This is a genomic window from Streptomyces sp. NPDC094147 (assembly GCF_044764265.1).
In the GTDB taxonomy this organism is placed as follows: Bacteria; Actinomycetota; Actinomycetes; order Streptomycetales; family Streptomycetaceae; genus Streptomyces.
In genome coordinates, this window is the sequence record NZ_JBIWHT010000002.1 from 1 (window position 1) to 110,399 (window position 110,399).

Annotated in this window: 106 protein-coding genes (1 of these 106 running past the window's edge); 60 read left to right on the top strand and 46 right to left on the bottom strand. The window is 71.3% G+C overall.

Features of this window, described 5'->3' with window-relative positions; all coding sequences use genetic code 11:
* Positions 1 to 146, bottom strand: a 146-nt coding sequence (locus ACIQ8J_RS05395) for a biotin carboxylase N-terminal domain-containing protein (protein WP_365895732.1), incomplete at its 3' end; no start/stop codon positions are given.
* A 392-nt stretch (positions 147 to 538) separates the two neighbouring features.
* Here ACIQ8J_RS05395 and ACIQ8J_RS05400 point away from each other — a divergent pair.
* Positions 539 to 991 carry a hypothetical protein gene (locus tag ACIQ8J_RS05400; RefSeq protein ID WP_403267796.1) on the top strand — a complete coding sequence of 151 codons (453 nt, stop codon included), beginning with the start codon at positions 539 to 541 and terminating at the stop codon, positions 989 to 991.
* An 18-nt stretch (positions 992 to 1,009) separates the two neighbouring features.
* On the opposite strand, the gene ACIQ8J_RS05405 is transcribed toward ACIQ8J_RS05400, so the two are convergent.
* Both ACIQ8J_RS05405 and mmpB read right to left on the bottom strand, forming a co-directional pair.
* A complete protein-coding gene (locus ACIQ8J_RS05405) occupies positions 1,010 to 1,621 on the bottom strand; it encodes a Maf family protein (RefSeq protein ID WP_403267740.1) in 612 nt (203 codons plus the stop codon).
* Between the two features lie 39 nt (positions 1,622 to 1,660).
* Entirely contained in the window at positions 1,661 to 1,789 is a 129-nt protein-coding gene (mmpB, locus tag ACIQ8J_RS05410) for a morphogenic membrane protein MmpB (protein WP_403267737.1), read from the bottom strand.
* 236 nt (positions 1,790 to 2,025) lie between these two features.
* Here mmpB and ACIQ8J_RS05415 point away from each other — a divergent pair, with 236 nt between their 5' ends.
* Positions 2,026 to 3,294 carry an SGNH/GDSL hydrolase family protein gene (locus ACIQ8J_RS05415; protein WP_403267734.1) on the top strand — a complete coding sequence of 423 codons (1,269 nt, stop codon included), beginning with the start codon at positions 2,026 to 2,028 and terminating at the stop codon, positions 3,292 to 3,294.
* Between the two features lie 58 nt (positions 3,295 to 3,352).
* Here the strand turns inward: ACIQ8J_RS05415 and ACIQ8J_RS05420 are convergent, their stop codons facing one another.
* Both ACIQ8J_RS05420 and ACIQ8J_RS05425 read right to left on the bottom strand, forming a co-directional pair.
* Positions 3,353 to 3,559: an acyl-CoA carboxylase epsilon subunit gene (locus ACIQ8J_RS05420; protein ID WP_403267731.1), complete on the bottom strand. Its 207-nt coding sequence runs from the start codon at positions 3,557 to 3,559 to the stop codon at positions 3,353 to 3,355.
* Between the two features lie 40 nt (positions 3,560 to 3,599).
* On the bottom strand, positions 3,600 to 5,234 hold the full coding sequence (locus ACIQ8J_RS05425; RefSeq protein ID WP_403267728.1) for an acyl-CoA carboxylase subunit beta: 1,635 nt from the start codon (positions 5,232 to 5,234) through the stop codon (positions 3,600 to 3,602).
* Positions 5,235 to 5,366: 132 nt separating this feature from the next.
* On the opposite strand from ACIQ8J_RS05425, the gene ACIQ8J_RS05430 reads away from it, so the two are divergent.
* From ACIQ8J_RS05430 to hutH, 5 genes are all read left to right on the top strand, one after another.
* Positions 5,367 to 6,227: a biotin--[acetyl-CoA-carboxylase] ligase gene (locus ACIQ8J_RS05430; RefSeq protein ID WP_403267726.1), complete on the top strand. Its 861-nt coding sequence runs from the start codon at positions 5,367 to 5,369 to the stop codon at positions 6,225 to 6,227.
* A 186-nt stretch (positions 6,228 to 6,413) separates the two neighbouring features.
* Positions 6,414 to 7,595, top strand: coding sequence for an adenylate/guanylate cyclase domain-containing protein (locus ACIQ8J_RS05435; protein ID WP_403267723.1), 1,182 nt, complete (start codon positions 6,414 to 6,416; stop codon positions 7,593 to 7,595).
* Positions 7,596 to 7,636: 41 nt separating this feature from the next.
* Positions 7,637 to 8,425 (top strand): enoyl-CoA hydratase/isomerase family protein, encoded by a 789-nt coding sequence (locus tag ACIQ8J_RS05440; RefSeq protein ID WP_403267720.1) that lies wholly within the window; start codon positions 7,637 to 7,639, stop codon positions 8,423 to 8,425.
* Between the two features lie 96 nt (positions 8,426 to 8,521).
* The gene (locus ACIQ8J_RS05445) at positions 8,522 to 9,655 is read left to right on the top strand and encodes a diguanylate cyclase domain-containing protein (RefSeq protein ID WP_403267718.1); all 1,134 of its coding nucleotides are present in this window, start codon (positions 8,522 to 8,524) and stop codon (positions 9,653 to 9,655) included.
* Between the two features lie 121 nt (positions 9,656 to 9,776).
* A complete protein-coding gene (hutH, locus tag ACIQ8J_RS05450) occupies positions 9,777 to 11,324 on the top strand; it encodes a histidine ammonia-lyase (RefSeq protein WP_403267715.1) in 1,548 nt (515 codons plus the stop codon).
* Between the two features lie 97 nt (positions 11,325 to 11,421).
* On the opposite strand, the gene ACIQ8J_RS05455 is transcribed toward hutH, so the two are convergent.
* Positions 11,422 to 11,703: an LPXTG cell wall anchor domain-containing protein gene (locus tag ACIQ8J_RS05455; RefSeq protein ID WP_403267712.1), complete on the bottom strand. Its 282-nt coding sequence runs from the start codon at positions 11,701 to 11,703 to the stop codon at positions 11,422 to 11,424.
* Positions 11,704 to 11,811: 108 nt separating this feature from the next.
* Here ACIQ8J_RS05455 and ACIQ8J_RS05460 point away from each other — a divergent pair, with 108 nt between their 5' ends.
* Together ACIQ8J_RS05460 and ACIQ8J_RS05465 are read left to right on the top strand one after the other, a co-directional pair.
* A complete protein-coding gene (locus tag ACIQ8J_RS05460; RefSeq protein ID WP_403267709.1) occupies positions 11,812 to 12,138 on the top strand; it encodes a hypothetical protein in 327 nt (108 codons plus the stop codon).
* A 194-nt stretch (positions 12,139 to 12,332) separates the two neighbouring features.
* The gene (locus ACIQ8J_RS05465; protein ID WP_403267706.1) at positions 12,333 to 13,607 is read left to right on the top strand and encodes an Ig-like domain-containing protein; all 1,275 of its coding nucleotides are present in this window, start codon (positions 12,333 to 12,335) and stop codon (positions 13,605 to 13,607) included.
* 21 nt (positions 13,608 to 13,628) lie between these two features.
* Here ACIQ8J_RS05465 and ACIQ8J_RS05470 read toward each other — a convergent pair whose 3' ends face one another.
* Positions 13,629 to 14,483: a helix-turn-helix domain-containing protein gene (locus ACIQ8J_RS05470; protein ID WP_403267703.1), complete on the bottom strand. Its 855-nt coding sequence runs from the start codon at positions 14,481 to 14,483 to the stop codon at positions 13,629 to 13,631.
* A gap of 157 nt (positions 14,484 to 14,640) precedes the next feature.
* Here ACIQ8J_RS05470 and ACIQ8J_RS05475 point away from each other — a divergent pair, with 157 nt between their 5' ends.
* Complete coding sequence (locus ACIQ8J_RS05475; protein WP_403267700.1) at positions 14,641 to 15,678, top strand: NAD(P)-dependent alcohol dehydrogenase; 1,038 nt, start codon at positions 14,641 to 14,643, stop codon at positions 15,676 to 15,678.
* Positions 15,679 to 15,829: 151 nt separating this feature from the next.
* On the opposite strand, the gene ACIQ8J_RS05480 is transcribed toward ACIQ8J_RS05475, so the two are convergent.
* Entirely contained in the window at positions 15,830 to 17,641 is a 1,812-nt protein-coding gene (locus tag ACIQ8J_RS05480) for a hypothetical protein (protein WP_403267698.1), read from the bottom strand.
* Between the two features lie 9 nt (positions 17,642 to 17,650).
* The gene (locus tag ACIQ8J_RS05485) at positions 17,651 to 18,604 is read right to left on the bottom strand and encodes a multidrug resistance efflux transporter family protein (protein ID WP_403267793.1); all 954 of its coding nucleotides are present in this window, start codon (positions 18,602 to 18,604) and stop codon (positions 17,651 to 17,653) included.
* A gap of 103 nt (positions 18,605 to 18,707) precedes the next feature.
* Between ACIQ8J_RS05485 and ACIQ8J_RS05490 the strand changes: the two genes are divergently transcribed.
* Together ACIQ8J_RS05490 and ACIQ8J_RS05495 are read left to right on the top strand one after the other, a co-directional pair.
* Entirely contained in the window at positions 18,708 to 19,367 is a 660-nt protein-coding gene (locus ACIQ8J_RS05490; protein WP_403267695.1) for a GntR family transcriptional regulator, read from the top strand.
* A 63-nt stretch (positions 19,368 to 19,430) separates the two neighbouring features.
* Entirely contained in the window at positions 19,431 to 19,853 is a 423-nt protein-coding gene (locus ACIQ8J_RS05495) for a PPOX class F420-dependent oxidoreductase (protein ID WP_403267692.1), read from the top strand.
* Here ACIQ8J_RS05495 and ACIQ8J_RS05500 read toward each other — a convergent pair.
* Together ACIQ8J_RS05500 and ACIQ8J_RS05505 are read right to left on the bottom strand one after the other, a co-directional pair.
* Positions 19,835 to 20,422, bottom strand: coding sequence for a DUF4291 domain-containing protein (locus ACIQ8J_RS05500; protein ID WP_403267689.1), 588 nt, complete (start codon positions 20,420 to 20,422; stop codon positions 19,835 to 19,837). The two genes, ACIQ8J_RS05495 and ACIQ8J_RS05500, sit on opposite strands and share 19 nt — an antisense overlap.
* 55 nt (positions 20,423 to 20,477) lie before the next feature.
* Complete coding sequence (locus ACIQ8J_RS05505) at positions 20,478 to 20,924, bottom strand: VOC family protein (RefSeq protein WP_403267687.1); 447 nt, start codon at positions 20,922 to 20,924, stop codon at positions 20,478 to 20,480.
* A 145-nt stretch (positions 20,925 to 21,069) separates the two neighbouring features.
* Here ACIQ8J_RS05505 and ACIQ8J_RS05510 point away from each other — a divergent pair, with 145 nt between their 5' ends.
* Complete coding sequence (locus ACIQ8J_RS05510; protein WP_403267684.1) at positions 21,070 to 21,873, top strand: helix-turn-helix domain-containing protein; 804 nt, start codon at positions 21,070 to 21,072, stop codon at positions 21,871 to 21,873.
* Positions 21,874 to 22,719: 846 nt separating this feature from the next.
* On the opposite strand, the gene msrA is transcribed toward ACIQ8J_RS05510, so the two are convergent.
* Positions 22,720 to 23,385: a peptide-methionine (S)-S-oxide reductase MsrA gene (gene msrA, locus ACIQ8J_RS05515; RefSeq protein ID WP_403267681.1), complete on the bottom strand. Its 666-nt coding sequence runs from the start codon at positions 23,383 to 23,385 to the stop codon at positions 22,720 to 22,722.
* 138 nt (positions 23,386 to 23,523) lie between these two features.
* A complete protein-coding gene (locus tag ACIQ8J_RS05520; protein ID WP_403267678.1) occupies positions 23,524 to 24,627 on the bottom strand; it encodes a hypothetical protein in 1,104 nt (367 codons plus the stop codon).
* A gap of 70 nt (positions 24,628 to 24,697) precedes the next feature.
* Between ACIQ8J_RS05520 and ACIQ8J_RS05525 the strand changes: the two genes are divergently transcribed.
* Positions 24,698 to 25,861, top strand: coding sequence for a cystathionine gamma-synthase (locus tag ACIQ8J_RS05525; RefSeq protein WP_403267676.1), 1,164 nt, complete (start codon positions 24,698 to 24,700; stop codon positions 25,859 to 25,861).
* Between the two features lie 295 nt (positions 25,862 to 26,156).
* Here the strand turns inward: ACIQ8J_RS05525 and ACIQ8J_RS05530 are convergent, their stop codons facing one another.
* Positions 26,157 to 26,633, bottom strand: a complete 477-nt coding sequence (locus tag ACIQ8J_RS05530) for a sigma factor-like helix-turn-helix DNA-binding protein (protein WP_403267673.1) — start codon at positions 26,631 to 26,633, stop codon at positions 26,157 to 26,159.
* A gap of 32 nt (positions 26,634 to 26,665) precedes the next feature.
* A complete protein-coding gene (locus ACIQ8J_RS05535) occupies positions 26,666 to 27,169 on the bottom strand; it encodes a MarR family winged helix-turn-helix transcriptional regulator (RefSeq protein ID WP_403267670.1) in 504 nt (167 codons plus the stop codon).
* A gap of 155 nt (positions 27,170 to 27,324) precedes the next feature.
* Between ACIQ8J_RS05535 and ilvA the strand changes: the two genes are divergently transcribed.
* The 3 genes from ilvA to ACIQ8J_RS05550 all read left to right on the top strand — a co-directional run bounded on the left by ilvA (position 27,325) and on the right by ACIQ8J_RS05550 (position 30,604).
* Entirely contained in the window at positions 27,325 to 28,554 is a 1,230-nt protein-coding gene (gene ilvA, locus ACIQ8J_RS05540) for a threonine ammonia-lyase (RefSeq protein WP_403267667.1), read from the top strand.
* A 191-nt stretch (positions 28,555 to 28,745) separates the two neighbouring features.
* Positions 28,746 to 29,762, top strand: coding sequence for an ATP-binding cassette domain-containing protein (locus tag ACIQ8J_RS05545; protein WP_403267664.1), 1,017 nt, complete (start codon positions 28,746 to 28,748; stop codon positions 29,760 to 29,762).
* Between the two features lie 17 nt (positions 29,763 to 29,779).
* Positions 29,780 to 30,604, top strand: coding sequence for an ABC transporter permease (locus tag ACIQ8J_RS05550; protein ID WP_403267790.1), 825 nt, complete (start codon positions 29,780 to 29,782; stop codon positions 30,602 to 30,604).
* Between the two features lie 68 nt (positions 30,605 to 30,672).
* Here the strand turns inward: ACIQ8J_RS05550 and greA are convergent, their stop codons facing one another.
* Together greA and ACIQ8J_RS05560 are read right to left on the bottom strand one after the other, a co-directional pair.
* The gene (gene greA, locus ACIQ8J_RS05555; protein ID WP_403267662.1) at positions 30,673 to 31,170 is read right to left on the bottom strand and encodes a transcription elongation factor GreA; all 498 of its coding nucleotides are present in this window, start codon (positions 31,168 to 31,170) and stop codon (positions 30,673 to 30,675) included.
* A 204-nt stretch (positions 31,171 to 31,374) separates the two neighbouring features.
* Entirely contained in the window at positions 31,375 to 31,776 is a 402-nt protein-coding gene (locus ACIQ8J_RS05560; protein ID WP_403267659.1) for a DUF4307 domain-containing protein, read from the bottom strand.
* 127 nt (positions 31,777 to 31,903) lie between these two features.
* Between ACIQ8J_RS05560 and mca the strand changes: the two genes are divergently transcribed.
* Both mca and ACIQ8J_RS05570 read left to right on the top strand, forming a co-directional pair.
* Positions 31,904 to 32,785, top strand: coding sequence for a mycothiol conjugate amidase Mca (mca, locus tag ACIQ8J_RS05565; protein ID WP_403267656.1), 882 nt, complete (start codon positions 31,904 to 31,906; stop codon positions 32,783 to 32,785).
* On the top strand, positions 32,778 to 33,014 hold the full coding sequence (locus ACIQ8J_RS05570) for a hypothetical protein (RefSeq protein WP_403267654.1): 237 nt from the start codon (positions 32,778 to 32,780) through the stop codon (positions 33,012 to 33,014). Before mca ends, ACIQ8J_RS05570 begins: the two co-directional genes overlap by 8 nt.
* Before the next feature lie 60 nt (positions 33,015 to 33,074).
* Here ACIQ8J_RS05570 and ACIQ8J_RS05575 read toward each other — a convergent pair whose 3' ends face one another.
* Complete coding sequence (locus ACIQ8J_RS05575; protein WP_403267651.1) at positions 33,075 to 36,278, bottom strand: tetratricopeptide repeat protein; 3,204 nt, start codon at positions 36,276 to 36,278, stop codon at positions 33,075 to 33,077.
* Between the two features lie 112 nt (positions 36,279 to 36,390).
* Between ACIQ8J_RS05575 and ACIQ8J_RS05580 the strand changes: the two genes are divergently transcribed.
* On the top strand, positions 36,391 to 38,400 hold the full coding sequence (locus ACIQ8J_RS05580) for a thioredoxin domain-containing protein (protein ID WP_403267648.1): 2,010 nt from the start codon (positions 36,391 to 36,393) through the stop codon (positions 38,398 to 38,400).
* Positions 38,401 to 38,494: 94 nt separating this feature from the next.
* Here the strand turns inward: ACIQ8J_RS05580 and ACIQ8J_RS05585 are convergent, their stop codons facing one another.
* Both ACIQ8J_RS05585 and ACIQ8J_RS05590 read right to left on the bottom strand, forming a co-directional pair.
* On the bottom strand, positions 38,495 to 39,160 hold the full coding sequence (locus ACIQ8J_RS05585; RefSeq protein WP_403267646.1) for a TetR/AcrR family transcriptional regulator: 666 nt from the start codon (positions 39,158 to 39,160) through the stop codon (positions 38,495 to 38,497).
* A gap of 75 nt (positions 39,161 to 39,235) precedes the next feature.
* Complete coding sequence (locus tag ACIQ8J_RS05590; RefSeq protein ID WP_403267644.1) at positions 39,236 to 39,916, bottom strand: hemolysin III family protein; 681 nt, start codon at positions 39,914 to 39,916, stop codon at positions 39,236 to 39,238.
* 297 nt (positions 39,917 to 40,213) lie between these two features.
* Between ACIQ8J_RS05590 and ACIQ8J_RS05595 the strand changes: the two genes are divergently transcribed.
* Complete coding sequence (locus ACIQ8J_RS05595; protein WP_403267642.1) at positions 40,214 to 42,037, top strand: phosphoenolpyruvate carboxykinase (GTP); 1,824 nt, start codon at positions 40,214 to 40,216, stop codon at positions 42,035 to 42,037.
* Between the two features lie 192 nt (positions 42,038 to 42,229).
* On the opposite strand, the gene ACIQ8J_RS05600 is transcribed toward ACIQ8J_RS05595, so the two are convergent.
* From ACIQ8J_RS05600 to ACIQ8J_RS05615, 4 genes are all read right to left on the bottom strand, one after another.
* On the bottom strand, positions 42,230 to 43,243 hold the full coding sequence (locus ACIQ8J_RS05600) for a YdcF family protein (protein ID WP_403267639.1): 1,014 nt from the start codon (positions 43,241 to 43,243) through the stop codon (positions 42,230 to 42,232).
* Positions 43,244 to 43,393: 150 nt separating this feature from the next.
* Positions 43,394 to 43,777 (bottom strand): hypothetical protein, encoded by a 384-nt coding sequence (locus ACIQ8J_RS05605; RefSeq protein ID WP_403267636.1) that lies wholly within the window; start codon positions 43,775 to 43,777, stop codon positions 43,394 to 43,396.
* 103 nt (positions 43,778 to 43,880) lie between these two features.
* Positions 43,881 to 45,092: a pyridoxal phosphate-dependent aminotransferase gene (locus tag ACIQ8J_RS05610; protein WP_403267634.1), complete on the bottom strand. Its 1,212-nt coding sequence runs from the start codon at positions 45,090 to 45,092 to the stop codon at positions 43,881 to 43,883.
* Positions 45,093 to 45,324: 232 nt separating this feature from the next.
* Positions 45,325 to 45,882, bottom strand: coding sequence for a hypothetical protein (locus ACIQ8J_RS05615; protein ID WP_403267631.1), 558 nt, complete (start codon positions 45,880 to 45,882; stop codon positions 45,325 to 45,327).
* A gap of 108 nt (positions 45,883 to 45,990) precedes the next feature.
* Between ACIQ8J_RS05615 and ACIQ8J_RS05620 the strand changes: the two genes are divergently transcribed.
* Positions 45,991 to 47,430, top strand: coding sequence for a cellulase family glycosylhydrolase (locus ACIQ8J_RS05620; protein ID WP_403267628.1), 1,440 nt, complete (start codon positions 45,991 to 45,993; stop codon positions 47,428 to 47,430).
* Positions 47,431 to 47,567: 137 nt separating this feature from the next.
* Positions 47,568 to 47,918, top strand: a complete 351-nt coding sequence (locus tag ACIQ8J_RS05625) for an alkyl sulfatase dimerization domain-containing protein (protein ID WP_403267625.1) — start codon at positions 47,568 to 47,570, stop codon at positions 47,916 to 47,918.
* On the opposite strand, the gene ACIQ8J_RS05630 is transcribed toward ACIQ8J_RS05625, so the two are convergent.
* Positions 47,848 to 49,449, bottom strand: coding sequence for an amidohydrolase family protein (locus ACIQ8J_RS05630; RefSeq protein WP_403267622.1), 1,602 nt, complete (start codon positions 49,447 to 49,449; stop codon positions 47,848 to 47,850). The genes ACIQ8J_RS05625 and ACIQ8J_RS05630 overlap by 71 nt on opposite strands.
* Before the next feature lie 624 nt (positions 49,450 to 50,073).
* Positions 50,074 to 51,366 (bottom strand): amino acid deaminase, encoded by a 1,293-nt coding sequence (locus tag ACIQ8J_RS05635; RefSeq protein WP_403267619.1) that lies wholly within the window; start codon positions 51,364 to 51,366, stop codon positions 50,074 to 50,076.
* A 136-nt stretch (positions 51,367 to 51,502) separates the two neighbouring features.
* Between ACIQ8J_RS05635 and ACIQ8J_RS05640 the strand changes: the two genes are divergently transcribed.
* From ACIQ8J_RS05640 to ACIQ8J_RS05660, 5 genes are all read left to right on the top strand, one after another.
* Complete coding sequence (locus ACIQ8J_RS05640; RefSeq protein WP_403267617.1) at positions 51,503 to 52,711, top strand: sugar kinase; 1,209 nt, start codon at positions 51,503 to 51,505, stop codon at positions 52,709 to 52,711.
* The gene (locus ACIQ8J_RS05645) at positions 52,708 to 53,481 is read left to right on the top strand and encodes an IclR family transcriptional regulator (protein WP_403267614.1); all 774 of its coding nucleotides are present in this window, start codon (positions 52,708 to 52,710) and stop codon (positions 53,479 to 53,481) included. The genes ACIQ8J_RS05640 and ACIQ8J_RS05645 overlap by 4 nt, the downstream gene beginning before the upstream one ends.
* Positions 53,478 to 53,891, top strand: a complete 414-nt coding sequence (locus ACIQ8J_RS05650) for a RidA family protein (protein WP_403267611.1) — start codon at positions 53,478 to 53,480, stop codon at positions 53,889 to 53,891. The genes ACIQ8J_RS05645 and ACIQ8J_RS05650 overlap by 4 nt, the downstream gene beginning before the upstream one ends.
* Before the next feature lie 135 nt (positions 53,892 to 54,026).
* A complete protein-coding gene (locus ACIQ8J_RS05655) occupies positions 54,027 to 55,508 on the top strand; it encodes a GntP family permease (RefSeq protein WP_403267608.1) in 1,482 nt (493 codons plus the stop codon).
* Positions 55,509 to 55,652: 144 nt separating this feature from the next.
* Positions 55,653 to 56,528 (top strand): serine protease, encoded by an 876-nt coding sequence (locus tag ACIQ8J_RS05660; protein WP_403267605.1) that lies wholly within the window; start codon positions 55,653 to 55,655, stop codon positions 56,526 to 56,528.
* A gap of 66 nt (positions 56,529 to 56,594) precedes the next feature.
* Here the strand turns inward: ACIQ8J_RS05660 and ACIQ8J_RS05665 are convergent, their stop codons facing one another.
* Positions 56,595 to 58,349 (bottom strand): chitinase, encoded by a 1,755-nt coding sequence (locus ACIQ8J_RS05665; RefSeq protein ID WP_403267602.1) that lies wholly within the window; start codon positions 58,347 to 58,349, stop codon positions 56,595 to 56,597.
* Between the two features lie 340 nt (positions 58,350 to 58,689).
* Between ACIQ8J_RS05665 and ACIQ8J_RS05670 the strand changes: the two genes are divergently transcribed.
* The 15 genes from ACIQ8J_RS05670 (at position 58,690) to ACIQ8J_RS05740 (ending at position 70,276) form a co-directional block, all read left to right on the top strand.
* Complete coding sequence (locus tag ACIQ8J_RS05670; RefSeq protein ID WP_403267599.1) at positions 58,690 to 59,613, top strand: hypothetical protein; 924 nt, start codon at positions 58,690 to 58,692, stop codon at positions 59,611 to 59,613.
* 69 nt (positions 59,614 to 59,682) lie between these two features.
* Positions 59,683 to 60,390, top strand: a complete 708-nt coding sequence (cpaB, locus tag ACIQ8J_RS05675) for a Flp pilus assembly protein CpaB (RefSeq protein ID WP_403267596.1) — start codon at positions 59,683 to 59,685, stop codon at positions 60,388 to 60,390.
* Positions 60,391 to 60,397: 7 nt separating this feature from the next.
* Positions 60,398 to 61,636, top strand: a complete 1,239-nt coding sequence (locus ACIQ8J_RS05680) for a CpaE family protein (protein WP_403267594.1) — start codon at positions 60,398 to 60,400, stop codon at positions 61,634 to 61,636.
* Entirely contained in the window at positions 61,636 to 62,004 is a 369-nt protein-coding gene (locus tag ACIQ8J_RS05685; RefSeq protein ID WP_403267592.1) for a TadE/TadG family type IV pilus assembly protein, read from the top strand. Before ACIQ8J_RS05680 ends, ACIQ8J_RS05685 begins: the two co-directional genes overlap by 1 nt.
* Before the next feature lie 3 nt (positions 62,005 to 62,007).
* Positions 62,008 to 62,382 (top strand): septum site-determining protein, encoded by a 375-nt coding sequence (locus ACIQ8J_RS05690; protein WP_403267589.1) that lies wholly within the window; start codon positions 62,008 to 62,010, stop codon positions 62,380 to 62,382.
* 23 nt (positions 62,383 to 62,405) lie between these two features.
* Complete coding sequence (locus ACIQ8J_RS05695; RefSeq protein ID WP_403267586.1) at positions 62,406 to 63,743, top strand: CpaF family protein; 1,338 nt, start codon at positions 62,406 to 62,408, stop codon at positions 63,741 to 63,743.
* A 14-nt stretch (positions 63,744 to 63,757) separates the two neighbouring features.
* A complete protein-coding gene (locus ACIQ8J_RS05700) occupies positions 63,758 to 64,693 on the top strand; it encodes a type II secretion system F family protein (RefSeq protein ID WP_403267584.1) in 936 nt (311 codons plus the stop codon).
* Positions 64,694 to 64,732: 39 nt separating this feature from the next.
* Positions 64,733 to 65,626: a DUF5936 domain-containing protein gene (locus ACIQ8J_RS05705; protein ID WP_403267582.1), complete on the top strand. Its 894-nt coding sequence runs from the start codon at positions 64,733 to 64,735 to the stop codon at positions 65,624 to 65,626.
* A 35-nt stretch (positions 65,627 to 65,661) separates the two neighbouring features.
* Entirely contained in the window at positions 65,662 to 66,918 is a 1,257-nt protein-coding gene (locus ACIQ8J_RS05710) for a sensor histidine kinase (protein WP_403267579.1), read from the top strand.
* The gene (locus tag ACIQ8J_RS05715; protein WP_403267576.1) at positions 66,908 to 67,711 is read left to right on the top strand and encodes a response regulator; all 804 of its coding nucleotides are present in this window, start codon (positions 66,908 to 66,910) and stop codon (positions 67,709 to 67,711) included. Before ACIQ8J_RS05710 ends, ACIQ8J_RS05715 begins: the two co-directional genes overlap by 11 nt.
* A gap of 110 nt (positions 67,712 to 67,821) precedes the next feature.
* Positions 67,822 to 68,097, top strand: a complete 276-nt coding sequence (locus ACIQ8J_RS05720) for a hypothetical protein (RefSeq protein ID WP_403267787.1) — start codon at positions 67,822 to 67,824, stop codon at positions 68,095 to 68,097.
* Positions 68,098 to 68,105: 8 nt separating this feature from the next.
* The gene (locus tag ACIQ8J_RS05725) at positions 68,106 to 68,687 is read left to right on the top strand and encodes a pilus assembly protein TadG-related protein (protein WP_403607761.1); all 582 of its coding nucleotides are present in this window, start codon (positions 68,106 to 68,108) and stop codon (positions 68,685 to 68,687) included.
* A 69-nt stretch (positions 68,688 to 68,756) separates the two neighbouring features.
* On the top strand, positions 68,757 to 69,317 hold the full coding sequence (locus ACIQ8J_RS05730; RefSeq protein WP_403267573.1) for a hypothetical protein: 561 nt from the start codon (positions 68,757 to 68,759) through the stop codon (positions 69,315 to 69,317).
* 7 nt (positions 69,318 to 69,324) lie between these two features.
* The gene (locus tag ACIQ8J_RS05735) at positions 69,325 to 69,945 is read left to right on the top strand and encodes an OmpA family protein (protein ID WP_403267570.1); all 621 of its coding nucleotides are present in this window, start codon (positions 69,325 to 69,327) and stop codon (positions 69,943 to 69,945) included.
* Positions 69,946 to 70,042: 97 nt separating this feature from the next.
* Positions 70,043 to 70,276 (top strand): hypothetical protein, encoded by a 234-nt coding sequence (locus ACIQ8J_RS05740; RefSeq protein WP_403267568.1) that lies wholly within the window; start codon positions 70,043 to 70,045, stop codon positions 70,274 to 70,276.
* 41 nt (positions 70,277 to 70,317) lie between these two features.
* Here ACIQ8J_RS05740 and ACIQ8J_RS05745 read toward each other — a convergent pair whose 3' ends face one another.
* The gene (locus ACIQ8J_RS05745) at positions 70,318 to 70,509 is read right to left on the bottom strand and encodes a hypothetical protein (RefSeq protein WP_403267566.1); all 192 of its coding nucleotides are present in this window, start codon (positions 70,507 to 70,509) and stop codon (positions 70,318 to 70,320) included.
* A gap of 11 nt (positions 70,510 to 70,520) precedes the next feature.
* Positions 70,521 to 71,372, bottom strand: a complete 852-nt coding sequence (locus ACIQ8J_RS05750; RefSeq protein ID WP_403267564.1) for a helix-turn-helix domain-containing protein — start codon at positions 71,370 to 71,372, stop codon at positions 70,521 to 70,523.
* Positions 71,373 to 71,607: 235 nt separating this feature from the next.
* Here ACIQ8J_RS05750 and ACIQ8J_RS05755 point away from each other — a divergent pair, with 235 nt between their 5' ends.
* Entirely contained in the window at positions 71,608 to 72,087 is a 480-nt protein-coding gene (locus ACIQ8J_RS05755) for an ATP-binding protein (protein ID WP_403267562.1), read from the top strand.
* Between the two features lie 245 nt (positions 72,088 to 72,332).
* Complete coding sequence (locus ACIQ8J_RS05760; protein WP_403267559.1) at positions 72,333 to 73,094, top strand: hypothetical protein; 762 nt, start codon at positions 72,333 to 72,335, stop codon at positions 73,092 to 73,094.
* Here ACIQ8J_RS05760 and ACIQ8J_RS05765 read toward each other — a convergent pair.
* Complete coding sequence (locus ACIQ8J_RS05765) at positions 73,084 to 73,467, bottom strand: DUF192 domain-containing protein (protein WP_403267556.1); 384 nt, start codon at positions 73,465 to 73,467, stop codon at positions 73,084 to 73,086. The genes ACIQ8J_RS05760 and ACIQ8J_RS05765 overlap by 11 nt on opposite strands.
* Positions 73,468 to 73,513: 46 nt before the next feature.
* Between ACIQ8J_RS05765 and ACIQ8J_RS05770 the strand changes: the two genes are divergently transcribed.
* From ACIQ8J_RS05770 to ACIQ8J_RS05780, 3 genes are all read left to right on the top strand, one after another.
* Positions 73,514 to 74,317 carry a class I SAM-dependent methyltransferase gene (locus ACIQ8J_RS05770; RefSeq protein ID WP_403267553.1) on the top strand — a complete coding sequence of 268 codons (804 nt, stop codon included), beginning with the start codon at positions 73,514 to 73,516 and terminating at the stop codon, positions 74,315 to 74,317.
* A 137-nt stretch (positions 74,318 to 74,454) separates the two neighbouring features.
* Entirely contained in the window at positions 74,455 to 75,891 is a 1,437-nt protein-coding gene (locus ACIQ8J_RS05775; protein ID WP_403267551.1) for a DUF2079 domain-containing protein, read from the top strand.
* A 342-nt stretch (positions 75,892 to 76,233) separates the two neighbouring features.
* Positions 76,234 to 76,884: a hypothetical protein gene (locus tag ACIQ8J_RS05780; protein WP_403267548.1), complete on the top strand. Its 651-nt coding sequence runs from the start codon at positions 76,234 to 76,236 to the stop codon at positions 76,882 to 76,884.
* A gap of 34 nt (positions 76,885 to 76,918) precedes the next feature.
* On the opposite strand, the gene mgrA is transcribed toward ACIQ8J_RS05780, so the two are convergent.
* On the bottom strand, positions 76,919 to 77,956 hold the full coding sequence (mgrA, locus tag ACIQ8J_RS05785; protein WP_403267546.1) for an L-glyceraldehyde 3-phosphate reductase: 1,038 nt from the start codon (positions 77,954 to 77,956) through the stop codon (positions 76,919 to 76,921).
* 136 nt (positions 77,957 to 78,092) lie between these two features.
* Between mgrA and ACIQ8J_RS05790 the strand changes: the two genes are divergently transcribed.
* The 4 genes from ACIQ8J_RS05790 to ACIQ8J_RS05805 all read left to right on the top strand — a co-directional run bounded on the left by ACIQ8J_RS05790 (position 78,093) and on the right by ACIQ8J_RS05805 (position 83,271).
* Positions 78,093 to 78,854: an isoprenyl transferase gene (locus ACIQ8J_RS05790; RefSeq protein ID WP_403267543.1), complete on the top strand. Its 762-nt coding sequence runs from the start codon at positions 78,093 to 78,095 to the stop codon at positions 78,852 to 78,854.
* A gap of 378 nt (positions 78,855 to 79,232) precedes the next feature.
* Positions 79,233 to 80,555, top strand: a complete 1,323-nt coding sequence (locus ACIQ8J_RS05795) for a PhoH family protein (RefSeq protein ID WP_403267540.1) — start codon at positions 79,233 to 79,235, stop codon at positions 80,553 to 80,555.
* Positions 80,556 to 80,939: 384 nt separating this feature from the next.
* Positions 80,940 to 81,647, top strand: coding sequence for a transglycosylase SLT domain-containing protein (locus ACIQ8J_RS05800; RefSeq protein ID WP_403267537.1), 708 nt, complete (start codon positions 80,940 to 80,942; stop codon positions 81,645 to 81,647).
* 169 nt (positions 81,648 to 81,816) lie between these two features.
* Entirely contained in the window at positions 81,817 to 83,271 is a 1,455-nt protein-coding gene (locus tag ACIQ8J_RS05805) for an AI-2E family transporter (RefSeq protein ID WP_403267534.1), read from the top strand.
* 76 nt (positions 83,272 to 83,347) lie between these two features.
* Here the strand turns inward: ACIQ8J_RS05805 and ACIQ8J_RS05810 are convergent, their stop codons facing one another.
* Both ACIQ8J_RS05810 and ACIQ8J_RS05815 read right to left on the bottom strand, forming a co-directional pair.
* Entirely contained in the window at positions 83,348 to 83,881 is a 534-nt protein-coding gene (locus ACIQ8J_RS05810) for an alkyl hydroperoxide reductase (RefSeq protein WP_403267531.1), read from the bottom strand.
* Positions 83,882 to 83,884: 3 nt separating this feature from the next.
* Positions 83,885 to 84,439 carry a peroxiredoxin gene (locus tag ACIQ8J_RS05815; RefSeq protein WP_053726283.1) on the bottom strand — a complete coding sequence of 185 codons (555 nt, stop codon included), beginning with the start codon at positions 84,437 to 84,439 and terminating at the stop codon, positions 83,885 to 83,887.
* A 144-nt stretch (positions 84,440 to 84,583) separates the two neighbouring features.
* Here ACIQ8J_RS05815 and ACIQ8J_RS05820 point away from each other — a divergent pair, with 144 nt between their 5' ends.
* Complete coding sequence (locus ACIQ8J_RS05820) at positions 84,584 to 85,528, top strand: hydrogen peroxide-inducible genes activator (protein WP_403267368.1); 945 nt, start codon at positions 84,584 to 84,586, stop codon at positions 85,526 to 85,528.
* A gap of 9 nt (positions 85,529 to 85,537) precedes the next feature.
* On the opposite strand, the gene ACIQ8J_RS05825 is transcribed toward ACIQ8J_RS05820, so the two are convergent.
* The 4 genes from ACIQ8J_RS05825 to ACIQ8J_RS05840 are packed head-to-tail and all read right to left on the bottom strand — an operon-like array spanning position 85,538 to position 91,473.
* Positions 85,538 to 87,871 carry an ABC transporter permease gene (locus ACIQ8J_RS05825; protein WP_403267365.1) on the bottom strand — a complete coding sequence of 778 codons (2,334 nt, stop codon included), beginning with the start codon at positions 87,869 to 87,871 and terminating at the stop codon, positions 85,538 to 85,540.
* Complete coding sequence (locus tag ACIQ8J_RS05830; protein ID WP_403267362.1) at positions 87,868 to 88,560, bottom strand: ABC transporter ATP-binding protein; 693 nt, start codon at positions 88,558 to 88,560, stop codon at positions 87,868 to 87,870. Before ACIQ8J_RS05830 ends, ACIQ8J_RS05825 begins: the two co-directional genes overlap by 4 nt.
* On the bottom strand, positions 88,557 to 89,081 hold the full coding sequence (locus ACIQ8J_RS05835) for a PadR family transcriptional regulator (protein WP_399054482.1): 525 nt from the start codon (positions 89,079 to 89,081) through the stop codon (positions 88,557 to 88,559). The genes ACIQ8J_RS05830 and ACIQ8J_RS05835 overlap by 4 nt, the downstream gene beginning before the upstream one ends.
* 52 nt (positions 89,082 to 89,133) lie before the next feature.
* Complete coding sequence (locus ACIQ8J_RS05840) at positions 89,134 to 91,473, bottom strand: FtsX-like permease family protein (protein WP_403267359.1); 2,340 nt, start codon at positions 91,471 to 91,473, stop codon at positions 89,134 to 89,136.
* Positions 91,474 to 91,743: 270 nt separating this feature from the next.
* On the opposite strand from ACIQ8J_RS05840, the gene ACIQ8J_RS05845 reads away from it, so the two are divergent.
* Positions 91,744 to 94,029 (top strand): transglycosylase domain-containing protein, encoded by a 2,286-nt coding sequence (locus tag ACIQ8J_RS05845; protein ID WP_403267356.1) that lies wholly within the window; start codon positions 91,744 to 91,746, stop codon positions 94,027 to 94,029.
* A 79-nt stretch (positions 94,030 to 94,108) separates the two neighbouring features.
* Here the strand turns inward: ACIQ8J_RS05845 and ACIQ8J_RS05850 are convergent, their stop codons facing one another.
* From ACIQ8J_RS05850 to ACIQ8J_RS05860, 3 genes are all read right to left on the bottom strand, one after another.
* Positions 94,109 to 96,226 carry a SpoIIE family protein phosphatase gene (locus ACIQ8J_RS05850; protein WP_403267353.1) on the bottom strand — a complete coding sequence of 706 codons (2,118 nt, stop codon included), beginning with the start codon at positions 96,224 to 96,226 and terminating at the stop codon, positions 94,109 to 94,111.
* 293 nt (positions 96,227 to 96,519) lie between these two features.
* The gene (locus tag ACIQ8J_RS05855) at positions 96,520 to 97,197 is read right to left on the bottom strand and encodes a DUF402 domain-containing protein (protein ID WP_403267350.1); all 678 of its coding nucleotides are present in this window, start codon (positions 97,195 to 97,197) and stop codon (positions 96,520 to 96,522) included.
* 58 nt (positions 97,198 to 97,255) lie between these two features.
* A complete protein-coding gene (locus ACIQ8J_RS05860) occupies positions 97,256 to 98,647 on the bottom strand; it encodes a class II fumarate hydratase (RefSeq protein ID WP_403267347.1) in 1,392 nt (463 codons plus the stop codon).
* 108 nt (positions 98,648 to 98,755) lie between these two features.
* Between ACIQ8J_RS05860 and ACIQ8J_RS05865 the strand changes: the two genes are divergently transcribed.
* Positions 98,756 to 100,279 (top strand): ricin-type beta-trefoil lectin domain protein, encoded by a 1,524-nt coding sequence (locus ACIQ8J_RS05865; RefSeq protein WP_403267344.1) that lies wholly within the window; start codon positions 98,756 to 98,758, stop codon positions 100,277 to 100,279.
* A 63-nt stretch (positions 100,280 to 100,342) separates the two neighbouring features.
* On the opposite strand, the gene ACIQ8J_RS05870 is transcribed toward ACIQ8J_RS05865, so the two are convergent.
* The gene (locus ACIQ8J_RS05870; protein ID WP_403267340.1) at positions 100,343 to 102,037 is read right to left on the bottom strand and encodes a fumarate hydratase; all 1,695 of its coding nucleotides are present in this window, start codon (positions 102,035 to 102,037) and stop codon (positions 100,343 to 100,345) included.
* Positions 102,038 to 102,203: 166 nt separating this feature from the next.
* On the opposite strand from ACIQ8J_RS05870, the gene ACIQ8J_RS05875 reads away from it, so the two are divergent.
* Complete coding sequence (locus tag ACIQ8J_RS05875; RefSeq protein WP_403267338.1) at positions 102,204 to 102,902, top strand: DUF1707 domain-containing protein; 699 nt, start codon at positions 102,204 to 102,206, stop codon at positions 102,900 to 102,902.
* 151 nt (positions 102,903 to 103,053) lie between these two features.
* The gene (locus tag ACIQ8J_RS05880; RefSeq protein WP_399054473.1) at positions 103,054 to 103,407 is read left to right on the top strand and encodes a WhiB family transcriptional regulator; all 354 of its coding nucleotides are present in this window, start codon (positions 103,054 to 103,056) and stop codon (positions 103,405 to 103,407) included.
* Positions 103,408 to 103,484: 77 nt separating this feature from the next.
* On the opposite strand, the gene glpX is transcribed toward ACIQ8J_RS05880, so the two are convergent.
* Positions 103,485 to 104,516, bottom strand: a complete 1,032-nt coding sequence (gene glpX, locus ACIQ8J_RS05885; protein WP_403267335.1) for a class II fructose-bisphosphatase — start codon at positions 104,514 to 104,516, stop codon at positions 103,485 to 103,487.
* A 127-nt stretch (positions 104,517 to 104,643) separates the two neighbouring features.
* Here glpX and ACIQ8J_RS05890 point away from each other — a divergent pair, with 127 nt between their 5' ends.
* Entirely contained in the window at positions 104,644 to 105,189 is a 546-nt protein-coding gene (locus ACIQ8J_RS05890) for a DUF4245 domain-containing protein (RefSeq protein ID WP_403267333.1), read from the top strand.
* 88 nt (positions 105,190 to 105,277) lie between these two features.
* Here ACIQ8J_RS05890 and ACIQ8J_RS05895 read toward each other — a convergent pair whose 3' ends face one another.
* The 4 genes from ACIQ8J_RS05895 to ACIQ8J_RS05910 form a co-directional block, all read right to left on the bottom strand.
* Positions 105,278 to 105,868: a malonic semialdehyde reductase gene (locus tag ACIQ8J_RS05895; protein ID WP_403267330.1), complete on the bottom strand. Its 591-nt coding sequence runs from the start codon at positions 105,866 to 105,868 to the stop codon at positions 105,278 to 105,280.
* Between the two features lie 160 nt (positions 105,869 to 106,028).
* Positions 106,029 to 106,262 carry an exodeoxyribonuclease VII small subunit gene (locus tag ACIQ8J_RS05900; RefSeq protein WP_403267328.1) on the bottom strand — a complete coding sequence of 78 codons (234 nt, stop codon included), beginning with the start codon at positions 106,260 to 106,262 and terminating at the stop codon, positions 106,029 to 106,031.
* Between the two features lie 10 nt (positions 106,263 to 106,272).
* The gene (gene xseA, locus ACIQ8J_RS05905; RefSeq protein WP_403267325.1) at positions 106,273 to 107,487 is read right to left on the bottom strand and encodes an exodeoxyribonuclease VII large subunit; all 1,215 of its coding nucleotides are present in this window, start codon (positions 107,485 to 107,487) and stop codon (positions 106,273 to 106,275) included.
* Between the two features lie 9 nt (positions 107,488 to 107,496).
* Complete coding sequence (locus ACIQ8J_RS05910; RefSeq protein WP_403267322.1) at positions 107,497 to 108,900, bottom strand: APC family permease; 1,404 nt, start codon at positions 108,898 to 108,900, stop codon at positions 107,497 to 107,499.
* A 113-nt stretch (positions 108,901 to 109,013) separates the two neighbouring features.
* Here ACIQ8J_RS05910 and ACIQ8J_RS05915 point away from each other — a divergent pair, with 113 nt between their 5' ends.
* Both ACIQ8J_RS05915 and ppgK read left to right on the top strand, forming a co-directional pair.
* Positions 109,014 to 110,003, top strand: a complete 990-nt coding sequence (locus ACIQ8J_RS05915) for a 4-hydroxy-3-methylbut-2-enyl diphosphate reductase (protein WP_403267320.1) — start codon at positions 109,014 to 109,016, stop codon at positions 110,001 to 110,003.
* A 56-nt stretch (positions 110,004 to 110,059) separates the two neighbouring features.
* Positions 110,060 to 110,399, top strand: the start of a protein-coding gene (gene ppgK / locus ACIQ8J_RS05920) for a polyphosphate--glucose phosphotransferase (RefSeq protein ID WP_403267780.1). The gene runs 434 nt beyond the window's last position; the window shows 340 of its 774 coding nt (coding positions 1-340); it begins with the start codon at positions 110,060 to 110,062; its stop codon lies beyond the right edge, outside the window.

Genomic DNA, 110,399 nt, shown 5'->3' on the forward strand with positions numbered 1-110,399 from the left:
GCGAACGCCTCGTCCGCTGCCCGGACATGCAGTGCATCCCGGTCCGGATCGGCGTAGACGGCTACGCTCGCGATTCCGGCATCCCGGCAGGCCCGGGCAACGCGGACAGCGATTTCGCCACGGTTGGCGATGAGCACCTTGCGCACGATGGCTCCCTCCTTGAAACAAGCTGAGTTTAGGGAAGCCGCACACTGGCTTACGACCCATCCCCAATGGTGAGCTTGCCCACACGGAGTGTGATTCGAGGCGCGCTCAAGTCGCGAAATCCCTTGTCGCACCACGGTACGCCCGGCTCCCGTACCGCACAGTAGCGGTGTGGTGTGGCCAAGGTCTCTGTCCCGGCGGCCAGCAGGACCCCGCGTTTCTTTGTCGAGTCCCTACTAATGGCCGAGTGATTCTTTGCGGCCGGGTCCCCGCGCGGCGCACCGCGTGGCCAAGATCGGCCGGTCTTCTTGTCCGGACCCTTGTACGAAGTGCTACTGGTTAGTAGCGTGCGCCATGTCGACGTACTAGGGGTAACAGGGGGTGCAGCGCCGTGCTGCGCAGACCGATCGCCATCGTGGCCGCGCTCATTCTCTTCGCCGAGGCCTGCGGTATCGTGCTCGTCAACTGGGTGCTCGGCACGGTCGCCGGCAATCAGCACATGTCCCTCGCCGGGATCGACCCGAAGGCGATATCCACCGGAGCCTTCGTCGCGGGCGGGCTGTTCGGCCTCTTCCTCGTCGGCTGCGCAGTCGCCCTGCTGCTCGTCGGCATACGCGACCGCGCTCCCGGCCGCTTCGGCCGCATCGCGGTGATCTCCTGCGCGGTGGTGCACGGCGTGCTCGGCGCGCTGACGGTCGGCCTCGTCGGCTGGATCGCCTTCGCCTTCCTGATGGTCGTGCTCGCGCTGCTCGTCCACGTACTCCTGGCGTACGTGCAGGAGCGCCCGGCGCCGGAGCCCGAGGACGGCGCCCCCGGCGCCCACGACGGCGCCCCGGCCGCCGTCTGACGGCCCCCTGCCGGGTCGCTACACCCAGAGGTCAGTGATCGAGATCCCGAGTTCGCCGAGCAGCTTGCGCAGCAGCGGCAGCGAGAGCCCGATGACGTTGCCGTGGTTGCCGTCGATGGAGTCGACGAAGGGTGCCGAACGGCCGTCGAGGGTGAACGCCCCTGCCACGTAAAGGGGTTCACCGCTCGCCACGTACGCCGCGATCTCCGCGTCGGTGGGGTCGCCGAACCGTACGACCGTCGAGGCGGTCGCCGACGCGCGCTCGCCCGTCGCCGTGTCGATCACGCAGTGGCCGGTCTGGAGGATGCCCGCGCGGCCGCGCATCGACTTCCAGCGGGCCGTCGCGTCCTCGGCGTCGGCGGGCTTGCCGAGCGCCTCGCCGTCGAGTTCGAGCACCGAGTCGCAGCCGATGACCAGCGCTCCGGCGGCCTCATCGCGCCCGGCCACCGCGGCCGCCTTCGCCTCGGCGAGTACGCGGGCGAGCTCGGCGGGGCTCGGCGCGGTCAGCGCGTCCTCGTCCACGCCGCTGACCATCACCTCGGGGGCCAGGCCGGCCTGGCGGAGCAGCCCGAGCCGGGCGGGTGATTGAGAGGCGAGGACGAGGCGGCGCTGAGCAGTCATGGGCGCCATCGTAGGCGCCCGTACGGGGGTGCCACGGGCGGCCGGGGTTCAGCGGATGCCGACCACGATCATCGCCACGACCATGGCCAGGGCGAGGAGCAGGCCCGCCCGGCGCATCATCGCCTGCGCGTCCCGCAGTTCCTTCGGCGGCTCGTTCTCCGGGTCTGACCACAGCATGCAACCGATGGTGCGACCAGGGCCGTTGGCGCGCCTGAGTACCCGTACTCAGGCGCACCGGTGCCAATTGACTAATTCCGGACCGGTACTTCATCCCCCGTTCACCTGCGGCCGCCCGTGCGCGATCGGCAAACGGGTCTGAGATTCCATTAGGCGGTGGGAGCTGCTACTGTCCTGGCTAACGGAACCAGCGAACCGTTAGAGGTCCTGGTCGTTCCAGATGGGGGAGATCCGCCATGAGCCTGAACCGGAACACGAACCTGAACACCTCCGTCCGCCGTGCCGTTGCCCCGCTGGCCGCCGCCGCGGCCGCGCTCGCCCTGCTCGCCTCCGCTCAGCCGTCCGCCGCGCAGCCCGTGGGCTGGGGTGCCGCCTGGGCCGCGTCCCCGCAGCTCCCGGCCACCGGGTTCACCCCCAACTGGTCGCAGGAGGGCTTCTCGCACCAGAGCGTGCGCCAGGTCGTCCGCGTCACCGAGGGCGGCGACCGCGCCCGCATCCGGCTGTCCAACACGTACGGCACCTCGCCGCTCACCATCACCGGCGCCACCATCGCCCGGACCCGCCGGGGCGCGGACGTTCAGCCCGGTTCCGTAAGGGAGCTGACCTTCGGCGGCAGGAAGTCCGTGAGCATCCCCGCCCATGGCGAACTGCGCAGTGATGCCGCCCAACTCGCCCTGGACCGGCTGGAGTCGGTGACCGTCACGCTCTACCTCGCCGGGACGACCGGACCCGCCACCTTCCACGCGCAGGGCTTCGCCGACACCTACCGGGCCGAGGGCGATCACCGCGCCGACACGTCGGGCCGGGCCTTCGCCGAGTCCACCCAGTCCTGGTACTACCTGTCCGGAGTCGAGGTCGGCGGCCGGGCCAGGGGGGACGGCATCGTCCTGTTCGGGGACTCCATCACGGACGGTTTCGGCTCGACCCCGGGCGCCAACCGCCGCTACTCCGACGCCCTCGCCGAACGCACCGGCAGGCCCGTCGTCAACGCGGGCATCGGCGGCAATCTCGTACTCAACGACTCGGCCTGGTACGGCGAACGCTCCACCGCGCGGTTCGGCCGCGACGTGCTCGACCAGCCCGGCGTGTCCACCGTCGTCATCCTCGAAGGCCTCAACGACATCGGCTTCAGCGAGGCCCAGAAGGGCCCGAAGCCGCAGCCCACGTACAAGCCCGCTCCCGTCGTCTCCAGTGCCGAACTCATCGACGGATACCGGGAGTTGATCCGCCAGGCGCACGGCCGGGGGCTGCGTGCGGTCGGGGCGACGCTGCTTCCGCTGAAGGGCTCCGACCACTGGGGCGAGCACGCGGCGCGGGTCAGTGACGAGGTCAACGACTGGATCCGGGACTCCGGCGCATTCGACGCGGTGGTCGACTTCGACAAGGCGCTCGCCTCGAAGACCGACCCCGACCGGCTCGCCGCCGCCTACGACTCGGGCGACGCCCTGCACCCCAATGACGCGGGCTACCGCGCGATGGCCGAGACGCTGGCCAGGGTTCTCTGAGGCACGAACAAGGCGGCCGGACCCACCACTTGGGGGGTCCGGCCGCCGTCGTCGTCGGCTAGGCCGGCCAGTACGTCCGGGCCCAGGACCGCGCGCCCGGCTTCGGCAGGGTGCGGCGGGCGATGCGCGCGGGGTCGGACCAGCCCTCGGGCGGCTGCGGCGCACCGGACGCGGCCGAGGCCGTCGCCGCGGCGCGCGCCTGGACCACCGCCAGTGCGGCGGCCAGCTCCTCCGGGGTCGGATTGCCCCGTACGACCTTGATCACAGCGGCTCCTCGCGGGGGGCTAGTAGGGGGGGACAGAGGGCTAGAGGGGGATGTTGCCGTGCTTCCTCGGGGGGAGGGATTCCCGCTTCGTGCGCAGCTGACGCAGGCCCCGCACGATGTGGGCGCGGGTGTCCGACGGCATGATCACCGCGTCGACGTAGCCGCGCTCGGCCGCGATGTACGGGTTGAGGAGGGTGTCCTCGTAGTCCGCGATCAGCTCGGCGCGGGTCCCCTCCTGATCCTCGGCCGCCGCGATCGTGCGGCGGTGCAGGATGTTGACCGCGCCCTGCGCGCCCATGACCGCGATCTGCGCGGTCGGCCAGGCAAGATTGAGGTCGGCGCCCAGGTGCTTGGAGCCCATGACGTCGTACGCGCCGCCGAACGCCTTACGGGTGATCACGGTGATGAGCGGGACGGTCGCCTCTGCGTAGGCGTAGATCAGCTTGGCGCCGCGGCGGATGATGCCGCCGTACTCCTGGTCGACGCCCGGCAGGAAGCCGGGTACGTCCACGAAGGTGAGCACCGGGACGTTGAACGCGTCGCAGGTGCGGACGAACCGCGCCGCCTTCTCGGAGGCGTTGATGTCCAGACAGCCCGCGAACTGCATCGGCTGGTTGGCGACCACGCCGACCGGGTAGCCCTCGACGCGGCCGAAGCCGGTGATGATGTTCGGCGCGAACAGGGCCTGGGTCTCCAGGAACTCGCCGTCGTCCAGGACGTGCTCGATGGCCGTGTGCATGTCGTACGGCTGGTTCGCGGAGTCCGGGATGAGCGTGTCCAGCTCCCGGTCCTCGCCGGACACTTCGAGGTCGGCCTCCTCGGGGAAGGCCGGGGGCTCGCTCAGGTTGTTCGAAGGGAGGTACGACAGCAGGGACTTGACGTATTCGATGGCGTCCTTCTCGTCGCCCGCCATGTGGTGCGCCACGCCCGAGGTGGTGTTGTGGGTGCGGGCCCCGCCGAGCTCCTCGAAGCCGACGTCCTCGCCGGTGACCGTCTTGATGACGTCGGGACCGGTGATGAACATGTGCGAGGTCTGGTCGACCATGACCGTGAAGTCGGTGATGGCGGGGGAGTAGACGGCGCCGCCGGCGCACGGTCCGACGATGAGGGAGATCTGCGGGACGACGCCCGAGGCGTGCACGTTCCGGCGGAAGATCTCGGCGAACAGGCCGAGCGCGACGACGCCCTCCTGGATGCGGGCGCCGCCGCCGTCGTTGATGCCGATGACCGGGCAGCCGGTCTTCAGCGCGAAGTCCATGACCTTGACGATCTTCTCGCCGTACACCTCGCCGAGTGAACCGCCGAAGATGGTGAAGTCCTGCGAGTAGACGCACACCGGGCGGCCGTCGACGGTCCCGTAGCCGGTGACCACGCCGTCGCCGTACGGGCGGTTCTTCTCGATCCCGAAGTTGGTCGAACGGTGCCGGGCGAACTCGTCCAGCTCCACGAACGAGCCCTCGTCCAGGAGCAGATCGACCCGCTCACGGGCCGTCAACTTGCCCTTGGCGTGCTGCTTTTCGACCGCGCGCGCTGAGCCGGCGTGCGTTGCCTCGTCGATACGGCGCTGAAGATCCGCGAGCTTTCCGGCGGTGGTATGGCTGCCTTTGTCGCTGGACGTGGCGATCGCGTCGGCAGTCGCGTCGTTCGGAGCGTCGTGCTTTTCCGGCTCGGACATCGGGATGTGGCTCCCTGCCTGGTCACGGGGATGGCTGGCTACTGACTCGTAGGGTAGTGGCGCGGATACGGTTCGGCAGTGCGGCGTTGGCCACACCCTGGCGGCCTTGCAATTGCCGCCTAACCTGGCTGCATGACACCCCCGGACGCATCCGACAGCCGCTGGTCCGACCTCGACCGGCCGCCCCTGAACGTCACCGCGCTGCGCCGCGCCCTGCTGCGGCCCGACGCCCTGTGGACCTCCCTCGACGTGGTGACCGCGACCGGCTCCACCAACTCCGACCTCGCGGCGAAGGCGGACGCGATGGCGGAGGGTGCGGTGCTGGTCGCCGAGGAGCAGACCGCCGGGCGCGGCCGCCTGGACCGGCGCTGGTCGGCGCCGGCCCGCTCCGGGCTCTTCTTCTCCGTACTGCTGAAGCCGGGCGAGTCGGTGCCGGTCGAGCGGTGGGGGTGGCTGCCGCTGCTCACCGGGGTCGCGGTGGCGACCGGCCTCGCGCGGGCGGCGGGCCTCGACACGGCGCTGAAATGGCCCAACGACCTGCTGGTCTCGGTGGACGCCGAGGAGCGCAAGGCGGGCGGGATCCTCGCGGAGCGGGCCGGGGCGGAGAGCGTCGTCGTCGGCATCGGCCTCAATGTCACCCTGCGCGCCGACGAACTCCCCGTGCCGGGCGCGGGCTCCCTCGCGCTCGCGGGGGCCCTCTCCACGGACCGCGACACCCTGCTGCGGGCGGTGCTGCGCTCGCTGGAGGAGTGGTACGGGTCGTGGCGCGCGGCATCCGGCGACCCGGCGGCGTCCGGGCTCCAGGAGGCGTACGCGGCGGGCTGCGCGACGCTGGGCCGCACGGTGCGGGCGGAGCTGCCCGGGGGGCAGTCGGTACGGGGTGAGGCGGTGGCGGTGGACGGGGACGGGCGGCTCGTCCTGGCCACCTCCGAGGGGGTGCAGCGGCCGGTCGCGGCGGGGGACATCGTCCACCTGCGCCCGGCGGCGCCCTGAGCGCCCCTCCCTTCCCACCCGCCCCGCCTTGCGCAGGGGTAGAACACGCAGGCGGGCGGGAGAACGGGCCCCGGCACCGCTCCCCGGGGGAGCGGACGTGAGCTACGGCACACCTGCCGTATCGTTGAGGCCGATCCAGCGACAGATCGGCAGGGCAGTGCGCAGGCAACGGGCAGGAGGCGGCCGGTGACCGTCGACGAGACACGGTCCGGTGCGGACGCCGGTATCGGCGACGGCGGATCCGCCGGCACCCCTCCGGACCCCGCGCCCTCCGCGTATCCGACCCCGCACCACGCCGTCGACCACACCGCCGAGCCGACCGACGACCCGCTCGCCATCCGGCTTGAGCAGCTGATCCTCGGTGCGGACCGGCGCTACACCCCCTTCCAGGCGGCCCGTACCGCCGGCGTCTCCATGGAGCTGGCGTCCCGGTTCTGGCGGGCCATGGGGTTCGCCGACATCGGGCAGGCCAAGGCGCTCACCGAGGCGGACGTGCTCGCCCTGCGGCGGCTCGCCGGACTCGTCGAGGCGGGGCTGCTCAGCGAGCCGATGGCGGTGCAGGTGGCCCGCTCCACCGGGCAGACCACCGCCCGGCTGGCCGAATGGCAGATTGATTCTTTTCTGGAGGGCCTGACCGAGCCGCCCGAGCCCGGCATGACCCGCACGGAGGTCACGTACCCCCTGGTCGAGCTGCTCCTGCCGGAGCTCCAGGAGTTCCTCGTCTACGTCTGGCGGCGCCAGCTCGCCGCCGCCACCGGGCGCGTGGTGCAGGCCGCCGACGACGAGGAGATGGTGGACCGCCGCCTCGCGGTGGGCTTCGCCGACCTCGTGGGGTTCACCCGGCTCACCCGGCGCCTGGAGGAGGAGGAGCTCGGCGAGCTGGTCGAGGCGTTCGAGACGACCGCCGCGGACCTGGTCGCCGCGCACGGCGGGCGGCTCATCAAGACGCTGGGCGACGAAGTCCTGTTCGCCGCCGATGACGCCGGGACCGCCGCCGAGATCTCGCTGCGGCTCATCGAGACCATGGCCGGCGACGACACGATGCCCGCCCTGCGCGTGGGCATCGCGTTCGGCACGGTCACGACCCGGATGGGCGACGTGTTCGGCACGACCGTGAACCTCGCGAGCCGGCTCACCTCGATAGCGCCGAAGGACGCCGTCCTGGTCGACGGAGCGTTCGCCGAGGAACTGGCCCGTACCGGTGACGCCCCCGTCTCCGAGGCCCAGGCCGCCGAGGACGCCGCGGCCGCCGAGAAGGAGGGCGAGGAGCCCCCCGCGTACCGCTTCGCACTCCAGCCCATGTGGCAGCGCCCCGTGCGCGGCCTCGGCATCGTGGAGCCCTGGCTCCTGCACCGCCGCGAAGCCTAGGATCGCCCCGACGTAACGTTCGTTAACGCGGAGGGGTTCGCATGGCTGAGCAGCGGTTCGGGGAGTACGTCGTCGTACGGCGCGAGGGGTTCGTCGCCGAGCTGGTGCTCGACCGGCCCAAGGCGATGAACGCGGTCTCGACGGAGATGGCCCGCTCCATCGCCGCCGCCTGCGACGCGCTCGCCGCCGACCGCGACGCCCGGGTCACCGTGGTGACGTCGACCCACGAGCGGGCGTTCTGCGTCGGCGCCGACCTGAAGGAGCGCAACTCCTTCACGGACGCGGAGCTCGTACGCCAGCGGCCCACCGCACGCGCCGCCTACACCGGCGTGCTCGAACTGCCCATGCCCACCGTCGCCGCCGTGCACGGCTTCGCGCTGGGCGGCGGCTTCGAGCTGGCGCTGGCCTGCGATGTGATCGTGGCGGACGCCACCGCCGTGGTGGGGCTGCCCGAGGTGTCGGTCGGCGTCATCCCCGGCGGCGGCGGTACGCAGTTGCTGCCGCGCCGGGTCGGTGCGGCCCGCGCCGCCGAGCTGGTCTTCACCGCGCGCCGCGTCGAGGCAGTGGAGGCAAGGGAGTTGGGGCTCGTGGACGTCCTGGCCGACGACGCCCGTACGGAGGCGCTCGCGCTCGCGGGGCGGATGGCCGCCAACTCGCCCGTCGGGCTGCGGGCGGCGAAGCGGGCGCTGCGGCTCGGGCAGGGGCTCGATCTGCGGGCCGGTCTTGAGGTCGAGGACGCGGCGTGGCGGTCGGTGGCCTTCTCGGGGGACCGCGCGGAGGGCGTGGCCGCGTTCAACGAGAAGCGGAAGCCGGTGTGGCCCGGGGAGTGACCCCGGGCGGCCGGTTACGCGGGCGTGGCCCTGACCGGCTGCTTCGCGGAGGCGTTCCGGCGGTCAAAACCTCTCATACCTCCCTAAGCTGGAGGAATGGGTGGAGAGGATGCCCGGCTGCGGGCCGTGGTTTCGCTGGCACAGGCCATGGCCGCGGCGCACACGCCGCGCGACTCCTGGCGGGCCGCGGCGCACGGTGCGCGCGATGCGCTCGGCGGGAACTTCGCCGCGCTCTCGGTGTGGGAGCGCGAGCTCGGCCGGCTGCGGGTGCTGGTGAACGAGGGTGAACGGGCCGAGGGGGAGGAGGAGTTCCCCGAGGACGAGACGTACCCGGTGCACCAGTTCCCCGAGATCACCGAGTTCCTGCACGAGCGGTGGGCGGGCGGCGGCGAGCCGAACGCCTGGGTCGAGACGGCCGCCGAGCCTCCCGGCGGCGAGGCGGGCTACTGCCACGAGAGGGTGACCGCCCTGCGCCGGCGCGGCCGGGGCTGCTGCGTGGTCGCCCCGATCGTGCTGCACGGCCGGGCCTGGGGCGAGCTGTATGTGGCGCGGCCGGTCGCCGCGCCGCTGTTCGACGCGGCCGACGCGGACTTCGCGACCGTGCTCGCCTCCGTCGCGGCGGCGGGCATCGCACAGACCGAACGGCTCGAAGAGGTGCGCCGCCTCGCCTTCACCGACCCGCTCACCGGGCTCGCCAACCGGCGGGCCGTGGACATGAGGCTCGACGAGGCGGTCGAACGGCACCGCTCCGAGGGGGCGGTCGTCAGCCTCGTCGTCTGCGATCTGAACGGGCTCAAGCGGGTCAACGACACCCGGGGCCACGCCGTCGGCGACCGGCTGCTCGAACGCTTCGGGTCGGTGCTCTCGCTGTGCGGGGCGATGCTGCCGGGGGCGCTGGCCGCGCGGCTCGGCGGCGACGAGTTCTGCCTGCTCTCGGTGGGGCCGTCCGCCGACGAGGTGGTGGCGGTCGGCGAGGAACTCTGCCTGCGGGCGGGGGAGTTGGAGCTCGGCGAGGGGGTCGCGTGCGGGGTGGCCTCCACCGGCGACCCCATCGGCGAGGTGCGCTCGGCCCGCCGCCTGTTCCGCCTCGCGGACGCGGCCCAGTACCGCGCGAAGGCCGCGCGTTCGGCCAAGCCGGTGGTGGCGGGGCGCGACGGTGCGGTGCTGCGCCTCGCGGACACCCCGCCGTCGCCTCCGCACGACCGGCGGCGGTTCCGTGGGCGCAGCTGAGCGCTTGCGCGTGTGCGTGGTCGGCTGCGGGCCGTCCGTGGCCGGTCGCGCAGTACCCCACGCCCAGGGTGCGCGGTACCTGCTAGTGACATGACGGGATTCAATCCGTAGGGTGCTGAATATGGATATGCACACTGTCGTGGTGGGGACCTCCGGGACCACCCCCGAGGACGTCATCGCCGTGGCCCGGGGCAACGCCCGGGTCGAGCTCTCCGCCGAGGCCGTCGACGCCCTGGCCAAGGCGCGCGAGATCGTTGACGCGCTGGCTGCCAAGCCGGAGCCGGTGTACGGCGTCTCCACCGGCTTCGGTGCCCTCGCCTCCCGGCACATCAGCCCCGAACTCCGCGCCCAGCTCCAGCGCAACATCGTGCGCTCGCACGCGGCCGGCATGGGCCCGCGCGTGGAGCGCGAAGTCGTGCGCGCGCTCATGTTCCTGCGGCTCAAGACCGTCGCCTCCGGGCACACCGGCGTACGGCCCTCCGTCGCCCAGACGATGGCCGACGTGCTCAACGCGGGCATCACGCCGGTCGTCCACGAGTACGGTTCGCTGGGCTGCTCCGGGGACCTGGCCCCGCTGTCCCACTGCGCCCTGACGCTCATGGGCGAGGGCGACGCGGAAGGCCCGGACGGCACCGTGCGCCCCGCCGGTGAGCTGCTCGCCGCGGCCGGCATCGCCCCCGTCGAACTGCGCGAGAAGGAGGGCCTCGCCCTCCTCAACGGCACCGACGGCATGCTCGGCATGCTGTGCATGGCCATCGCCGACCTGAAGAAGCTCTACACCTCCGCCGACATCACGGCCGCGCTCTCCCTGGAAGCCCTGCTCGGCACCGACAAGGTGCTCGCCCCCGAACTGCACGCCATCCGGCCGCACCCCGGCCAGGCCGCGTCCGCCGCCAACATGCTGGCCGTGCTGAAGGGTTCGGGCCTGACCGGCCACTTCCAGGAGGAAGAGGCGCCCCGCGTGCAGGACGCGTACTCGGTGCGCTGCGCCCCGCAGGTCAACGGCGCCGGGCGCGACACGATCGCGTACGCGCTGACCGTCGCCGAGCGCGAACTGGCCTCCGCCGTCGACAACCCCGTCGTGCTGCCCGACGGCCGCGTCGAGTCCAACGGCAACTTCCACGGCGCCCCGGTCGCCTACGTCCTGGACTTCCTCGCCATCGCGGCCGCCGACCTCGGCTCCATCGCCGAGCGCCGCACCGACCGCCTCCTCGACAAGAACCGCAGCCACGGGCTGCCGCCGTTCCTCGCCGACGACGCCGGTGTGGACTCGGGCCTGATGATCGCCCAGTACACGCAGGCCGCCCTGGTCAGCGAGATGAAGCGGCTCGCGGTGCCCGCGTCCGCCGACTCCATCCCGTCCTCCGCCATGCAGGAGGACCACGTCTCCATGGGCTGGTCGGCCGCCCGCAAGCTGCGCACCGCCGTCGACGACCTCACCCGGATCATCGCCGTCGAGATGTACGCGGCGACCCGCGGCATCGAGCTGCGCAAGGGCCTCACCCCCGCGCCCGCCTCGCAGGCCGCCATCGCCGCGGCCCGCGCGGCCGGCGTCCAGGGCCCCGGCCCGGACCGCTTCCTCGCGCCCGACCTGGCCGCGGCGGAGTCCTTCGTACGCGAAGGGAAGCTGGTCGCCGCGGTGGAGCCGGTGACGGGCCCGCTCGCCTGAGTCACGTCGCGCGTACGGAAAGGGCCGCCCGGGATGCGACATCCCGGGCGGCCCTTCTTCCGTACGCGCGACGGCAGTTGAGGCACCTGACGCCGCCTCAGCAGCTCCTCGATCTGCGGACCGAATACGTCACGAACCCGGCTCCCAGGCCCAGGAACAGCGAGCCGCCGACCAGGTAGGGGGAGGTGTTCGCGCCGCCGGTGTCGGCGAGCGCGAGCGTGTCCGCGGCGGTGGCCGGGGCGGGGTGGTCCGCGGTGTGCGCGGGGGCGGACGAAGGGCGCTGCTCGTCCGTCGCGTTGGCGGACGGCACGAACCACAGAGCGCAGAGCAGGGAGCCGGCGGCGGTGGCGGTGAGCAGGGGACGACGAGCGACGGACAAGTGAGCGATCCCCTTGCGAGTACGTCGAATTGGCGGGATGCGCTGATGCTAGTGAAAGCAGCGGGTCGCGGGAAAGTCGCGCGTGCCCCGGGCCCTACGCTCCCTCGCATGAGCGAAGTAGAGACATCACGGTATGTACGCCTCCGCGTCGATTTGGTCCTGGAGATCGAGGACCCGGACAAGCTGGCGGCGGCCGCCCTCGGCCGCATCGCCGAGGATCCCGCGATGCGGACAGAAGAACGCGTGCATGCGGACGCCGCGGTACGGGAAGACGGAGCGGAGGCCCTCGCCTACCTGGTGGACCCGGTCGGGCTCGTGGAGGCGCTGCCGGGCGTCGAGCTGGCCCAGGCCTCCTGGAGCAGCGAGCGGATCGGCTACGACCCCGACGACGAGGAGTGGGACCTGGACGAGGAGGACGGCGGCGACGAGGACTGACGCGGGGAGTTGAGCCGGGCGGCCGGCGGACGTCGGGCGGACGTCGGCGGGCGCGGGGCGGGCTTTCGGTGATCTTGCACCGTCCCGCCCCGGCCCGTCCGCCGACGCGTGGTGTGTCCCACATTCACCCCCGCTGCGGAACGCGAAACCGCAGTCTGATGTTCTAGACGTGAAGGTTCTGGGGGACGGCGACGATGGAGAAGCGTGTGAAGACGGAGAGTAAGCGGCGCAAGCAGAGCCTCATGGCCGCGTGCGCGGTGCTCGGTGGCGTACTGGTCCTTTCCGCCTGCAACGGCGGCGGCGACCAGGGCGGCAAGGCCGACAGCTCGAAGTCGGCGCAGTCGCAGGCGCAGGCCGACAAGGCCGCCGAGAAGGACACCTCGGCCGCGAAGATCACCATCACGCCGAAGAACGGCGCGGACAACGTCGGCATCAACAACGACACCAAGGTCGCCGTCGCCGACGGCAAGCTGACCGCCGTCACCCTGACCTCCGCCGACGGCGCCCAGGTCGCCGGGAAGATATCCGCCGACGGGCTCGGCTGGGCGCCCGACAAGGCGCTGAAGCGTTCGGCGACGTACAAGATCACGGCGACCGCGGTGGACGCCAAGGGGCGCGAGGCGCACGAGAACGCCTCCTTCACCACCGTCTCCCCGAAGAACAGCTTCATAGGCAACTTCACGCCCGAGGACGGCTCCACCGTCGGCGTCGGCATGCCGGTGTCGGTCACCTTCGACAAGCCGGTCACCAACAAGAAGGACGTGCAGTCCCACATCACCGTCTCCTCCAGCGGCGGGCAGGAGATCGTCGGGCACTGGTTCGGCTCGCAGCGCCTCGACTTCCGCCCGCAGGACTACTGGAAGGCGAACTCGACGGTCACCATGAAGATGAACCTGGACGGCGTCGAGGCCTCCAACGGCATCACCGGCGTCCAGGAGAAGACGGTCACCTTCAAGATCGGCCGCAATCAGGTCTCCACCGTGGACGCCAACACCCACACCATGACCGTCACCCAGGGCGGCAAGGTCGTCAAGACGATCCCGATCTCCGCGGGCTCCCCCGACCACCCGACGTACAACGGCCAGATGGTGATCTCCGAGAAGTACAAGGAGACCCGCATGAACGGTGCGACGGTCGGCTTCACGGACAACGACGGCAAGGGCGAGTACGACATCAAGGACGTGCCGCACGCCATGCGCCTGTCCGCCTCCGGCACCTTCATCCACGGCAACTACTGGGGCGCGAAGTCCATCTTCGGCAGCGCCAACACCAGCCACGGCTGCGTCGGCCTCTCCGACACCAAGGGCGCGAACGACGACGGCACCACGGCCGCCTGGTTCTACGACAACTCGATCACCGGCGACGTCGTCGTCGTCAAGAACTCCCACGACAAGACGATCCAGCCCGACAACGGCTTCAACGGCTGGAACATGAGCTGGGCCCAGTGGAAGGCCGGCTCCGCCGTCTGACCCCCGGAGCCCGCGGACCCCTCAGGCCCGCACCGGCTGCTCGGCGCTCCAACTGCCGAGCAGCCGCAGCGACTCCGCCGACACCGAACCCGGCTCCGCGTGGAAGGTGACGAGCGACAGGTCGTGCTCGTCGGGCAGCTTCAGCGTCTCGTACGCGAGGGTCAGCTCGCCCACCACCGGATGCCGCAGCCGCTTGACGCCATGGCCCTTGTCGGCGACCGTATGGGCCGCCCACATGCTGCGGAACTCCTCGCTCTTCACCGACAACTCGCCGACCAGCGCGGTCAGTTGAGGATCGTCCGGGTAGCAGCCCGCGCACAGCCGCAGCACGCTCACCACATCGACCGCCTTGTTGTGCCAGTCGACGTACAGCGCACGCGCGGCCGGGTCGAGGAAGACATGGCGGGCCAGGTTCCGCTCCTGCGGCGGCAGTTCGGACAGGTCGCCCAGGAGCGCCGCCGCCATCCGGTTCCAGCCGAGGATGTCGAGGCGGCGGCCGACGAGGTAGGCGGGCACGCCCTCCATCGCGTCGATCAGCTGCTGGAGCGCCGGGCGCACCTGCTGCGGCCGGGCGGCCGCAGCGCGCTTCTTCCTCGGCTTGCCCTTCGCCAGGTGGCTGAGGTGGTTCTGCTCGGTGTCGTTCAGCCGCAGCGCCCGGCCGATCGCCTCCAGGACCTCCACGGAGACGTTCTGCGCGTTGCCCTGCTCCAGGCGCGTGTAGTACGCCACCGACACCCCGGCCAGCTGCGCCAGCTCCTCCCGGCGCAGACCGGGCACCCTGCGGTGCCGCCCGTGGTCGGGCAGCCCCACGTCCTCGGGCTTCAGCCGGGCCCGGCGGGAGCGGAGGAATTCGCTGAGTTCGGCACGCTGGTCCATGACACCCCAGTATCCGCCGTCACCGGGGTGGTCGTACGACCCGGAGCCTGACCCTGCCAGTGGTACGCACGCTGGACGTAGGCAGAACAGGGGCCTGGGTGACCGGCACGGATTCGGGCAAGCTGGGCCGCGTACCCGAAGATCTGAGGAGAACGGCATGACCACCGTCGCCGCCTACGCCGCCCCCGCCGCCAAGGCCCCGCTGGAGCGCACCACCGTCGAGCGCCGTCCGGTGGGCGCGAACGACGTGCTCATCGAGATCAAGTACGCCGGTATCTGCCACTCCGACATCCACCAGGTCGGCGAGGGCTGGGGCCAGGCCATCTTCCCGATGGTGCCCGGCCACGAGATCGCGGGTGTGATCACCGAGGTCGGCTCCGCCGTCACCAAGTTCCAGGTCGGCGACCGCGCCGGGGTCGGCTGCTTCGTCGACTCCTGCGGCGAGTGCGAGGCCTGCTTCGCCGGGCAGAACCAGTTCTGCGCGACCGGCACCCCCACGTACAACTCCATCGGCACGGACGGGCTGCCCACCTACGGCGGCTACTCCACCCACATCGTGGTCGACGCCGACCACACCCTGCGCATCCCCGACAGCATCCCGCTGGACGTCGCGGCCCCGCTGCTGTGCGCCGGCATCACCCTGTACTCGCCGCTCAAGCGCTGGCAGGCGGGCCCCGGCAAGAAGGTCGCCGTCCTCGGGCTCGGCGGCCTCGGCCACATGGGCGTGAAGATCGCGCACGCGCTCGGCGCCGAGGTGACCGTGCTCAGCCAGTCGCTGCGCAAGAAGGACGACGGCCTGAAGCTCGGCGCCGACCACTACTACGCGACCAGCGACGAGGACACCTTCAAGCAGCTCGCGGGCTCCCTCGACCTGATCGTGTCGACTGTCTCCGCCCCGCTCGACCTGGGCGCGTACCTCTCGCTCCTGAAGGCGGGCGGCGCATTCGTCAACGTGGGCGCCCCCGAGGAGCCGAACTCGCTCAACATGTTCGGCCTCATCGGCGGCAACAAGATCCTCGCCGGTTCGATGATCGGCTCCATCGCCGAGACCCAGGAGATGCTCGACTTCTGCGCCGACCACGGCCTGGGCGCCGAGATCGAGCTGATCCGCGCGGACCAGATCAACGAGGCGTACGAGCGGGTGCTCGCCAGCGACGTGCGCTACCGCTTCGTGATCGACACCGCGACGATCTGAGCGATCCGGCATTGACCGATCCACCTGTGAGCGAAACCCCGGAGGCCCCGCTGCCTCCGGGGTTTTCGCGCTGCCGCACGGCGGTGGCGCTGCGCGGGATGCAGCGGTCGGCGGAGGCGGAACTCCCTTGTAAGAGAAGGCAGTTGGGGTATCAGGGAAGATAGCTGGAGCCGAGCCGGTAGATGCCGGGCGCGGTGACCGTGAGGCGGGTCCAGCCGTCCGGGCCCTCCGTCACGCGGGCGCCCTCGGCCCGCAGCCACGGCGAGTACGCGATCCGTACGGTCGCCGAGCCCGGCCGGTCCATCCGTACGACCAGTTCGGCGTCGTCGCCCGAGAGCGCGGTGCCGGGGGCCGAGACGAGGGGCGCGGCGTCGCGGACCCGGTAGACCTTCCAGTGCGCGTCCTGCCAGACCGGCTCCAGCCAGGACGGCCCGCCGCGCACGAGGGCGGCCTCGGCCTCGGCGGGGCCGTCCGGGCGGCCGTCGGGCACCACCACGAAGCCGACGGCCCAACGGCCAAGCCAGGCACGGTAGTTGTCCGGGTCCAGCGTGCCGTCGTAGAAGAGCCGGCCGCGTTCGACATCGAGCTGCCGGTTCCAGCCACGGGCGTTGTTGACGTGCGCCGCGAGTACGGACGCCTCGCGGTGGTTGCGGGCCGGGACCACCTCGACGCGGGTACGGTCCGCGCCGAGCCGGTCCAGCTCGGCGACGACCCCGTCGGTGTGCGCGGCCCAGGCGGGCACCTCGGTCGCGACCCGCAGATCGTCCATGGTCTTGTCGCGCAGCCAGAGGACGGAGACGAGACAGGTGAGGGCGAGTACGAGTCGGTGGATCCGTGGGGTCAGGGGGATCAGGGGGGCCTTGCGGGGGGAGTCGCCGGTGCTGCTTCCGTCGCGCGGGGTGCTGGCGAGGGCGGCGGCGAGCAGCACCGGCGGGGCCGCGAGTCCGAAGAGCCGCTCCACGTTGGTGCCGATGGGGGAGGCGATGAGGTACGTGAGCACGACGCCCAGCGCGTAGACGGCCGCGCCGTACCGCACCACCAGCCAGCCCCGCCCGCGCGGCGCGGCCCACACCAGCACGGCGCAGGCGGCCAGCGGCATCCACACCTTGCCGAGTGCCATGGGCTGTTCGCCCTCGAAGGGGAAGAGCAGGGTGGTCGCGCCGACGACGACGAACGGCGGGAGCAGGAGCGCCGCCGCCGTACGCCACTGCCGATTGAGCCCGTAGGCGGCGGCGACCACGACGAGGAACAGCCCGGCGACGGGGCTGGCGGCGGTGGCGAGAGCGGCGCACACGGCTGCGAGCAGGACTCTGCGGCGAGGTCGGCGCTCTGGAGTGAGAGCGGTGCTCTCGGTGGGGGTGGTGCGATGAGAGCGCTGCTCTACGTCAAGAGCGCCGCTCTCTCGGCTCGCCCGGAAACGAGTGCCCCGCTCCAAAGCGAGAGCGCCGCTCTCCCCGACCCACAAGCAGGCCCCCAGCGCGAAGGCCACGCCCACCGCGAAGGTCGTCCGCCCCGATGCCACGTCGCACCACAGCGCACCGGCCCCGAGCAGCGCGGGCCACCACGGCTTGCGCACCGACTCCGCGCGCACCAGGAGCCGGGCCATCAGCCACGTCGAGGCGAGGCCCGCCGCCACCGTCACGGTGCGCACCCCGAACCACGCCATCAACCACGGTGTGAGCAGGCTGTAGTTGGCGGTGTGCGCGCCGCCGTACCAGGACAGGTTGTACGCCGACCCCGGGTGCCGCGCGGCGAACCCGGCCCACGCGAACTGGGCCGCGAGGTCGCCCCCGCCGGTCGCGAGGAAGGCGGCCCACGCGGCGTACGCGGGAATCACCAGCCCCGTGAGGAGCACGGGCACCGCCGCCCGTCCCCGCCACCACCTCCTGGGCTCCGCCCCGCCCCGCTCACGCTCCTCGTCGCGTATGGGTATTCGTACGCGCACGCTCTCGCCGTTGCCCATCCGGCCACCCTACGATCCGGCCGACCGGGAGCCCGTCCGCGCCGGTTCCGCGCTCGAAGGCCTGATCGCCACGCTGTCCGGGGCCGGATCCTGGTCCCGGGCCGGGTGCAGGGCGTGCAGGCAGAGCCCGCCGACGATGAGCGCGAGGCCCGTCCAGCCGGTCGGGGTCGGGGCCGCGACGCCGGTCACCAGGGCCTCGCCCGCCAGCGTGAAGGGCACCTCGGCGGCCTGGGTCGCCTCCACCGCACCCAGCGCGGCCGGCCGGTCCCGTACGAGATCGGTGGCGCGGAAGAACAGGGTGGTCGCCACCACCCCCGACACCAGGGCGACGATCAGGCACTGGACGACCTGATCGCGTCCCGGCGCGCCGACGCGTACGCCCGCCGCACCGGCGAGGGCCACCCACAGCGGCAGCGAGCCGACCGTCATGGCGAGCGTGCGCTGCACCCCGTCGAGGCCGTCGCGGCCGAGCAGTCTGCGGTTGCCGAGCGGGTAGGCGACGGCCGCGACCAGCACCGGGACGACGACGCGTGCGACCGTCCCCGCGTCCATGCCGTGCGCGTTCTGGGTCTGCGCGAGCGCGACCCCGGCGACGATGAGCAGCGAGACCGCGAGCGTGCGGCGCGGAACCCGCCCGCCGATCAGGATCCCCGCGACGATCACCAACTGCCAGGTCGCCGCGAGCAGCCAGCCCGCGCCCGCCCCGCTCGCCCAGGTCAGCGGCGCGTAGAACAGCCCGAACCCGACCGTCGACCAGCCCAGCCACGACCAGGGCCAGGCCCGCAGACTCCGTACGACCCCGGGCAGTCCGCCGCGTATCCACACGAGCAGGACGAGCGGCGGCACCATGAACAGATAGCGCAGGCTCGCGGTCCACAGCCAGGATCCGCCCGCCACGCTCATCTCGCGATTGAGCACGAAGCTGGTCGCGAAACACCCGGCGGCGACGACGCCGAGCGCCATGGGCACGCCGGTCCCTCTCCTGGTACTCACTGTCCGGCCCCCGTTGCCTGATCGTGTTGCCCGGTCGCGCGTCGCCCGGTCGCGCGCAACTAAAATGTTAGTCGTGACCCCAGAGCCGCCCGACGCCGACCCCGCCCCCGTATCCGCCCCAGCCCCCCGCCGTCTGCTGCGCGACATCGCGTACGAGGCACTGCTGTCGTCCATCGTCTCGGGCGAGTACGCCCCGGGTGCGAAGCTGAGCGACGCCGTACTCGCCGCCCGCCTCGGCCTCTCCCGCGCCCCGGTCCGCGACGCCCTCGCCCGCCTCGCCGCGGAGCGCCTCGTCGTGTCCAAACCGCAGAGCTATACGAGGGTGGCCCCGCTGGTCGCCGAGGAGATCCGGGGCGCGCTGGCCGTGGTCCGCGCGATGCACACCCTCGCGGTACGGGAGGCGCTGCCGCGCCTGAAGAAGAGCCACCTGGCCGAGATGCGTACGGCGAACGCGGATTTCGTACGGGCGGTGGCGGCGGGCGACATCGCGGCGGCGATCGAAGCCGACGACGCCTTCCACGCCGTCCCGGTGTCGGCCGGCGGCAACCAGCCGCTGGCCGACACGGTGGCCCGCTACACCCCGCTGCTGCGCCGCCTGGAACACCAGCGCTTCTCCAGCGAGGCCGCCCGCGCGTCGGCGGCCCGGCACGAGGAGCTGATCGCGGCGTGCGAGGCGCGGGACGCCGAGCGGGCGGCCCAGATCTCGTACGAGATCTGGGCGGAGCTGGAATGAAGCGGCGGCGGCCCGGGTTGTGCGAGCAACTCGCCCGCTGATCAAGCCCATTGGAGGGGATCCGTGTCCGTCCCGCTGACCGACAACGCCCGCGCCCTGCTCGACGGCAAGAACTTCGCCACGGTCGCCACGCAGGGCCCCGGCGGCGCGCCGCACGCCTCGGTGGTGTGGGTGAAGCGCGACGGCGACGCCATCGAGTTCTCGACCCTCGCGACCCGGCAGAAGGCCCGCAACATCGAGCGGGACCCGAGGGTCAGCGTCGCGCTCTTCGACCTCGCGAACCCGTACGTCTCCGTCGAGATCCGCGGCACCGCCGAACTGATCCCCGACGAGGCCAAGAAGCTCCCGCACGAGCTGTCCCACAAGTACCTCGGCATCGACCCGCCGGGGGAGAGTGACGACGAGCGGCGCCTGATCGTGCGGGTGACCCCGCGGAAGGTCATCGAGTTCGTGCCTGCGTCGAGCCGTCAGGACGACGAGGCGTAGACCCGTTCGTCCGGCAACAGGGCGCGGGCGGCGTCGAGTTCGCCGTCCCGTACGAGCGCGTGGACGCGGTGGGCGAGCGGGGTGACATCGCGGATCCCGACGATCCACTCGTCCGCGTACCGCCGCACCGCCTCCCCGGCGAGCCCGAGCTGCAACGACCGGTACGGCAGGGCCACCAGGCGCAGATCCCGCTCGGGATCCCACTGCACCCGGGCGGGCGCCCGCTTCAACTCCCGCTTCCAGTCTGCCTGTTCACCGTGCACCTCGGGTACGTGGTGCGAGAGGCAGGCGTGGTCGAGCGCCCAGTCGAACCCGTCCCGCCGGATCTCGACGGCGAGCACGGTCCGCTGCCCGTCCTTCAGGCCCCACCCCGAGCGGTACATCATCCACAGGAACGACGGCTTGACCCATGTCATCCGCTCCCGCTTCCAGGCCGCCGGGAACCGCCCGTCGCGGGCGGCGGGCAGCCCGATGGCGGGGTCGTACGCCTGGTAGACGGTGACCGTCGACTCGGTGTGCAGGGCGCGGATCTGCCGGCGGGGCGGGGTTGGACTGGTGCGGTCTTCCATGGGGGAAGCGTGACGCGGGCGGCCATGGCAGGGCCAGCGAATATCGCCCCGGTGGTCACAGCCCTTCGGGGGTGGGCCGGTGTTCGACGTACTCGATGACGGTGCCGTCCGGGTGCCGGGCGGTGAACCCGGAGCCCGTCGGTACCGGGTGCAGCGGGTCGAGGATCTCCGCACCCCGGGCGGTCAGCCGGGCCAGATGGTCCTCGGCCGAGTCGACCAGCAGGGTGCCGTCGGCGTCGAGGAACGGCGCGACGGCCTCGTCCGAACCCTCGATGAGCAGGAACCCGCCGACCGCGGCCAGCGCGATGCCCTTCGCCGGATAGGTGAACCACATGTCGCGCTCGATGCCGAGCACTTCCTCGTAGAAGACGGTGAGCTCCTCAAGGGTGCCGGGGCCGGTGAAGACGCGGACGAAGGCGCGGGGGGAGGCGAGGGCGGACGAGTCGTTGCTGCGCCGCCGCATGACGGGGGCGGGATGGGGGGTGGTGTCGTTGTCGGTCATGGGGCCAGCTTCCGCCGCCCAACGGGCCACTGCCAGAAGCCGGTTCATGCGGTGAGCAGGGGTCATAGGCTGAGTCATACGGTGGGGGGATGACGGTGACGGTGGTGGTAGAGGGCGCGGGCTCGGACTCGGCGAGGCGGCGGGCATGAGGGTGGAGGGCGAGGGTACGGGCGTCGCGGCGAGGCGGCGCGAACTCGGGGGCTTCCTCCGAGCCCACCGCGAACGCCTCGCCCCGGCCGAGCTCGGCCTGCCGGCCGGAGCGCGACGCCGCACCCCGGGCCTGCGCCGCGAGGAGGTCGCCGCGCTCTCCGGGGTGGGGGTGGCCTGGTACTCGTGGCTGGAACAGGGACGCGTCGAGACCTCCCGGCAGGTACTGGACGCGGTGAGCCGCACCCTGCGCCTGGACGCGACGGCCCGCGCACACGTCCTGACCCTGGCGGGCTTCGCGGCCCCGGAGGCGGAGGCCGCTCCGGTAAGCGCCAACACCCTTGCGCTGATGGACAGTTGGCCCGAGACCCCGGCCATCGCGCTGGACGCCGCGCTCTCCATCACGGCCTGGAACGAGGCGTACGCGGCGCTGTGGCCCGACCCGGCGGGCGTGGCGCCGGCGGACCGGAACCTGCTCCTCCTCCTGCTCACGGACCCAGCCCATCAGCGGCTGCTCCCCGACTGGCAACCGCTGGCCATGGACCTGTACCGCCACTTCCGCACCCGTGCGGACCGCCACCCCCACGACGCCCGGATCCGCGGCCTCACCGTCCGCCTGCGCGAGGCCCGCCCCGACCTCGCCGCCTGGTGGTCCTGCCGTTCGGTGGGCGACTTCACCTCCCGTACGGTCGAACTGGCCCCGGCGCCCGACGCGCCGAAGCTGCGCGCGACCCTGGCCCTCCTCTACCCGGCGGACAGCGGCGACCGGGGCGACGCGATCCTGGTCCAGCGCCTTGGCTGACCGGGCTCACCGCGGCCGGCCTCCGCGCTCGCGCCGGGCGGAATGAGGGTGCTGACGAATCCCCACGTCCGCGTCCGTGGCCGCCGACAGGTCACCCCGCCCCCGCGCCGCCCGCCGCCGCACCTCCAGCTCCGCACACACCGCACACCCCTTCACGGGCTGCGCCGGCGCATGCGGCAACGCCAGATGCACCGGGTCCCCCATCGTCGTCCTCGGATCACTCACGCCTACCGCCTTTCCGGCCGAATCGCCGCTTCCCAGCAATTCACCCCGAACCCGCCCCGCGGTACTCCGGCAACCCGGCGGACTCCCCCGAATGGCGCTCGACGCAACCAACCCGACCCCATTCGTCTGCCTTGGCAGGCACCCGGCATTGACCCGCGGGGCTTTGCCGCGCCCGCCTCGGGTCGCGACCGCGGACCATGCCCCCGGTCGGGGCCAGTCCCGCACCTCGCCGGATGCCGCACGTCGGCCGACCCGCGCAGCACCTGGGCCAGGTCCTCGACAAGACCGGCGTCGATCACGCCGACGTGTACCTGTGCCGCGCCCCGGTAGGGCGCCTGAGGGCGGACAGCACCCCACGCCGACTTCAGGGAACCCGAGCCTCTCCGACGCCTCCCTGAGCGCCCGGCAGACGTCATCGGCCCGCGTCCACGCATCACGCCACGTCTGCATCTCCATCAGGACAATGCCTCCACGCGCGCCGTCGAGACCGATCCGCCGGTGCGCAGTTCCACTGGATTTTCGAGTACGCGTACCTGACCGGCCCCGCCATGGTCACCGCACGCCTGCCGCCGCCCCCTCGGCCGTCACGAACTCGGCCCAGGGGGAGGCGATTTGGAGGAATCAGCCGTCGGCCTTGGCCACGCCGATCGGGCAGGACACCCCCGTCCCCCCGATCCCGCAGTACCCCGCCGGATTCTTGTCCAAGTACTGCTGGTGATACGGCTCCGCAGCGTAGAACGGCCGCCCCTCCGCAGGAAGCAGCTCCGTCGTGATCGTGCCGTAGCCCGAGCCCGTCAGGACCTTCTGGTAGGCCTCGCGGGAGGACTGGGCCGTGGTGGCCTGGGCAGGGGAGTGGGTGTAGATCGCCGAGCGGTACTGGGTGCCCACGTCGTTGCCCTGGCGGAAGCCCTGGGTCGGGTCGTGGGACTCCCAGAACACCTTCAGGAGCTGCTCGTACGAGACGAGCGCGGGGTCGTAGACCACCCGGACCGCCTCCGTGTGGCCGGTCAGGCCCGAGCAGACCTCCTCGTACGCGGGGTTCACCGTGCTCCCGCCCTGGTAGCCGACCAGCGTCGTCCAGACCCCCGGCGTCTGCCAGAACTTGCGCTCGGCCCCCCAGAAGCAGCCCATCCCGAAGTCCGCGACCTCCAGCCCCTCGGGGTACGGGCCGACGAGCGGGTTGCCCAGCACCGTGTGCCGGGAGGGAACGGTGAATTCGGGCTCCGGGCGGCCCTTGAGGGCCTGCTCGGGGGTGGGCAGCTCGGGCGTGCGGCGGCCGAAGATCATCGGGGGCTCCTCGGAAGAGTGGGTGCCTAGGGGGAACGTACGGCCGGCGCGGGAGATTCCAGCCCGGTGGCCCGGTGGCCCGGTGGCGGGAGGGAGCAACCGGACACGCCGCCCCGCGCCGGCTCGGCGCCCCCGCCCCTACCTCCGCAGCGTCGCCGGGCTCCCCCCGTTCGCCTCGTAGCCCGCCACCGCCAGCGCCCGGCACAGGGCGTAGCTCTCCGCCGGGTCCTCGCAGACCGTCCAGGGGAGGGCGCCCACGTAGCCGTCCAGGGCCACGAACTGGTCCATCGACTCCGCCCAGCGTTCGGCGCGGACCAGGAACAGGACCAGGAGGTGGCGGACGTGGGGCAGGACCGGGTCGTCGGGGCGGGCCTGGTGGGCCGCGTGCAGGGCGCCGTCCATGGCGCGGCCGACCACCGCCGTGCGGTAGAAGTCGCGCACGATGACGACCTCGGGGAGGTGCTCGTACACCGCGAAGAGGGGGAGCGCCGAGAGCAGCGAGCCGCGCGGCGCACGCGCGGCGGACGCCGTCGCGAACTCGTCGGCCTGCTCACGCGAGCCGTGCCACTTCTCGCAGTGGTAGTGCAGGGCCGCGAGATGCGCGCCCATGTGGTGCGGGGCGCGGTCCAGGACCTCGGCCCACAGGCGGTCGAACTCCGGGCGGGGGTAGGCGAGTCCGCGGGCGACCGCGAGTTCGGTGATGTACGGGACCGGGTCGTCCGGCGCCAGCTCCGCAGCCTCTGCGCACACCGCGCGGGCCTCCTCCAGGATGATGCGGAAGTCGTCCCGGTGCGCGGAGGAGGAGCGCCAGGCCTGCTGGACCAGGAACTCCGCGTGGACCTGCGCCGCCCCCGCGTCCTGCGGCGCCTCGGAACGCCAGGTGCGCAGCCACGCCCCGCCGACGCCGGGGCGCTGGGCCAGTTCCAGGGAGGCCGCGCCCGCGAAGGCCTGCACGCGCTGCCAGCGCCGCTCGCCCTCCTTGGGCGTCCCGGCGAGCAGCTGCGAGGCCGCCTTCCAGTCCTGCGTCGCCTGCACCACCGCGAGCACGTCGAGGAGGTCCTGGTCGGGTCCCGGCAGGCGTACGTCCAGCTCTTCCTGGCGTACGAAGCCGTAGGCCGCCGGGTCCGCGGCGTCCGGCGCACCGGGCCGGGCCAGCCGGATGCCGCCCTGGCGGCGGAACACGAACCGGCTGACGATCGCGATGAGCAGGCACAGCGCCAACAGGGTCCACAGAATCTCCATGACCACCAGCGAACCAGACGGCGGCCGGATATGACGAACCAGGCGAGCTTACGAACTAGGCTCTGGAGTCATGAGCCACACGCACGCAGACGACGCGGTCAAGAACTTCGAGACCATCGCGATCCATGCCGGGAACACCGCGGATCCGCTGACCGGTGCGGTCGTCCCCCCGATCTACCAGGTTTCCACCTACAAGCAGGACGGCGTCGGCGGCCTGCGCGGCGGCTACGAGTACAGCCGCAGCGCCAACCCGACCCGGACCGCCCTCGAAGAGAACCTGGCAGCCCTGGAAGGCGGCCGCCGCGGCCTCGCCTTCGCCTCCGGGCTCGCCGCCGAGGACTGCCTGCTGCGTACGCTGCTCACCCCCGGCGACCACGTGGTGATCCCGAACGACGCCTACGGCGGCACCTTCCGCCTGTTCGCGAAGGTCGTCTCCCGCTGGGGCGTCGAGTGGTCGGTCGCCGACACCTCCGACCCGGCCTCGGTGCGGGCCGCCGTCACCGACCGTACGAAGGTCATCTGGGTCGAGACGCCCTCCAACCCGCTGCTCGGCATCACCGACATCGCCGCCGTGGCCCAGGTCGCCTCCGACGCCGGCGCCCGGCTCGTCGTCGACAACACCTTCGCCAGCCCCTACCTCCAGCAGCCGCTCTCGCTCGGCGCGGACATCGTGGTGCACTCGCTGACCAAGTACATGGGCGGGCACTCCGACGTCGTGGGCGGCGCGCTCGTCACCAACTCCACCGAGATCGGCGAGGAGTTGGCCTATCACCAGAACGCGATGGGCGCCGTCGCCGGGCCCTTCGACTCGTGGCTGGTGCTGCGCGGCATCAAGACGCTGCCGGTGCGCATGGACCGGCACAGCGAGAACGCGGGCAAGGTCGCCGAGATGCTGACCCGGCACGCCAAGGTCACCCAGGTCCTCTACCCGGGGCTGCCCGGACACCCGGGCCACGACATCGCCGCCAAGCAGATGCGCGCTTTCGGCGGCATGGTCTCCTTCCGCGTCGAGGGCGGCGAGCAGGCGGCGGTCGAGGTCTGCAACCGCGCGAAGCTGTTCACGCTCGGCGAGTCCCTCGGCGGTGTCGAGTCGCTGATCGAGCACCCGGGCCGGATGACGCACGCCAGCGTCGTGGGCTCCGCCCTGGAGGTCCCGGCCGACCTGGTCCGGGTCTCGGTGGGCATCGAGAACGCGGACGACCTGCTCGCCGACCTTCAGCAGGCGCTGGGTTAACAGCGCGCCGGGCCACAGACCCTCCAGGGGTGGCGTCACCGTAGAAGGCGGCGCCACCCACGGCCGGGCCGTCGAGGCCCAGACCGCGAAGGCGATCACCGCCACCGCGAGCAGCAGCCACAGCGTGCGGCGCACGACGCGGCGCCGGTGCAGCATCCGCAGCCCCAACTCGGCCGCCCGGACGGCGAGTTCGACCGGTACGGCGGGATGCGGTCCGCTCTCCAGGAGCCGGCGGACCTCGGCGGTTTTGCGGTCGGGGGTGTTCACCGGGCGGCCTCCCGTCCGCCGGGCCCGTTCATGGGGCCACCCCGGGAGCCGTGACCGCGGGCGGGGCCGGCGGGGTGCTGCGCATCGTGGCGATCGCCCGGGTGCAGATCGCGCGCACCCGGTCCGCCGGAAGCCCGACCAGCGCCGCCGTCTGCTCCTCGGCGACTCCTTCGTGCAGGCGCAGTACGAGGATGAGCCGTTCCTGCGGGGTCAGCCGGGCCAGCAGCCCGCCCCTGGCCATTCGGAAGTGCCAGGCGGCGCGGGCGAAGCGGGCGGCGAGTTCCTGGCGGGTGCGGTCGTACGGGTCCTCGCCGTGCAGCCGGTGCCAGCGGGCGTACGTCTCGGCCAGGGCGGTGGTCAGCAGGCGCCGGGCGCGCGGATTGTCGCCGGGGGGTTCGGCGGTCAGCAGGGTGGCGGCGTGCAGCAGCCGGCCGCCCGCACCCGCCACGAATGCCTCGAACTCCCGGGTACGGCGGCGGTGTTGGTTGGAGCGCCGCTCGCGCATGAGCCTCATATGAGGGCAGGCGCGAGCCCGGGTCAAGAGGTCGGCGCGGCCGGCTCCTGTGCGGCCGACTGGCGGGCCGAGAGGGCGGAGTTGAAACGGGTCAGCAGGGTGCAGAACGACTCGCGTTCCTGCTCCGTCCAGCCGTCGGTGACCTGCGCCATCAGCTCGCGCCGCGAGGAGCGGACCTCTTCGAGGCGGGCCCGGCCGCGCGGGGACAGCTGGAGCACCACGGCCCGCCCGTCCTCGGGGTGCGAAGTGCGCCGGACCAGGCCCGTGTCGACGAGCGGAGCGACCTGGCGGGTCACGGTCGAGGAGTCGATCCCCATGCCCGCGGCGAGCGCCTTGACGCCCATCGGGCCTTCCAGGTCCAGCCGGTTGAGGAGCAGATACGCGGCCCGGTCCATCGAGTTGCGGACCTGGCCGATGCCGCCGAGCCGGGTCTGCTCGGCACGGCGGGCGAACACGGCCACCTGGTGCTGGAGGGCATCGAGGAGACCGGGATCAAGCGGGGGAGTCATGTCCTGAACTGGGGGCATGGCCGGGGCTCTCTCGTGCGGGTGTCGGTGTGGTGGGGGAAAGAGTACGCGGCCCGGCCGTCATACGTACCGGCGGTGCGCAAACCTGTGCACGAGTACCCGGCGGATCCGGATCTCCACGGCCGCAACGGCCGTGAGCTGCAAGACTTGATGTCATGACCTTCAGTACGTCAGGCCCCTTGCATCACCTCATCCTCGATGACATCCGCGGTGCGCAGAAGATGCTGTCGGGGGTGGCCCGCACCACCGCGATGGAAGGCTCCCGCCACCTTTCGTCGCTGGTGGGCGCCCCGGTCCACCTCAAGTGCGAGAACCTCCAGCGCACCGGCTCGTTCAAGCTGCGCGGCGCGTACGTGCGGATCTCCGGGCTGCGTCCCGAGGAGCGGGCGGCCGGGGTGGTCGCGGCGAGCGCGGGCAACCACGCGCAGGGCGTGGCGCTGGCCTCCTCGCTGCTCGGCGTGCACTCCACGGTGTTCATGCCGATGGGCGCCCCGCTGCCCAAGGTCGCCGCGACCCGGCACTACGGCGCGGAGGTGATCCTGCACGGCACGGTGGTCGACGAGACGCTGGCCGCGGCCGAGGCGTACGCGCGGGACACCGGCGCGGTGTTCATCCACCCCTTCGACCACCCGGACATCATCGCGGGGCAGGGCACGGTGGGTCTGGAGATCCTGGAGCAGTGCCCGGAGGTGCGCACCATCGTGGTCGGCATCGGTGGCGGCGGGCTCGCGGCCGGGATCGCGGTCGCGGTGAAGGCGGTGCGGCCGGACGTCAGGATCGTCGGGGTGCAGGCGGCGGCCGCCGCGGCCTATCCGCCCTCGCTGGCCGCAGGCCATCCGGTCGCGATCGACCCGGCCCCGACAATGGCCGACGGCATCAAGGTGGGGCGGCCCGGAGACATACCGTTCGCGCTGGTCAGCGAGCTGGTCGACGAAGTTCGTACGGTTTCGGAGGACGCCCTATCCAGTGCGCTGCTGCTCTGCCTGGAGCGGGCCAAGCTGGTGGTGGAGCCCGCCGGGGCGAGCCCGGTGGCGGCGATCCTGAGCGAGCCCGAGTCGTTCCGGGGGCCGGTGGTCGCGGTGCTTTCGGGCGGCAACGTCGACCCGCTCCTGCTCCAGCGCATCCTGCGGCACGGCATGTCGGCGGCGGGCCGCTACCTGTCGCTGCGGCTGCGCCTGACGGACCGGCCGGGGGCGCTGGCCTCGCTGCTCGGGGAATTGTCAGTGCTGGATGCCAATGTTCTCGACGTGAGTCACGTACGGACCGACCCGCGGCTCGGACTCACGGAAGTGGAGGTGGAGTTGCACCTGGAGACGAAGGGCCCGGAGCACTGCGCCGAGGTGGCGTCGGCGCTGCGGGAGGCGGGCTACACCGTCATGAGCTGAGCGGGCATCCGCGACCGGGCGACGAGCGAGGGGGTGCGGCGAGGAAGGTCGTGCCGGACGGCTGACAGGACGCGATGTATCGCGTTATGGTGTGGCTGCGTACAACGACTCCACCGGGCACCGCGTGCCCGGAAATCTAGGATTTGTCCAGGAAGTTCCAGGAAGTCAGATCCAACACTGGGGGTACCCACATGCCAGGCGCCATCTACGCCGAAGGCCTGGTGAAGACGTTCGGCGATGTCACGGCTCTGGACGGCGTTGACCTCGATGTCCCTGAGGGCACTGTCCTCGGCCTGCTCGGCCCCAACGGCGCCGGCAAGACCACCACCGTGCGCGTCCTGACCACCCTGCTCCAGCCCGACCGCGGCAAGGCGGTCGTCGCGGGCATCGACGTCCTCAAGCATCCCAACGAAGTCCGCCGCTCCATCGGCCTGTCCGGCCAGTTCGCGGCCGTCGACGAATACCTCACCGGCCGCGAGAACCTGCACATGGTCGGCAAGCTCTACCAGATGAACGGCAAGGCCGCGAAGGTCCGGGCGGGCGAACTGCTCGACCGCTTCAACCTGGCGGACGCCGCCGACCGGCCCGCCAAGACGTACTCCGGCGGCATGCGCCGCCGCCTCGACCTCGCGGCCGCCCTCGTGGTCTCGCCGCCCGTCATGTTCATGGACGAGCCGACCACCGGCCTCGACCCGCGCAACCGGCAGCAACTGTGGGAAGTCATCCAGGAGTTGGTGGCCGGCGGCACCACTCTGCTGCTGACCACCCAGTACTTGGAAGAGGCCGACCGGCTCGCCCACGACATCTGCGTCGTGGACCACGGCAAGGTCATCGCCCGCGGCAGTTCCGACCAGCTCAAGGCCCGTACCGGCGGCGAGCGCGTCGAGGTCGTCGTCCACCAGAGCGACCAGATAGCGCCGGCCCGGGACGTGCTCGCGGGCTTCGGCAAGGGCGAGGTGAAGATCGAGGAGCACACCCGCCGCCTCATCGTCCCGGTCACCGGCGGCGCCAAGCTGCTCGCCGAGGTCATCCGCGAACTCGACACCAGGGGCGTCGAGATCGACGACATCGGCCTGCGCCGCCCGACCCTGGACGACGTCTTCATCTCGCTGACCGGCCATGCGGCCGAGACCGGCAAGGAGGGCGACGACGAGGGCACCGACACCCACGACAAGAAGTCCCGGGGCCGCAAGGAGGCCGCCAAGTGAGCGCCATCACCGACGCCATGCCCGCTCCCCGCGCCGGTGGCGGCATCGGCAGGTCCGTCAGGGACTCGCTCGTCGTCGCCCAGCGCAACCTGATCCGGATGACCCGCATCCCGGAGATGATCATCTTCGGGATGATCCAGCCGATCATGTTCGTCGTGCTGTTCAGCTACGTCTTCGGCGGTTCGGTCAACATCGGCGGCACCACCGACGCCGGGGCCTACCGCGAGTTCCTGATGGCCGGCATCTTCGCGCAGACCGTCACCTTCGCGACCGCGGGTGCCGGCGCCGGCATCGCCGACGACATGCACAAGGGCCTCATCGACCGCTTCCGCTCGCTGCCCATGACCCGCGGCGCGGTCCTCACCGGCCGCACGCTCGCCGACCTCGTGCAGACCACCCTGACCGTCGTCGTCCTCGCGATCGTCGCGCTCCTGGTGGGCTGGCGCATCCACAACGGCCTGCCCAGGATGCTCGGCGCCTTCGCGCTGCTGCTCCTGCTCGGGTACGCGTTCTCCTGGATCGGCGCACTGATCGGCCTCTCGGTCCGCACCCCCGAGGCGGCCACCTCGGGCGGACTGATCTGGCTGTTCCCGGTCACCTTCGTCTCGAACGCGTTCGTGAACACCTCGGGCATGACGCCGTGGCTGCGGCACATCGCCGAGTGGAACCCGTTCAGCGCCACCGTCCAGGCCTGCCGCACGCTGTTCGGCAACCCGGGCGTGGTCGACTCCGGCGCCTGGCCGATGCAGCACCCGGTGTGGGCCTCGCTGCTCTGGTCGGTCCTGATCATCGTGGTCTTCCGCACCCTGGCGGTCCGCAAGTACCGCTCGGCGACCGCCTGATCCCGCACAGCACGCAGCCCCCGGCCGCTCGGAGCGACCGGGGGCTGCACCGCGTACGGCGAAAGGAATCAGCCGGTGAACGGGGTGGCCGCGAGGATCTTCACCGAGGCCTTCTTGCCGTTGGGCAGCTCGTACTCGGCGTCCTCGCCGACCTTCTTGCCGTTCACGCCGGAGCCGAGCGGCGACTGCGGCGAGTACGTCTCGATCTCCGTCGAGGCGTACTCCCGCGAGGCCATCAGGAACTGCAGGGTGTCGTCCTCGTCGCCGTCGAAGGCGATCGTGACGAGCATGCCGGGAGCCACCACACCGTCCGCGGCGGGGGCCTCGCCGACCTTGGCGTGCTCCAGGAGCTGGGTCAGCTGGCGCACCCGGAGCTCCATCTTGCCCTGCTCCTCCTTGGCCGCGTGGTACCCGCCGTTCTCCCGGAGGTCACCCTCCTCACGGGCCGCCGCGATCTTTACGGCGATCTCCGTGCGCGCGGGACCAGACAGGTACTCCAGCTCGGCCTTGAGCTGGTTGTACGCCTCCTGGGTCAGCCAGGTGACGTTGTCGCTGGTCTGGGTCACAGGTGCTCCTCGTCGGTACTGGGAATACAAAGCATCGCCCTACCCAGAAGCATGTGCCTGGTCGGATGGGCGAAACCACGAGCCTAACAATTTCGGCGCCATAGGGGGAGGACATAAACCGCTAGAACTGCGTCAATGCAGGTCAGCGGGTGTGCGTCGTCAACCTTGATCAGCGGCTTGAGCGGTACGGGGCCCGATCCGGGCTCAATCGGACTGGCAGCTGACCACATCGGCGGTGGTCGCGCGCGAGATCGTGGTGATCGTGACCACCTTGTCGACCTGCTTGACCGGCTCGTCGAACCGGAAGTCCGCCCGGCCCACGTCGTCGCCGCTCTTGCGCTGGGCGCGCAGGGTGCAGGTGCCCTTGGCGTCCTTGTCCTTGACGACTTCCAGGTGCACCTCGATCGCGGTGTCCGAGACGGCCTTGAACTTGATGACCTGTGCGGAGAGTGTCTGGCCCGCCACGTAGTCGTAACCGATCCAGCCGACCACGCCGAGCAGCACGACGCCGAGCACCGAGCCGAAGATCTTCAGCTTGCGGTCCGCGCGCTCGTCCGCCGAGCGGCCGTAGCGCCCCTGGGGGGGCTGCTCGCGAACAGCGGCCATGATCGTCCTCCTGCTGGTGGGGCCCGCCGGAATTTTCCGTCCCCCGATTCGGTCACTATAGAAGCCGCACATTGCGCCGATCACAGAGGGCGCCGAATTCACTTACTGAGTCACTGAGGATCGAGTCTTGACTGAGCAGCTGCGACTGATGGCCGTCCACGCCCACCCCGACGACGAGTCGAGCAAGGGCGCGGCCACCATGGCGAAGTATGTGTCCGAGGGGGTGGACGTGCTGGTCGTGACCTGCACGGGAGGCGAGCGCGGCTCCATCCTCAACCCCAAGCTCCAGGGCGACAAGTACATCGAGGAGCACATCCACGAGGTCCGCAAGCGAGAGATGGACGAGGCCCGCGAGATCCTCGGTGTCAGCCAGGAATGGCTCGGCTTCGTCGACTCCGGGCTGCCCGAGGGCGACCCGCTGCCGCCGCTGCCCGAGGGCTGCTTCGCCCTGGAGGACGTGGACGTCGCGGCCGGCCGCCTGGTGCGGTCCATCCGCGCGTTCCGCCCGCAGGTCATCACGACGTACGACGAGAACGGCGGCTACCCGCACCCCGACCACATCATGACCCACAAGATCTCGATGGTGGCCTTCGAGGGCGCGGGGGACGCGGAGAAGTTCCCCGAGGACGAGTTCGGGCCCGTCTACCAGCCGCAGAAGCTCTACTACAACCAGGGCTTCAACAAGCCGCGCACGGTCGCCCTGCACGAGGCGCTGCTCGCCCGCGGCATGGACTCCCCGTACGGCGAGTGGCTGGAGCGCTGGAAGGAGTTCGAGCGCGCCGAACGCACGCTGACCACGCACGTTCCGTGCGCGGAGTTCTTCGAGATCCGCGACAAGGCGCTCATCGCGCACGCCACCCAGATCGACCCCGACGGCGGCTGGTTCCGGGTGCCGCTCGACCTCCAGAAGGAGGTCTGGCCGACCGAGGAGTACGAGCTGGCGAAGTCCCTCGTGGACACTTCCCTCCCCGAGGACGACCTCTTCGCGGGCGTACGCGACAATGCCTGATATGAGCGCAAGCCTGGCACTGACGCATCTAGTCCCTCTGGCCCAAGAGGTCGACAACAACAAGGTGACGCCCGGCGTCCTCGGCTTCATCGTCTTCGCGGCCCTCGCGCTGGGCGTGTGGAGGCTGATGAAGTCGATGAACCGCCACATGGGCAAGGTCGACTTCGAGGAGACCCCGGAGTCGGAGCCCGGCTCCGGCGCGGCCAAGGGCGCACCCAAGAGCGCCTAGCGCACGGCTCGCCCCGCGGGGTGCCTGGGGCTCTGCTCCCGGCACCCCGCGAGGGCTGCCTCACGTCCGGGCCACCGGCACCCCCATGACCTCCCTGGCGTGCCGGTCCGGGACCATGCCCAGCTGCCAGGCCTGCCAGCCGGCCTCCAGCGAGACGCCGCGCTCCAGCATCAGGCCGAACGCCTCCGCGCAGTCCTCCAGCTTGCTGTCGCGGAAGTCGTGGCGGGCCCGCAGCAGATCGGCCAGCTCCTCCTGCGCCACCGCGCTGGCGACGTCCACCCCGCCCGCGCCCGCGTACGGCAGCAGCGTGCAGCGCAGGAAGCGCGACCAGTCGCCGCCCCTGCGGTCGTCGTACGAGGCGAACAGCGCCGTCGCCTCGTCGCACAGCGCCAGCGCCGGGCCCGGTCGGTTGTTGCCCGCGTCGATCAGCGCAAGCTCCAGACACGTCCAGGCCTCGCCGTGCGCCACCCCGATGCGGTGGAAGTCGGCGCGGGCGTCCACCAGGAGCTGGCGGGCGAACCCGGAGTTGCGCAGATTGCCGGTCTGGGCGGCGCGCTGGTCGCGGGTGACCCGGCCCGAGTGGTGGCGCGTACAGGCAAGCCCGTACACATCGCGCATCCGCGAGAACATCGTGCGGGCCCGCTCCAGCTCGCGCACCGCCTGGTCCCGGTCGCCGCGCTCCTCAAGGGCCTGGCCCAGGTAGTACAGCGTCCACGCCTCACCGCGCGCGTCCTCCTGCTCGCGGTGGCGCGACAGCGCCTGGCGGAGCTGGTCGACCGCCGGGGCCGGGTCCCCGTCGACCAGCCGGGCGCGGGCGAGCTGGGTCATCGCCCACGCCTCGCCCCGGCCGTCGCGGGTGCGCCCGTACATGTCGAGCGCGGTGCGCAACTCGCCCTCGGCGCGCGGCACATCGCCCATCCGCAGACACAGCTGGCCCAGCTGGAAATGCGTCCACGCCTCGCCGTGCAGCGACTCGTTCTCGCGGTGCAGTTCGAGCGCGGCGGCCAGCAGAGTCACCGCCTCCGACAGGTTCGCCCGGTCGCGCTCCACCGCCGCGAGCGCGTGCAGCGACCAGGCGCGGTCACCGGAGAGCTCCTCGTCGGCCTGGAGGCCGATCGCCTCGCGCAGCTTGGCCGCCGCCTCGGCCAGATTGCCCTGATGGTGCAGCGTGATGCCCAGCGAGCACAGCGCGAGCGCGGCGCCCGCCACGTGCTGGGCCTCGCGGTACAGGTTGACCACCGAGGACAGCGTCGTACGCGCCGTGTCGAGCTCGCCCAGCTGACGTGCCGCGATGCCGGTACGCCACTGCACCGAGCGGACCAGGAGGCCCTGGTCGACGGCCTGCGTCAGCTCGCTGATCTCGCCGAGCCGGTACAGGTCGCCGCGCAGCAGACAGTAGTCGCACAGCGCGCCCAGCAGACTGAGCACGGCCTCCTGGTCGACGCCCTCCGCCTGCCGCAGCGCCGCCGTGATGAAACTCGACTCGTCGTCCAGCCAGCGCAGCGCCGCGTCCAGCGAGGCGAAACCGTGCCCGCCGAAGTGGCCGGCCCGCGTCGACATCTTGCCGTCGACCATCCGGCCGACCGCGTCCGCGAGCTCGGCGTAGTTGCGGATCAGCCGCTCCTGCGCGGCCACCCGCTCGGCCGGCTCCTCCTCGTCCGCGAGGCGGGCCTGCGCGAAGGACCGTACGACGTCGTGCAGCCGGTAGCGGCTGCCGCGCACGTGGTCGATGAGCCCGGCCGCGGCCAGCGCGGCGAGCTGGCGCTGGGCCTCCTGCTCGTCGGCCGCGAGCAGCGCGGCGGCCGCCGCCGCGCCCAGCGAGGCCCGGCCCGCCAGCGCCAGCCTGCGCAGCAGCCGCCGGGCGGGCTCGGACTGGTCGGTGTAGCGCAGCCACAGGGCCCGCTCGGCGGGCGCCACCGGACCGTACGCCCCGAGGTCCGCGGCCAGCGCCCGCGCCGAACGCGGCCCGAGCGAAGACCCCGCGATCCGCAGCGCCAGCGGCAGACCGCCGCACAACTGCCGTACCAGCTCGGTCGATTCGGCGTCGTAGGGACCCGAATCCTTCTCCTCGGCGGCCTCCCGCAGCAGTTCCTCCGCGCCCGCCGAGTCCAGCGGCTCGACCGCCAGCTGGTGCACCCACGCCGGGAAGTCGGCGGGCAGGTCGAGCGGCTTGGAGGAGGTGACGAGCACCAGGCCGTCCGACCGCTCCGGCACCAGCGTGCGCACCTGCTCGGCATCGTCGGCGTCGTCCAGTACGACGGTGATCGCGAGGCCCGTCAGATGCTGGTGGTAGAGCTCGGCGAGGCGGCGCACCTGCTGCTCGGGCGACGACCGCTCCCGGAAGAGCAGCTGCTCGCGCGGTGCGCCGAGCCGGTTCAGCAGGTGCAGCAGCGCGTCCCGGGTCGCCAGCGGGCCCTCGCCCGACAGGCCCCCGCCGCGCATGTCGACCAGGCACGCGCCGCGGAACTGGTCGCGCAGCCCGTGCGCCGCGCGCAGCGCGAGGGTGCTGCGGCCCGAGCCCGGCGCGCCGTGCAGCACCACGACGGTGGGGCGGGTCTCCGTCGAGGCGCGGGCCGCCTGCACCCACTGGCCGATCCGCGCCAGCTCCGCCCGCCGCCCCGCGAACGGGCCCTGCGGATCGGGCAGATGGCCGAACGACTGCTCAAGCACCGACCTGCGGCGGGCCGCCGCGCTCTTGTCCGTGCCGCGCAGCTGCGTCGGCACCTTCTTCTGCGGCGGTTTGACGTTCACCGCCCGCTGCTGGTCCAGGAACGGGCGCAGCCCCCGCACCTCCAGGGCGGTCAGCCACTGCAACCGCAGCTGCTCCAGGCCGCCGGGCTGGCCGAGCGCACCGGCCCGCCGGTGCGCGGCCGGCAGGTGCGAGGCAGTCACCCTGGCGACCGTCGCCGCGGCCCCGGCGACCGCCACGGCCGCCCCCGCCCCGACCGCGTTGCCCGCATGGACCCCGAGCGCGATATCGGCGACCACCGCAGCGACGGCGCCGACTCCCGTTGCCAGCAGCCCTGTTGACCCGCCCTCACGCCTGAACCGCTCCCCGAACGAAAGCTGCCCGGCCGCCGCCTCGTCCAGCGCGTCGGTATAGGCCGTGTACTCCTCCCCGGCGCTCTCGGCCAGCGCGTCGAGCGCCGCCCGGCCCCGCGACAGCAGAGCACTCCCGTCGGACCGCCCGCCGGATCGCCGTACCTCTTCCTCCACGGCCCGAACCAACAGCCGCTCGGCCTCGGCCCGATGGCTGTCCCGCATGTGCGTCCCCCTCCGAGAGCCGGTCACTCATTGCGACTCCAAGTGTCCTGCGTGACGCGCGTCGGCGCGAGGGAGTCTGCGGATCATCTCCCGTGTGGGGGAGGATGCCCTCATGCCGAACCGCCTCGCCCATGAGACGTCCCCGTACCTCCTCCAGCACGCCGACAACCCCGTCGACTGGTGGCCCTGGTCGCCCGAGGCCTTCGAGGAGGCCCGGGAACGCGGGGTCCCGGTGCTGCTCAGCGTCGGATACAGCAGCTGTCACTGGTGCCACGTCATGGCGCACGAGTCCTTCGAGGACGAGACCACCGCCGCCTACCTCAACGAGCACTTCGTGAGCGTCAAGGTGGACCGGGAGGAGCGCCCCGACATCGACGCCGTCTACATGGAGGCCGTGCAGGCCGCCACCGGCCAGGGCGGCTGGCCCATGACGGTGTTCCTCACCGCCGACGCCGAACCCTTCTACTTCGGTACCTACTTCCCGCCCGCGCCCCGGCACGGAATGCCGTCCTTCCGGCAGATCCTGGAAGGCGTGCGGACCGCCTGGACCGGTCGGCGGGACGAGGTGGGCGAGGTCGCGGGCAAGATCGTACGAGATCTGTCCTCCCGTGAACTCGCCCACTCGGGCACGGAGGTGCCCGGCGAGTCCGAACTCTCCCAGGCCCTGCTGGGACTGACCCGCGACTACGACGAGAAGCACAGCGGGTTCGGGGGCGCGCCGAAGTTCCCGCCGTCGATGTCCCTCGAATTCCTGCTGCGCCATTACGCCCGCACCGGCGCGGAGGGCGCCCTGCAGATGGCCGCCGACACCTGCGAGGCGATGGCCCGCGGCGGCATCTACGACCAGCTCGGCGGCGGCTTCGCCCGCTACTCGGTCGACCGCGCCTTCGTGGTGCCCCACTTCGAGAAGATGCTCTACGACAACGCCCTGCTGTGCAGGGTCTACGCGCACCTGTGGCGGGTCACCGGGTCGGAGCTGGCGCGGCGGGTCGCCCTGGAGACCGCCGACTTCATGGTGCGGGAGCTGCGGACCAACGAGGGCGGGTACGCCTCCGCGCTGGATGCCGACAGCGACGACGGGACCGGGCGGCACGTGGAGGGGGCGTACTACGTGTGGACGCCCGCTCAGCTCGCCGAGGTGCTGGGGGAGCGGGACGGGCAGGCGGCCGCGCGGCACTTCGGGGTGACTGAGGAAGGCACCTTCGAGGAGGGCGCCTCCGTCCTCCAACTGCCCTTTGACGGCGGCCCGTTGGACACCTCCGTACGGGAGCGGCTCCGGGCCGCGCGCGAGCTGCGGGAGCGCCCCGGGCGGGACGACAAGGTGGTCGCGGCCTGGAACGGCCTGGCGGTCGCGGCGCTCGCCGAGACCGGCGCGCTCTTCGACCGGCCGGACCTGGTCGAGCGCGCGACCGAGGCCGCGGATCTGCTCGTACGGGTCCACCTGGACTCCCACGCACGGCTCGCCCGCACCTCCAAGGACGGTCAAGTGGGCGCGAACTCCGGGGTGTTGGAGGACTACGCCGACGTCGCCGAGGGCTTCCTCGCGCTCGCCGGGGTGACGGGGGAGGGGGTCTGGCTGGAGTTCGCCGGGTTCCTGCTCGACATCGTGCTCGACCAGTTCGTCGGCGAGGAGGGCGCGCTGTACGACACGGCGCACGACGCGGAGAAGCTCATCCGGCGGCCGCAGGACCCGACGGACAACGCGACGCCCTCGGGCTGGACGGCCGCCGCGCAGGCCCTGCTCTCGTACGCGGCGCACACCGGCTCCGAGGCGCACCGCAGTGCGGCGGAGGCGGCGTTGGGGGTGGTCGGCGCGCTCGGGCCGCGGGCGCCGCGGTTCATCGGGTGGGGGCTCGCCGCGGCCGAGGCGCTGCTCGACGGGCCGCGCGAGGTGGCGGTGGTGGGGGCGCCCACCGATCCGCGGACCGGGGCGCTGCACCGGACGGCGCTGCTGGCGTCGGCGCCGGGGGCGGTGGTTGCCGTCGGTTCGCCGGGCGGTGAGTTTCCGCTGCTCGCGGGGCGGGTGTTGGTGGACGGCGGGCCGGCCGCGTATGTGTGCCGGCACTTCACGTGCGATGCGCCGGTGACGACGCCGGAGTCCCTGGCGGAGGCGCTGAGCTGATTTCCCCACCCCGCCCCTTCCCGGGACCCTCCGGGGGATGGGTGGGGTGCGGGCCGGTGGTCCGGGGGCGGAGCCGTCGGCAATGGCGGGTGGGTCAGAGGGGCAGGCCCGACTCCAGGGCGTTCAAGGTGTCGTTGAGCAGGACCGGCAGGTCGTCGGCGTGGGCCCGCTCGGCCCAGTACACCGTCGTCTCGTGGAGCGCGCCCAGGGTCGCCATCGCGAAGACCCGGAGTTCCAGGTCCGTCGCCCGGCGGCCGGTGCGCTCCGCGAGCACCGCGCAGAGCTGCTGGCTCGTGGTGGCCATCGACTCCATCATGCGGGCCCGCAGCGCGGGCACCTCCGCCATCAGCCGGGTGCGCTGGACGGTCTCCTCGCGGTCGTGCAGCAGGGCGAGCCGGACCGCCTCGGTGATGACCTGGCGGAGCGATTCGAGCGGGGGCTCCGACGCGGGCCGGGCGCGCAGCTTCTCCATCATGACCGGGTCGAACTCGTCGATCAGGACGATGTCTTCCTTGGTGGGGAAGTAGCGGAAGACCGTGGACTGGGAGACCTCCGCCGCCTCCGCGATCTGCTCGACCGTGGTGGCCTCGTACCCCTGCTCGGCGATCAGCCGGTAGGTGGCCCGGCGGATCGCGATGCGGGTCTTGATCTTCTTGCGTTCCCGCAGGCTCAGCTTCGGCTGGAGGCTCTCGGCCAGGGAACCGAGCGAGCCGAGCGGGCCGGGGGAGAGCGGGGGGCTGGTGCGAGAGGTGGCGGCCATGGTCGTCATTGTCGGGTATCGCCGCCGCGCGGGGCGCCGCCGCCGGGCGCGGACCTGCGGATTCGCCCCGGGGAGTTATCCGTGCTGGTACGCCACGAGCGAGATGCCCACGTAGTGCACGACGAACGCTGCCAGCGTCAGCGAGTGGAACACCTCGTGGAAGCCGAAGAAGCGGGGTGAGGGGTTGGGGCGTTTGATCCCGTAGATCACGCCGCCGGCGCTGTAGAGCAGCCCGCCCACGATGACCAGGACGAGCACCGCGATGCCGCCGGCCCGCATGAAGTCGGGCAGGAAGAACACGGCCGCCCAGCCCATCGCCAGATAGCAGGGGGTGTAGAGCCAGCGCGGGGCGCCGATCCAGAACACCCGGAAGGCGATGCCGGCCGCGGCCGCCGCCCAGACCGCCCACAGCAGCACGCGGCCGGTGGAGTCGGGCAGCAGGAGCAGGGTGAGCGGGGTGTAGGTGCCCGCGATGATCAGGAAGATGTTGGCGTGGTCGAGGCGGCGCAGAATCGCCTCGCCGCGCGGTCCCCAGTTGCCGCGGTGGTACAGGCCGCTGACCCCGAAGAGCAGACAGGCGGTCAGAACGTAGATCCCGCACGCGATCCGGGCCCTGGTGGAGCCCGCGAGCGCGGTCAGGGCCAGGCCCGAGATCAGCACGGCCGGGAACATCCCGGCGTGCAGCCAGCCCCGCAGCTTTGGCTTCACCTGTTGTGTCACCGGGTCGATCGCGGGTGCCGTCACCTGATCAGTCATGGTCCGAATGCTACCTACGGGCCCGTAGGTTACGCATAGGTACGGCCTGTTACGGAACGTCCGCCGGCCGTCCGGTAAGTGAACGGCAAATGGCAGTTAAGAAGGCGGTAAGTGGTGATGCTCACGTGAGAGGCCCCCTGGACATATGGGCGAACGACGCGGAAGATCAGATGAGTGCGGTCGGCACCGGATGAGCGCCAAGAGGAAGCAGGGGGCAAGCATCCGGGTCGCAGCCCCCACGGGGCGGCAATGAAGAAGTACGTCAAACCCGTCCAAGACCCTCACCAAGGAGCGATCGTGGCGCGCGATATCGCGGCTCCCTTCTCAGCCCCCACCAAGCACCAGGAACTGATCTCGTGGGTGAACGAGATCGCGGAACTGACCCAGCCGGACAGCGTGGTCTGGTGCGACGGATCCGAGGCCGAGTACGAGCGCCTGTGCGGGGAGCTCGTCGCCAGGGGCACCTTCAAGAAGCTCGACGAGGCCAAGCGCCCCAACTCCTACTACGCCGCCTCGGACCCGTCCGACGTCGCGCGGGTCGAGGACCGCACCTTCATCTGCTCCGAGAAGGAGGCGGACGCGGGCCCGACAAACCACTGGAAGGCCCCCGCCGAGATGATGGAGATCTTCGCGGGCGAGAAGGGCGTCTTCCGCGGGTCGATGCGCGGCCGCACCATGTACGTCGTCCCCTTCTGCATGGGCCCGGTCGGCTCGCCGCTCTCCGCGATCGGCGTCGAGATCACCGACTCCGCCTATGTCGCCGTGTCGATGCGCACCATGACCCGCATGGGGCAGCGCGTCCTCGACGAGCTCGGCACCGACGGCTTCTTCGTGAAGGCCGTGCACACCCTGGGCGCGCCGCTCGCCGAGGGCGAGGCGGACGTGCCGTGGCCTTGCAACTCCACCAAGTACATCTCGCACTTCCCCGAGTCGCGCGAGATCTGGTCGTACGGTTCCGGCTACGGCGGCAACGCCCTGCTCGGCAAGAAGTGCTACGCGCTGCGCATCGCGTCCGTGATGGCGCGCGACGAGGGCTGGCTCGCCGAGCACATGCTCATCCTCAAGCTGACCCCGCCGAAGGGCGAGCCCAAGTACGTCACCGCGGCCTTCCCGAGCGCCTGCGGCAAGACCAACCTCGCCATGCTGGAGCCGACGATCCCCGGCTGGACCGTCGAGACCATCGGTGACGACATCGCCTGGATGCGCTTCGGCGAGGACGGCCAGCTGTACGCCATCAACCCCGAGGCCGGTTTCTTCGGAGTCGCGCCCGGCACCGGTGAGCACACCAACGCCAACGCCATGAAGACGATGTGGGGCAACTCCGTCTTCACCAACGTCGCGCTGACCGACGACGGCGACGTGTGGTGGGAGGGCATGACGGAGACCGCGCCCGCGCACCTCACGGACTGGAAGGGCAACGACTGGACGCCCGCGTCCGACACCCCGGCCGCCCACCCCAACGCCCGCTTCACCGTGCCGGCCGGGCAGTGCCCGATCATCGCGCCGGAGTGGGAGGACCCCAAGGGCGTGCCGATCTCGGCGATCCTCTTCGGCGGCCGCCGCGCCTCCGCCGTGCCGCTGGTCACCGAGTCCTTCGACTGGAACCACGGTGTCTTCCTCGGCGCGAACGTCGCCTCCGAGAAGACCGCCGCCGCCGAGGGCAAGGTCGGCGAACTGCGCCGCGACCCGTTCGCGATGCTGCCGTTCTGCGGCTACAACATGGGCGACTACATGGCCCACTGGGTCAAGGTCGGCGCCACCGCCGATGCCGCCAAGCTCCCGAAGATCTACTACGTGAACTGGTTCCGCAAGAACGACGCGGGCAAGTTCGTGTGGCCCGGCTTCGGCGAGAACAGCCGCGTCCTGAAGTGGATCGTGGAGCGCCTCGAAGGCAAGGCCGAGGGCGTCGAGACCCCCATCGGCATCCTGCCGACGAAGCAGTCCCTCGACACCGACGGGCTCGACCTGCCCGAGGCCGACCTCGACTTCCTGCTCAAGGTCGACAACGAGGTCTGGCGCGAGGAGGCGGCACTGGTGCCCGAGCACCTCAACACCTTCGGCGACCACACGCCGAAGGAGCTGTGGGACGAGTACCGCGCCCTGGTCTCCCGCCTGGGCTGAGCCGCCCCGCCCCCGAACACCCCCCGGCCCGGCCGGCCGCCTGTCCTGGCCGGCCGGGCCGGGGGTCCTCGCGGCGGGTCGGTCCGACATCCGCCCTGACCTGTGGGGTCACCCTCGACCCGCCGCGTGCCCACCGGCCCCCGGAGCCCCCTCACGGCTCCGGGGGCCGGTCGCTTTTCCGGGCGCGGGTCCTCAGCGCAGCAGCCAGGGCAGCGTGCCCAGGACCGCCAGTACGGCGCAGACCGTGAAGTTGACGCCCTTGTGCGCGAGGAACACCGCCGCGAACTCGCGGATCGTCGCGCTGGGCCAGAAGTACGCCGCCGTGGCCGCCCCCACGACCTGCCCGTTGACCCCCGTCCTGCGCGCCGTCAACGCCGCCCGGAACGCGTGGAAGTTGTTGGTCACGATCACACACGTGTAGCCGGGCGACCCGGCGGACATCAGCGCCGCGCTGTAGCGCAGGTTCTCCTCGGTCGTACGGGACCGGTCCTCGCGCAGGATGCGGTCGTCCGGGAACCCGCGGGAGGTCAGGTAGTCGGCCATGGCGTGGGATTCGGGGAGGTTCTCGTCGGGTCCCTGGCCGCCGGAGGTGATGAGCAACGGCCGGTTGCCCAGGGCCACTTGGGACTCGTACACCCGGCGCCCCCGTTCCAGCCGGCTGGCCAGCAGCGGCGGCACCCGGCTGCCGCCGATGAGCCCGGAGCCGAGGACGACCACGTAGTCGACGTTCCGGCGCGGCTGGAGGCGCCCGTACAGGAAGGCGTACCCGATGAAGCAGAAGAACAGGAACGACACGTAGCCGACGATCAGCAGCAGCGTGGCGGCGATGGCCCCGAGCGTGCGCGAGCCGCTGGCCGCCGCGGCGAGGAGCAGCGCGATGAGGCCGAAGATGCCGAGCCCGGCGAGGAAGGACAGCAGGTTGGCCGGGCTGCGCCCCTCCTTGCGGATCATCTTCACGCCGTTGGCGAGGAGGAAGAAGGGCAGGACGAACGCGCCGAGGACCGGGACGAGGAGGACGGCGACCGTGACCCACTTCAGGAAGGGGTGGGCGGGCCCGCTCGTGTCACTGACCAGTTCGAGCAGGGCGAAGGTCAGGAAGACGACGGCGAGGCCGAGGTAGACGGCGTTGCTGAAGCGGCGGCGGTCACGCAGGACGCCGATGCCGAACAGGAGGAGGAACAGGGCCGCGAGGGCATAGGCGAACACGCCCATATGGTAGGCAGCGGCGGGGGTGGCCTGCGCCACGAGCTGATCTGATGGATCGTCAGAACCCGGTGCGGGTGGCGTCGTTGCCGAAGAGGGGCACCCGGTCCGCGGACCTCCGCGGCTCGCGGACCGGGGCCGGTCGGGGGCCGCTCAGGAGGCGGCGGTGAGGGGTCGGGCCGCGGCGTGCGCGTCCATGCGCTCGGCCGCCAGGATCGCGACGGCGGTGTCGGCGCGCGAGGCGGCGACCACGAGGGCGCGGCCCGCGAGGGCGTGGGCGCGGGTGTGCAGGGCGTCGGCGTCGGCGCGGCTGAGCCCGGCGTGGCGGACCGGCGGCAGACCGCCGCGCAGCCGGGCGACCTGGCGCGCGATGGCGTCCCCGGCTTCGGTGAGCCCGAGCTCGTCGGTGACGGCGAGCAGCGCCGAGAGGTGCCCGGCGAGCTGGATGTCCAGCTCGTCCTCGCGGGAGCGGTGCGGGAGCGGTGCGCTGTCGGCGGCCACCGTGTGGACCGACTTGGTGCGGATCGGTTCGTACATGGGATGGCCTCCTGGGTGTCTCAGGAAGCCATCCTAGCTTAGATTCTGTCTAAAGTTGAGTCAGGGCTAGAGGATCGCTCGATGCCGGGTCGCGGCTGACCGGCTACATCTGGCTGTAGCCGTCCAGGAACTTCCCGATCCGGGTCACCGCGTCCGCCAGATCCTTCGTGGACGGCAGGGTCACGATCCGGAAGTGGTCGGGCTCGGGCCAGTTGAAGCCGGTCCCGTGGACCACCATGATCTTTTCGGCCCGGAGCAGGTCGAGGACCATCTGCCGGTCGTCCTTGACCTTGTATACGGCCGGGTCGAGCCGCGGGAAGAGGTACAGCGCGCCCTTCGGCTTCACGCAGGTGACGCCCGGGATCTGGGTGAGCAGCTCGTACGCCGTGTCCCGCTGCTCCAGGAGCCGCCCGCCCGGCAGCACCAGCTGCTCGATCGACTGCCGCCCGCCGAGCGCGGTGGCCACCGCGTGCTGGGACGGCATGTTCGCGCACAGCCGCATGTTGGCGAGGATGGTCAGACCCTCGATGTACGAGGACGCGTGGGCCGTCGGCCCGCACACCGCCAGCCAGCCGGAGCGGTAGCCGGCCACCCGGTAGTTCTTCGAGAGGCCGTTGAAGGTGAGGACCATCAGGTCGGGCGCGATCACCGCGGTCGGGGTGTGCGTCGCCCCGTCGAACAGGATGCGGTCGTAGATCTCGTCCGAGCAGACGACCAGGTTGTGCCGCCGGGCGATCTCGGTGAGGCCGCGCAGCATCTCCTCGTCGTACACCGCACCCGTCGGGTTGTTCGGGTTGATGATGACGATGGCCTTGGTGCGGTCGGTGATCTTGCGCTCGATGTCGGCGAGGTCCGGCATCCAGTCGGCCTGCTCGTCGCAGCGGTAGTGCACGGCGGTGCCGCCCGCGAGGGAGACGGACGCGGTCCACAGCGGGTAGTCCGGCGCCGGGACCAGCACCTCGTCGCCGTCGTCGAGCAGGGCCTGCATCGACATCTGGATCAGCTCGGAGACGCCGTTGCCCAGGTAGACGTCCTCGACGTCGAGCTCGATGCCCTTGGTCTGGTAGTGCTGCATCACCGCGCGGCGCGCCGACAGCAGGCCCTTCGCGTCGCCGTACCCGTGCGCGCCCGACAGGTTGCGGAGGATGTCCTCCAGGATCTCCGGCGGGCACTCGAAGCCGAACGCCGCCGGGTTGCCCGTGTTCAGCTTCAGGATGCGGTGGCCCTGCGCCTCCAGGCGCATGGCTTCTTCGAGCACCGGGCCCCGGATCTCGTAACAGACATTGGCGAGCTTCGTCGACTGGATCACCTGCATGACCGCCACCTTACGGGCGCGTTTCGCGGGTCGCCTCGCCTTTACGCCGGGCGGGCGTGCGGGGCGGTTCGCGGCGGCTTCCATCGCAATGTGCGGGTTGCCTTCGGGGCGGGGGAAGGGTGGGTGGTGGGGGTGGTGGGGCTTGGATGTTGGGTGCGGGTGCCTGGGGGGTGAGATTTTCCCCACCCCGGCCCCTCCCGAACCGGGGGCTCTGCCCCCAGACCCCCGCTCCTCAAGCGCCGGAGGGGCTGGGTTTTTGGGGCTCAGAGTTTTCATGGTGCGGGACTTGCCTGATGGAAACAGCCAGTACCGCGACCCCCGCCGACCACCCCAACATCAACCCCCACACCAGCCCGAACACCACCCCCACCACCCCATAGCCGATCCAGCCCTCTGGGCCCGACTCGACCATCCTGGCCGTGACCAGGCCGCGCCATGCCCCTGCCGTCGCCGCGCCGGCGATCAGGGCCGTCCAGCCTGCCAGGAGCCGGCGCAGGCGGCTCGCGTCCGGGTGCAGGCGCAGGTGGCGGCGCATGCGTACGGCGGCCACGGTCACCAGGACCGCCACCGCGAAGTCCTCGCAGAGCAGCCGCGTCCACCCCGTACTGCCCAGCGGCACCACGCGCAGGGCGGGCAGCGCGAACGGCACCCCCAGGGCGCTCGGCACCAGGGTCGTCCCCTCGTGCGCGGTGAACGCGGTCAGCACCGGAGTGAGCCCGAGGAGCAGCGCGAGCAGCAGGCAGACCCCGGCGACGGCGGCCACCGCCGCCTCGATTCTGGGCGGACGCATGGCCGGACCCTAGGGCACCCGACAGCCGTTGAGAAGATGCTGAACAATTCTCAACTATGAGTGTGAGCAGGGGTGTTGGATGACGGAGGGAGCGTCTAGGGTCCGGCCATGCGGCGAGGGCGGGCGGTCAGGTGGACGGTTGCGGGTGCGGTCGTGGCGGTGGCCGCCGCGCTCCTGGTGGCGGTCGGGCCCCCGCGGGCCGGTCCCGTACGCACGGCCGCCGGTCACCGCTGGATCACCGACGACCAGGGCCGCGCCCTCGTCCTGAACGGACTGAACACCGCCAGCAGCGCCAAGTCCCGCCCGGACGGCCTCCCTTGGATCAAGGAGGCCGACGTACAGCGCGAAACGGACCAGCTCGGCTCCGATTTCGTCCGCCTGCTCATCCAGTGGCGGAACGTGGAGCCGCGACCGGGGGAGTACGACGACACCTACCTCGCGCGGATCGCCGAGCGCGTGCGCTGGTACGGGGCGCGCGGCTGCCACGTGATGCTCGACATGCACCAGGACGTCTACGGCCCCGCCGTCAAGGGCAACGGCGCGCCCGCCTGGGCGACCGAGGCGGAGGGGCTGCCGGTCGCCGAGCGGGGACAGTGGGAGCTCAAGTACATCGAGCCGGGGACGGTGCGGGCCTTCGACAACTTCTGGGACAACCGCGCGGCGAGCCGCGATCTGCGCGGGCACTACGCCGCCGCCTGGGCCCATGTCGCCCACCGCTTCGCCGGCGACCCCGCCGTCCTCGGCTACGACCTGATGAACGAGCCCTTCGGCGGCAGCGTCCAGGGACCCGCCTTCGAGGCGGGCCCGCTCGCCGCCCTCTACCGGCAGACCATCACCGCGATCCGCAGGGTCGACGCCGACTCCTGGATCTTCGTGGAGCCCGAGGCCGTCAGCGCCAACTGGGGCCTGCCGAGCGGACTTCCGTATCTCAGGGACCCGCGCGGCGACGGGGAGAAGGCGCGGATCGGCTACGCGCCGCACCTCTACCCCCTCCCCATGGACCTCGGCGGCGGCTACACCGGGGACGCCGGGAAGTGGGTGGACCGTACGCTCGGCTCCTGGCGCGAGCAGACCGAGAAGACCGCCCGCCGGCTCGGCGCCCCCGTCCTCATCGGAGAGTACGGACTCGACGTCACGCTGCCCGGCGCCCTGCGCTACGTCGCCAAGGTTCGGGCGATGGCCGAGGGCATGGGGGCGGGCACCGCGTACTGGTCCAACGACCCGGGATCCTGGGCCCCTTGGGACCAGAACCTCAGGCCGACCCCGCTGCTCCCCGTCCTCGACCGGCCCGCACCGAGGGCGATCGCCGGAGACCCGGTCTCGTACGCCTGGGACGAGCCGGGCCGCACCCTGTCGGTGAGCTGGCGTCCGAGGGAGGGCGTACGCGGCGACACCGAGGTGTACCTGCCCGCCCGCTACTTCCCGCGAGGAGGCGTGGTGGACGGTGGAAGGGCGGGGGTGTGGGACCCCAAGTCCCGCATTCTGCACGTCACTTCGGGCGGCGGAGGGCCGCAGGGAACGACGGTGAGAATCCACCCGAGGACGTGACCGAAAAGGTCGTGCCCAGGCTGTCGAGAAGGCCACGGGGACGTATTGAGCCATGTCCGCCATCGCGGTGTTGTGTCGGGCGGCGGGCTGTTCCTAGCGTGCTGCCGTCCGTCCCGCACGCTCCCGAGGAGGCAGTCGTGACGACCGACCGGGCCCGTGGACGGCTGCGCTGGCGGGAGCTGCTGGCCGCCGCGCAGCGCGAGTACGACGCGCCGGCTCCGCGCTACGACAGGGTGATCGAGCTGCTCGACCACGTGGTCGGAGCCGCCGTCGACCCGGCCGCCGTGCCCGCCGGGACGCTGCGCAGCGCGAAGGCCCTCCAGGCCCTGGCGCTCACCCAGCTCGCCTACTCCGCCGACTACGGCCCCCTGCGCACCGTCTACCTGACGGCGGCCCGCGCGCTCTCCACCGCGGCCCTCAGCGCGCCCCGGCCGTACGCCGTACCGAGCGGCCCGCCAGTACGCCGGTCCGCCTGCCGTCCTCGATGACGAACTTCCCGTCGATCAGCACGTACGGAACGCCGGTCGGCAGCGTGCGCGGCGCCTCGAAGGTGGAGCCCGCGGCGACCGTGTCCGGGTCGAAGAGGACGAGGTCGGCGCGGTAGCCCTCGCGGACGAGCCCCCGGTCGGGCAGCCGCAGCCGGGCGGCCGGCCGGCCGGTGAGGTGAGCCACCATCTCCTCAAGCGGCAGGACCCCCAACTCCCTTGCGTATCGCCCGAGATAGTGCGGGAACGTGCCGTAGGCGCGCGGGTGCGGCTTGTCCCCTTGGAGGATCCCGTCGCTGCCGCCGGTGTGCACCGGATGCCGCATGATCGCCCGCACGTTCTCCTCGTGCCCGACGTGCTGGAGGATGGTCGAGCCGAGACCGTCGTCGATGAGCAGCCGGCGCGCGGTGGCCCAGGGGGACTCGCCGCGCCGGGCGGCGGACTCGGCGACGGTCCTGCCGACACAGCCCGCGAGCCCGGGATCGCTGACGCCGGAGATCTCGATGGTGCCCCAGTCGATGGGCACGCCGTGACACCCGTCCGCACCGACGACCTCCATGTGGTGCCGGATGCGCTCGGCGGTCTCGTCGTCCCGGAGCCGCGCGAGAACGGCCTCGGGCCCGCCCGCACCGGCCCAACTGGGCAGCATGGCCACGAGGGTCGTACACCCCGGGGTGTACGGATACGTGTCGAGCGTGATGTCCGCCCCGGCGGCCAGCGCCCTGTCGAGCAGCGCGAGCAGTTCGGGTGCCCGGCCCTTGTTCACGCCGAAGTTCATGGTGGCGTGGGCGAGGTGCAGCGCGCAGCCGGCGTCCCGGGCGAGCGTGACCATCTCCTCGTACGCGTCGAGGGCGCCCGCGCCGTAGGAGCGATGGTGAGGGCAGTAATAGCCGTCGTAGCGCGCGACGACCCGGCACAGCTCGGTGAGCTCGGCGTCAGGGGCGTACATGCCCGGGGTGTAGGTCAGCCCGGACGACATCCCGACCGCGCCCTGCTCCATGCCCTCCGCCACCAACTGGCGCATGCGGTCGAGCTCTTGGGGCGTCGCGGGCCGGTCGTCCCAGCCGACGGCGTACATCCGCACGGTGCCCTGCGGGATGAGGTAGGCGGCGTTGACGGCGATGCCCCGGTCGAGCCGGTCGAGGTATTGGCCGACGGTGCGCCAGTCGAAGTCGATGTCGCTGCCGTCGCCGTTCCAGCCGGTGATGGCCCTGCGGACCTCGGCGAGCGTGCGGTCGTCGGCGGGCGCGTAGGAGAGCCCGTCCTGCCCGAGGACCTCCAGGGTCACCCCCTGGGCGGCCTTCGCACTGTGGTCCGGGTCGCGGAGCAGGGCGAGGTCGGAGTGGGCGTGCATGTCGATGAACCCGGGGGCGAGGACGAGGCCGTGGGCGTCGAGGGTACGGGTGGCGGTGAGCGGGGGTTCGCCGGGACGCCGGATTGCGGCGATCCGGCCGTTCTCGATGCGGAGTTCGGCGGGGTAGGAGGGGGCGGCGGTGCCGTCGATGACGCGGGTGCGCTTGATGAGTAGGTCCATGGGGTGGCTGCCTCTCTCCGTGGTGCGGGTCTTTTGTGCCCCTCCCCGCCCCTTCCCTCAACCCGCCGGGGGTGGGGGGGGGAAGGGGGCTTCTCCGGGGGCTGCGCCGGGAGGAAGGAGCCTTCTCCCGGGGCTCCGCCCCGGACCCCACCTGGGGGCCGCCCCCAAACTCCGCTCCAAGGTCGCGCCCCGGATCCCCGGCTGAGGGGGCTGGGGTACATCAAGCCCCTCCGGCGTTCGAGGAGCGGGGTCCGGGGCGGGGGCCCGTCGGGGTCGAGGGGCGGAGCCCCTCGTGGGGGTAAGGGGGCGAAGCCCCCAGGGGGGTCTGGGGCGCAGCCCCGGGGCTTGGCGTTCTCAACCCTGAGCAACGGGCGGGTGGGTGGGCACCCCCCGGGGGTCCGGGGCGGAGCCCCCGAGGGGGTGCAGGGGCGGAGCCCCGCCAGGGTTCGAGGGGCGGAGCCCCTCAGGGGGTCTGGGGCGCAGCCCCAGGGGCCGGGGCTTCCCAACCCCGAGTCACGGGCGGGTGGGTGGGCACCCCCCCCGGGGTCTGGGGCGGAGCCCCAGGAGGGGCCGGGGCCTTGCAACCCCGTGTCACGGGTGGGTGGGTGGGCAACCCCCCCCGGCTCAGAAGAACGTGCGGATGTAATCCGACACCGTCCCATCCCGCTCGACCAACGGAATCAGCTGCCACTTGTCGAACACCGTGCACGGATGCGAAAGCCCCAGCCCCACCCAGTCACCCACCGACAGCACAACCCCCTCCTCCGTGCGAAGCCACCCGTGCTGGTCGGACAGCCCCGTCACCGCGATCCCGGACGCCGCACGGACAGCGCCCGTCACCGCGTCGCGTACGACCTGCGCCTCGGGCAGATCCAGGTCGTACGCCGCGTCCCGCTTGCCCGCGTTCACGAAGGCCTGCGTGGCGGAGGGCCGGGAGACGACCTGGGCCCAGAGCCGGAAGGCGGGCTCCAGCGCGCCCTCGCCGGGGACCCGGTTGAAGGGGGTCAGCTTCCGGTAGTGCCCTGAGTCGTGCGAGACGTACGCACCCGAGCGCAGCAACTTCAGTACGGGCAGGGAGAGTTCGGGGACGGCCGCGAAGGACTCCGCCACCGTGTCGAACCACGCCGAGCCGCCCGCGCTCAGCACGATCTCCGCAAGCCCGGCGAACCGTCCCGCCCGGTCGAAGTCCACCACCAGCGAGACCAGGCGGTCGAGGTAGGCCCGTACCCGCTCGGGATCGGCCTGCGGCACCTCGCCCTCGTACCCCGCGACCCCGACCAGGCGCAGCGTGCCGACGCCCGCCACCGCGTCCGCGACCGCCGCGCACTCCTCGGCCGTACGGACCCCGGTGCGCGCCCCCTCGCCCGCGGCGAGTTCCACCACCACGTCCACCGGCCGGGCCGCGCCCCGCAGCGCCGCGTCCATCAGCTCGACACCGCGTACGGAGTCGACGTAGCAGATGAAGCGGAACTCCGGGTCGCTCTCCAGCTCCCCGGCGATCCAGCGCAGCGCGGCCGGGTCGACCAGCTCGTTCGCGAGGAACACCCGCTGCGTCCCGAACTCCCTTGCCACCCGCACCTGGTGGGGCACCGCGAGGGTGATCCCCCAGGCGCCCCGCTCGATCTGGCGGTCGAAGAGCTGCGGCGCCATAGTCGTCTTGCCGTGCGGCGCGAAGGCCAGGCCGTGGCGCTCGGCGTACGTCTCCAGGAGCGCGAGGTTGTGCTCCACCGACTCGGCGGACAGCGCGAGGACGGGCGTGGTGAAGCCGCCGGTGAACAGGTTGCGGCGCTCGGCGGCGAGCTCGGCGACGGTGAGTCCCTCCGCGTCCGGCGGGAGCGCCTTGAAGCGGTGGTCGACGCGTCCGGCGCCCAGCTCCTTGAGCTTCTGGACCCGCTGTTCGCGATCGGTGACTGCCACGGAAACCTCACCCTCCTCGGGGATGTTGTTGCAGTATGTGCAACGACCATTGCGCGTGTCGCTTAATGCTGTCTAACATCCGGGCCAACGCCCGGTCAATGACCGGTCCCGGCCGCCCGCCAGCGAGGAGCCAGCAGTGACCACCGGAGCCCCAGCCGCCGACACCGGTGTCGATGTCGTCTGCCTCGGCGAGTCCATGGTCACCTTCCTGCCCACCCGGCCGGGCCGCCTCGCCGACGTCCCCGCCTTCGAGCGGACGATCGGCGGCGCCGAGTCCAATGTCGCCTGCGCGCTCGCGGCGGCCGGGCATCGGACGCAGTGGGTCAGCCGGGTCGGCGCGGACGGCTTCGGCGAGCATCTGGTCGAGGCGATCGGCTCGTACGGGGTCGACGTGAGCGCGGTGCGACGGGATCCGGCGCGGCCCACGGGGATCTACTTCCGCACCGCCGACGACCGGGCCGCCGGAGGGCACGAAGTCCTCTACTACCGGGGCGGGTCGGCCGCTTCCGCGATGTCGCCGGCGACGGTGCCGTACCGGGAGCTGTGGGGCGGGCGGATGCTGCATCTGTCCGGGATCACGGCGGCGCTCTCCGACGACTGCCTCGCGCTGATGCGCGAACTGGTCGTGCGCCGGGCCGGTCGGCCGCTCGTCTCCTTCGACGTCAACCACCGGCCGGGGCTGTGGCGGGACGCGGCGGGGCCGCGGGTGCTGCTCGAACTGGCCCGGGGCGCGGATGTGGTCTTCGTGGGGGAGGACGAGGCGGAGTCGGCGTGGGGGCTGCGCGGTGCCGCTGCCGTACGGAGTGCGCTGCCCGAGCCGGAGGTGCTGGTGGTCAAGCAGGGAGCCGCGGGGGCGACCGTGTTCGCCCGGGAGGAATTCCCCACCCCGCCCCTTCCCGCTGTGACACTCAGCGGCTCCGCCGCGGGCCTCCGGGGGGTGAGCGCCGGGGGCGGGCCGTTGCCGGGGGCGCTGCCCCAGGATTCCCGCCCCTCAAGTTCCCCCAAGGACTGCGTCCAGGGGGGACCTCCAGGGGCTGGGCCTGTTGGGCCCGGGGCTGAGTACTTCGCTCCCTCGCTGCGTATCGAGGTGGTCGCCCCCACCGGCGCCGGTGACGCCTTCGCCGCCGGGTTTCTCTCCGCCACCCTGCGGGGGCTGCCCGTGCGGGAGCGGATCCGGCACGGGCATCTCATGGCCGCCGCCGTGCTCACCGTGCCCGGCGACCTCACCGCGCCCGCCTCGCGCGCGCACGCCGACCGGCTTGCCGGCCTTGATGACGCCGCCTGGGGGAGACTGCGTCTCGGCCCCGGCTGGACGGGGGACGACCAGGAGGTACGTACGTCATGAGCCAGACCGTCGACCGTGCGCTGAGCATCCTGCCGCTGCTCGCCCAGGGCCCCGCCGACCTCGGGCAGGTCGCCGACCGGCTCGGCGTGCACAAGTCCACCGCCCTGCGGCTCCTGCGCACCCTGCACGAGCACGGCCTCGTCTACCGCCAGGAGGACCAGCGCTACCGGCTCGGCGCCCGCCTCTTCGCCCTCGCGCAGGAGGCGGTCGAGAACCTGGACGTACGCGAGATCGCGCACCCCCACCTCGTCGCGCTCAACGAGCGGATCGGGCACACCGTCCACCTCGCGGTGTACGAGGAGGGCGAGGTGCTCTACATCGACAAGGTGGAGAGCCGCTACCCGGTGCGGATGTACTCCCGGATCGGGAAGCCCGTCGCCATCACCGTCGCCGCGGTCGCGAAACTGCTCCTCGCCGACCTGCCCGAGGCCGAGCGCCGCGCCGTCGCGGAGAAGCTCGACTACCCCACCTACACGTCCCGTTCGACGCCCAACGCCGGCGCCTTCCTCAAGGAGCTGGCCGCGGTGCGCGAACAGGGCTGGGCCACCGACCTCGGTGGCCACGAGGAGTCCATCAACTGCGTCGCGGCCCCCGTCCGCGGCGCGGACGGCCGGGTCGTCGCCGCCATGTCGGTCTCCGCGCCGAACGTCGTCGTCACCGCCGAGGAACTCCTCACCCTCCTCCCGCAGGTGCGCCGCACGGCCGAAGCCATCAGCCGCGAGTACTCCGGAAGCCCCGCCAACACCCTTGATGAGGAAGCGAGTTCATGACCGAGAAGATCGCCATCACCCCGTCCACGCACACCACCCCGCCCGCCAAGTTCTCCCACGGGGTCAAGAAGGGCAACATCCTTCAGGTCGCCGGCCAGGTCGGGTTCCTTCCGGCGGTGGAGGGACAGGCGCCCACCCCGGCCGGGCCCACCCTGCGCGAGCAGACCCTCCAGACCTTCGCCAACGTCAAGGCGATCCTGGCGGAGGGCGGCGCGAGCTGGGACGACGTGATGATGATGCGCGTCTACCTCACCGACGTGGACCACTTCGCCGAGATGAACCAGATCTACAACGCGTACTTCGAGGAGCAGGGCCTCAAGGCCCCGGCCGCCGCCCGCACCACCGTCTACGTCGGTCTGCCCAAGGGCCTCCTCATCGAGATCGACGCCCTCGCCGTACTGGACGCGTAACTCCTTGCTGCCCTTAGCCCCACCGCTCGACCCACCGCTCGACCCGCCGCACGGTGCGGCGCCCCGGACCGCCGGGGTGCCGTGCCGCGGTCCCCCCTGCCCTGGAACCACCCTGCCCGACAACGGAGTCAGCCCATGTCGTTCCTCGTCACCGCGGCCGCCGCCCCACCATCCGGACCCGTCCACACCGGCGGCATCCTCCCCCTCGTCGGCGGCACCGCCGGACTGCTGACCGTCGCCGCCCTCGGTATCGCCCTCCTCCTCTTCCTGATCATCAAGGTCCGGCTCCAGCCCTTCGTGGCCCTGCTCGCCGTCTCCATAGCCGTCGGCCTCGGCGCGGGCCTCTCGGTCACCGAGCTCTTCGGTACGGTCCAGAGGTCCGCCGCCGTCTCCACCGTCGAGAGCGGCATGGGCGGCATCCTCGGACACGTCGCGATCATCATCGGGCTTGGCACCATGCTCGGCGCGATCCTCGAAGTCAGCGGTGGCGCCGAGGTGTTGAGCGCCCGGCTGCTCCGTCTGTTCGACGAGCGGCGGGCGCCCCTGGCGATGGGCCTGACCGGTCTCATCTTCGGCATCCCGGTCTTCTTCGACGTCGGCATCTTCGTCCTCGCGCCGATCGTTTACGCCGCCGCCAAGAGGTCGGGCAAGTCGATCCTGCTGTACTGCATGCCGCTGCTCGCGGGCCTGTCGATGACCCACGCTTTCCTGCCGCCGCACCCGGGCCCGGTGGCCGCCGCCGGTCTCTTCCACGTCTCGCTCGGCTGGGTCATCCTCATGGGCGCCCTCGTCGGCATCCCGTCCGTCCTCGCCGCGTGGGCGTACGCCGCCTGGATCGGCAAGCGCATCTTCGTGGCCGTACCGCAGGACATGGTGGAGGCCGCCGAGGAGGCGAAGGCCGCGGTCGCCGCCGAGCAGCGGGCCGCCGGGGTCGCCCCGCGGGAGACGCCGGTGCCGCTCGGCGCGGTCCTCGCCATCATCGGTACGCCGCTGATCCTGATCCTGGCCGCCACCTTCTCCTCGATCGCCCTGTACCTCTCCACCCTCCGCTCGGTCCTGGAGTTCTTCGGCAACCCGTTCGTGGCCCTGACCATCGCGCTGTTCCTCGCGTACTACCTGCTCGGCATCCGGCGCGGCTGGTCCCGCAAGTCGCTGGAGACGGTGTCGACCGCCTCGCTGAAGCCGGTCGGCAACATCCTGCTCGTGGTCGGTGCGGGCGGGGTCTTCGGCGCGGTGCTCAAGGCGTCCGGCATCGCGGACGCGCTGGCCAAGACCTTCAACGACGTGGGCCTGCCGATCATCCTGCTCGCCTGGCTGATCTCCGTCGTGCTCCGGGTCGCCCAGGGCTCGGCGACGGTGGCGATCGTCACGACGGCCGGCATCGTGGTCCCGCTGGTGGAGGGCGGCGGCTACTCGCAGGCCCACCTCGCCCTGATCATCATGGCGATCTCGGCGGGCTCGATCTTCGCCTCGCACGTGAACGACGGCGGCTTCTGGATGGTGGCCAAGTACTTCGGCATCAGCGAACGCGACACCCTGAAGTCCTGGACGGTCCTGGAAACGGTCCTGTCGGTCGCGGGCTTCGCGGTGGCGGCGCTGCTCAGCCTGCTGATCTAGGGGGCCCGGACTCCCGGCGTCCGCGATTTTGATGCCCTCAACTTCGCATGCCCACTTGTCCGTTGGGGTGGCGGCACCAAGAATGACGATGCCCATGACAAGCCGAAAGATCTTCGGCACCGTCATTCAGAGGGGAACCCCCACATGAAGAAGCCTCTCGTCGGCGCGCTGCTCGGCCTGCTCCTCGTCGGAGCATCGGCAGCCCCGGCCCTGGCCGCGCAGAGTTCCGCCGCGCCGGCCGTTCCCACGGCGAAGACCGCGAAAGCCGCGAAATCCGCGCAGGCGCAAGCGGTCGACTTCGCCGGGACGGTCGCGCTCAGCAACTGTTCGGGCTCCGTGGTCCGCGCGCCCGGCGCGCAGCCGGACGACCCCGCGCTCGTCCTCTCCAACGGCCACTGCCTGGAAACCGGATTCCCCGCCGCCGGCGAGGTCATCACCGACCAGCCCTCGTCCCGCTCCTTCTCGCTGCTCAACGGGTCGGGATCCCCGGTCGCCACCCTGCGCGCCAGTAAGGTCTCGTACGCCACGATGACCGACACGGACATCTCGATCTACCAGCTCAACGAGACGTACGCCCAGATCCAGAGCCAGTACGGGATCAGCGCGCTCACCCTCAACGACCAGCACCCGGTGGCCGGTTCGGGCATCACCGTCGTCTCCGGGTACTGGAAGCGGACCTACAACTGCAACGTGGACGGCTTCGTCTACCAGCTCAAGGAGGGCGACTGGACCTGGAAGGACTCGGTCCGCTACACCTCGTCCTGCAACACCATCGGCGGCACCTCCGGCTCCCCGGTGATCGACACGGCGACCGGCAAGGTCGTCGCCGTCAACAACACCGGCAACGAGAACGGCGAGACCTGCACGGAGAACAACCCGTGCGAGGTCGACGGGAACGGCAACGTCACCATCCACCAGGGCATCAACTACGCCCAGGAGACGTACATCATCGTGCCCTGCATAGGCGCCGGCAGCACGATCGATCTGAGCCTGCCGGGCTGCACACTCCCCAAGCCGTAACGCCCGACCGCTGAGACAGCGGCGCCTCCGCCGGAGCGGAGGCGCCGCTGCCATGCCGGGTCCGTGCTACGGCAGGGCGTGGACGTGCGGTCCGACCGCGCCGGACCAGGCGTTGCCCGACTTGGCGTCCCAGTTGGTGGACCAGGTCATCGCGCCGCGCAGGCCCGGGTACGTCTTCGACGGCTTGAAGGAGCCGCAGCCGGTGCCCTGGGTCAGGCAGTCGAGGGCCGCGTTCACGACCGACGGGGAGACGTAGCCGCTGCCCGCGCCGCTCGTGGAGGCCGGCAGTCCGAGGCCGACCTGCGAGGGGTCGAGGCCGTTCTGGAGCTGGATGCAGGCCAGCGCGGTCAGGAAGTCGACCGTGCCCTGGGAGTAGACGTTGCCGTCGCAGCCGTTCATCGAACCGCTGTTGTAGTACTGCATGTTGACGACGGTCAGGATGTCCTTGATGTTGAGCGCCGTCTTGAAGTACTCGTTCGACGGGGACTGCATGTCGATGGTCTGCGGGGCCATCGTGATGACCAGCCTGCTGCCCGCCTTGGCGGCGAGCGACTTCAACGCCTGTGTCATGTAGGTGGAGTTGAGGCCGTTCTCCAGGTCGATGTCGACGCCGTCGAAGCCGTACGTCTGCATCAGGGAGTACACCGAGCCGGCGAAGTTCGCCGCCGATGCGGAGTCGCTGACGGAGATCGTGCCGTTCTGGCCGCCGATCGAGATGATCACGGACTTGCCCGCCGCGTGCTTGGCGGCGATGTCCGCCTTGAACTGGTCGACGGTGTAGCCGCCGAGCCCGGCCGAGTCCAGGGTGAAGGACACCGCTCCCGGCGTGGTGGTGGCGTCGGCGAAGGCGACCGCGATGATGTCGTAGTCCGACGGCACGTCGCTGATCTTCTGGACGGTCGCGCCGTTGTTGAAGTTCTGCCAGTAGCCGGTCACCGCGTGCCTGGGGACGTTCCCGCCGCCGCTCGGACCGCCGGTCGCCGAGGTCGTGGCGGTGACCGCCGCCGACTTCGGGGACTCGCCCGCCGCATTGGTCGCGGTCACCTGGAACTGGTACGAGGTCGACGCGCTCAGCCCGGTCACGGTCGCCGAACTGCCCGTCACCGACTGCACCTTGGTGCCGTCCCGGTAGACGTTGTAGCCGGTCGCGTTGGACACCGCGCCCCACGACAGGTTCACCGAGGACGAGGTGGCCGAGCCGGCCGCGAGGCCGCCGGGGGCCGCCGGAACGGTCGGCGACGGGCTGCTGCCGCCGCCGTCGGGGCCGTACACGGAGATGTCGTCGGCGTAGTACGCGCTCTGGCCGTACCAGCCGTGCGTGTAGATCTGCACCGAGGTCGTCGAGGCTCCGGTGGTGAACGTCGTGGACAGCTGGCTGTAGCCGCTGCCGGTGCCCGGCGTCCAGGTGGAGACGTCGGTGGTGCCGGTGCCGCTCGCGCCGAGATAGACGTAACTGCCCTGCACCCAGGCGCTCAGCGTGTACGTCGAGTTGGGCCGCACGGCGACGGTCTGCGAACACTGGGCGGTGTCGGAGCCCGACGGGGTGGCCTTGAGGGCGGCGGCCCCGCTGTGCACGGGCGCGGCGACGGTGGTGCCGCTGCCGGCCGAGCAGCTCCAGCCGGTCAGGCCCGACTCGAACCCGGCGTTCTGGGCGTTGTTGACGTCGGCCGCCTGGGCGGTGCCGGAGAGCCCGGCCAGCGAAAGGGCGCCGGCCGCGGCTACGGCCAGGGCGAGCCTTGCGTGTCTCGCGCGGTTCACTTGCTGCCTCCGGTGGGGGAGTTGGGAGGTGGGAGGGGGAGGGGCGCCTTGGTCGCACAACATGGTCCAGACCAATTGGGTTGTCAAGACCTCTGGCAGCGATCCGTACGCGTGCGGCCGCCGCCCGGACCCCGGGAGCCGAAGGATCAATTCCGGCCGGGAGGCGGGCCCGGACTGGCTGACTTTGAACGCAACTTCCGTCCCACCCGCATCAAAGTCGGCCGGGGGAGCACACAGGAAAGGGGAAGACGGTTCTCCGGCCGGTAAGTCGTGGATAAAGTGCTGGTGCAGGTGGGAATTGCAGGGATCAGTCGCGGTCGTGGGGGCTCGCACAGGCTCGCGCGTCCGAACGGAACGGGGGCCGCGCAGTGGCGACCGCGATCAGTGAACGGGGGCCCGCGACGTGCCGACCGCGATAGCCGTGACCAGCCCCGATCTGGTGCTGCCGCCGACCGATCCGCAGACGCCGCTCGCGGCCCTGCTCCAGTCGCCCCGGGCCCAGCCCCTGGACGCGGCACTCGTCGACATGCACCGCCTCCTGGAACAGCACGGATACGTCATCGCGTGCTATCCGGCGTCAATTCCCGCCGCTCACGAAAGGCGGCTGCATACCGTTCGTTCACTCCTGGAAACGGATCGGATCACCCTGATCAAATCCGCGCTTCCGCCGCTCGGACTCGCCATCCTGGTACGGCAGTTGAGGCAGCTGTCGGTCTGCGACTTCAGCCCCGGAGTGGTCGCCTCGGCGGCCCGGCTGCTCTCCCACTACATCCACGCCGGAGCCGTCCTCAACTCCGTGACCCGGCTCGACCGCATCCCGGTCGGCCTCACCGCGCACGCCAAGTCCTGGATGCCGGGCAGCCAGTTCGCCGTCCTCGCCAATCCGGCCCCGCAGCTCGTCAAGATCGGCTCCGCGGACCCTCTCACCGGACCGGACTTCGCCTGCCACCTGCTGCTCGCCCCCGGCACCGTCAACCCCGGCTGGGTGACCACCACCCTCGCCCCCGCCTGGCAGGTCACCGCCGTCCAGGAGGCGGCCGTGCCGGTCGACTCGGCGGCCTGGTGGGGCACCGGCAAGCTCACCGAGTTCGCCGCCTACCTGCCGGACATCTCCGTCCTCTACCAACTCGTCGCCTCCGTACGGCGCGAACAGTGCCGGTGGTGCGCCATGGAGCTCATCGGCGACCGCTGCGGATTCTGCGCCTCCGAGCAGCCCCCCGACGAGGAGCCGGGCCCCGCCGCCCTCGGTCCGGTCCCCGCCTCCGCCTACCGCGCCCGCCCCCTCACCCGGGCCGAACGCCGCCGCGCCATCGCCCCGGGCCCCTGACCCGACACACTCCACGCGCCCGCCCTGTGCCCGCTCTGCCCCACGTCAGCGAACGAGGTCGTACGGTCCATGAACTCCCGCCAGCGCCGCGGCATCATCCTTCTCCTCCTCTCGGTCCTGTGCGCCCTCGGCGCCTTCGCCGGGGTGCTCACGGTGATCAGCGACGTGAACTCCAAGGTGGGGCCGGAAGTGACGGTGTACAAACTCAAGTCGGACATCGCCGCCTACACCCCCTTGAAGGCGGACCTGTTCGCGAGGACGAGCATGCCCAAGCGCTGGCTGTCGCAGGGCGCGGTCACCGACATCTCCGACGTCAACGGCAAAATGGCGGCGACGCGGCTCACGGCCGGATCGCTGCTCCAGGACGGCATGTTCACCGACCGGCCCGAACTCAAGCCGGGCGAGCAGGAGATCGCCATTATGATCGACGCGTCGACCGGGGTCGCCGGAAAGATCAACGGGAGCGACACGGTCAACATCTTCGCCACCTTCGCCGCCACCAAACAGGGTGACACCCCCGTCTCGAAGCTCATCGTTGCGAACGCCCGGGTCATCCAGGTCGGCGCCGTCCAGGCGCTCAACCCGGACGCCTCCGCCAAGAACCAGGCCACCCAGGCCGTCCCGATCACCTTCGCCCTCAACACCCTCGACGCCCAACGGGTCGCCTACGCCGAGTCGTTCGCCACCCATGTCCGCCTCGCGCTCGTCGGCCGGGGCAACGGCGACACCACGATCCCGCCCGGTGACCGTACGTACCGGCTCGAAAAGGACCAGTGAGGCGCGGATGGCCACCAGAATCCTCGCGGCCGTCGCCGACGCCGACGCCGCCCGCTCCGTCACCACCCTGCTCAGCCAGCTCCCCGACGCCGAACCCGCCATGCCCGTCGGCGACTCCACCCACCTCCTCGACACCCTGGCCAGACTGGCGGGGGAGTCCCTGGACGAACTCCCCGAGGTCGTCCTCGTCCACGAACGCATCGGCCCGGTCCCGGCCCTGGAGCTGATCCGCGAGGTCGCCCTGCGCTTCCCCGCCGTCGGCGTCGTCCTGATCTCCTCCGACGCGGGACCCGCCGTGTTCTCCGCCGCCATGGACTCCGGCGCCCGCGGCCTGGTCGCGCTGCCCCTGTCCTACGAAGAGCTCGCGGTACGCGTCCAGGCGGCGGCCCAGTGGTCCGCGGGCGTACGCCGCCACCTGGGCGCGAGCCTCGACGTGTTCACCGGACCCGGCGGCACCGTCACCACCGTCACCGGCGCCAAGGGAGGCGTCGGCACCACCCTGGTCGCCGTCCAACTGGCGCTCGCCGCACGGGCGTCGGGCCGCACCGTCGTCCTCGTGGACATGGACCTCCAGGCGGGCGACGTCGCCTCCTACCTCGACGTCCAGTTCCGGCGTTCCGTCGCCGACCTCGCCGCGATCACCGACATCTCGCCCCGCGTCCTCGCCGACGCCGTCTTCAACCACGAGAGCGGACTCGCCCTGCTGCTCGCCCCCGGCGAGGGCGAACGCGGCGAGGAGGTCACCGACCGCGCCGCCCGCCAGATCATCGGCGCCCTGCGCACCCGCTACGAAGCCGTCGTCGTGGACTGCGGCACCCAGATGAACGCGGCCAACGCCGCCGCCGTCGAAATGGCCGACACGGCCCTCCTGGTCACCACCCCCGACGTGGTGTCGGTACGGGGCGCCAAGCGGACCGTACGGATGTGGGACCGGCTCCAGATCCGCAAGGCCGAGGAGACCACCAGCGTCGTCAACCGGCACACCCGGCACACCGAGATCCAGCCCCCGCTCGTCCAGAAGATCACCGGCACCCGGGTCGCGCAGACCGCCGTCCCCGCCCACTTCAAGGAACTCCAGTCCGTGGTCGACGCGGGCCGCCTCCACGACCTCGACGGCAAGAGCACCGTCAGGCAGGCCCTGTGGGCACTCGCGGGCGAGCTCGGCCTCCTGAAGGCCCCGGAGGGGAGAGCCAGGGCGCGGGCGGCCCGCGGCTCCGGCCTCGTGCTCAGGCGGAGGGGCGGCTGATGCGGATCCGGGCCGGCGAACGGGACCGGGGCCAGACCGTCATCGAGTTCATCGGCGTGGTCCCGCTGATCATTGTGCTGCTCGTCGCGCTGTGGCAGTGCGCCCTGGTCGGCTACACGTTCGTCCTCGCGGGCAACGCGGCGGACGAAGGGGCGCGGGCGGGCGCGGCGGCGGCGGGCGATGCGGCGGTGGCCTGCGGTTCCGCCGCGCGCAAGGAACTGCCCTCCGCGTGGGACTCCGCCATCGACTGCGCGCCGGACGGCGGCATGTACCGGGCCAAGGTCACCCTGCGCATCCCCGTCCTGATCCCCGGTGTCCTCAACGGGTACCCCATCGACGGCACCGCCGCCCACGTGAAGGAGGGCTGAGCCATGGGTGTCCGTACGCGAGGAGCACGCGACCGGGGCCAAGTCGCCCTCGAATACATCGGGTTCGTCGCCATCCTGCTGCTCGTCGGCCTCGCCGCGATCCAGCTCGGCGTCGCCGCGTACGCCGCGAACCAGGCGGGGACGGGGGCGCGGGCGGCGGCGCGGGCGGCGAGCCTGGACGACCCGGCGGGGGTGAGCCCGCAGGCGGCCGTGGCGGCGGCGGTCAGCGGGTGGCTGCATCCCAAGCCCGAGGGGTCGGTGGGCGGCGGCCAGGCGACGTACACGGTGACCGTCGAGATCCCCAGCGTCATCCCCGGCATCTCCGACTTCGGCACCGCCACCCGCACCTCCACCATGCCCAAGCTGCACCAGGACTGACCCGACATGACTGGAGACGAGACATGAGCCTGCGGGCGCGCATCGCCGTCCCCGAGGAGAGCGGCGCCGGGCCCGAGGACGGCCATCTGGTCGCCTCCTTCCGGGCCAAGCTCCTGGAGGAGATCGACCTCGCGGAGATGTCCTCGCTGGCCGCCGCCGAGCGCCGGGCCCGCCTGGAGCGGGTGCTCGGGCACATCATCAGCCGCGAGGGCCCGGTGCTCTCCACCACCGAGCGCGCCCAGCTCATCCGGCGCGTGGTGGACGAGGCGCTCGGCCTCGGCATCCTCGAACCGCTCCTCGAAGACGCCTCCATCACCGAGATCATGGTCAACGGCCCCGACCAGATATTCGTGGAGCGCGGCGGCCGGGTGGAGCAACTGCCGCTGCGGTTCGCCTCGCACGAGCAGCTGATGCAGACGATCGAGCGGATCGTGTCGACCGTCAACCGCCGCGTGGACGAGTCGAATCCGATGGTCGACGCCCGGCTGCCGTCCGGCGAACGCGTCAACGTGATCATCCCGCCGCTCTCGCTGACCGGCGCCACCCTCACCATCCGCCGCTTCCCGAGGTCCTTCACGCTCCAGGAGATGATCGCCTTCGGCTCGCTCGACGAGCACATGCTGCTGCTGCTCGCCGGGCTCGTCCAGGCCAGGTTCAACATCATCGTGTCGGGGGCCACCGGCACCGGGAAGACGACGCTGCTCAACGCGCTCTCCGGGCTGATCCCGCCGCATGAGCGCATCATCACCATCGAGGACTCCGCCGAGCTCCAGCTCCAGCAGGCCCACGTCATCCGGCTGGAATCGCGGCCCCCGAACGTCGAGGGAAAGGGCCACATCTCCATCCGCGACCTGGTGCGCAACTCGCTGCGCATGCGCCCCGACCGGATCGTGGTCGGTGAGGTACGCGGCGGCGAGTCGCTCGACATGCTCCAGGCGATGTCCACCGGCCACGACGGCTCGCTCGCCACCGTCCACGCCAACAGCGCCGAGGACGCCCTGATGCGGCTCCAGACCCTGGCCTCCATGTCGGAGGTCGAGGTCCCCTTCGAAGCGCTGCACGACCAGATCAACTCGGCCGTCGACGTCATCGTCCAGCTCACCCGGCACGCCGACGGCGCCCGCAAGATCACCGAGATCGCGGTCCTCGAATCGCACGGCCGCGACCCGTACCGCATCACCACCGTCTGCCGCTTCGACGCCCAGCCGATGGCGGCGGACGGCCGCATCCACGGCCGGTTCCAGTACTTCCCGCTGCCCCGCCGCGTCGCCGACCGCCTCTACCTCGCCAACCAGCCCGTCCCGCAGGCCTACGGCGTCGCCTCCCGCGCCGAACAGCTCGCCGTCCGGCACGCCAATTGACAGGGATCGCGCCGATGAACCTCTCCTTCCTCACGCTCGGCGTCACCCTGCTCGCCGGGGTCCTCGCGGTCCTGGGGCTGCGCTCGTACGCCGCGGGCCGGGCCCAGCGCGAGGCCCTGATCGACCGGCTCAGCAACCCGGGCGCCCCGGCCGCGGCCGGCCGGCACCGCCCGTTCCGGGGCGTGGACCGCCGACTGCGCGGTACGAAGCTGGGCCGCCGCATCGAACGGAAGCTGGCCGCCACCGGCCTCGACCTGACCCCCGGCGAGTTCTTCGTCTACATGCTGGCCGGGGTGGCCGCCCTGTGGCTGATCGCCGCCTCCGTACTCGCCGCGTTCTTCGGCCCCCTCGCGGGCCTCGCCGGACTGTGGAGCGCCAACTCGTTCCTCAACTGGCAGCGCCAGAAACGCATCGAGCGCTTCATCAACCAGCTTCCCGAACTGTCCCGGATCCTCGCCAACGCCACCCAGGCCGGCCTCGCGCTGCGGACCGCGATCGCCATGGCGGCCGAGGAGATGGAGGCCCCGGCGGGCGAGGAACTGGGCCGGGTCACCGACCGGCTCGCCATGGGCGAATCCCTGGACGACGCGCTCGGCGAACTCGCGGACCGCCTGCCGTCACGCGAACTGGTCGTCCTCGTCACGACGCTGGTGCTCTCCAACCGGGCGGGCGGTACCGTCGTCAGCTCGCTGCGCAACCTGACCACCACCCTGGAGGAGCGCAAGGAGACCCGCCGCGAGGTGCGCACCACCCTCGCCCAGGTCACGGTCACCGCGTACGCCGTACCCGGCTTCGGCATAGCGGCGCTCCTCATGCTGAACGCGGTGATGCCGGGCGCCCTCGACCGCATGACGGGCGCCTTCCTCGGCCAGGCGGCCGTCATCGTCGCGATCGCCCTGTACGCACTCGGATTCTTCGTGGTCCGCCGGCTGTCCCGCATCGACGTATGAGCCCGCACCACCGGTGGGAGAGAGGGGAGTGAGCACCACATGGGACTGCTCTTCGCGGCCCTGATGGGCCTGAGCGTGTACGGGATGTTCCTCGGCATCCGCATGTACCGGGCCGAGGTGAAGCTCCCGAGCGACCTCGCCATAGCGCTGGAGGTCGGCGCGACGCGCACCACGGCCGTCGGCTCGGCCGTCGACCGGATCGGCATGCGCTGGGCGCCCGCGGTGCTGCGGATGATGGGGCCCGAGCGGGTCGCGAGGAAGCGCCGCCAGATCGACTTGGCGGGCAACCCGGGCGGCCTCACCGTCGACCGCTACGCGGCCCGCCGCGCCGTGTACGGCATCCTCGGCGCGGCCGCCGCGTTCATCATGCTGCTCGAAGGCCACTGGATCGTCGCCCTGTTCATGGTGGCCTTCGCGCTGTTCTGGGTCGAGGTCGGCATCTGGTCGGCCGTCCGGGTCCGCCGCGACCACATCGAGCGCACCCTGCCCGACTTCCTCGACGTGCTCGCCGTCGTCGTCAGCGCCGGACTCGGCTTCCGCCAGGCCCTGGACCGGGTCGCCGAGAAGTACGAGGGCCCCTGGGCCGACGAACTGCGCATCACCCTGCGCCAGATGGACATGGGCGTCAGCCGCCGCCAGGCCTTCGAGGAACTGCGCAAGCGCAACGACTCCGAACAGGTCGCCATGTTCGTCACCGCGCTCCAGCAGGGCGAGGAACTGGGCGCGCCGATCGTGGACACACTGATCGCGATCGCCGCCGACATGCGCCGCACCGACGCGCAGAACGCCCGCCGCAAGGCGGCCCGCGCGGTACCGAAGGCCACCTTCGCCGTCACCACGTTCCTCCTCCCCGGCACCCTGATCCTCCTCAGCGTGGGCTTCGTCTACGGAGCCAACCTGGACTTCGGGGGCTTCCTGGGAGGCCCGAAGTGACCCTCCAACTCGCCCTGGGGGCAAGGGGGTTGAACATGATCGGCCGCAGCGCGGTCACGGAGTCCGTGCCGCCGCCCACCCTCGCCCTCCAGATCAACGCACTCCAGGCGATGTGCCGCCAGGTGTTCGGCTTCCGCCTGGCGATGATCGCGATCGGCGCGCCGTTCGCGCTCGCGGGCGCCGCCCGGGGCGCGCCGGGCCTGCTGATAGGGGCCGCGGTCCTGGTCACCTTCATGGGCTCGTACGTCCTGTTCCGCGACTGGGAGCGCTTCGGCCCGCTCCTGCTGCGCCACCCCTGGCTGCTCGCCGTGGACGCGCTGCTCGGCGCGCTCCTGCTGATCACGGCGACCCCCGAGTCCCCCCTCGGGTACGTCACCATCTGCACCCCGCTGCTCGCGGGCCTGGTCTACGGCTGGCGCGGCGCGGGCGTCTTCGCGGGCCTCCAGGTGGCGATCCTGACCCTGGTGTACGCGACGAGCCGGCCGCACACCGCGGACCCCTCGGCACTGCTGCTGCCCGGATTCTGCGTGATCGCGGGCGCGGTCGGGGTGACGATCCGCAATCTGCTGTTCCGCTTCGGCGCCGCGAGCCAGGCCCTCACCGAGACCCGGGCCCGCCTCGCCGTGCACGACGCGGTCGAGGAGGAGCGGGCCCGGCTCGCCCGCGACATGCACGACTCGGTGGCGAAGACCCTGCACGGGCTGGCCCTCGCCGCCGACGGCCTGGCCGCGTCGGCCGACCGCATGGACCCGAGCGCGGTCAGAGACCGGGCCGAACTGGTGGCCCGCTCCGCCCGCCGGGCCGCCGCGGAATCCCGCGAACTGCTCGCCGACCTGAGGCAGGGGCCCGGCGAGGTGGACGTGCTGCGCGAACTCGCCTCAGACGTACGGGACTTCGAGCACCGAACCGGGGTGCGCGCGGTGTGGTCCCCCCTCCCGGGCGACCCGGCACCCCCCGTCCCGGCGCGGGTGGCCCGCCACCTCCTCACCATCGCGAGCGAGGCGATGGACAACGCGCACCGGCATGCCGGCCCGGCCCGGATCGAGGTGACGGCGGGCGTCGAGGGTGCCATGCTCCGCCTCAGCGTCCACGACAACGGACCGGGCCTCCCACCCGGCACCACCCTCGACGACCTGAAACGTACGGGCCACTTCGGCCTGGTGGGCATGGTCGAACGGGCCGCCGCGATCGGCGCCCGCATCAGGGTGGGCCGGGGCACGGCGGCAAGGGGCACGGAGGTCCGGGTGGAAATCCCGCTGAGCGCACTGAGGGGGTCGAGCCATGGGGGATGACGTGTCGTACGGCTCGGGGCAGGGGTGGGCGCACGAGGACGCCGCTGCCGTGCCGCACGGCCGGACGGGGTCCCTGCGGATCGTGATCGCGGACGACAACCCGGTCGTACGGGCCGGTCTGACCGCGCTGCTGCACGGCCGCCACGACATCGAGGTGGCCGCGGAGGCCGCCGACGGCCGCGCGGCCCACGAGGCCGCGGTGCGCCACCGCCCCGACGTGATCCTGCTCGACGTGCGCATGCCGGGCGTCGACGGCATCGCGGCGCTCCCGCACCTCGTACGCCTGGCGCCGGTGATGATGCTGACGTACAGCCGCGAGAGCGAGATCGTGCGCGAGGCCCTGCGGCTCGGGGCCGGGGGCTACCTGGTCCACGGCGAGTTCACCGCCGACGAACTGGTCACGGCGGTAAGGGGGATGAAGGAAGGGCGAGCGGCCTTCACCGCCACGGCGGTGAACACCCTCCTCGCCCACGTACGCGGGCAACCGGACCGACCGACTGCCACTTCGGCCACTTCCGCGGAATCCCTTTCGCAACTGCAACCGGTTGTGGCACAGTCGTCAACTGCGCAGTGGTCAGTCTCCATGCGCAACAGGGAAGATTTCAGGCTGAGTTCGCGGGAGGCCGAGGTGATGGAGTTGATCGCGGCGGGCATGAGCAATCAGCAGATCGCGGCCACCTGCTTCATCAGCGAGAAGACGGTCAAGAACCACATCAACCGGATCTTCGCCAAGCTGCGCAGCACGACCCGCAGCGAGGCGGTCGCACGCTGGCTGGGGGCGAGCCATGCGTAACCCCCGACTTTGGGCCCGGAATTGGGCCCCTGGGCCCTCGCTCGTGCCGAACGCCCCGACTTACGTTCCCGGTGACGCACCCAGCGCCGCAACCGGAGGAGAGCCGCGAAATGCCGCAGGACACTCTGCTGAAAACCGCCGTCGCAGCCCAGCTCCGCGCAACTGGCTGGCGGGACACGGCGGTTGCCCGCATCCAACGCCGGTACGCGGGGCGGGACGGGGCCGTCCGGGACCGGGACCGGGACCGGGGGCAGACGTCGTTCGAGTATCTGGGGATCATTTTGGTGGTGGTGGCGATCATCGGCGGGATCATGGCGACGGGGATCGGGACGTCCATCACCAACAAGATCAAGGAACAGATCGACAAGATCAAGGCGGGCGGCTGATCCCACACCTGCGTCAGGACAGAGGGCAGGCCTTCCCCATCTACGTCGTGATGGTGGCGGGCCTGCTCTTTCTTGCGTTCGCCTTCTTCGCGGTCGGCCAGGCGGCGGCCACGCGCAACGGAGCCCAGGGGGCGGCCGATTCGGCGGCGCTTGCGGCAGCACAGCGCGCTCGCGAAGACCTGGGACCGAAGCTCCTCGCCGCGCTCACGGCGCCCGGCGGCCTGGACGACATCTTCAAGGTCGGGACCTTTGTCGCCGCCGCCCACCACGAAGCCGTGAGTTTCGCCGCGAAGAACCACTCCGACCTGTCGGGGTGGGATCCGCACCCCGGTCGGGTCGGACAGTTCAAGTTCACCGTGACGGTCCAGACTCAGTACACCGTGGGCAAGTCGGTGATCCCGGGCACGGAGCAGGACCACGCGAAGGCCAGCGCCACGGCGGTGATCGAGCTTCGATGCGGTCTTCCGCCCGGCGGTAGCGGCGGTAACGACCCGAAGCCGCCGGTCACGATCACGTGTGACGGACGGGACATGCCCGTCGACCCGTTGCCGAAGCTGGAGAAGATCTTCACCGTGAAACTGGTCGACTGACAGCGACCGACGAGCAGAGGAATCGCACCGATGAGTGTTCGGCATACGTTGAGGCCCCGGAGGGGGGCCGTGGCGGCGGTGATGGTGGTCGCCCTGGCATTCACCGTCGCCGGATGCGGCGGCAGCGGCAAGGACAACAAGGGAAGCGCCAACAACTCCGGTCGTTCACAGTCGACTTCGGCCGGTGCGAGCCAGCAGTCGGACGGCTCCTCGCCGAAGCAGGACCCCGCAGTCAAGCTCGCGGAAGCCACCGGACAGGGTGGGATCGACCTCACCATCAACAGCGTGGCGCGTGACTCGGGCGGATTCCTCACCGTGTCAGGCCAGTTGAAGAACCCCGGTGCGCAGAACTTCGTAGATACGTCCGGTTGGGTCGGCACCGAGAAGGACGTGCTGGCCAGCGGCGACTCCGTGGCGGGGGCGACGCTCGTCGACAAGGTCGGCAAGAAGCGCTACTACGTCCTGCGCGACACGGGCGGCAAGTGCCTCTGCACGATGGGCATCGTGGGGGTGAAGGCGGGCCAGACCGTCCCCTTCTTCGCTCAGTTCCCCGCCCCCCCGAACGGCACCAAGCAGGTCGACTTCCAGCTTCCGACCTTCCCCACCATGACCGTCCCCGTCTCCGGGTGATCACGCGATGACCAGAACCCGGCACGCAGCCGTAGCGATCGCCGCAGCCCTCGTCCTGGCCGCCGGCGGCACCACCGCGTACGCCGACGAGACACCGAGCAGCCCCCCACTGCCCGGCACCGAGGCGACGACCGATCCCTCCATGAAGGTCGACAGCACCTCGCCCAACCTCAAGCTCCCCGAAGGCGGCACGCTCGCGGCCCCCAAGGTGCTGGACATCAAGTCGATCGTCGAGGACCAGGGCGGCGAGGAGCGGCGCTCCGACACGAACTCGTCGGTGACGTTCGCCCTCCAGGCCGAGGTCCTGTTCGCGATGGACAGCGCGGACCTCTCGCCCGAAGCCAACGACCGCATTCAGGGCATTGCCGCCGAGATCAAGAAGCAGAAGGCGACCAGTGTCCGCGTCTTCGGATTCACCGACAACCTCGGTACGCACGAACACGGCCTCGTGCTCTCCAAGCAGCGCGCCGACGCCGTACAGAAGGCGCTCTCGCTGTCCCTCGGCCCCGATGTCACCTTCGAGATCCGGGGTTACGCCGAGGACTATCCCATCTCCGACAATTCCACGGAAGACGGCCGTAAGAAGAACCGCCGGGTGGAAGTCAGTTTCACCCGGAGCAGCGGCTAGAAGAGGGCCCGGTCGGGTGCCTGACTATGCTGTTCACTGCGCGGTGTGTGTGCGGGACGGTTGCGCCGCTCCGGTTGTTCTTGGGAGAGGTGAGGGTGTGGCCAAGCCTGTACGTGCGGCTATCGGGAATGTGTGGATCAAGTGCACATTCTGTCAGGGCGATCAGTTTCGGGAACGCGAGGTGAAACTCAACAGCTCAGGTATGGAGTTCATGAACTTCGGCTGGGCGAACGAGTCGGCGAATGGGCTGATCTGCTGGAATTGTGGCTATGTGCACCTGTTCGTGAACAGGGATCTCAAACTGTACAAAGCGAAGAAGGACGAGGGGTGACGTAGGCCCCCTCGCGGCTGGTCGGCGGGCGCAGGTCCTGGTCAGAGCAGGTGGTCCGCCTTGCCGGCCTTGATCTCGCGGATGAGGTTCCGCAGGGCCTCACGGCTGTCGGTGAGGTAGCGGTCCTCCTGTCCGGCGACAGCGATGTAGCCGTTGCCGCCACTGTCGACCCCGAGGCGGAAGCAGTTGTTGCCCTCGCCGCAGTACGGCTCTTCCCACTCGATGGGGGTCATGTCGTCTCCTCCTAAAGCTGGCTTGCGACGCGCTGGATGAAGTCGACGGATTCCGTCGCGGGCAGTGCTGCCGCCTCCATCCAGTCCAGGTGGGCCCGGTACTTGGTCAACTGCGCTTCGGCGTGCATGAATTCCGGCCCGTGCGCGGAATCGAGCTGGACCGTGTCGAGTTGGGGGACGACGCCCTCGGCGTAGAGGAGGGCGTGGCCGGCGCCGGGGAATGCGCCGCGCTCGACCGGGATGACCCGCAGTTCGATGTGGTCGTGTTCGGACATCGTGCACAGGTGCCGGAGCTGTTCCCCGGTCACCTCGCGGCCACCGAACTGCATGCGCAGGGCCGCCTCGTGAATGTATCCGACGTAGTCGAGCGGCGGGTCCTTCTCGAAGACCCGCTGTCGCTCGATGCGATGCGCGACCCGCAGCTCGACTTCGAGCCGGGGGAGCGGCGGAATCACCGCGCCGAAGACGGCCCGTGCGTATCCCTCCGTGTGCAGCAGACCCGGCAGGTGCACGGTCTGAGCGGTGAGCAGGCGTACGGCGTGCCACTCCAGCTCGGCGATGTCGAGGAGCCCGGAGGGCAGCGTCCCTCGGTACTTCTCCCACCAGCCGCGCTCCCTCGCCGAGGCGAGGTCGGCGAGCGCCTCGGTGTAACTCGCGTCCGCGCATTCGTAGTTGCTGGCCAGGGTGCGCACGCGGTCCGCGGTGATCAGCCGGATGCCCGACTCCATGTTGGAGACCTTGGTCCGGTCGAGGCCGAGCAGCCCGGCGGCGTATTCGGTGGTGGCACCCGCTGCGGTACGCATCTTGCGCAGCTCGGCCCCGAGTCGTTTCTGGCGCTCGGTGGGGGTGGATCGCGTCGCCATGCGGGCCAGTCTGCCGCCGCGCGCGTACGCCGGTCCACCGTTGGGGGCAATTGCCACAAGAGTGGTGGCACTCGTGCCGAAAATGACCCTACAGTGAGTAACGCACCGACTACGCAAGCGAGTTGGAAGTGCATCGCGCGAGCCTGCCCGCATGCTCCTCCCCTGGGAGGGGTGGGCCCGCGCCAGGGAGACAAGTCACTGCTCGCTGCCCCCCACCAGTACACGGGAGCCAGAGATGCTCACCACCCGCACCACGGCGGCCTGCCCGGCCGCGTTCCCCGCGCCGATCGTCTGCCCGCCGCCTCCGGAGGGGCTGTCGCTCAGCCTCACCCTGCCCGGTGAACCACACTGCGCGGGCATCGCGCGCAGCGCGGTCCGCTCGGCCCTGCATGCCCACGCGCTCGACGCGTTCGTACCCGAAGCGGTGCTCGCCGCATCCGAACTGGTCGCCGTGGCGGCGTACTTGAACCCGTCCGAGGACCTCTACCTCTCCCTCCGGCACCGCGAAGGTGCGCTGCGTCTGATCGTGTACGACGCACACGCCCGGCACGCCCACCCCCGCCTCGCGCAGGCCTGTGACACCCGGCGCCGGAGCGGGCTGCGGCTGCTCGCCGCGGTCGTGCGGGACCGCGGCGGGGACTGGGGGTTCGGCGAGTCCCGCGAGCCGGGCGGCGGCACCCGGAGCTGGGCGGTGCTGCCGTGTCTCGTGAGCTGAGGGGCTGGGAGCGGCGCATCCGGTCCGCAGCCGACGTCGCCAACTCCCGTACGGGCCACGCCTGTTGATCGTCCGGCCCGTGCGTCATCGGTCGGCCCGTTTCCGGCTACTCCGTTCCGGCGAAGACGTGCCGGGTTGCCTGCGGGTGATGGCGGCATGGCGGGGTGGGGACCGGGTGGGTGACGGGGGAATCGGGGGCTCCTGGACCCAGGCAATCCACAGGAGTCGTTGTTACGGTGCTGGGTATGAAGCCAAGGCTGGTACGGAGCCGTGCGGCGACGGTGGGGGTGTGTCTGGTTGCCCTCGCGGCCGCGGCGGCGTGCGGGCCCAGTAGCTCGGGCGCCAACGGCGAAGGGCAGGGCTCGGTCCAGGACACGGCGGCCGCACCCGGTGCGTCCGGCAGCGCCGGCACGAAGGCATCCGCGTCCGGGGCGCTCACCGGCGACCAGCTCGCCACGGTCGCGCTCGTGACCGGCGACGTGAAGAACTTCTCGGCCGAACCGCTGGAAGGCGGCACCCCCACCGGCAGCTCGCGGACCGCGAAGGCCGCGTGCATGCCGATCGTGTCCGTCATCAACGGCACGCCCGACCCCGCCCCCTCCGCGACCGTCTTCCGGCGGCTCGTCGACACCACCGAGGACGGCCAGGCCGACCAGACCGTCGTCACCGAGGTGCTCGGCGCCCACCCGTCCGGCGCCACCGACGTACTGCCCCGGCTGCGTTCGGCCCTCGACGCCTGTGGCGACGGCTTCACCACCAAGGGCGGCGACCTGGAGCCTTCCGTGTTCACCCAGGTGAAGGAGCTGCCCGCGCCGGACGCGGGCGACGAGGCGATCGCGTACGAGCTGACGGGCGTCGCGGCGGGCGAGACCGTGCCGATGGTCTTCCAGGTGGTGCGGAGCGGGACGACCGTCGTGACGTACTACGCCGTCGACGTGACCGGGGGCGACACGCCCCGGATTCCGCCCGAGCTCGCCGTTGCGCAGGCGGCCAAGCTCAAGTCCTGAGATCCTGCCCGGCCTGCCCGGCCACGATGCGGAGCCGGGCCCCCGGGCGCAGGCCCCAGGCGGCCATCGTGCCCGCCTCCGCCTCCAGTACGTGCCGCGAGCGCGGCCGGAGCGCGCCGAGGCGGCCGGGGCGCATCGTGCGGACCGCGATCACGCGCAGCTCGCGGTCCAGATGGGCCACGTCGATGGCGAACCGCATCCGGAAGGTGTGCACACTGCTCGCCGGGGTCAGCAGCAGCGCTCCCTCGATCCCGTCCCGCCCGAGCAGGCCCCGCGTGCGGGCCCGGTACGACGCCGCGATCTCCAGCGGAACCGCCGTTCCGGCGCCGTCGAGCACGCTCAACTCGCCCGTTCCGTCCCTCCATCGGCCCATGGATAAACGGTAGTGGCTCACGGGGTCGCCGCGTAGGGTCCGCAACATGGGCCGAAACATCAGGAACCACAACAACCGCCCCTTCGAGGAACTGATCGACGAGGCCGCGTCCGTCTCCGTCGACGGCTGGGACTTCTCCTGGCTGGACGGCCGGGCCACCGAGGAGCGGCCATCCTGGGGGTACGCCCGTTCGATGGCCGGACGGATGGCGAAGGCCACCGCCGCCCTCGACATCCAGACCGGTGGCGGTGAGGTCCTCGCCGCCGTGCCCCAGCTGCCGCCGCTCGCCGTCGCGACGGAGGGCTGGCCCCCGAACATCGCCCGCGCGACCGGCCTGCTCCACCCGCGCGGAGTGGCCGTCGTCGCGGACGAGGACAAGCCCCCGCTGCCGTTCGCCGACGGCGCCTTCGACCTCGTGGTCAGCCGGCACCCCGTCACCACCTGGTGGCCCGAGATCGCCCGGGTGCTCTCGCCGGGAGGCACCTACTTCTCCCAACAGGTGGGCCCGGCCAGCGTGTTCGAGCTGGTGGAGTACTTCCTCGGGCCACAGCCGCCGGAGGTCCGGGGCGCCCGCGACCCCGGCAGGGCGCGCAAGGAGGCGGAGAGCGCCGGGCTCGAAGTCGTCGATCTGCGCCTGGAGAAACTGCGGACGGAATTCCTGGACATCGGCGCTGTCGTGTACTTCCTGCGCAAGGTGATCTGGATGGTGCCCGGCTTCACCGTCGAGGAGTACCGCGACCGGCTGAAGGCGCTGGACGAGCAGATCCGTACCGAAGGCCCCTTCGTCGCGCACACGACACGCTTCCTGATCGAGGCGCGGAAGCCGCTGCGGGCCACTCGCGCTGCCTAGCATCCGGATGTATGGGGACAATTGCTGATCAATGGGTAGGGCGGCGTGCTCGGCCGCCGGTCACGCCCGCGCCCACTTCCCGCCTTCCTCGGGTACGCATCGGACGGCCCGCCCTCCTGTGGTGGGGGTGGGCGGCCGTGCTCTTCCTCCTCTACGCGACCGTCTCCGGCCGCCGCCAGGCCCTGGTCCGCACCACCGGCTACGACCTCGGCATCTTCGAGCAGGCCGTCCGCGCCTACGCACACCTCGACGCGCCCGTCGCCCCGCTGCGCGGCGCCGGCTTCAACCTCCTGGGCGACCACTTCCACCCGCTGCTCGCCGCCCTCGCCCCCCTCTACCGCCTCTTCCCCACCCCGTACACCCTGCTCTTCGCGCAGGCCGCGCTGCTCGCGCTCGCCGTGGTGCCGCTCGCCCGCCGGGCCACCCGCGTCCTCGGCCGCCGGGCCGGGCACGTCATCGCCTTCGGGTACGGGCTGAGCTGGGGCATCGCGTCGGCGGTCGGCTTCGACTTCCACGAGGTGTGCCTGGCCGTACCGCTCGTCTCGTACGCCCTCGAAGCGCTGGCCCGCAGGCAGTGGCGCCGCGCCGTCGTCTGGGCCGTTCCGCTGCTCCTGGTCAAGGAGGACCTCGGGCTCACGCTCGCCGCGATCGGGGCGTACATCGCCTGGCGGGGCCCGCGCCGGCTCGGCCTGGCGACCGCGCTGCTCGGGCTCGTCGGCAGCGCGCTCGAATTCAAGGTGCTCCTGCCGTTCTTCAACCCGGCGGGCACCTACGCGCACGCCGCGAGCCTCGCCCACGCCCACCACTCGCTGCTCGCGACCCTCGCCTTCGCCCCGCTGGACGCGGTGCGCCCCGAGGTGAAGGCGACCACGCTGGTCCTCGTCTTCGCGCCCGCCGCGCTCATCGCCCTGCGCTCGCCGCTCGCGCTGATCGCCGTGCCGACGCTCGGCTGGCGGATGCTGTCCACCAACGTCTTCCACTGGGGGACGGCCTTCCACTACACGGCCGTACTGATGCCGGTGGTGTTCGCGGCGCTGACCGACGCCCTGCGCCCGTACGCCGCCGACGGCGACCCGCTCGCCCGCCGCCACGTCCGGGCCTCCCTCGCGACGGTGGCGGCCGTGACGCTCGTCCTCGTCCCGTCCTTCCCGCTCGCCCAGATCGCCCACCGCTCCACCTGGCGCACCGCACCGCACGTCTCGGCGGTACGCGACCTCCTGCGGCTCATCCCCGACGGAGCGACGGTGGCGGCCTCCAACCGCCTTGCCCCGCAACTGACTTCACGCACCACGGTCGTCGTGTTCCCGACCTTCCCGGTCCACTTGGAGCTGGAGGCGACCGGCGGCCCCATCCCGGCGCCCACGGCGCAGTGGATCGCCTACGACCGCGTCCCGCCGGAGTCCTGGCCGTATCCCCCCGGCTACTGGCCCTACCCGGGCCCCCGCCAGGAGGAGGAGTACGGGCGGGCGCTGTCGCGGTACGGCTATGTACTCGTCGCGCAGAAGGACGGGGTGTCGCTGTTGCGGAAGGGGCCCAAAGCGAGTCCCGGTGCCCGGGTGTCGCGTACTCCCTGACGTCGGACGGTCACGCAGACGACACGGCACTGCTCCCTTTGGGTGAGTGGGGTGAAGCACATGGGCAGCGAATTCTGGACCGCGAAATGCGTCGCGGAGGCGCGGCCAGGGTGCGTGCCACTCCTCTGACCTGCGAGGTCGCGGGTGGGTCAGAGGCCGTGGCCGTACCTGCGGGGGGTCACCGGTCCGTGCCGGGCCGATTCCGGAGCGTAATTCCGGCACGCCGTGGGCCCCAGCATCACTTACGAAGGGTTATGGTGGAAACCCCCCCTCGGGCCGGTCCGTATCCCCCCCACGGACCGGCCCGTTTTTCTTGTGCGGGGCTTGGCTAAGGTCTGGATCATGTCGGACCAGCAGCCCCACCCCCAGCCGCAGAACCTTCCGCCGCAGCCCCAGTGGGGCCCGCCGCAGCAGCCCGGCCAGTACCCGCCCCCTCCGCAGGGCCCGGACCAGCAGCCCGGCCACGGACAGGCTCCGCATCCCCGGCCCGGCTACGGTCAGCCCGCCTACGGCCAGGCTCCGTACCCCCAGGCTCCGTACAACCAGGCGCCCTACCCCCAGGCCCCGTACGGCTTCGGCTACGGGCATCCCTACGGTGCGGTCGTGCCGCAGTCGATGCCCGGCGCGGTGCGCGCCGCGCAGGTGGTCATCTTCTCGATGGGCGGGCTCAGCGCGCTCGGCTCCGTGATCATGGGAGCGGTCAGCGGCGCCGAGGCGGCGGGCTATGCCATCGGGGCGAACCTCTGCGGCTGGGTGCTCGTCGTGTTCGCGTTCCTCTTCGACAGCGGGCGCCGCGGGGTGCGGGTCACCTCGATCGTGTTCGCCTCCATACAGATCCTCTTCGGGCTCGGATCCATCGGGGCGCACCGCCCGGCCGGTGTGCTGCCGGGCCTCGCCGCGGCCGCCGTCGTGGTGCTGCTCAGCCAGGGTTCCGCCGGGCAGTGGTTCGGCAGGCCGCGCATCCCCAGGCCCGGCCAGGGGTACGCGGCCTGAGGAAGCGGCCGAGGGACACCCCCTAAGAGGGGCATCAGCCGCGGCCGGCCCAGATGTTGGTGCCCTCGGTGTCCACGGCGAAGGCGTCGATCTCCTTCAACTCCTCCTCCGTGAGCGCCGGTCCGGACAGCGCCGCCACGTTCTCCTCCAGCTGCTTGACGCTGGACGCGCCGATCAGCGCCGACGTCATCCGCGGGTCGCGCAGCACCCAGGCGAGCGCCAGCTGCGCGAGCGACTGGCCGCGCCGGGAGGCGATGTCGTTCAGCCCGTTGAGACGGCGTACCACCTCGTCGGAGAGCAGACCCGGGTCCAGCGACTTGCCCTGGGTGGCGCGGGAGCCCTCCGGGATGCCCTTGAGGTACTTGTTGGTGAGCAGGCCCTGGGCCAGCGGCACGAAGGAGATGCAGCCCATGCCGGCCGCCTCCAGGGTGTCGAGCAGCCCGTCGTCCTCGGTCCAGCGGTTGATCATCGAGTACGACGGCTGGTGGATGAGGGCCGGGACGCCCATCTCCTTCAGGATGCGGGCGGCCTGCTCGGTCTGCTCGCTGGTGTACGAGGAGACGCCCACGTACAGCGCCTTGCCCTGCTGGACGGCGGACGCGAGGGCGCCCATCGTCTCTTCGAGCGGGGTGTGCGGGTCGAAGCGGTGCGAGTAGAAGATGTCGACGTGGTCGAGGCCCATGCGGTTCAGCGAGGCGTCCAGTGAGGACATCAGGTACTTGCGGGAGCCCCACTCGCCGTACGGGCCGGGGTGCATCAGATAGCCGGCTTTGGTGGAGATGACGAGCTCGTCCCGGTACGGGGCGAAGTCCTGGCCGAAAATCTTCCCGAAGTTCAGCTCGGCGGAGCCGGCCGGCGGGCCGTAGTTGTTGGCCAGGTCGAAATGGGTGACACCCAGGTCGAAGGCGCGGCGCAGGATCGCGCGCTGGGAATCCAGGGCGCGGTCGTCGCCGAAGTTGTGCCAGAGGCCGAGCGAGACGGCGGGGAGCTTGAGGCCGCTGCGGCCGGTCCGCCGGTACTCCATGGAGTCGTAGCGGTCGGGGGCTGCGAGGAAGCGGAGCGATTCAGTCACGTTTCCCTGCTTATCACGGACTTGTGACAGACCGAGTTGGGCCGCCATGACCGGTCCGCAGTACTGTGCTTTCCCTGGGGCGGCCGGTGTGCGGGGCGGCGGCGGGCCCTCGGGAAGCAACGAGAGGGTGGAATCGGTGAACTTGCGCGACCTGGTGTACGGGCTCTATGCGCGCCGGGTGGAAGGCCGCCTCGACCACGATCAGGTGCCCAAGCACATCGGCGTCATCCTGGACGGAAACCGGCGGTGGGCCAAGGCCTCGGCCCGCAGTCCCGAGCAGGGCCACCAGGCCGGCGCCAGCAAGATTCAGGAACTGCTCGGCTGGTGTGCCGAGACGGATGTCGAGGTCGTCACCCTCTGGCTGCTCTCCACCGACAACCTGGACCGCCCCGAGGACCAGTTGACCCCGCTGCTCGGCATCATCGAGGACGCGGTACGGGACTTGGCGGCGGACGGGCGCTGGCGGGTCCACCACGTCGGCACGCTGGATCTGCTCCCCGGGCACACCCAGGCCGTCCTGAAGGAGGCCGAGCAGGCCACCCACGACATCGACGGGATACTCGTCAACGTCGCCGTCGGCTACGGCGGCCGCCAGGAGATCGCGGACGCGGTGCGGTCCTTGCTCCTGGAGCACGCCGCGAAGGGCACCTCGTTCGAGGAGCTCGCCGAGATCGTCGACGTCGAGCACATCTCGGAGCACCTGTACACGCGGGGCCAGCCCGACCCGGATCTGGTGATCCGCACCAGCGGTGAGCAGCGGCTCTCCGGTTTCATGCTCTGGCAGTCGGCGCACTCCGAGTACTACTTCTGCGAAGTGTTCTGGCCGGCCTTCCGCAAGGTCGACTTCCTGCGCGCGCTGCGCGACTACGCCGCGCGGCACCGGAGGTACGGCAGCTGAGGGGTGCCACCCCTTTGTCCTCAATCGCCGGACGGGCTTGATTTCGCCCCGTCCGGCTTTCTGCTGTCCGGCCCTGCGCCTGCGGCCGCCCGGCCAGGGCGTGGACCAAGTACGGGCATATGACGGGGCATGGCTTCGCTTGTTCGAGGGCATAACCCACCCAGGTCGACGTCCGGTCCACGGACGTCGTATCTCAGTGAGCGGCAGCAACGCCGCTCGCCCGGGAGGCCCTTTGCACCAGGACGACCGCGCACCGCGCGCGGACGACGCGGAGGGCCGGAGCTCGGCCCGCGCATCGCGGCCAGAGCCCGGTCCCCGTTTCCGCGACGCCGTCGCACCCCGACCTCATGCGCCTCTTACGAGGGGGTACGTCCTTCCGTGGTGACCAGCACAAAGCGCCGCATGCCCGACCGGCGCACTTATGTCCTCGACACCAGCGTCCTGCTGGCCGACCCCAACGCGATGACCCGGTTCGATGAGCACGAAGTGGTGCTCCCGATCGTCGTGGTCACCGAACTGGAGGCGAAGAGGCACCATCCGGAGCTCGGTTACTTCGCCCGGCAGGCGCTGCGCCTGCTCGACGACTTCCGGATCCGGTACGGACGCCTCGACGCCCCCATCCCGCTGGGGGAGCTCGGCGGCACCCTCCGCGTCGAGCTGAACCATTCCGATCCCGGCGTACTGCCCGCCGGCTACAGGTTGGGGGACAACGACTCCCGGATCCTCGCCGTCGCCCGCAACCTCCAGGCGGAGGGATACGACGTCACCGTCGTGTCGAAGGACCTGCCGCTGCGGATCAAGGCGTCGTCGGTCGGTCTGCTCGCCGAGGAGTACCGCGCCGAGCTGGCGATCACCGACTCCGGCTGGACCGGAATGGCCGAACTGCCGCTGAGCGGCGAGCAGGTCGACCTGCTGTACGAACAGGAGACGCTCTACGTTCCGGAAGCGGCCGCGCTTCCCGTCCACACCGGCCTCGTGCTGCTCTCCGAGCGCGGCAAGGCGCTCGGGCGGGTCGCGGCGGACGGGAACATCAAGCTGGTGCGGGGCGACCGCGATGCGTTCGGCATCCACGGGCGCAGCGCCGAGCAGCGGATCGCGCTGGATCTGCTGCTCGACCCGGAGGTCGGGATCATCTCGATGGGCGGGCGGGCCGGCACCGGCAAGTCCGCGCTGGCGCTCTGCGCGGGCCTGGAAGCCGTCCTGGAGCGCAGGCAGCACAAGAAGGTGATGGTCTTCCGGCCGCTGTACGCGGTGGGCGGGCAGGAACTGGGCTATCTGCCCGGCTCCGAGGCCGAGAAGATGGGCCCCTGGGCGCAGGCCGTCTTCGACACGCTGTCCGCGGTGACGAGCCGTGAGGTGATCGAGGAGGTCACCTCGCGCGGCATGCTGGAGGTCCTGCCGCTCACCCACATCCGGGGCCGCTCGCTGCACGACGCCTTCGTGATCGTGGACGAGGCGCAGTCGCTGGAACGGAACGTACTTCTGACCGTTCTGTCCCGGATCGGGGCCAATTCAAGGGTGGTGCTCACCCATGACGTGGCCCAGCGGGACAACCTGAGGGTCGGTCGGTACGACGGTGTGGTGGCGGTCGTCGAGAAGCTGAAGGGGCACCCGCTGTTCGCGCATGTCACCCTCACCCGGTCCGAGCGTTCGCAGATCGCCGCCCTGGTGACCGAAATGCTGGAGGACGTTCAGATCTGAACCAGTTAGGGCCAGTTGGTGCCGTCCGGCGAGCGCAGTAGCTTAGCCGGGCGGCGCCTTCTTGTGTGGGGATTGGAAAAAACTACTGGGGTGAAGGGGGTGTGAGGTTTCACACGCAACGGGGAATTGCCTCGCGGCATCGGCTTCCGGCAGAGTCTTGCATCCGTCAGGCCCCGCATACGGCACCCCTGTACCCCGGGTATCTCGGTACCCACGCAACTCAATAGCTGAGCCGTATGCCGCCCGCGCATCACGCGGCGCTTCCCGCAAGGAAGTTGCCCATCGGGTCAGTTCCTCCCGTGACCCAGTAGTTGGGAGGAGAGAGCCAGGGGCACGATTGCGTCCGCGAGGTCACCCGTGCGGACGCTGCTGGAAGGAAACCGTGTGAGCCGGATCTCGGTCCGGGGGTTCGCGGTGGCGTCTGCCACTGCGGTCACCACCGTTGGCGCCGTCGTCGGCGTTGCCGCAGGCAGCCCCGCCGCCGCTTCGAACGACAACTTCGAGGCGACCGCAGCCGATTCGACGCTCCTGGCGGACATCCCCGCAGGACAGCAGGCCCAGGTTCAGACCGCGTCCCTGACGCAGCAGGCGGACGCGCAGGCCGCCCAGGCCAGCGCCTCGGCGAAGAAGTCCGCCGAGGAAGCCGCCCGCGTCCAGGCCGCGCAGGACGCCAAGGCCAAGAAGGACGCCGCCGACAAGGACAAGGCCGACAAGGAGGCCAAGGCCCGCGATCTGGCGACCCAGGCCGCCAGCCGCTCGGCCTCCCGGGACGTCTCGAACCTCGCGGTCAAGAGCTCCTACTCGGTCGACGACGTTCAGGCGCTCGCCCGTCAGATCGTGCCCTCCGGCCAGTTCCAGTGCTTCAGCCACATCGTGAACAACGAGTCGAGCTGGAACTACACGGCCACCAACGGTTCTTCCGGTGCCTACGGTCTCGTCCAGGCGCTGCCGGGCTCCAAGATGAGCTCCGTGGGCGACGACTGGCGGACCAACCCGGCCACGCAGATAAAGTGGGGCCTCAACTACATGAACGACCGCTACGGCAGCCCCTGCGGTGCCTGGTCGTTCTGGCAGGCCAACAGCTGGTACTAGCCGACGGCTGGTACCGGGCTCCGTGAAAAACCGCCCGGAGCTGCTCAACCTTTCGAGGCCCCGCACCGTCCTCCGGTGCGGGGCTTCGCCCGTGTACGGTCAGGTCCGGACGGCTCGGGGGAAAGTCGTGGGGAGACTCAGCGTCGGGGGAAAGGGAAACGGCGGGATCATGTCGAGAGTGCCCAGTTTGCTCGGACGGCTAGGCGCCGGACTGACCCGGATGGGAGAGCGCCTGGACGAGCGCCGTGCGGAGGCGGAAGCCGACGCATGGGACGGTCCGGTGCCCGCGGCCCCGTCGGCCGGTCCGGTGTCCGTCGCCCCGTCGGCCGCGCCCGCGCGTCCTGACGCCGGGGCCGAGCCCGCGGCGCCGCCCGCCGCGCCGGAACCTCCGGTGGCCGGGGCCAAGACGGCGGTGGAGGTGGCGAGTTCGGGCGGCCAGGCCCGCGAGCACGTACCGCCGCCGCCCTCGTACGCGCCCGCGGTCGCCCCCCGGCCCGATCCGGTCGCCGCCGTTCCGTGGAGCATGCGGGTCGCGGCCGAGGTGGGCTGGCGGCTGCTCGTCCTGGCCGGGACCATCTATGTGCTGACGCAGGTCATCAGCGCGATCCGCCTGGTGGTGCTCGCGTTCGTCGCGGCCCTGCTGATCACCGCGCTGCTCCAGCCGACCGTGGCCCGGCTCAAGCGGGCGGGGCTGCCGCGGGGCGTGGCCACCGCGGTCACCGCGATCTCCGGGTTCGTGATCATGGGGCTCGTCGGCTGGTTCGTGGTCTGGCAGGTCATGGACAACCTCGACGACCTGTCCAACAAGGTGCGCGCCGGCATCGAGGAGCTCAAACGCTGGGCGCTGAACAGCCCGTTCCATGTCACCGAGGACCAGATCAACCAGATCGCCAAGAACCTCAGCGACACGATCGGGGCCAACACCAACGCGATCACCTCGGCCGGACTCCAGGGCGTGACCGTCCTGGTGGAGGTGCTCACCGGCATTCTGCTCGCGATGTTCTCGACGCTGTTCCTGCTGTACGACGGCCCGAAGATCTGGCAGTGGGTCCTCAAGCTGGTACCGGCCGCGGCCCGTCCGGGCGTCGCGGGCGCGGGTCCCCGGGCCTGGCGCACGCTCACCGCGTATGTGCGCGGCACGGTGATAGTGGCTCTGATCGACGCGATCTGCATCGGCGTCGGCATCTACTTCCTGGGCGTGCCCATGGCGGTGCCGCTCGCGGTGTTCATCTTCCTGTTCGCGTTCATACCGCTGGTGGGCGCGGTCATCTCGGGCGCGCTCGCGGTGGTGGTCGCGCTGGTCACCGACGGCGTGTTCAACGCGCTGATGGTGCTGCTCCTGGTCCTGGCCGTACAGCAGATCGAGGGCCATGTCCTGCAGCCCTTCATCCTGGGCCGCGCGGTCCGGGTGCATCCGCTGGCGGTGGTCCTCTCGGTGGCCGCCGGCGGCCTGGTCGCCGGCATCGGCGGCGCGGTGGTCGCGGTCCCGCTGGTCGCGGTCACCAACGCGGTGGTCGGCTACCTCAGGCAGTACGCCCGCGAGAACGCCCAGCGCGGCGCCCTCTCGCCGACGCAGGCGCCGGTCGCCGAGGCGCTGCCCGTCCCGGCCGGGGACCGCGAGTGACCCGGCCCGTGTGAAACGCCAAGGGGCCCCGCCGGATCGATCCGGCGGGGCCCCTTCGCTCGCGTACGGGCGAGGACTACTCGGCCAGCACGGCCTCGGAGTCGAGCGTGACGCCCACGGCCTGGATCACCGCGGCGATCTTGAAGGCCTCCTGGATCGTCTCGCGGTCGACACCGGCCTTGCGCAGCACCTGCTCGTGCGAGTCCAGGCACTGGCCGCAGCCGTTCACCGCGGAGACGGCGAGCGACCACAGCTCGAAGTCGACCTTCTCCACGCCCGGGTTGCCGATGACGTTCATCCGCAGACCGGCCCGCAGCGTGCCGTACTCCGGGTCGGAGAGCAGGTGGCGGGTGCGGTAGAAGACGTTGTTCATCGCCATGACCGCGGCGGCGGACTTGGCGGCCGAGTACGCCTCGGGCGACAGGTTCGCCTTCGCCTCCGGCTCCAGCTCGCGCAGCACGATCGGGCTGCGCGAGGCGATGGCGGTGGCGAGCACCGTGCCCCACAGCTGCTGGGCCGGGAGTTCGGAGTTGCCGATGACCGAGCCGAGGTTCAGCTTCAGGTCCTTGGCGTAGTCCGGTACGGCGGACTTCAGGGCGTCGAGGGACATGGGTTACTCACCGGCCAGCAGCGCGACCGGGTCCAGGGTGTTCTCGCCCTTGGTCCAGTTGCACGGGCACAGCTCGTCGGTCTGCAGGGCGTCGAGGACCCGCAGGACCTCCTTGGGGTTACGGCCCACGGAACCGGCGGTCACCATCGTGAACTGGATCTCGTTGTTCGGGTCGACGATGAAGACGGCGCGCTGCGCGAAGCCGTCCTCGCCCTCGATGCCGAGGTCGCGCATGAGCTCGTGCTTCGAGTCGGCCAGCATCGGGAACGGCAGGTCGGTCAGGTCCGGGTGGTCCTTGCGCCAGGCGTGGTGCACGAACTCGGAGTCACCGGAGAAGCCGAGGACCTGGGCGTCGCGGTCGGCGAACTCGTCGTTCAGCTTGCCGAACGCGGCGATCTCGGTCGGGCAGACGAAGGTGAAGTCCTTGGGCCACGCGAAGACCACACGCCACTTGCCCTCGTAGGTCTTGTGGTCGATCTGCTGGAACTCCTTGCCGCTCTCCAGCGACACACAGGCAGTCAGGTCGTACGTGGGGAACTGGTCACCAACAGTGAGCACGCGCTCTCCTTGCGAACAAGGAAGTCCCGTTTCGAGCGGATTCGGGAAACTTCCTGAGGGTTGGACGGATTGCCGATCCTGGCACAGGAGGCATTGATCAGTGAAATAGCTAGACTGGGTCAGCGTGATCGGAGGTGCCTATCAGTGGCCATCAGTAATAGGGGCAAGCAGCCCAGCCTGGCGCAGCTGCGCGCGTTCGCGGCCGTCGCGGAACATCTGCACTTCCGCGACGCCGCGGCCGCCATCGGCATGAGCCAGCCCGCGCTGTCCGGAGCGGTCTCGGCGCTGGAGGAGGCGCTCGGCGTGCAGCTCCTGGAGCGTACGACCCGCAAGGTGCTGCTCTCGCCGGCGGGCGAGCGGCTCGCGGTGCGGGCGAAGGCCGTGCTGGACGCGGTGGGCGAGCTGATGGAGGAGGCGGAGGCGGTACGCGCCCCCTTCACCGGGGTGCTCCGGCTCGGGGTGATCCCGACGGTGGCGCCCTATCTGCTGCCCGCGGTACTGCGGCTCGTGCACGAGCGCTACCCGGAGCTCGACCTCCAGGTTCACGAGGAGCAGACCTCCTCGCTGCTCGACGGGCTCGGCGCCGGGCGCCTGGATCTGCTGCTGCTCGCCGTTCCGCTCGGGGTGCCCGGAGTGACCGAACTCCCTTTGTTCGACGAGGACTTCGTGCTCGTCACGCCGCGCGACCACCGGCTCGGCGGGCGCTGCGGCATCCCCCGCGAGGCGCTGCGCGAACTGCATCTGCTGCTCCTCGACGAGGGGCACTGCCTGCGCGACCAGGCCCTCGACATCTGCCGGGAGGCCGGGCGGACCGAGGGGGCGCCGGTGACGACGACCGCGGCGGGCCTGTCGACGCTGGTGCAACTGGTCGCGGGCGGGCTCGGGGTGACGCTGCTGCCGCGTACCGCCGTCGAGATCGAGACGGGCCGCAACGACCGCCTGGTCACCGGGTACTTCGCGGAACCGGCCCCCTCGCGCACCGTCGCCCTGGCGATGCGGACGGGGGCCGCTCGCCAGGGCGAGTTCGAGGAGTTCGCGGTCGCCCTGCGCGGGGCGATGCGGGGATTGCCGGTGCGGGTCTCGGGGTGACCCGGGGGGCTACTCCGTACGCAGCCCGTCCGGGCGCATCAGGCGCCACAGCGGTGGCATGGACAGCGCCGTGACCAGGACGACCACGCCCGCGCCGATGCCGACCATCGACACCGCGGGCACCCAGTCGATGGTGACGGACCGGCCCACCATCCTGAGCAGGACCGAGCCGAGGCCGAGGCCCACCACCGCGGCGAGGCCGAGTCCCAGGGCGACCGGCAGCGCGGTCTGCCACAGCACCGACCAGCTCAGGGTGGTGCGCCGGGTGCCGAAGGCGACCAGTGAGGAGAGCAGCTTCTTGCGTTCGCGCAGCTGCTCCAGCATCGAGACCAGCAGGCTCGCGCCGATCAGCATCAGCACCGCCGCGGCGCCGATGTAGAGACCCTTGCGCACCCCGGCGAACCGGGCCGAGGTCTGCACGCTGTTCAGCGCCCGCGCCTTGGTGATCGGGTCGGCCGCGGCGGCCACGTTCAGCACGCGCTCCTTGGCCAGGGAGTCGCCGGGGGCGGTCGAGACGTACACGGTGGCGCGCGTCGGCACGTTCGGGGTGTGCGCGAGCGCGCCCGGGGTGAGCAGCAGGCCGTTGCGGGGCATTCCCATCGGGTCCGGGCGGGACTGCACGTTCTTGACGGTCGCCGGGACGGTCCAGGGGATCTCCGCGTCCTTGGGCTGGCCGGGACCGCCGTTCGTCGGGTCGAGGTAGAGCGTGCTGCCCGGCTTCGCGGACGTCTCCCGGTCGAACTCGCCGCCGACCGCGTTGAAGACGTCGCCGTCCGCGCAGGCCGGCAGGGTGGCGGTTTCGCGCAGGTCCGCGCAGGTGCCGACCGTGACGGAGGTGTAGTGCCTCAGGTCCTTGGGCCGGTCGCCGGCGTCCACGTAGCCGAGGGCCACCGTCTGGGTCACGCCCTCGGTGCCCTTCAGGGCCTGGACCTCGCGGGACTGCTGCGCGGGGGTGCCGGTGCCGAGCGGAACGATCAGCTGGGCCCGGCTGGTGTCCTCGCCGCTCGATTTCACGTAGTCGCCCTCGACGGCGCCGAAGAGCATCTGCAGGGCGATCGCGCCGGCCACCGCCACCGCGATGCCGTTCACCATCCTGGCCGCCGAACCGGACGTCAACTGCATTCTGCGGACGGCTAGTTGCCAGCCCACCGAGCCGCCGCCGAGCCTGCGCACGACCGCCTCCACCAGCCAGGGGAGCAGCGCGGTCACGCCGATGAGCAGCAGTACGGTGCCGCCGATCACCTGGATCTGGTTGAAGGTCCCGTGGTCGCGGCCCCGGCCCATCATCGGGGCGAGCAGGGCGAGACCGGCCAGCGGCGGCAGCGCCCGCCACCACATGCGGCGCTTGCGCGGCACCGAGGTGCGGACGACACCCAGCGGTTCCACGACCACCGAGCGCATCGCGAACAGGGTCACGCCGACCGCCGAGGCCGGCACCGCGACGGCCACGCCCGCCGCGAGCAGCGGGGTGGGATCGAGGTCGGAGGGGAAGACGTTGAGCCCGGCGATCGAGACGTCGCCCACGTACTGGCGGCCGACCACGAAGAACAGCGTGCCGAGGACGAGCCCGACGAGCGCTCCGGCGAGCGCCTCGCCGGCCGCGATCCACCGGGTCATCCGGCGGTCGGCCCCCGCGAGCCGCAGCGCCGCGAGCCGCTGGTCGCGCCGGTCGCCGCCGAAGCGTACGGCGGCGGCGATGAACACGGCGACCGGCATCAGCAGCACCACGAAGATGATCACGATGAGCAGGGCGAGGACCGGGTCGAGCTTCTCCTGGGGCAGCCGGTCGACGAACCCGGTGATCCGCAGCACCTCGCTCGGGCCGCCGGTCTCCTTGCGCTGTTTGAGGGTGTCGTTGCCCGCGTAGTAGGCGAGTTCACGCGGCCCCATCAGTCCCTGGTCGGCGATGGTGGCGCTGATCTTGTACGGGATGCGTTCGCGCAGCAGCCTGCCCTCGGGGGAGGCGAGCAGATCGCGCAGGGCGGGCGAGGCCACCATGGTGCCGGGGGCCGGGATCGCCGTGACGCCCGGCGGCAGCGGCGGCTTGTCGCCCTCCGGCTGGAGCAGCCGGCCCCGTACGCTGTCGCCCTGGTACGAGGAGTCCGCGCGTCCGACCAGCAGGGTGTTCGCCGCGGGGCCGGTCTCGACGGAGGAGCCGTAGTCGTTGCGGGCGTTGTCACGGGTGTTCCGGGCGTTCAGCGCGCCCGGCAGGGCGGTGGTGCCGAGCAGCAGCGCCACGCCGAGGCCGACGCCGACCGCGGTGAGCAGCGTGCGCGTCCAGCCCTCCCGGCCACCGGACAGGGCGAACCGGGCGCCGAGGGCGAGGTCGCGGAACAGGCTCATACGGAGTGCTCCAGCATCATGTCGCGGGACTTTCCGTCGCGTACGACGATCTCGCGGTCCGAGTAGGCGGCCACCCGCGCCTCGTGGGTGACCAGGACCACCGCGGCGTTGGTGGAGCGGGCCGCCTCGGTCAGGAGCTGCATGACGCGCTCGCCGTTGAGCGAGTCGAGCGCGCCGGTCGGCTCGTCGGCGAAGACCACCCGGGGCGAGGTCACGAGCGAGCGGGCCACGGCCACCCGCTGGCCCTGACCGCCGGAGACCTCGCCGGGGCGCTTGTGCCCGAGCTCGGCGACCTCCAGGCGCTCCATCCACTCCAGCGACCTGCGCTCGGCCTCCTTGCGCTTGACTCCGGTCAGCCGCAGCGGCAGCGCCACGTTCTCGACGCAGGTCAACTCCGGTACCAGCTGGCCGAATTGGAAGACGAAGCCGAACTCGGTGCGGCGCAGCGCGCTGCGCTCGGCGTCCGACATCGCGGACAGCTCGCGGCCGTCGTAGAGGATCCGCCCGGAGTCCGGGGTGACGATCCCGGCGAGGCAGTGCAGCAGCGTGGACTTGCCGGAGCCGGAGGGGCCCATCACGGCGACGACCTCGCCGGCGTGGATGGAGAACTCGGCACCGTCCAGGGCCGGTGTCGGACCGTAGGCCTTGTGCAGGTCCTGGGCGGCGAGAAGGGAACCGGCGGGCGTCATGAACGTACCTCCGTGGCGAGCTGGGCGAGGCGGGCGGCGGTCAGTTCCAGCCAGCGCAGGTCGGCTTCCAGATGGAACAGGGCGTGGTCGCAGATCAGTTGGTCGGTGAGGTCGCCGCGCCGCTTGCGGTCGGTGAGCACGCGCATCAGGCGCAGGTGCTCGGCGCGCTGGGTGTCGAGCACGTCGGCCGCGTCGCGGCCGGTCAGCAGGGCGAGGACGACCTTGGTGTAGAGGGTCGACTGGAGGTACGGCTCGGGCTTCTCCGGCTGCCTGATCCAGGCGTCGACGTCGGTGACGCCGGCGGCGGTGATGGCGTACCGCTTCCGCTCGGGGCCGCCGCCCGCCTCGACGCCGTCGACCTCGACCAGGCCGTTCTTCAGGAGCCGCGACATGGTCGAGTAGACCTGCCCGTAGTGCAGCGGACGGTCGTGCCCGAACTTCTCGTCGAAGGCGCGCTTCAGGTCGTACCCATGACGTGGGCCCGACTCAAGGAGCCCGAGGAGGGTGTGGCCGATGGACATGGGGCCTTCCTTTCTTCTCAACTGCCGCGAATGATGGGGGAGTTACGGGTGTCTACTCGGTACGCAGACCGTCGGGGCGCATCAGGCGCCACAGGGCCGGCAGGCTCAGTGCGGTCACGGCGAGGATCACGGCGGCGCCCATGGCGGCCAGCGGCGCGAACAGCCACCACTCGGTGACGGTCTTGCCGATGATCCGCAGCATCAGCGCGCCGAGCGCGGTGCCGCCGACCGCCGCGAGCGCGATCCCGAGGGCGACCGGCAGGGCGGTCTGCCACAGGACCGAACCGGCGAGCGTGGTGCGCCGGGTGCCGAAGGCCACCAGCGCGGCCAACAGGCGCCTGCGCTCGCGCAGTTGCTCCAGCTGTGAGACCAGCATGCTGGCCGCGATCAGGCCGAGCGTGGCGACGGCGGCGGCCCGCAGTCCGCTCTGGATGCCGGCGTACTGGCGGTCGCGGTCGACGGCCCGCACGGTGTCGACGTGCAGCCGAGGGTCGAGACGGGCCGCGGTGTTGCGGATGTGCTCGGCGGCGTCCGGCACCTCCTGGTCGACCACGAGTGTGGCGCGGGTGGTGGCCCCCGAGGTCAGCAGCGAGGTGTCGATCGCGCCCGGCGTCACGAAGATGCCGTGCTCCTCGCGGCCGGTGGGGTCCGGGCGGGCGGTGACGGTACGGGCCGAGGCGGGCAGCGTCCACAGGACCTGCCGCGCGCCGGGCTCGTGGTCAGGGGCGGTGTTGACCGGTTGGCCCGGACGCGCCGTCCTGTCCACCCAGGCGGCCTGCTCCGGATCGTCGGTGGGGTGCACCACGAAGGTGTCGCCGTCCTTGCAGGAGTCGATGCCGGCCAGTTCGCGCAGGGTCGCGCAGTCGCCGAGGGTGAGCTGGGTGGTGGGCTGGATGCCGTCGGGCCCGACCCGCTCGGGGCGGGTCACGTAGCTGGTGACGGAGCCGATCACCTTGCGCACGCCGGGGGTCTGCCGGAAGTCCCCGATCATCCGCCCGGCGAGTGCGGTGTCCGGGTAGTCGGCCATGACGGTGTACTGCGCGCGGCTCGCATCCGCGCCCGTCACCTTGTTGAAGTCGTCGTGGATGCCGACGAAGAACATCTGGAGCGCCACCGAGCCGGCTACCGCGACGGTGATGCCGCTGACCGCGCGCGACGCGGTGCCGCTGCTCAACTGGAGCCGCCGGACGGCCAGTTGCCAGGGCGGCGAGCCGCCGCGCAGCCGGGCCACGAACGCCTCGACCAGCCAGGGCAGCAGGGTGATCAGCCCGAGCAGGACCAGGGTGGCGCCGGTCGCGATGGCGACCGGGGCGAGCGCGTTCAGCTCGATGTCCAGACGCTGGGAGACGACGAGCAGCAGGGCTCCGGCCGCGGGCAGCAGCAGCCGCCACCAGAGCCTGCGGCGCCGGGGGCGTCCGCCGCGTACGACACCGAGGGGTTCGACGCTGACCGAGCGCAGCGCGGCCAGCGTCACCCCGACGGCCAGCGCGGGCACGGCGACGGCGACGAGCGCCGCGAGCCAGGGCACGGGCGTGAGGTCGCCGGGGAAGAAGTCGATGCTCCACAGCCCGATCGGGCCGACGACGTGGGCGGCGCCGAGGAAGAGCAGGGTGCCGGTGGCGAGCCCGAGCACCGCTCCGGCCAGTGCCTCGCCGCCGGCGATCCAGCGCGTGGTCCGGGCGTCGGCGCCGACGAGCCGCAGCGCCGCGAGCCGCCGGTCGCGCCGCTCGCTGCCGAACCGCACGGCGGTCGCGATGAAGATGGCGACCGGCATCAGCAGCACGACGCAGATCAGGATGACGAGGACGACGAGCATCGCGTTGAGCGGCTGTACGTCGTCGGTGTTGCCGAAACCGGCCGCCGACTCGGCGCCGTTGTCGGCCGAGAGGGCGGAGCTGCCCGCGTAGAAGAACAGTTCCGAGGGGCTGACCAGGCCCGCGTCGCCGATGGTCTGGGATATCTCGTACGGGAGCCGCCGGCGCAGGAGTTCGCCCTCGGGGGAGGCGAGCAGATCGCGCAGGGCGGGGGAGGCGGCCATGGTGCCGGGGGCGGGTATCGCGGTCAGGCCGGGCGGCAGCACGGGGGACGCGCTCGCGGACCGCAGCAGTCTTCCGCCGATGGTGTCGTCGCGGTACTCGGTGTCGGCGCGGGCGTACAGCAACGAGGCCTTCAGGTGACCGGTGTTCTTGTCCGAGCCCTCGGCGAAGGGCTGCCGGGCGTGGATGCGCGCCGCCCGCTCCTCGGTCAGCTGCGGCACCGACGCCGCCCCGAGCAGCAGGGCCACACCGAGCCCGACCCCGAGCGCGGTGAGCAGGGTACGGACCCAGCCCTCGCGGCCGCCGGTGAGGGCGAACCGCGTGCCGAGGCCGAGATCGTGGAGGCGTCGCTTCATGGAAGAGCACTATACGCGCTAGGTATACCTACTGTGTATACCCGGGGTGCATAGCGGTCGGTGACCATGTCATTACCGGGCAAAACGGGGCAGCATCCTTGACTCTCGCAACCCTTGCCACGTTTCAATCGTCGGTTCCCATGGGGCGGGTGCTGATTCTCACGTACGGAAAAGGCGTGATCGAATCCGCTTTGTCCGTACGTGCGGTGTTAGTTTTCTGAGCTGATCTGGCGAGTCTGGTGAGTCATATGAAGGCGAGCGACTGAGGTTATGGGCCGAGCGGAAGAGCGGCGTGCCCGGCAGGGCGGAGCGCGCCGGGGCAATCAGAAGGTGAAGAAGAAGGGCATACGCCGGTTCTTCACCTGGAAGAAGATGCTCGGTGCCTTCTTCGGGCTGTGCCTGCTCGCGATGGGCGCGTTCTACGCCATCTATCTGATGGTGTCGATCCCCAACGGCAACGACCGGGCCAAGCTGGAAAGCAACGTCTACAAGCTCTCCAACGGCACGGTGCTGGCCCGCACCGGATCGGTCAACCGCGAGACGGTCCCCCTCGACAAGGTGCCCAAGGACATCCAGCACAGCTTCGTCGCGCTGGAGAACAAGACGTTCTACGACGACAAGGGCGTCGACCTCCAGGGCACCGCCCGCGGCATCCTGAAGACCCTGATGGGCAAGGGCGCCCAGGGCGGCTCGACCATCACCCAGCAGTACGTCAAGAACAACTACCTGACGCAGGAGCAGACGGTCACCCGCAAGCTGAAGGAGATCGTGATCTCCCTCAAGGTGGACCAGCGCTACAGCAAGGACGACATCCTCGCCGGGTACATGAACACCAGCTACTACGGCCGGGGCGCCTACGGCATCCAGGCCGCGGCGCAGGCGTACTACGGCAAGGACGTCTCCAAGCTGACCCTCTCCGAGGGCACCTATCTCGCGGCCCTGCTCCAGGCTCCCAGCCAGTACGACTGGCAGACCGCGGGCCAGCTCGGCAAGCAGCTGGTCGAGGGGCGTTGGAACAAGGCCCTCGACAATATGGTCGACATGAAGTGGCTGGACCCCGCTCAGCGCAAGGCGCTCCAGTTCGAGAAGCCGATGGACGCCAAGGTCGCCCCCGGTATGGCGGGTCAGACCGGCTATTTGATCCGCGCGGCCAAGGAGGAGCTGATCCGCAACGGCGTCGACTCGGCCCTCCTGGACGCGGGCGGCTGGACGATCACGCTCAACATCGACCCCGACAAGCAGAAGCTCCTCGAAGCCGCGGTCAAGGACCAGCTGACCAGCAAGCTCGACCCGAAGAAGCGCAAGGTCGACGCGGACCTCCAGGCCGGTGCGGTCTCGGTGGACCCGAAGACCGGCTCGGTGGTCGCCCTCTACGGCGGCCAGGACTTCATCAAGCACCAGCTCAGCAACGCGACCAACCCCAACTACCAGCCGGCCTCGACGTTCAAGCCGGTCATCCTCGCGTCGGCGTTCAACCAGGGCGCCCAGACGCAGGACGGCAAGACGATCAAGGCGAACACCATCTACAACGGTGACAGCAAGCGGCCGGTCAAGGGCAGCGACATCGCCTTCGACCCGCCGAACGAGGACGATCACAGCTACGGCGACATCACCGTCCAGGACGCGATGAACAAGTCGGTCAACTCCGTCTTCGCGCAGATGGGTGTCGACGCCCACCTCGACAAGGTGCGCGACACCGCCGTCGAGATGGGGATGACCTCCATCAAGGGTCAGCGCGCCGTGCCCTCCATGACGCTCGGCTCCCTCGGCTCCAGCCCGCTCCAGATGGCCGCCGTGTACGCCACGCTCGACAACCACGGCAAGCAGGTCGTCCCGTCGATCGTGAAGTCGGCCGAGCACAAGGACCACAAGTACGACAAGCCGGACCCGATCGGCAGCCAGGTCATCAGCAGGGACGCGGCCGACGCCGTGACCTCGGTGCTCACCGGCGTGGTCGACGACGGTACGGCCCAGCAGTCGGTGGCCGACGCGGACAACCGCAACGGCAAGCAGGTCGCGGGCAAGACCGGCACCTCCGACGACAACAAGTCGGCCTGGTTCACCGGCTACACCCCGGACCTGGTCACCTCGGTCGGAATGTGGGGCGAGGCCGCCGACGCGCGCACCGTGAAGGTCGACGGCAAGAACGTGACCATCCCCAAGGGCGGCCAGGTCACGATGACGAACGGCGCCGGTGAGGACGGCCGCGTCAACGGTGGCTCCATCCCGGCCCGCATCTGGGCCGCGTACACCTTCGACGCGGTCAAGGGCGGCTCCGACAAGTTCGACCTCCAGACCGACCAGGGCGCGGCCAAGCAGCCCGACTACACGCCGCCGAGCCGCTCCGCGCGGCCGCCGTCGAGCCCGTCGTCGCACAGCGCCGGGCCCCCCAGCCCCTCGCACAGCCAGCCGAACACGCCGCCCAGCACCCCGCCGTCGAGCCCGGCGGGCACGCCGTCCGGCTCCACCTCGCACAAGCCGCGGCCGCCGCACAGCCCGACGCCCAGCGGGTCGGGTGACGCCAGCCCGCCGGCCGACCCGCTCAACCCGGGCTGACCGGACCGGCGCACAACGGCCACGGCCCCCACCCCGCTCGGGGTGGGGGCCGTGGCCGTTGCGCGGTACCTGATCCGGTTCAGGTGCGGGTGGGCAGCTCGAACCAGACGACCTTGCCGCCGGACAGCCGGGTCGCGCCCCACCGTCTGGCGAGGCGGTTCACCAGGAACAGGCCGCGCCCGCCCTCGTCGGTCTCGCGGGCCCGGCGCTGGCGGGGCAGCTGCGGGGAGTCGTCGCCGACCTCGCAGCGCAGTACGTCGGTCTTGAGCAGCCGCAGGGTGACCGGCCGCTCGGCGTACCGCACGGCGTTGGTGACGACCTCGCTGACGAGCAGCTCCACCGAGTCGGTCAGCTCCTCCAGGCCCCAGCGCTCAAGTGCCCTGCGGGCGAGCCGGCGGGCCCGGCCGGGGGCGGTCTCCTCCGGGTCGAGGAACCAGTACGCGACATCGCTCGGCGCAATCCCGTCGAAGCGGGCCGCGAGCAGCGCGATGTCGTCGTCGCGGTCGCCGGGGCCGAGCATGTCGAGCACGTCGTCGCAGAGCGCCTCAAGGGGCGGCGAGTGGTCCGGTCCGGTCAACTGGGCGGTCGCGGCGAGCCGTTCACGCAGCTGCTCGATGCCGGTCCACACGTCGCGCAGCCGCGACTCGACCAGGCCGTCGGTGTACAGGAGCAGCGTCGCGCCCGACGGGGCGTCCAGCTCGACCGCCTCGAAGTCGACCCCGCCGACGCCGATCGGGGCGCCCGGCGGCACCCGCAGGACCTCGGCGCGGCCGCCGAGGTGGAGCAGCACCGGTGGCGGGTGGCCGGCGTTGGCGATCGTGATGCGGTGCGCGACCGGGTCGTACACCGCGTACAGGCAGGTCGCCATGCGGTCGGTGCCGAGCCGCTGGGCCTGCTCGTCCAGGTGGTGCAGCACCTCGGCGGGCGGCAGGTCCAGGCCCGCCAGGGTCTGGGCGGTGGTGCGCAGCTGGCCCATGATCGCGGCGGAGGTCATCGAGTGGCCCATCACATCGCCGACGACGAGCGCGACCCGGCTGCCGGGCAGCGGGATCGCGTCGTACCAGTCGCCGCCGACCCGGGCGGTCTCGGCGGCCGGCAGGTAGCGCGAGGCGAGCCGCACCCCGGTGGGCTGGGGGAGGCTGTCGGGCAGCATGGTGCGCTGGAGCTCGTCGGCGATGTACGCCTCGCGTCCGTACAGCACGGCCTTGTCGATGCCGAGGGCGGTGTGCGTCGCCAACTGGGCTGCCACCAAAAGGTCGTTGGCCTCGAAGGCGGGCCGTTCGGGGCCGCGCACGAAGACGGCGGCGCCGATCACCCGCCGCCGGCCTCGGAGCGGCGCGAGTATCGCGCGCCGGCCGCCGGGCACCGTACGGTCCGGGCCGAGCAGCTCGGCGAGGGCCGCGCGGGCGGCGGGGGACTCGGCGAAGACCGGCCGCACCCCGCGCAGGACCTCGTTCAGCTCGCCGCCGGTGCGCACCTCGCACAGCTCGGACGCGGGGGTCAGATCGGGGCCGGGGCCGAGCGTCGTGAGGCCCTCGGCCTCGGCGCTCTCGCTCAGCGCCTCGTCCACTAAACGCAGCCGGTCGGTGCGGCGAAGGCGCAGCACGAACGGGGTGACCGGACGCTCGTCGCCGACCGGCAGCGGGTCGCGCAGATGGACCAGGATGGCGTCGGAGAACGTCGGCACGGTGGCCCGGCACAGGCCGAGCACGATCTCGTCCAGGTCGATGCCGCGGGCGATCCGGCGGGTCGCCGCGCCCACGAAGCGCAGCCGGTCGCCCTCGCGGCGGGCCACCGCGGCGGCGTCGCCGGGGCCCGCAGAACCCGGGCCGCCCTCGCCGGGGGCGGCGGGCGCCCCCACGGCGGGCACGGCCGAGGCGGCCGCGGCGTCCCGGCTGCCGCGCTCGGGCTGGCCGGGCACGGAGGCGGTCACGCCGGAGCTCCGCTCGGCGCCGCGGGTGCCCAGCGGGGTGTGCCCCGCCGTGCCGCGCGCCGGACTGCGCGCGCCGTCCTGGCCCGCGCCGGCGTGGGCGTCCGGCGGCTGTGCCCCCGGGTCCGGGGCGGCAGCGGCAGCCGGGGCGTCATCGGCCGCATGGGATCTCCCCTGTTCCAGGAAGGCCTGGGGAAGCGTCTGCTCGGTGGGCCGGGCGATGTCCTTGCGCCGGCTCTCGTGCGAGGTGGGCTGGGGCTCCGTCACGCGTCGGGTTCCGTCCGTCCGGGATGAGACATCCGCCCTGCCGCGAGCGGCGGCAGGTGCAGCGACAGGGTAAGGATGCGCGATGCGGTCGCTCCACGCGGTATACCGTTCCCCAAGTTCTTGCCGAGCAGTGCAGGCCCCGTCCCGGCGGCGGCGACACCGGGCATGCTCCACCCCCCTGTGGTGACATACGGTCAATTCTTGCACCGGGACTGCCGATTACTGCTGCCGACCCCTGAGAGGCCCTGCGGAGGACGATCCTACGTTTGAACCCCGGGGGCGCATCAAGGGTCTCACGACGGCATATGCGCCGGGGTGCGATCCCAGTCCACCGGGAGCGCGGGAACGGGCCACCGCGGGTCCGGCCGCCACGTCTCCCAGCCGTCCGCGAACGGCCGGCCCCACGCCTTGATCACCCCGACCGCGGCGCGCCCGGCCTCCCGGACCCGCCCGGCCTGTTCGCCGTCCATCAGGCCCACCCGCTGGGCCTCGGCGAATTCGTCCTCGTCCAGCCAGCGCCAACTGCGGTCCGGAGATACGGAGATGTCGAGGAAGTGGTCGGCGGAGTCGACGCCGCCGGACCACCGTATGCGCGGCTCCTCCAGGTTCACGTACCAGTTCTTGAAGCGCCAGCCCCGTTCCCAGAAGAGCCACACCGACCACGGCTCGCCGGGGCGCGCGAGCTTGAGCACTCCGCTGCCGAACCACTGCGAACGCTCCGTGGTGCGCGCCGCGGTGTAGCGGGTGGCCAGCGGTTCCTGGTGCACGGGCCGGCCGTCGGCGAGCACCGGGCGCACGCATTGGGTGCCGGGCGCCATCCACACCGCGAGCAGCTCGTCGGTGTCCTGGACGACCGTCACCGGACGGCAGATGTGGAACTGCCCCTGGAGGCCAGGGGCGTGGTCGCGGTAGCGCCAGAGGATCTGGTCCCCCGGCGCCCAGTGGCGGGTGCCGCCTCCTGTACCTGTCATGTGCAGATATTACGGAGTGCGGTCAAGACCACGCTGCGACCCAGATCACCCGCTGCCGTTACGGACGGGTCATCCGCAGCACGTCCAGCGCCTCGTCCAACTGCTCGACGGTCAGGTCGCCGCGCTCGATGTACCCCGATTCGAGCACCACTTCGCGGATGGTCTTCCGTTCGGCGAGTGACTTCTTGGCGACCTTCGCGGCCTGTTCGTACCCGATGTACTTGTTGAGCGGGGTGACGACGGAGGGGGAGGACTCGGCGTACTCGCGGGCCCGTTCCACGTTCGCGGTGATGCCGTCGACGGTGCGGTCCGCGAGCAGCCGGGACACGTTGCCGAGCAGCCGGATGGACTCCAGGAGGTTCTTGGCGATCACCGGGAGCATCACGTTGAGCTCGAAGTTGCCGGCCGCGCCCGCCGTCGCGACGGTCGCGTCATTGCCCACCACCTGGGCCGCGACCATGAGAACGGCCTCCGGAATGACCGGATTGACCTTTCCGGGCATGATCGACGAGCCCGGCTGGAGGTCGGGAAGACTGATCTCGGCCAATCCTGTACGCGGTCCCGAGGCCATCCAGCGCAGATCGTTGGCGATCTTCGTGAGCGAGACGGCGATGGTGCGGAGCTGCCCGCTGGTCTCCACCAGGCCGTCCCGGGCGCCCTGCGCCTCGAAGTGGTCCCGCGCCTCGGTGAGCGGAAGCCCGGTGGCCCGCGCGACCTCGGCGATCACGGCCGCCGAGAACCCGTGCGGGGTGTTGATCCCGGTCCCGACCGCCGTGCCGCCCAAGGGGAGTTCGGCCAGGCGGGGCAGTGCGGAGCGCAGCCGCTCGATGCCGTACCGCACCTGCGCCGCATAGCCGCCGAACTCCTGGCCCAGGGTCACGGGCGTGGCGTCCATCAGGTGCGTACGCCCCGACTTGACCACGTCGGCGAACTCGGCCGACTTGCGCTCCAGGGCGGTCGCCAGGTGGTCGAGCGCCGGCATCAGGTCGGCGGTGACGGCGGCCGTCGCGGCGATGTGGATGGAGGACGGGAAGACGTCGTTGGAGGACTGCGAGGCGTTGACGTGATCGTTGGGATGGACGTCGCGGCCCAGCTTCTCGGTGGCGAGTGTGGCCACGACCTCGTTCATGTTCATGTTCGAGGAAGTGCCGGATCCGGTCTGGAAGACATCGACCGGAAAGTGCTCGTCCCAGCGGCCTTCGGCGACCTCCGCGGCCGCCTCCTCGACGGCGCCCGCGATGTCCTTGTCGAGCACTCCGAGCTCGGCGTTGACCTTGGCGGCGGCCGCCTTGACGCGAGCCAGCGCCTCGATGTGGGCGCGCTCCAGGCGCTGCCCGGAGACGGGGAAGTTCTCCACCGCCCGCTGCGTCTGCGCCCGCCACTTGGCGTGCGCGGGGACCCGTACCTCACCCATCGAGTCGTGCTCGATCCGGTAGTCGATCTCGTTCATGTTCGCTGAACCTCCACGCAAAGTTGAGCAGTTGTCTTGTTCTGGCTATTCCCAACAGGCCTTACTGGCCAGTAAATACCGGTGGTAACTAATAACCGGGGAGGCGCAATGAGGCGCACCAGGCACAGACTTCGCTGTACGTTCGCGGCCGCCGTGGCCGCGGCGGCGGCCTTCGGGGGCATGGCGGCCACCGCGGCCACCGCGCACGCCGCTTCCGCACCGTCCGCGCAGTCCACTCCGCTCTCGCCCGAGCTGGAGAAGATCCGGGCGGCCGAGGCCACCCAGCTGTACGGCGACTCCGCCGAGCGGCCCATGGCCGACCGCAAGACCGGGCTCATCTCGCTCGGCGACAGCGAGATCTCCGGCGAGGGCGTCGGCACCTACGAGGCCGGCACCAACGGCCCCGACAACTGGTGCCACCGCTCGCCCGACTCCGCGATCCACCGCACCGGCATCCCGGCCGACGAGACGTACAACGTGGCCTGTTCGGGCGCCTACACGGGCAACATCAGGATCGGCGGGACCAAGCAGTACGCCGACGAGCTGGTCCAGAGCGACAGCCTCGCCATCAAGGCGCGCAACACCCGCATCAAGATGGTGCTGCTGGTCGCCGGGGCCAACGACGACCTTCAGTTCGGCCCGGTCATGACCGACTGCGTCGAGCGCTATCTGCTGCTCCAGGGGCCGTGCCAGTCCAAGTACGAGCCCGGCTGGCAGGCCCGGGTGGACGCGCTCGTGCCCAAGGTCGAGCAGACCGTGACCGACCTCAAGTCCGTGATGCGGGAAGCCGGTTACGCCGACGGCTCGTACCAGCTCGTGGTCATGGGCTACCCGAGCCCGATCGGCCCGGACTTCCACGACAACCCGGACTTCCCCGGCAAGCTCGCCTGCGGCGGACTCGGCTACGACTCCGACACCGTGTGGGGCCGCAACACCGCGGTGCCCGCCTTCGAGGTCGGCATGCGCAAGGTGGCCGCCGACACCGGTGTGACCTACCTCGACAACTCGCGGCTCTTCAACGGCCACGAGGTCTGCATGCAGAACACCTGGGCCCGCGGCCTGTACATCGACCTCTCCAAGCCCGGACTGCCGGACGCGAACTCGGTCCGCCAGTCCTTCCACCCCAACTACCGGGGCCACGGCGCCTTCGCCTCCTGCCTCACCCAGCTCTACAACTCCGGTGTGCGCGAAGGGAGTTGTGCCGACCCGGCGTCCACCGGAACCCCGACGCTCTACCCGCTCGCCTGGGACGACGCGTACCGGCCGATCAAGAACGAGGCGACCGGCACCTGCGTCGATGTCACCGCGGCGAACAGCAGCAACGGTACGGCGGTCGGCGGCTGGGACTGCCACGGCGGGCGCAACCAGGGCTGGTGGTACGACAGCGACCGCGAGTCGGTCCACACCCAGCTCACCCAGGACCGCTGCCTGGACGTGCCGGGGGCGAACTACACCGCCGGCGCCCAGCTGATCATCTGGAACTGCTCGGGCGCCGCCAACCAGGAGTGGGTGCGCCAGTCCGGCACCCTGCGCCCGGCCGCGTCGACCGGCCTGTGCGCCACACTGGCCGCCGCCAAGGACCCCCTGACCCTGCGCCCCTGCGACGGCACACCCGCCCAGCGCTTCGCCTGACCGGCCCGACGAAACGGCCCCGCCGCGGACAGCCGGTCCGCGGCGGGGCCTTGGGGCTCGTGCCTACGCCTGCCCGGCACCCCGCACGGGGATGTTCAGGAACGTCGGCGGCTCGGCGGGTGCCTGGAAGAAGTCATTGCCCTTGTCGTCCACGACGATGAACGCCGGGAAGTCCTCGACCTCGATCTTCCACACCGCCTCCATGCCGAGCTCCTCGTACTCGACGACCTCGACCTTCTTGATGCAGTCCTGGGCGAGCCGCGCGGCCGGGCCGCCGATGGAGCCGAGGTAGAAACCGCCGTGCGCGTCACACGCGTTGGTGACCTGAGCGGAGCGGTTGCCCTTGGCCAGCATGACCTTCGAGCCGCCCGCCGCCTGGAACTGCTCGACGTAACTGTCCATCCGGCCGGCCGTGGTGGGGCCGAAGGAGCCGGAGGCGTACCCCTCGGGGGTCTTCGCCGGGCCCGCGTAGTACACCGGGTGGTCCTTGAGGTACTGCGGCATCTCCTCGCCCGCGTCGAGCCGCTCCTTGATCTTGGCGTGCGCGATGTCGCGGGCCACCACCAGCGGGCCGGTCAGCGAGAGCCGGGTCTTCACCGGGTACCGGGTGAGCTCGGCGAGGATCGCGTCCATGGGCTGGTTGAGGTCGATACGTACGACGTCGTCGTCCGAGGCGTCCAGGTGCTCGTCGGTCGTCTCCGGCAGGAAGCGCGCCGGGTCGGTCTCCAGCTGCTCCAGGAAGACGCCCTCCGCCGTGATCTTGGCGACGGCCTGGCGGTCGGCCGAGCAGGACACGGCGATCGCGACGGGCAGCGAGGCGCCGTGCCGCGGCAGACGCACCACGCGCACGTCGTGGCAGAAGTACTTGCCGCCGAACTGCGCGCCGATGCCGATCTTCTGTGTCAGCTCGAAGACCTTCTTCTCCAGCTCCTCGTCCCGGAAGCCGTGCCCCAACTCCGAGCCCTCGGAGGGGAGTTCGTCCAGGTAGTGCGCGGAGGCGTACTTGGCGGTCTTCAGCGCGAACTCGGCGCTGGTGCCGCCCACCACGATCGCCAGGTGGTACGGCGGGCACGCGGCGGTGCCCAGCGAACGGATCTTCTCCTCCAGGAACTTCATCATGGAGGCCTCGTTGAGGACGGCCTTCGTCTCCTGGTACAGGAACGACTTGTTGGCCGAGCCGCCGCCCTTGGCCATGAAGAGGAACTTGTACGCGCCGCCGTCGGTCGCGTACAGCTCGATCTGCGCGGGCAGGTTCGAGCCGGTGTTCTTCTCCTCCCACATGGTGAGGGGGGCCATCTGCGAGTAGCGCAGGTTCAGCTGCGTGTACGCGTCGTAGATGCCGCGCGAGAGGGCCGCCTCGTCGCCGCCCTCGGTCAGCACGTTCTGGCCGCGCTTGCCCATGACGATCGCGGTGCCGGTGTCCTGGCACATCGGCAGGACGCCCGCCGCCGCGATGTTCGCGTTCTTCAGGAGGTCGAGCGCGACGAACTTGTCGTTGCCCGAGGCCTCCGGGTCGTCGACGATCTTCCGGAGCTGGGCGAGGTGCGCCGGGCGGAGGTAGTGCTGGATGTCGTGGATGGCCTCGGCGGCCAGCTTGCGCAGCGCCTCCGGCTCGACCTTGAGAAACGTACGGCCGTCGGCCTCGAAGGTGGAGACACCCTCGGCGGTCACCAGTCGGTAGGGCGTGGTGTCCGCTCCCAGGGGGAGCAGGTCGGAGTACGCGAACGCCGGGCTGGGCGGGCGGGAGTCGGGGGACATGTGAACGGCCATTCCTCACTCGGCAGACAGCTGGACCTCCATTGGCACAGCACCCACCAGCGTATGCCGCCCGGAAAGCGCCGATCCTGTGAGGTAGGGCTCAGTCGCCGGACTCGCCCCGGCCCGCGACTAGTCGCGATCTATCGCGTTTGGGTACGCTGGCTCCGTGGACCTCGAAAAGCACGCTCAGCCGGACCCCGCGGCGCCCGCGAAGGCCGACCTCGTCAAGCATGCCGGGCCCCCGGCGCTGCGGGCCTCCGACGCCGACCGGGACCGGACCGCCGACATCCTGCGCGACGCCCTCGCCGAGGGGCGCCTCGACGCCCAGGAGCACTCCGAGCGCATCGACGCGGTCTACCGGGCCAAGACGCTGGGCGAACTCGAACCCCTGGTCCAGGACTTGCCGACGGCGGGCGAGCGGCGCCGCCCGGCCCTCGCGCCGGCGCCGCGCGAGGCGGAGGAGGCCGGGATGTCCGTCGCCGCCGAGAACCTGGTCGCGGTGTTCTCCAGCTCCACCCGCAAGGGCCGCTGGCGGGTCGGCCGGCGCACCAACGCCTTCTCGTTGTTCGGCAGCGTGGAGATCGACCTCACCGAGGCGCTCTTCGCGCAGCGGCTGACCGTCATCAACGCGACTGCGATTTTCGGCAATGTGGAGATCCGGGTGCCGGAGAACCTGAGCCTGCGCGGCAGCGGCACCGGAATTTTCGGCAGTTTCGAGGTGGTCGCCCTCGAAGCCGACGATCCTGAGGCACCGGTGGTCGTCGTCAATGGATATTCGGTCTTCGGCAGCATCGAGGCCAAGCCGAAGCGGGGGTGGCGCATCGCCGATCTCCACGGCGCGCTGCGCAAGCGCCTCGGCCCCTGACGGCCGGACCGGCGCGCGGCGGCGCCCGGATCAGGCCATCCGGCCCCGGGCGAAGTTCCGCACTACGGAACTCAGTGCATAGGCCCGCGTACAGCGGGTAGGGACTGTCGCATCGTCGCTCGCTCGCGAAGCCGTCGTCAGGAGTAGACCCGTGCCGCACCCGCCGCATCATTCCTTGCAGGTCGCCGCCGTTCCGCCGCAGCGCGGTCCAGCACGGGAGGATCAGGCGGGCCCATGGCATGCGGAGGCGGTCTGCCGCCGGGACGAGGCAGGCCTGTTCTTCGCCCCGTCGAAGGAGCCGACGGCCGCCCGCCTCTCGCGCGAGGAGGCCGCCAAGCGCGTCTGCGCCCGCTGTCCCGTGATGGTGGAGTGCCGCGAGCACGCCCTGCTCATGCCCGAGCCGTACGGCGTCTGGGGCGGCCTGACCGCGGCCGAGCGCCGTGTGGTGCTCGCCCGCCGCCGCCGTCGCGAGGTCGAGCTCAAGAAATCGGTGTCCGCCGCCTAGATCTGCGTACGTGAAGGGGCGCCCCCGCCGCACAACGGGGACGCCCCTTCACATACGCAACTCGCTTGCCTTCGCGGCTACTTGGCCCGGTCGAAGTCGATCTGGCTGTACGCGCGCAGCTTGGACAGGCGGTGTGTGGAGTCGATCTGGCGGATGGTGCCGGACTTCGAGCGCATCACCAGGGACTGCGTGGTCGCGGTCTCGCCGCGGTAGCGGACCCCGCGCAGGAGCTCGCCGTCGGTGATGCCGGTGGCGACGAAGAACACGTTCTCGCCGCTGACCAGGTCGTTCGTGGAGAGCGTACGGTCCAGGTCGTGCCCGGCGTCGAGCGCGCGCTGCCGCTCGGCCTCGTCCTTGGGCCACAGCTTGCCCTGGATGACACCGCCCAGGCACTTGATCGCGCAGGCGGAGATGATGCCTTCCGGGGTGCCGCCGATGCCCATGAGCAGGTCGACGCCGGTGCCTTCGCGCACGGCCATGATCGAACCGGCGACGTCGCCGTCCGAGATGAACTTGATGCGCGCACCGGTCTCCCGGATCTCCTTGACGATGCCCTCGTGGCGGGGGCGGTCCAGGATGACCACGGTGACGTCCTCGGGCGAGGAGTTCTTGGCCTTGGCGACCCGGCGGATGTTCACCGAGACCGGAGCGTTGATGTCGACGAAGTCGGCGGCCTCCGGGCCGGTGACCAGCTTGTCCATGTAGAACACGGCGGACGGGTCGAACATGGTGCCGCGGTCGGCGGCGGCGAGCACGGCGATCGCGTTCGGCATGCCCTTGGCGTTCAGGGTGGTGCCGTCGATCGGGTCGACGGCGATGTCGACCTCGGGGCCGGTGCCGTCGCCGATGCGCTCCCCGTTGTAGAGCATGGGGGCCTCGTCCTTCTCGCCTTCGCCGATGACGACCACGCCGTTCATCGAGACGGTGGAGACGAGGGTCCGCATCGCGTTGACCGCGGCGCCGTCCGCGCCGATCTTGTCTCCGCGGCCGACCCAGCGCCCGGCGGCCATGGCGGCGGCCTCGGTGACCCGGACGAGTTCCAGGGCCAGGTTGCGGTCGGGGGCCTCCGGGGAGACCTTGAGTTCGGACGGCAGATGATGCTCGGTCATCGGAGCGCACCTTTCTGTACGGCGACGGCCGCAAGGTAAGAGGGTGCTTGGAACTCTATCCGCACGTCGACAAAATGAGCAGAGGGGGCCACGTATGAGCGGCGACATGACCTGAGACGATGGGGTCGTGGCAGGAACGCGCAGCAGCAAGCAGACAGTCCGGAACATGCTGCAGTCGCTGGCGGTGATCGGCATCGCGGCGGCTGTGATCTATGTGTTCATCCCGCACGACGACTCGGGCGTCCCCGTCAAGGCGGTCGACTACAAGGTCGAGCTCACCACCGTGCGGCGGGCCGCGCCGTACCCGGTGGCGGCCCCGGTCGGCCTGCCCGACCAGGAGAAGTGGCGGGCGACCTCGGTGTCGTACGACGGCGCCAAGGACAACGCCTGGCACCTGGGCTTCCTCGACCCGCAGAACCAGTACGTGGCGATCGAGCAGTCGACCGCGCCGGTCGAGAAGTTCGTCCCCCAGGTCAGCAGGGACGCGGCGAAGACCGGGAAGTCGGAGCGGATCGCGGGCGTGACCTGGACCTACTGGAACGGTCCCAAGTACGACGCCCTCGTCCGCCAGGACCAGGGTTCCACGACCGTGGTGACCGGCACGGCGCCGTACGCCCAGCTGGTGGCGATGGCGGGCGCGCTGGAGTCGAAGAGGACCCCGCCGACGGGCTGAGCGCCGTCCGCGGTGGATGCATGGACACGACGAGGGCCGCCGCACCTTTCCGGTGCGGCGGCCCTCGTCGTATCGCTTGCGCGGCGGATCAGACGGTCGTGACGACCTGGTCGTACGCCAGGCGCGGGCTGCGCGGGAACCAGGCGTCCTCGCCCGGCTTGCCGATGTTGACGACCATCAGCGGGGTGTGGTCGTCGTCCAGGAACTCCTTCTGCACACCGGCGAAGTCCAGACCGGTCATCGGGCCCGCGGCCAGGCCGGCGGCGCGGACGCCGATGATGAAGTACGCGGCCTGCAGCGCGGAGTTGAGCAGGGCCGCGCTCTCGCGGACCGGGCGCTCCGCGAAGAAGACGTCCTTGGCCTGCGGGAAGTGCGGCAGCAGGGCCGGGAGCTCCTCGTGGAACTCGTTGTCCGCGGCGAGGATCGCGACCAGCGGTGCGGTGCGGGTCTTGGGCTGGTTGCCCTCGGCCATGTGCTTCACCAGGCGCTCGCGGGCCTCGTCGGAGCGGACCAGGACGATGCGCAGCGGGGTCTGGTTGAAGGCGGTCGGGCCGTACTTGACCAGGTCGTAGATCGCCTGGACCTGCTCGTCGGTCACCGGCTCGTCGGTGAACGTGTTGGCGGTGCGGGCCTCGCGGAAGAGGAGGTCCTGGGCGGCGGGGTCAAGGGCGAGAGACATCTGGGAGCTACCTTCCGGGCTGCTGATCAAGATGTCACGACCGTACGCCAGAGGTAGGTTAACTTTCAACTAAATTGCTTCGCGGGTGATCGGCATCACATCCGGGTGCGGCCGCGCCCGGCCTCCTGGTGAACGCCGAGGTCCCCGCGCGCGGACGCGCTCAGTCCTCGTCCTGGGCCGGCTCCGCCAGCGCCGCGTCGAGGCGGGCCCGAGCTCCTTCGAGCCAGCGCCGGCACACCTTCGCGAGCTCCTCGCCCCGCTCCCAGAGCGCGAGCGACTCCTCCAGCGTGGTGCCGCCCGCTTCGAGGCGCCGTACGACGTCGATCAACTCGTCGCGCGCCTGCTCGTACCCCAGCGCCGCATCGCCCGATGCGGCCTCGTCCGTCTTGGCCATGCGATCCACCCTATGTCCGCGGTACGACAGTGACGTGCAGCTCGCCCTCGGCGACCCGGGCGCGCAGATCCTCCCCGGCGGACACCTGGCCGGGGGAGCGGACCACCTCGCCGCCGGCCCGCTGGAGCACCGCGTACCCCCGCTCCAGGGTGGCCGCGGGCGACAGCGCGACCACGCGGGCGTGGGTGTGCGACAGCTCCGAGTCGGCCCGGTCCAGGAGGTGGCCGAGCACCCGGCGCGAGCGGTGGAGCAGCGCGTCCACCTCGTCGGCCCGGTCGTCCACCATCCGCTGCGGCCGCTCCATCCAGGGCCGGCCCAGGACCCCGGCGAGCCCCCGCTCCTCGCGGTCGACCAGGCCGACGACATGGCGGCGCGCCCGGTCCCGCAGCATGCGGACCCGGTCGAGCTCCTCGCCGACGTCCGGCACGACCTTCTTCGCCGCGTCGGTCGGCGTGGAGGCCCGCAGGTCCGCGACCAGATCGAGCAGCGGCGCGTCCGGCTCGTGCCCGATCGCCGAGACGACCGGCGTACGGCACTCGGCGACCGCCCGCACCAACTGCTCGGCCGAGAACGGAAGCAGGTCCTCCACGCTGCCGCCGCCCCGTGCCACGATGATCACGTCGACGTCCGGCAGCCCGTCGAGCTCCTGCACCGCCTGGACGACCTGCGGCACCGCGTGCACCCCCTGCACCGCCACGTTGCGCACCTCGAAGCGCACCGCGGGCCAGCGCCGCCGGGCGTTCTCAAGCACGTCCCGCTCGGCCGCCGAGGCGCGGCCCACGACGAGCCCGACGAGCTGCGGAAGGAAGGGCAGCGGCCGCTTGCGGTCAAGCGCGAAGAGCCCCTCCGCCGCCAGGCTCCGCTTCAACTGCTCAAGCCTGGCGAGCAGTTCGCCGATGCCGACCGGCCTTATCTCCACCGCCCGCAGCGAGAGCTGGCCGCGCGGCGCGTACCACTCGGGCTTCGCGTGGATGACGACGCGCGCGCCCTCCGACACGACGTCGGCCACCGCGTCGAACACCTGGCGGTAGCAGGTGACGCCCACCGAGATGTCGTGCGCGGGATCGCGCAGCGTCAGGAACACCACACCCGCGCCGGGCCGCCGCGAGAGCTGCGTGATCTGCCCCTCGACCCAGACCGCCCCGAGGCGGTTGATCCACCCCCCGATGAGGCGTGACACCTCGCCGACGGGGAGCGGCGCGTCCGCACTCGTATTCAGAGCCATGTACGCAGGCTAGCCCGCGCCACTGACAGTCCCGCCGGGCGTCGGCGCCGGCGGCTCGGGGCCGGGGCGGTGGCCCCCCTGCATGGCCAGGACCACCAGTCCCACCGCCAGCCAGCCCAGGCCCACCAGTTGGGCCGTCGCCGTGGCCTCCCAGATCACCGCGATGATGACGGCCGCGCCGAGCACCGGAATCACCACGTGGCTCAGCCAGTTGGGGGCGCCCGCCATGCGGCGCACCGCGTACCAGCCGACCACGGAGGCGTGCAGCAGGAAGAAGGCCGTCAGCGCGCCCATGTCGACCACCGAGACCAGGTGGTCCATGCCGTCGGCGCGGCGGGCCGCCCAGACCGCGGCCACCAGCGTGACCACCGCGGCGAGCAGCAGGGCCGCGCGCGGCACCCCGGAGTCGGTCCGCGACAGGACCCGCGGCAGCCGCCGGTTGCGCGCCATCGCGAAGACGAGCCGCCCCGCCGCCGCCTGCCCGGCGAGCGCCGCGAACGCCGCCCCGATCGCCTTGCTGACCGCCACCAGGGTGTGCAGCCAGCCGCCGACCGAGGCCTCCACGGTGTCGTAGAACGCCGAGCCCTGCTTGGCCGGATCGGCCGCCAGCTGCGCCGACGACATGGGTTCGAGGAGGGCCGCCAGATAGGACTGCGCGACGAACAGGACCCCGGCGAGCACCAGGCAGAACAGCACCGCCCGCGCCACCTTCGCCGAGCCTCCCGTCACCTCCTCGGCGAACGTGGCGATCGCGTCGAAGCCCAGGTAGGACAGGACCGCGACGGACACCGCGCCGAGCACCGCGCTCAGGGAGAAGCCCGCGTCGCCGCCCAGCGGCGTCAGCCAGCCCCGCTGCGCACCGTCCCGTACGAGCACGGCCACCGCCGCGACGACGAAGACGAGCAGCACCACGATCTCCATCGCGAGCACCGCGAAACCGACCCGGGCCGCGGCCCGTACGCCCCACAGGTTCAGCAGGGTGGTGATCACGACCGCGACGGCCGTCCACACCCAGCGCGAGACGGACGGGACCAGGGAGTTCATCGCGATGCCGGAGAAGAGGTAGGCGACGGCCGGGATGAGCAGGTAGTCGAGCATCGCCATCCACCCGGCGATGAACCCGGGCCCTTCGCCGAGCGCCTTGCGCGCGTACGCGAACACCGACCCGGCCAGCGGGACGACCCGCACCATCTGCGCGTAGCTGAACGCGGTGAACCCCATGGCGACGGTGGCCACCAGATAAACCAGTGCGACCGCTCCGTGCGACTTGGCGTCGAGGGTGCCGAAGATGCCGACCGGGGCCATGGGGGCGATGAAGAGGAGCCCGTAGACGACAAGGTCCCGGAATCCGAGAGTCCGCCGCAGCTGCCCGGCGGGTTCGGCCGCTTCGGTCTCCTTGCGTACGCCGCTCATGCAGCCAGTCTCACCGGGCCCGCGATCTTTGGCCCGCCGGGCAGGCCGGTCGGGGTCGCGGGCCCCGGTGCCGCGCCGCGGGGCGCTCGGGGGTGTCGGAGCGCGCCCGTACCATGGGGGGCATGACTGCTACCGCTTCCCGCCGGGTCCTGCTCGCCGCTCCCCGTGGCTACTGCGCGGGCGTGGACCGTGCCGTGATCGCCGTGGAGAAGGCCCTGGAGCAGTACGGGGCGCCCGTCTACGTCCGGCACGAGATCGTCCACAACAAGTACGTCGTGCAGACCCTGGAGAAGAAGGGCGCGATCTTCGTCGAGCAGACGGCGGAGGTGCCCGAGGGCTCCATCGTCATGTTCTCGGCCCACGGCGTCGCCCCGACCGTCCACGCGGAGGCCGCCGAGCGCAAGCTGGCGACGATCGACGCGACGTGCCCGCTGGTCACCAAGGTCCACAAGGAAGCCGTGCGGTTCGCCAAGGAGGACTACGACATCCTCCTGATCGGCCACGAGGGCCACGAGGAGGTCATCGGCACCTCCGGCGAGGCGCCCGACCACATCACGCTGGTCGACGGCCCCGAGGACGTCGCGAACGTCGAGGTGCGCGACCCCGACAAGGTCGTCTGGCTCTCCCAGACCACGCTCTCCGTGGACGAGACGATGGAGACGGTCGACGCCCTCAAGAACAAGTTCCCGAACCTGCTCTCGCCGCCCAGCGACGACATCTGCTACGCCACGCAGAACCGCCAGGTCGCGGTGAAGAAGCTCGCCGAGCAGGCCCAGCTGGTCATCGTCGTCGGCTCCAAGAACTCCTCGAACTCGATCCGCATGGTCGAGGTCGCCCTCGACGCCGGCGCCCCCGCCGCCCACCTGGTGGACTTCGCCCACGAGATCGACGAGGCCTGGCTGGAGGGCGTCACCACGGTCGGCCTGACCTCCGGCGCCTCGGTGCCGGACGTCCTCGTCGACGGCGTACTGGAATGGCTGGCCGAGCGCGGTTACGGCGACGTCGAGACCGTGAAGACGGCCGACGAGTCGATCACCTTCTCACTGCCGAAGGAGCTCCGCCGCGACCTGCGCGCGGAGGCCGCCGAACTCTCGGGCAAGTAGCCCGCTCCAGGAAGTGGCGCCCGGCGTCCGCCCGTAACGTGGACCTCATGAAGGCCATGAAGAACGTGTTCGGAGTGGACGTCGGCGGGTCCGGCATCAAGGGTGCCCCGGTCGACCTGGACCGAGGTGACCTGACGCAGGAACGCCACAAAGTACTGACCCCGCAGCCCGCCACACCCGACGGTGTGGCGGGCTGTGTCGCGGAGGTCGTCGGCCACTTCGGCTGGTCGGGTCCGGTCGGCATCACGTTCCCCGGGGTGATCAGCTCGAACACCGTACGGACCGCCGCGAACGTCGACAAGCAGTGGGTGGGCGTGGACGCGGTCCGCCTTCTCGGCGACCGCCTGGGGGGCCTGCCCGTCACCGTCCTGAACGACGCGGACGCGGCGGGCGTCG

Excerpts from the sequence above, each read along its gene's own strand:
- ACIQ8J_RS05535 (WP_403267670.1), bottom strand. The coding sequence starts at position 27,169 with ATGCCCCCAGTTCAGGACATGACTCCCCCGCTTGATCCCGGTCTCCTC.
- ACIQ8J_RS05465 (WP_403267706.1), top strand. The coding sequence starts at position 12,333 with ATGGAGAAGCGTGTGAAGACGGAGAGTAAGCGGCGCAAGCAGAGCCTC.
- ACIQ8J_RS05830 (WP_403267362.1), bottom strand. The coding sequence starts at position 88,560 with ATGACGCCCGCCGGTTCCCTTCTCGCCGCCCAGGACCTGCACAAGGCC.
- ACIQ8J_RS05500 (WP_403267689.1), bottom strand. The coding sequence starts at position 20,422 with ATGGAAGACCGCACCAGTCCAACCCCGCCCCGCCGGCAGATCCGCGCC.
- ACIQ8J_RS05405 (WP_403267740.1), bottom strand. The coding sequence starts at position 1,621 with ATGGCGCCCATGACTGCTCAGCGCCGCCTCGTCCTCGCCTCTCAATCA.
- ACIQ8J_RS05505 (WP_403267687.1), bottom strand. The coding sequence starts at position 20,924 with ATGACCGACAACGACACCACCCCCCATCCCGCCCCCGTCATGCGGCGG.
- ACIQ8J_RS05445 (WP_403267718.1), top strand. The coding sequence starts at position 8,522 with ATGGGTGGAGAGGATGCCCGGCTGCGGGCCGTGGTTTCGCTGGCACAG.
- ACIQ8J_RS05510 (WP_403267684.1), top strand. The coding sequence starts at position 21,070 with ATGAGGGTGGAGGGCGAGGGTACGGGCGTCGCGGCGAGGCGGCGCGAA.
- ACIQ8J_RS05755 (WP_403267562.1), top strand. The coding sequence starts at position 71,608 with ATGCTCACCACCCGCACCACGGCGGCCTGCCCGGCCGCGTTCCCCGCG.
- ACIQ8J_RS05440 (WP_403267720.1), top strand. The coding sequence starts at position 7,637 with ATGGCTGAGCAGCGGTTCGGGGAGTACGTCGTCGTACGGCGCGAGGGG.
- ACIQ8J_RS05485 (WP_403267793.1), bottom strand. The coding sequence starts at position 18,604 with ATGGCGCTCGGCGTCGTCGCCGCCGGGTGTTTCGCGACCAGCTTCGTG.
- ACIQ8J_RS05765 (WP_403267556.1), bottom strand. The coding sequence starts at position 73,467 with ATGGGCCGATGGAGGGACGGAACGGGCGAGTTGAGCGTGCTCGACGGC.
- ACIQ8J_RS05770 (WP_403267553.1), top strand. The coding sequence starts at position 73,514 with ATGGGCCGAAACATCAGGAACCACAACAACCGCCCCTTCGAGGAACTG.
- ACIQ8J_RS05520 (WP_403267678.1), bottom strand. The coding sequence starts at position 24,627 with ATGGAGATTCTGTGGACCCTGTTGGCGCTGTGCCTGCTCATCGCGATC.
- ACIQ8J_RS05590 (WP_403267644.1), bottom strand. The coding sequence starts at position 39,916 with ATGACTGATCAGGTGACGGCACCCGCGATCGACCCGGTGACACAACAG.
- ACIQ8J_RS05425 (WP_403267728.1), bottom strand. The coding sequence starts at position 5,234 with ATGTCCGAGCCGGAAAAGCACGACGCTCCGAACGACGCGACTGCCGAC.
- ACIQ8J_RS05415 (WP_403267734.1), top strand. The coding sequence starts at position 2,026 with ATGAGCCTGAACCGGAACACGAACCTGAACACCTCCGTCCGCCGTGCC.
- ACIQ8J_RS05655 (WP_403267608.1), top strand. The coding sequence starts at position 54,027 with ATGTCGTTCCTCGTCACCGCGGCCGCCGCCCCACCATCCGGACCCGTC.
- ACIQ8J_RS05835 (WP_399054482.1), bottom strand. The coding sequence starts at position 89,081 with ATGTCCATCGGCCACACCCTCCTCGGGCTCCTTGAGTCGGGCCCACGT.
- ACIQ8J_RS05845 (WP_403267356.1), top strand. The coding sequence starts at position 91,744 with ATGGGCCGAGCGGAAGAGCGGCGTGCCCGGCAGGGCGGAGCGCGCCGG.
- msrA (WP_403267681.1), bottom strand. The coding sequence starts at position 23,385 with ATGATCTTCGGCCGCCGCACGCCCGAGCTGCCCACCCCCGAGCAGGCC.
- ACIQ8J_RS05750 (WP_403267564.1), bottom strand. The coding sequence starts at position 71,372 with ATGGCGACGCGATCCACCCCCACCGAGCGCCAGAAACGACTCGGGGCC.
- ACIQ8J_RS05530 (WP_403267673.1), bottom strand. The coding sequence starts at position 26,633 with ATGCGCGAGCGGCGCTCCAACCAACACCGCCGCCGTACCCGGGAGTTC.
- ACIQ8J_RS05715 (WP_403267576.1), top strand. The coding sequence starts at position 66,908 with ATGGGGGATGACGTGTCGTACGGCTCGGGGCAGGGGTGGGCGCACGAG.
- ACIQ8J_RS05840 (WP_403267359.1), bottom strand. The coding sequence starts at position 91,473 with ATGAAGCGACGCCTCCACGATCTCGGCCTCGGCACGCGGTTCGCCCTC.
- ilvA (WP_403267667.1), top strand. The coding sequence starts at position 27,325 with ATGACCTTCAGTACGTCAGGCCCCTTGCATCACCTCATCCTCGATGAC.
- ACIQ8J_RS05860 (WP_403267347.1), bottom strand. The coding sequence starts at position 98,647 with ATGAACGAGATCGACTACCGGATCGAGCACGACTCGATGGGTGAGGTA.
- ACIQ8J_RS05665 (WP_403267602.1), bottom strand. The coding sequence starts at position 58,349 with ATGTTGTGCGACCAAGGCGCCCCTCCCCCTCCCACCTCCCAACTCCCC.
- ACIQ8J_RS05470 (WP_403267703.1), bottom strand. The coding sequence starts at position 14,483 with ATGGACCAGCGTGCCGAACTCAGCGAATTCCTCCGCTCCCGCCGGGCC.
- ACIQ8J_RS05720 (WP_403267787.1), top strand. The coding sequence starts at position 67,822 with ATGCCGCAGGACACTCTGCTGAAAACCGCCGTCGCAGCCCAGCTCCGC.
- ACIQ8J_RS05695 (WP_403267586.1), top strand. The coding sequence starts at position 62,406 with ATGAGCCTGCGGGCGCGCATCGCCGTCCCCGAGGAGAGCGGCGCCGGG.
- xseA (WP_403267325.1), bottom strand. The coding sequence starts at position 107,487 with ATGGCTCTGAATACGAGTGCGGACGCGCCGCTCCCCGTCGGCGAGGTG.
- ACIQ8J_RS05560 (WP_403267659.1), bottom strand. The coding sequence starts at position 31,776 with ATGGCCGCTGTTCGCGAGCAGCCCCCCCAGGGGCGCTACGGCCGCTCG.
- ACIQ8J_RS05610 (WP_403267634.1), bottom strand. The coding sequence starts at position 45,092 with ATGCAGGTGATCCAGTCGACGAAGCTCGCCAATGTCTGTTACGAGATC.
- ACIQ8J_RS05620 (WP_403267628.1), top strand. The coding sequence starts at position 45,991 with ATGCGGCGAGGGCGGGCGGTCAGGTGGACGGTTGCGGGTGCGGTCGTG.
- ACIQ8J_RS05805 (WP_403267534.1), top strand. The coding sequence starts at position 81,817 with ATGTCGAGAGTGCCCAGTTTGCTCGGACGGCTAGGCGCCGGACTGACC.
- ACIQ8J_RS05825 (WP_403267365.1), bottom strand. The coding sequence starts at position 87,871 with ATGAGCCTGTTCCGCGACCTCGCCCTCGGCGCCCGGTTCGCCCTGTCC.
- ACIQ8J_RS05580 (WP_403267648.1), top strand. The coding sequence starts at position 36,391 with ATGCCGAACCGCCTCGCCCATGAGACGTCCCCGTACCTCCTCCAGCAC.
- ACIQ8J_RS05870 (WP_403267340.1), bottom strand. The coding sequence starts at position 102,037 with ATGTCCCCCGACTCCCGCCCGCCCAGCCCGGCGTTCGCGTACTCCGAC.
- ACIQ8J_RS05650 (WP_403267611.1), top strand. The coding sequence starts at position 53,478 with ATGACCGAGAAGATCGCCATCACCCCGTCCACGCACACCACCCCGCCC.
- ACIQ8J_RS05895 (WP_403267330.1), bottom strand. The coding sequence starts at position 105,868 with ATGTCTCTCGCCCTTGACCCCGCCGCCCAGGACCTCCTCTTCCGCGAG.
- ACIQ8J_RS05525 (WP_403267676.1), top strand. The coding sequence starts at position 24,698 with ATGAGCCACACGCACGCAGACGACGCGGTCAAGAACTTCGAGACCATC.
- ACIQ8J_RS05605 (WP_403267636.1), bottom strand. The coding sequence starts at position 43,777 with ATGTACGAACCGATCCGCACCAAGTCGGTCCACACGGTGGCCGCCGAC.
- ACIQ8J_RS05735 (WP_403267570.1), top strand. The coding sequence starts at position 69,325 with ATGACCAGAACCCGGCACGCAGCCGTAGCGATCGCCGCAGCCCTCGTC.
- ACIQ8J_RS05430 (WP_403267726.1), top strand. The coding sequence starts at position 5,367 with ATGACACCCCCGGACGCATCCGACAGCCGCTGGTCCGACCTCGACCGG.
- ACIQ8J_RS05585 (WP_403267646.1), bottom strand. The coding sequence starts at position 39,160 with ATGGCCGCCACCTCTCGCACCAGCCCCCCGCTCTCCCCCGGCCCGCTC.
- ACIQ8J_RS05810 (WP_403267531.1), bottom strand. The coding sequence starts at position 83,881 with ATGTCCCTCGACGCCCTGAAGTCCGCCGTACCGGACTACGCCAAGGAC.
- glpX (WP_403267335.1), bottom strand. The coding sequence starts at position 104,516 with ATGACCGAGCATCATCTGCCGTCCGAACTCAAGGTCTCCCCGGAGGCC.
- ACIQ8J_RS05855 (WP_403267350.1), bottom strand. The coding sequence starts at position 97,197 with ATGACAGGTACAGGAGGCGGCACCCGCCACTGGGCGCCGGGGGACCAG.
- ACIQ8J_RS05680 (WP_403267594.1), top strand. The coding sequence starts at position 60,398 with ATGGCCACCAGAATCCTCGCGGCCGTCGCCGACGCCGACGCCGCCCGC.
- ACIQ8J_RS05685 (WP_403267592.1), top strand. The coding sequence starts at position 61,636 with ATGCGGATCCGGGCCGGCGAACGGGACCGGGGCCAGACCGTCATCGAG.
- ACIQ8J_RS05705 (WP_403267582.1), top strand. The coding sequence starts at position 64,733 with ATGGGACTGCTCTTCGCGGCCCTGATGGGCCTGAGCGTGTACGGGATG.
- ACIQ8J_RS05545 (WP_403267664.1), top strand. The coding sequence starts at position 28,746 with ATGCCAGGCGCCATCTACGCCGAAGGCCTGGTGAAGACGTTCGGCGAT.
- ACIQ8J_RS05615 (WP_403267631.1), bottom strand. The coding sequence starts at position 45,882 with ATGCGTCCGCCCAGAATCGAGGCGGCGGTGGCCGCCGTCGCCGGGGTC.
- ACIQ8J_RS05700 (WP_403267584.1), top strand. The coding sequence starts at position 63,758 with ATGAACCTCTCCTTCCTCACGCTCGGCGTCACCCTGCTCGCCGGGGTC.
- ACIQ8J_RS05710 (WP_403267579.1), top strand. The coding sequence starts at position 65,662 with ATGATCGGCCGCAGCGCGGTCACGGAGTCCGTGCCGCCGCCCACCCTC.
- ACIQ8J_RS05630 (WP_403267622.1), bottom strand. The coding sequence starts at position 49,449 with ATGGACCTACTCATCAAGCGCACCCGCGTCATCGACGGCACCGCCGCC.
- ACIQ8J_RS05660 (WP_403267605.1), top strand. The coding sequence starts at position 55,653 with ATGAAGAAGCCTCTCGTCGGCGCGCTGCTCGGCCTGCTCCTCGTCGGA.
- ACIQ8J_RS05550 (WP_403267790.1), top strand. The coding sequence starts at position 29,780 with ATGCCCGCTCCCCGCGCCGGTGGCGGCATCGGCAGGTCCGTCAGGGAC.
- ACIQ8J_RS05475 (WP_403267700.1), top strand. The coding sequence starts at position 14,641 with ATGACCACCGTCGCCGCCTACGCCGCCCCCGCCGCCAAGGCCCCGCTG.
- ACIQ8J_RS05865 (WP_403267344.1), top strand. The coding sequence starts at position 98,756 with ATGAGGCGCACCAGGCACAGACTTCGCTGTACGTTCGCGGCCGCCGTG.
- ACIQ8J_RS05460 (WP_403267709.1), top strand. The coding sequence starts at position 11,812 with ATGAGCGAAGTAGAGACATCACGGTATGTACGCCTCCGCGTCGATTTG.
- cpaB (WP_403267596.1), top strand. The coding sequence starts at position 59,683 with ATGAACTCCCGCCAGCGCCGCGGCATCATCCTTCTCCTCCTCTCGGTC.
- ACIQ8J_RS05690 (WP_403267589.1), top strand. The coding sequence starts at position 62,008 with ATGGGTGTCCGTACGCGAGGAGCACGCGACCGGGGCCAAGTCGCCCTC.
- mmpB (WP_403267737.1), bottom strand. The coding sequence starts at position 1,789 with ATGCTGTGGTCAGACCCGGAGAACGAGCCGCCGAAGGAACTGCGGGAC.
- hutH (WP_403267715.1), top strand. The coding sequence starts at position 9,777 with ATGGATATGCACACTGTCGTGGTGGGGACCTCCGGGACCACCCCCGAG.
- ACIQ8J_RS05570 (WP_403267654.1), top strand. The coding sequence starts at position 32,778 with ATGCCTGATATGAGCGCAAGCCTGGCACTGACGCATCTAGTCCCTCTG.
- ACIQ8J_RS05915 (WP_403267320.1), top strand. The coding sequence starts at position 109,014 with ATGGGGGGCATGACTGCTACCGCTTCCCGCCGGGTCCTGCTCGCCGCT.
- ACIQ8J_RS05575 (WP_403267651.1), bottom strand. The coding sequence starts at position 36,278 with ATGCGGGACAGCCATCGGGCCGAGGCCGAGCGGCTGTTGGTTCGGGCC.
- ACIQ8J_RS05910 (WP_403267322.1), bottom strand. The coding sequence starts at position 108,900 with ATGAGCGGCGTACGCAAGGAGACCGAAGCGGCCGAACCCGCCGGGCAG.
- ACIQ8J_RS05745 (WP_403267566.1), bottom strand. The coding sequence starts at position 70,509 with ATGACCCCCATCGAGTGGGAAGAGCCGTACTGCGGCGAGGGCAACAAC.
- ACIQ8J_RS05645 (WP_403267614.1), top strand. The coding sequence starts at position 52,708 with ATGAGCCAGACCGTCGACCGTGCGCTGAGCATCCTGCCGCTGCTCGCC.
- ACIQ8J_RS05480 (WP_403267698.1), bottom strand. The coding sequence starts at position 17,641 with ATGGGCAACGGCGAGAGCGTGCGCGTACGAATACCCATACGCGACGAG.
- ACIQ8J_RS05760 (WP_403267559.1), top strand. The coding sequence starts at position 72,333 with ATGAAGCCAAGGCTGGTACGGAGCCGTGCGGCGACGGTGGGGGTGTGT.
- ACIQ8J_RS05780 (WP_403267548.1), top strand. The coding sequence starts at position 76,234 with ATGTCGGACCAGCAGCCCCACCCCCAGCCGCAGAACCTTCCGCCGCAG.
- ACIQ8J_RS05900 (WP_403267328.1), bottom strand. The coding sequence starts at position 106,262 with ATGGCCAAGACGGACGAGGCCGCATCGGGCGATGCGGCGCTGGGGTAC.